Origin of the sequence: Tabrizicola sp., from assembly GCF_022842145.1 — a bacterium.
Taxonomy (GTDB): Bacteria; Pseudomonadota; Alphaproteobacteria; order Rhodobacterales; family Rhodobacteraceae; genus Tabrizicola.
The window spans coordinates 53,845-137,456 of sequence record NZ_JALHQD010000012.1 but is presented as its reverse complement, the minus strand read 5'-3'; the positions used below and the strand labels follow the sequence as shown (position 1 = coordinate 137,456).

Annotated in this window: 93 protein-coding genes (1 of these 93 running past the window's edge); 35 read left to right on the top strand and 58 right to left on the bottom strand. The window is 65.4% G+C overall.

Features of this window, described 5'->3' with window-relative positions:
- The first annotated feature begins 170 nt into the window (after window positions 1–170).
- From Q0C42_RS21150 to Q0C42_RS21095, 13 genes are all read left to right on the top strand, one after another.
- Window positions 171–587 (top strand): hypothetical protein, encoded by a 417-nt coding sequence (locus Q0C42_RS21150; protein WP_295080912.1) that lies wholly within the window; start codon window positions 171–173, stop codon window positions 585–587.
- Window positions 584–2,929, top strand: a complete 2,346-nt coding sequence (locus tag Q0C42_RS21145) for a phage tail protein (RefSeq protein WP_295080909.1) — start codon at window positions 584–586, stop codon at window positions 2,927–2,929. The genes Q0C42_RS21150 and Q0C42_RS21145 overlap by 4 nt, the downstream gene beginning before the upstream one ends.
- Window positions 2,926–3,537: a hypothetical protein gene (locus Q0C42_RS21140; protein WP_295080907.1), complete on the top strand. Its 612-nt coding sequence runs from the start codon at window positions 2,926–2,928 to the stop codon at window positions 3,535–3,537. The genes Q0C42_RS21145 and Q0C42_RS21140 overlap by 4 nt, the downstream gene beginning before the upstream one ends.
- A 17-nt stretch (window positions 3,538–3,554) precedes the next feature.
- Complete coding sequence (locus Q0C42_RS21135; protein WP_295080905.1) at window positions 3,555–4,241, top strand: hypothetical protein; 687 nt, start codon at window positions 3,555–3,557, stop codon at window positions 4,239–4,241.
- A gap of 10 nt (window positions 4,242–4,251) precedes the next feature.
- Entirely contained in the window at window positions 4,252–5,190 is a 939-nt protein-coding gene (locus tag Q0C42_RS21130) for a hypothetical protein (RefSeq protein WP_295080902.1), read from the top strand.
- A gap of 1 nt (window position 5,191) precedes the next feature.
- Window positions 5,192–5,806 carry a hypothetical protein gene (locus Q0C42_RS21125; RefSeq protein WP_295080899.1) on the top strand — a complete coding sequence of 205 codons (615 nt, stop codon included), beginning with the start codon at window positions 5,192–5,194 and terminating at the stop codon, window positions 5,804–5,806.
- A gap of 8 nt (window positions 5,807–5,814) precedes the next feature.
- On the top strand, window positions 5,815–7,767 hold the full coding sequence (locus tag Q0C42_RS21120) for a glycine-rich domain-containing protein (RefSeq protein WP_295080896.1): 1,953 nt from the start codon (window positions 5,815–5,817) through the stop codon (window positions 7,765–7,767).
- Window positions 7,764–8,120, top strand: a complete 357-nt coding sequence (locus tag Q0C42_RS21115; protein WP_295080893.1) for a hypothetical protein — start codon at window positions 7,764–7,766, stop codon at window positions 8,118–8,120. Before Q0C42_RS21120 ends, Q0C42_RS21115 begins: the two co-directional genes overlap by 4 nt.
- A gap of 229 nt (window positions 8,121–8,349) precedes the next feature.
- Window positions 8,350–8,814 carry a DNA-binding domain-containing protein gene (locus Q0C42_RS21675; RefSeq protein WP_367115755.1) on the top strand — a complete coding sequence of 155 codons (465 nt, stop codon included), beginning with the start codon at window positions 8,350–8,352 and terminating at the stop codon, window positions 8,812–8,814.
- 275 nt (window positions 8,815–9,089) lie between these two features.
- Window positions 9,090–9,593 (top strand): YbjN domain-containing protein, encoded by a 504-nt coding sequence (locus tag Q0C42_RS21110; protein WP_295080891.1) that lies wholly within the window; start codon window positions 9,090–9,092, stop codon window positions 9,591–9,593.
- 27 nt (window positions 9,594–9,620) lie between these two features.
- Window positions 9,621–10,433 carry a pyrroline-5-carboxylate reductase gene (gene proC, locus Q0C42_RS21105; RefSeq protein WP_295080888.1) on the top strand — a complete coding sequence of 271 codons (813 nt, stop codon included), beginning with the start codon at window positions 9,621–9,623 and terminating at the stop codon, window positions 10,431–10,433.
- On the top strand, window positions 10,430–10,765 hold the full coding sequence (locus Q0C42_RS21100) for a tRNA-binding protein (RefSeq protein WP_295080886.1): 336 nt from the start codon (window positions 10,430–10,432) through the stop codon (window positions 10,763–10,765). Before proC ends, Q0C42_RS21100 begins: the two co-directional genes overlap by 4 nt.
- A complete protein-coding gene (locus tag Q0C42_RS21095) occupies window positions 10,762–11,721 on the top strand; it encodes a D-glycerate dehydrogenase (protein ID WP_295080883.1) in 960 nt (319 codons plus the stop codon). The genes Q0C42_RS21100 and Q0C42_RS21095 overlap by 4 nt, the downstream gene beginning before the upstream one ends.
- A gap of 45 nt (window positions 11,722–11,766) precedes the next feature.
- Here the strand turns inward: Q0C42_RS21095 and Q0C42_RS21090 are convergent, their stop codons facing one another.
- The 15 genes from Q0C42_RS21090 to Q0C42_RS21020 all read right to left on the bottom strand — a co-directional run bounded on the left by Q0C42_RS21090 (window position 11,767) and on the right by Q0C42_RS21020 (window position 26,524).
- On the bottom strand, window positions 11,767–13,956 hold the full coding sequence (locus Q0C42_RS21090; protein ID WP_295080880.1) for an FAD-dependent oxidoreductase: 2,190 nt from the start codon (window positions 13,954–13,956) through the stop codon (window positions 11,767–11,769).
- Between the two features lie 3 nt (window positions 13,957–13,959).
- A complete protein-coding gene (locus Q0C42_RS21085) occupies window positions 13,960–14,406 on the bottom strand; it encodes a hypothetical protein (RefSeq protein ID WP_295080877.1) in 447 nt (148 codons plus the stop codon).
- Between the two features lie 164 nt (window positions 14,407–14,570).
- Window positions 14,571–15,548 carry a cupin domain-containing protein gene (locus Q0C42_RS21080; RefSeq protein WP_295080875.1) on the bottom strand — a complete coding sequence of 326 codons (978 nt, stop codon included), beginning with the start codon at window positions 15,546–15,548 and terminating at the stop codon, window positions 14,571–14,573.
- On the bottom strand, window positions 15,545–16,003 hold the full coding sequence (locus Q0C42_RS21075) for a hypothetical protein (protein WP_295080872.1): 459 nt from the start codon (window positions 16,001–16,003) through the stop codon (window positions 15,545–15,547). The genes Q0C42_RS21080 and Q0C42_RS21075 overlap by 4 nt, the downstream gene beginning before the upstream one ends.
- Window positions 16,000–16,470, bottom strand: a complete 471-nt coding sequence (locus tag Q0C42_RS21070) for a cupin domain-containing protein (RefSeq protein ID WP_295080869.1) — start codon at window positions 16,468–16,470, stop codon at window positions 16,000–16,002. The genes Q0C42_RS21075 and Q0C42_RS21070 overlap by 4 nt, the downstream gene beginning before the upstream one ends.
- A 49-nt stretch (window positions 16,471–16,519) precedes the next feature.
- Complete coding sequence (locus tag Q0C42_RS21065; RefSeq protein ID WP_295080867.1) at window positions 16,520–16,945, bottom strand: hypothetical protein; 426 nt, start codon at window positions 16,943–16,945, stop codon at window positions 16,520–16,522.
- A 159-nt stretch (window positions 16,946–17,104) separates the two neighbouring features.
- Entirely contained in the window at window positions 17,105–18,316 is a 1,212-nt protein-coding gene (locus tag Q0C42_RS21060; protein ID WP_295080864.1) for an acetyl-CoA C-acetyltransferase, read from the bottom strand.
- A 241-nt stretch (window positions 18,317–18,557) separates the two neighbouring features.
- Window positions 18,558–19,187 (bottom strand): glutathione S-transferase family protein, encoded by a 630-nt coding sequence (locus Q0C42_RS21055; protein WP_295080927.1) that lies wholly within the window; start codon window positions 19,185–19,187, stop codon window positions 18,558–18,560.
- A 53-nt stretch (window positions 19,188–19,240) separates the two neighbouring features.
- Window positions 19,241–21,013 (bottom strand): acyl-CoA dehydrogenase C-terminal domain-containing protein, encoded by a 1,773-nt coding sequence (locus Q0C42_RS21050; RefSeq protein ID WP_295080862.1) that lies wholly within the window; start codon window positions 21,011–21,013, stop codon window positions 19,241–19,243.
- A gap of 51 nt (window positions 21,014–21,064) precedes the next feature.
- Window positions 21,065–21,466 carry a MerR family DNA-binding transcriptional regulator gene (locus Q0C42_RS21045; protein WP_295080859.1) on the bottom strand — a complete coding sequence of 134 codons (402 nt, stop codon included), beginning with the start codon at window positions 21,464–21,466 and terminating at the stop codon, window positions 21,065–21,067.
- Between the two features lie 196 nt (window positions 21,467–21,662).
- The gene (locus Q0C42_RS21040) at window positions 21,663–22,487 is read right to left on the bottom strand and encodes an aldo/keto reductase (RefSeq protein ID WP_295080856.1); all 825 of its coding nucleotides are present in this window, start codon (window positions 22,485–22,487) and stop codon (window positions 21,663–21,665) included.
- 56 nt (window positions 22,488–22,543) lie between these two features.
- On the bottom strand, window positions 22,544–22,963 hold the full coding sequence (locus tag Q0C42_RS21035; protein ID WP_295080853.1) for a hypothetical protein: 420 nt from the start codon (window positions 22,961–22,963) through the stop codon (window positions 22,544–22,546).
- 18 nt (window positions 22,964–22,981) lie between these two features.
- Complete coding sequence (locus Q0C42_RS21030) at window positions 22,982–24,004, bottom strand: aspartate-semialdehyde dehydrogenase (RefSeq protein WP_295080850.1); 1,023 nt, start codon at window positions 24,002–24,004, stop codon at window positions 22,982–22,984.
- A 90-nt stretch (window positions 24,005–24,094) separates the two neighbouring features.
- On the bottom strand, window positions 24,095–25,264 hold the full coding sequence (locus tag Q0C42_RS21025) for an MFS transporter (protein ID WP_295080847.1): 1,170 nt from the start codon (window positions 25,262–25,264) through the stop codon (window positions 24,095–24,097).
- A gap of 21 nt (window positions 25,265–25,285) precedes the next feature.
- The gene (locus Q0C42_RS21020) at window positions 25,286–26,524 is read right to left on the bottom strand and encodes an MFS transporter (protein WP_295080845.1); all 1,239 of its coding nucleotides are present in this window, start codon (window positions 26,522–26,524) and stop codon (window positions 25,286–25,288) included.
- A 231-nt stretch (window positions 26,525–26,755) separates the two neighbouring features.
- On the opposite strand from Q0C42_RS21020, the gene Q0C42_RS21015 reads away from it, so the two are divergent.
- Window positions 26,756–28,366, top strand: a complete 1,611-nt coding sequence (locus Q0C42_RS21015; RefSeq protein ID WP_295080842.1) for an alpha-amylase family glycosyl hydrolase — start codon at window positions 26,756–26,758, stop codon at window positions 28,364–28,366.
- A 43-nt stretch (window positions 28,367–28,409) separates the two neighbouring features.
- Here the strand turns inward: Q0C42_RS21015 and Q0C42_RS21010 are convergent, their stop codons facing one another.
- Genes Q0C42_RS21010 through Q0C42_RS20970 form a run of 9 tightly spaced genes read right to left on the bottom strand, consistent with a single transcriptional unit; the run spans window position 28,410 to window position 38,583 of the window.
- The gene (locus Q0C42_RS21010; RefSeq protein ID WP_295080839.1) at window positions 28,410–30,314 is read right to left on the bottom strand and encodes a beta-galactosidase; all 1,905 of its coding nucleotides are present in this window, start codon (window positions 30,312–30,314) and stop codon (window positions 28,410–28,412) included.
- Window positions 30,311–31,147 (bottom strand): SMP-30/gluconolactonase/LRE family protein, encoded by an 837-nt coding sequence (locus Q0C42_RS21005; protein ID WP_295080836.1) that lies wholly within the window; start codon window positions 31,145–31,147, stop codon window positions 30,311–30,313. Before Q0C42_RS21005 ends, Q0C42_RS21010 begins: the two co-directional genes overlap by 4 nt.
- Entirely contained in the window at window positions 31,144–31,761 is a 618-nt protein-coding gene (locus Q0C42_RS21000) for a 2-dehydro-3-deoxy-6-phosphogalactonate aldolase (protein WP_295080833.1), read from the bottom strand. Before Q0C42_RS21000 ends, Q0C42_RS21005 begins: the two co-directional genes overlap by 4 nt.
- The gene (locus Q0C42_RS20995) at window positions 31,758–32,684 is read right to left on the bottom strand and encodes a 2-dehydro-3-deoxygalactonokinase (protein WP_295080830.1); all 927 of its coding nucleotides are present in this window, start codon (window positions 32,682–32,684) and stop codon (window positions 31,758–31,760) included. The genes Q0C42_RS21000 and Q0C42_RS20995 overlap by 4 nt, the downstream gene beginning before the upstream one ends.
- Complete coding sequence (locus Q0C42_RS20990; protein ID WP_295080827.1) at window positions 32,681–33,445, bottom strand: SDR family NAD(P)-dependent oxidoreductase; 765 nt, start codon at window positions 33,443–33,445, stop codon at window positions 32,681–32,683. Before Q0C42_RS20990 ends, Q0C42_RS20995 begins: the two co-directional genes overlap by 4 nt.
- Window positions 33,442–35,505 (bottom strand): alpha-galactosidase, encoded by a 2,064-nt coding sequence (locus tag Q0C42_RS20985; RefSeq protein WP_295080824.1) that lies wholly within the window; start codon window positions 35,503–35,505, stop codon window positions 33,442–33,444. The genes Q0C42_RS20990 and Q0C42_RS20985 overlap by 4 nt, the downstream gene beginning before the upstream one ends.
- Complete coding sequence (locus Q0C42_RS20980; RefSeq protein WP_295080821.1) at window positions 35,505–36,350, bottom strand: carbohydrate ABC transporter permease; 846 nt, start codon at window positions 36,348–36,350, stop codon at window positions 35,505–35,507. Before Q0C42_RS20980 ends, Q0C42_RS20985 begins: the two co-directional genes overlap by 1 nt.
- A 1-nt stretch (window position 36,351) precedes the next feature.
- Complete coding sequence (locus tag Q0C42_RS20975) at window positions 36,352–37,269, bottom strand: carbohydrate ABC transporter permease (protein ID WP_295080818.1); 918 nt, start codon at window positions 37,267–37,269, stop codon at window positions 36,352–36,354.
- Between the two features lie 60 nt (window positions 37,270–37,329).
- Window positions 37,330–38,583: an extracellular solute-binding protein gene (locus tag Q0C42_RS20970; protein ID WP_295080816.1), complete on the bottom strand. Its 1,254-nt coding sequence runs from the start codon at window positions 38,581–38,583 to the stop codon at window positions 37,330–37,332.
- Window positions 38,584–38,688: 105 nt separating this feature from the next.
- Here Q0C42_RS20970 and Q0C42_RS20965 point away from each other — a divergent pair, with 105 nt between their 5' ends.
- Window positions 38,689–39,474: an IclR family transcriptional regulator gene (locus Q0C42_RS20965; protein WP_295080814.1), complete on the top strand. Its 786-nt coding sequence runs from the start codon at window positions 38,689–38,691 to the stop codon at window positions 39,472–39,474.
- A gap of 14 nt (window positions 39,475–39,488) precedes the next feature.
- Window positions 39,489–40,538: an ABC transporter ATP-binding protein gene (locus tag Q0C42_RS20960; RefSeq protein WP_295080811.1), complete on the top strand. Its 1,050-nt coding sequence runs from the start codon at window positions 39,489–39,491 to the stop codon at window positions 40,536–40,538.
- 157 nt (window positions 40,539–40,695) lie between these two features.
- Here the strand turns inward: Q0C42_RS20960 and trxB are convergent, their stop codons facing one another.
- Entirely contained in the window at window positions 40,696–41,634 is a 939-nt protein-coding gene (gene trxB / locus Q0C42_RS20955; RefSeq protein WP_295080924.1) for a thioredoxin-disulfide reductase, read from the bottom strand.
- Between the two features lie 179 nt (window positions 41,635–41,813).
- Here trxB and Q0C42_RS20950 point away from each other — a divergent pair, with 179 nt between their 5' ends.
- Complete coding sequence (locus Q0C42_RS20950; protein WP_295080808.1) at window positions 41,814–42,314, top strand: Lrp/AsnC family transcriptional regulator; 501 nt, start codon at window positions 41,814–41,816, stop codon at window positions 42,312–42,314.
- Between the two features lie 3 nt (window positions 42,315–42,317).
- On the opposite strand, the gene Q0C42_RS20945 is transcribed toward Q0C42_RS20950, so the two are convergent.
- From Q0C42_RS20945 to lgt, 4 genes are all read right to left on the bottom strand, one after another.
- A complete protein-coding gene (locus tag Q0C42_RS20945; protein ID WP_295080806.1) occupies window positions 42,318–42,515 on the bottom strand; it encodes a hypothetical protein in 198 nt (65 codons plus the stop codon).
- 113 nt (window positions 42,516–42,628) lie between these two features.
- Window positions 42,629–43,387, bottom strand: a complete 759-nt coding sequence (gene pgeF / locus Q0C42_RS20940) for a peptidoglycan editing factor PgeF (protein ID WP_295080803.1) — start codon at window positions 43,385–43,387, stop codon at window positions 42,629–42,631.
- On the bottom strand, window positions 43,387–44,442 hold the full coding sequence (locus Q0C42_RS20935; protein WP_295080800.1) for an SAM-dependent methyltransferase: 1,056 nt from the start codon (window positions 44,440–44,442) through the stop codon (window positions 43,387–43,389). The genes pgeF and Q0C42_RS20935 overlap by 1 nt, the downstream gene beginning before the upstream one ends.
- 9 nt (window positions 44,443–44,451) lie before the next feature.
- Window positions 44,452–45,321 (bottom strand): prolipoprotein diacylglyceryl transferase, encoded by an 870-nt coding sequence (gene lgt, locus Q0C42_RS20930; protein ID WP_295080797.1) that lies wholly within the window; start codon window positions 45,319–45,321, stop codon window positions 44,452–44,454.
- Window positions 45,322–45,451: 130 nt separating this feature from the next.
- On the opposite strand from lgt, the gene Q0C42_RS20925 reads away from it, so the two are divergent.
- A complete protein-coding gene (locus Q0C42_RS20925) occupies window positions 45,452–45,706 on the top strand; it encodes an accessory factor UbiK family protein (protein ID WP_295080794.1) in 255 nt (84 codons plus the stop codon).
- Between the two features lie 78 nt (window positions 45,707–45,784).
- On the opposite strand, the gene Q0C42_RS20920 is transcribed toward Q0C42_RS20925, so the two are convergent.
- The 17 genes from Q0C42_RS20920 to Q0C42_RS20840 form a co-directional block, all read right to left on the bottom strand.
- Window positions 45,785–46,546 (bottom strand): TIGR02186 family protein, encoded by a 762-nt coding sequence (locus Q0C42_RS20920; RefSeq protein ID WP_295080791.1) that lies wholly within the window; start codon window positions 46,544–46,546, stop codon window positions 45,785–45,787.
- A complete protein-coding gene (locus Q0C42_RS20915; RefSeq protein ID WP_295080788.1) occupies window positions 46,543–47,460 on the bottom strand; it encodes a sulfite exporter TauE/SafE family protein in 918 nt (305 codons plus the stop codon). The genes Q0C42_RS20920 and Q0C42_RS20915 overlap by 4 nt, the downstream gene beginning before the upstream one ends.
- An 83-nt stretch (window positions 47,461–47,543) precedes the next feature.
- On the bottom strand, window positions 47,544–48,344 hold the full coding sequence (locus Q0C42_RS20910) for a purine-nucleoside phosphorylase (protein ID WP_295080786.1): 801 nt from the start codon (window positions 48,342–48,344) through the stop codon (window positions 47,544–47,546).
- Between the two features lie 3 nt (window positions 48,345–48,347).
- Complete coding sequence (locus Q0C42_RS20905) at window positions 48,348–49,316, bottom strand: ABC transporter permease (protein WP_295080920.1); 969 nt, start codon at window positions 49,314–49,316, stop codon at window positions 48,348–48,350.
- Entirely contained in the window at window positions 49,316–50,416 is a 1,101-nt protein-coding gene (locus Q0C42_RS20900; RefSeq protein ID WP_295080783.1) for an ABC transporter permease, read from the bottom strand. Before Q0C42_RS20900 ends, Q0C42_RS20905 begins: the two co-directional genes overlap by 1 nt.
- Window positions 50,416–51,960 carry an ABC transporter ATP-binding protein gene (locus Q0C42_RS20895; RefSeq protein WP_295080780.1) on the bottom strand — a complete coding sequence of 515 codons (1,545 nt, stop codon included), beginning with the start codon at window positions 51,958–51,960 and terminating at the stop codon, window positions 50,416–50,418. The genes Q0C42_RS20900 and Q0C42_RS20895 overlap by 1 nt, the downstream gene beginning before the upstream one ends.
- 122 nt (window positions 51,961–52,082) lie before the next feature.
- Window positions 52,083–53,078, bottom strand: a complete 996-nt coding sequence (locus tag Q0C42_RS20890; RefSeq protein ID WP_295080777.1) for a BMP family ABC transporter substrate-binding protein — start codon at window positions 53,076–53,078, stop codon at window positions 52,083–52,085.
- 157 nt (window positions 53,079–53,235) lie between these two features.
- A complete protein-coding gene (locus Q0C42_RS20885) occupies window positions 53,236–53,667 on the bottom strand; it encodes a GNAT family N-acetyltransferase (RefSeq protein WP_295080774.1) in 432 nt (143 codons plus the stop codon).
- Entirely contained in the window at window positions 53,664–54,281 is a 618-nt protein-coding gene (tsaB, locus tag Q0C42_RS20880) for a tRNA (adenosine(37)-N6)-threonylcarbamoyltransferase complex dimerization subunit type 1 TsaB (protein WP_295080917.1), read from the bottom strand. Before tsaB ends, Q0C42_RS20885 begins: the two co-directional genes overlap by 4 nt.
- A gap of 10 nt (window positions 54,282–54,291) precedes the next feature.
- Window positions 54,292–54,855 carry a NifU family protein gene (locus Q0C42_RS20875; RefSeq protein ID WP_295080771.1) on the bottom strand — a complete coding sequence of 188 codons (564 nt, stop codon included), beginning with the start codon at window positions 54,853–54,855 and terminating at the stop codon, window positions 54,292–54,294.
- 114 nt (window positions 54,856–54,969) lie between these two features.
- Window positions 54,970–55,125 (bottom strand): hypothetical protein, encoded by a 156-nt coding sequence (locus tag Q0C42_RS20870; protein ID WP_295080768.1) that lies wholly within the window; start codon window positions 55,123–55,125, stop codon window positions 54,970–54,972.
- A 106-nt stretch (window positions 55,126–55,231) separates the two neighbouring features.
- On the bottom strand, window positions 55,232–55,603 hold the full coding sequence (locus tag Q0C42_RS20865) for a diacylglycerol kinase (RefSeq protein WP_295080766.1): 372 nt from the start codon (window positions 55,601–55,603) through the stop codon (window positions 55,232–55,234).
- A gap of 3 nt (window positions 55,604–55,606) precedes the next feature.
- Window positions 55,607–57,250: a phosphoethanolamine transferase gene (locus Q0C42_RS20860; protein WP_295080763.1), complete on the bottom strand. Its 1,644-nt coding sequence runs from the start codon at window positions 57,248–57,250 to the stop codon at window positions 55,607–55,609.
- Between the two features lie 115 nt (window positions 57,251–57,365).
- Window positions 57,366–57,821 (bottom strand): universal stress protein, encoded by a 456-nt coding sequence (locus tag Q0C42_RS20855; protein WP_295080761.1) that lies wholly within the window; start codon window positions 57,819–57,821, stop codon window positions 57,366–57,368.
- A gap of 34 nt (window positions 57,822–57,855) precedes the next feature.
- Window positions 57,856–59,166 carry an MATE family efflux transporter gene (locus tag Q0C42_RS20850; RefSeq protein WP_295080758.1) on the bottom strand — a complete coding sequence of 437 codons (1,311 nt, stop codon included), beginning with the start codon at window positions 59,164–59,166 and terminating at the stop codon, window positions 57,856–57,858.
- A complete protein-coding gene (locus Q0C42_RS20845; protein WP_295080755.1) occupies window positions 59,163–59,657 on the bottom strand; it encodes a PaaI family thioesterase in 495 nt (164 codons plus the stop codon). The genes Q0C42_RS20850 and Q0C42_RS20845 overlap by 4 nt, the downstream gene beginning before the upstream one ends.
- Complete coding sequence (locus tag Q0C42_RS20840) at window positions 59,654–60,076, bottom strand: PaaI family thioesterase (RefSeq protein ID WP_295080752.1); 423 nt, start codon at window positions 60,074–60,076, stop codon at window positions 59,654–59,656. Before Q0C42_RS20840 ends, Q0C42_RS20845 begins: the two co-directional genes overlap by 4 nt.
- Window positions 60,077–60,203: 127 nt before the next feature.
- Here Q0C42_RS20840 and Q0C42_RS20835 point away from each other — a divergent pair, with 127 nt between their 5' ends.
- The gene (locus tag Q0C42_RS20835; RefSeq protein WP_295080749.1) at window positions 60,204–60,578 is read left to right on the top strand and encodes a MerR family DNA-binding transcriptional regulator; all 375 of its coding nucleotides are present in this window, start codon (window positions 60,204–60,206) and stop codon (window positions 60,576–60,578) included.
- A 95-nt stretch (window positions 60,579–60,673) separates the two neighbouring features.
- Here the strand turns inward: Q0C42_RS20835 and Q0C42_RS20830 are convergent, their stop codons facing one another.
- Complete coding sequence (locus tag Q0C42_RS20830; RefSeq protein ID WP_295080746.1) at window positions 60,674–61,519, bottom strand: universal stress protein; 846 nt, start codon at window positions 61,517–61,519, stop codon at window positions 60,674–60,676.
- Between the two features lie 208 nt (window positions 61,520–61,727).
- Between Q0C42_RS20830 and ccoN the strand changes: the two genes are divergently transcribed.
- From ccoN to Q0C42_RS20805, 5 genes are all read left to right on the top strand, one after another.
- Window positions 61,728–63,326: a cytochrome-c oxidase, cbb3-type subunit I gene (ccoN, locus tag Q0C42_RS20825; protein ID WP_295080744.1), complete on the top strand. Its 1,599-nt coding sequence runs from the start codon at window positions 61,728–61,730 to the stop codon at window positions 63,324–63,326.
- Window positions 63,327–63,338: 12 nt separating this feature from the next.
- On the top strand, window positions 63,339–64,082 hold the full coding sequence (gene ccoO / locus Q0C42_RS20820) for a cytochrome-c oxidase, cbb3-type subunit II (RefSeq protein ID WP_295080742.1): 744 nt from the start codon (window positions 63,339–63,341) through the stop codon (window positions 64,080–64,082).
- 12 nt (window positions 64,083–64,094) lie between these two features.
- Entirely contained in the window at window positions 64,095–64,286 is a 192-nt protein-coding gene (locus Q0C42_RS20815) for a cbb3-type cytochrome c oxidase subunit 3 (RefSeq protein WP_295080739.1), read from the top strand.
- A gap of 4 nt (window positions 64,287–64,290) precedes the next feature.
- Window positions 64,291–65,166 (top strand): cytochrome-c oxidase, cbb3-type subunit III, encoded by an 876-nt coding sequence (gene ccoP / locus Q0C42_RS20810; protein ID WP_295080736.1) that lies wholly within the window; start codon window positions 64,291–64,293, stop codon window positions 65,164–65,166.
- Window positions 65,167–65,313: 147 nt separating this feature from the next.
- Window positions 65,314–66,009: a DUF421 domain-containing protein gene (locus tag Q0C42_RS20805; protein ID WP_295080733.1), complete on the top strand. Its 696-nt coding sequence runs from the start codon at window positions 65,314–65,316 to the stop codon at window positions 66,007–66,009.
- Between the two features lie 32 nt (window positions 66,010–66,041).
- Here the strand turns inward: Q0C42_RS20805 and Q0C42_RS20800 are convergent, their stop codons facing one another.
- Entirely contained in the window at window positions 66,042–66,728 is a 687-nt protein-coding gene (locus Q0C42_RS20800; protein WP_295080730.1) for a DUF2270 domain-containing protein, read from the bottom strand.
- Between the two features lie 286 nt (window positions 66,729–67,014).
- Here Q0C42_RS20800 and Q0C42_RS20795 point away from each other — a divergent pair, with 286 nt between their 5' ends.
- The 5 genes from Q0C42_RS20795 (at window position 67,015) to ccoS (ending at window position 71,635) form a co-directional block, all read left to right on the top strand.
- Window positions 67,015–67,236 (top strand): hypothetical protein, encoded by a 222-nt coding sequence (locus Q0C42_RS20795; protein WP_295080727.1) that lies wholly within the window; start codon window positions 67,015–67,017, stop codon window positions 67,234–67,236.
- Window positions 67,237–67,378: 142 nt separating this feature from the next.
- A complete protein-coding gene (gene ccoG, locus Q0C42_RS20790; protein ID WP_295080724.1) occupies window positions 67,379–68,809 on the top strand; it encodes a cytochrome c oxidase accessory protein CcoG in 1,431 nt (476 codons plus the stop codon).
- On the top strand, window positions 68,802–69,254 hold the full coding sequence (locus Q0C42_RS20785; protein WP_295080721.1) for a FixH family protein: 453 nt from the start codon (window positions 68,802–68,804) through the stop codon (window positions 69,252–69,254). The genes ccoG and Q0C42_RS20785 overlap by 8 nt, the downstream gene beginning before the upstream one ends.
- 3 nt (window positions 69,255–69,257) lie before the next feature.
- Window positions 69,258–71,459 (top strand): heavy metal translocating P-type ATPase, encoded by a 2,202-nt coding sequence (locus Q0C42_RS20780; protein WP_295080719.1) that lies wholly within the window; start codon window positions 69,258–69,260, stop codon window positions 71,457–71,459.
- 17 nt (window positions 71,460–71,476) lie between these two features.
- Entirely contained in the window at window positions 71,477–71,635 is a 159-nt protein-coding gene (gene ccoS / locus Q0C42_RS20775) for a cbb3-type cytochrome oxidase assembly protein CcoS (protein ID WP_295080716.1), read from the top strand.
- Between the two features lie 82 nt (window positions 71,636–71,717).
- Here the strand turns inward: ccoS and Q0C42_RS20770 are convergent, their stop codons facing one another.
- The 3 genes from Q0C42_RS20770 to Q0C42_RS20760 all read right to left on the bottom strand — a co-directional run bounded on the left by Q0C42_RS20770 (window position 71,718) and on the right by Q0C42_RS20760 (window position 75,304).
- The gene (locus Q0C42_RS20770; protein ID WP_295080713.1) at window positions 71,718–72,392 is read right to left on the bottom strand and encodes a fumarylacetoacetate hydrolase family protein; all 675 of its coding nucleotides are present in this window, start codon (window positions 72,390–72,392) and stop codon (window positions 71,718–71,720) included.
- Between the two features lie 2 nt (window positions 72,393–72,394).
- Window positions 72,395–74,404 carry a serine hydrolase gene (locus Q0C42_RS21670; protein WP_367115753.1) on the bottom strand — a complete coding sequence of 670 codons (2,010 nt, stop codon included), beginning with the start codon at window positions 74,402–74,404 and terminating at the stop codon, window positions 72,395–72,397.
- Between the two features lie 204 nt (window positions 74,405–74,608).
- On the bottom strand, window positions 74,609–75,304 hold the full coding sequence (locus Q0C42_RS20760) for an HAD family hydrolase (protein ID WP_295080711.1): 696 nt from the start codon (window positions 75,302–75,304) through the stop codon (window positions 74,609–74,611).
- Between the two features lie 106 nt (window positions 75,305–75,410).
- On the opposite strand from Q0C42_RS20760, the gene clpS reads away from it, so the two are divergent.
- Genes clpS through Q0C42_RS20745 form a run of 3 tightly spaced genes read left to right on the top strand, consistent with a single transcriptional unit; the run spans window position 75,411 to window position 77,583 of the window.
- Complete coding sequence (gene clpS / locus Q0C42_RS20755; RefSeq protein ID WP_295080708.1) at window positions 75,411–75,731, top strand: ATP-dependent Clp protease adapter ClpS; 321 nt, start codon at window positions 75,411–75,413, stop codon at window positions 75,729–75,731.
- Window positions 75,732–75,776: 45 nt separating this feature from the next.
- Window positions 75,777–76,757, top strand: coding sequence for a class I SAM-dependent methyltransferase (locus Q0C42_RS20750; protein WP_295080705.1), 981 nt, complete (start codon window positions 75,777–75,779; stop codon window positions 76,755–76,757).
- Window positions 76,758–76,770: 13 nt separating this feature from the next.
- Window positions 76,771–77,583 (top strand): SDR family oxidoreductase, encoded by an 813-nt coding sequence (locus Q0C42_RS20745; protein ID WP_295080702.1) that lies wholly within the window; start codon window positions 76,771–76,773, stop codon window positions 77,581–77,583.
- On the opposite strand, the gene Q0C42_RS20740 is transcribed toward Q0C42_RS20745, so the two are convergent.
- Window positions 77,584–77,976 carry a hypothetical protein gene (locus Q0C42_RS20740; RefSeq protein WP_295080700.1) on the bottom strand — a complete coding sequence of 131 codons (393 nt, stop codon included), beginning with the start codon at window positions 77,974–77,976 and terminating at the stop codon, window positions 77,584–77,586.
- A 75-nt stretch (window positions 77,977–78,051) separates the two neighbouring features.
- Here Q0C42_RS20740 and hemF point away from each other — a divergent pair, with 75 nt between their 5' ends.
- Together hemF and Q0C42_RS20730 are read left to right on the top strand one after the other, a co-directional pair.
- Window positions 78,052–78,912 carry an oxygen-dependent coproporphyrinogen oxidase gene (hemF, locus tag Q0C42_RS20735; protein WP_295080697.1) on the top strand — a complete coding sequence of 287 codons (861 nt, stop codon included), beginning with the start codon at window positions 78,052–78,054 and terminating at the stop codon, window positions 78,910–78,912.
- Window positions 78,913–78,916: 4 nt separating this feature from the next.
- Complete coding sequence (locus tag Q0C42_RS20730) at window positions 78,917–79,267, top strand: hypothetical protein (RefSeq protein WP_295080694.1); 351 nt, start codon at window positions 78,917–78,919, stop codon at window positions 79,265–79,267.
- A 60-nt stretch (window positions 79,268–79,327) separates the two neighbouring features.
- Here Q0C42_RS20730 and Q0C42_RS20725 read toward each other — a convergent pair whose 3' ends face one another.
- Genes Q0C42_RS20725 through Q0C42_RS20700 form a run of 6 tightly spaced genes read right to left on the bottom strand, consistent with a single transcriptional unit; the run spans window position 79,328 to window position 82,573 of the window.
- Window positions 79,328–79,603 (bottom strand): hypothetical protein, encoded by a 276-nt coding sequence (locus tag Q0C42_RS20725; RefSeq protein ID WP_295080691.1) that lies wholly within the window; start codon window positions 79,601–79,603, stop codon window positions 79,328–79,330.
- Entirely contained in the window at window positions 79,600–80,277 is a 678-nt protein-coding gene (locus Q0C42_RS20720; protein ID WP_295080688.1) for a hypothetical protein, read from the bottom strand. The genes Q0C42_RS20725 and Q0C42_RS20720 overlap by 4 nt, the downstream gene beginning before the upstream one ends.
- Before the next feature lie 39 nt (window positions 80,278–80,316).
- Complete coding sequence (locus Q0C42_RS20715) at window positions 80,317–81,753, bottom strand: APC family permease (protein WP_295080685.1); 1,437 nt, start codon at window positions 81,751–81,753, stop codon at window positions 80,317–80,319.
- Window positions 81,750–81,935, bottom strand: coding sequence for a hypothetical protein (locus Q0C42_RS20710; protein WP_295080683.1), 186 nt, complete (start codon window positions 81,933–81,935; stop codon window positions 81,750–81,752). Before Q0C42_RS20710 ends, Q0C42_RS20715 begins: the two co-directional genes overlap by 4 nt.
- A gap of 6 nt (window positions 81,936–81,941) precedes the next feature.
- Window positions 81,942–82,319: a hypothetical protein gene (locus Q0C42_RS20705; protein WP_295080680.1), complete on the bottom strand. Its 378-nt coding sequence runs from the start codon at window positions 82,317–82,319 to the stop codon at window positions 81,942–81,944.
- Window positions 82,319–82,573, bottom strand: a complete 255-nt coding sequence (locus Q0C42_RS20700) for a hypothetical protein (RefSeq protein ID WP_295080678.1) — start codon at window positions 82,571–82,573, stop codon at window positions 82,319–82,321. The genes Q0C42_RS20705 and Q0C42_RS20700 overlap by 1 nt, the downstream gene beginning before the upstream one ends.
- 265 nt (window positions 82,574–82,838) lie before the next feature.
- Between Q0C42_RS20700 and Q0C42_RS20695 the strand changes: the two genes are divergently transcribed.
- A protein-coding gene (locus Q0C42_RS20695; RefSeq protein WP_295080676.1) for a glutamine amidotransferase family protein crosses the window boundary here: on the top strand, window positions 82,839–83,612 show its 5' portion. It continues 123 nt past the right edge of the window; only the first 774 of its 897 coding nucleotides appear in the window; it begins with the start codon at window positions 82,839–82,841; its stop codon lies off the right edge, out of view.

The window sequence follows — 83,612 nt, the reverse complement described above, 5'->3', positions numbered from 1 at the left end:
GCGCGCTACCTGACCCGGACGCTGCCCCTGAAACGATCCGACGCAACCCAGCAGCGCCGATCCGGAGACCGCTTCCTGCGCTACGTCGATGTCTCGGGCGAGGTCGATGTGTATTGGGGCGAGAACCGTCCGCCAGGCGGTCGCGTCGGCATCCAGACGGAGATCCGCGGATGATCCCGCCGCGCCTTCCTGACTGGCGTCCGCGCCTGACTGCCTATCTTGCCGAGACCGCAGCTCAGGGGTTCCGGTACGGCTCAAACGACTGCGCGCTCTTCTCGGCCGGGGCGGTGCGCGCGATGACCAGCGTCGATCCGGCGGCGGCCTGGCGCGGCACTTACACGACCCTTGAAGGCGGGTTGAAGCGGCTGATGAAGGCCGGGTTCAATGATCACGTCGAACTTGTCGAGCGCCTGTTTCAGGAGGTGGCCCCGGCCTTCGCCCAGGTGGGCGACGTCGCCCTGGTCGATGCCCCGGACGGCCCTGCCCTGGGCATCATCGTGGGCGAAACCATTGCTTGCCTGGCCCCGCAGGGCATGGGCCATCTGCCTCGCGAAGCTGCGCTGCGCGCCTGGACGGTGCCGGTATGAAAGTGCTGTCCGTCCTTCTGTGGCTGAGCCTGGCGCTGGCGACCCCGGCCGAGGCCGCGCCGGTCTTTGCCGCCATCGGTGCCTTCGCCTCGACCGTCGGCGCCGCCTTTGCAGCTGGCGGCTTCTTCACCTCGACCATTGTCGGGCGGCTGTTGCTTGCGGTCGCTCTGTCCGCTCTGCAACGGGCGTTGATGCCCAAGCCACGCGAGCCTGGGATCAAGACCAAGGTCACCCAGACCGGCGGCACGAACCCGCTAGCCTTCCCCCTTCTGAAATACTCCACCGGCGGAACCCATGCCTGCCCGCCCATGAGCCACGGTACTGTCGGCAAGACGCCAAACGCATTCCTTACCTATGTCATCATCCTGTCCGATGTCCCCGGGGCGACCCTGTCGCGCTACATGATCAACGGCCAGTACGTGACCCTTGGAGGCAGCCCGCACCCCGACTACGGCCTGCCCGTCATCGGCGATCTGAATGGCCTCGCCTGGATCAAGGTCTACGATGGCAGCCAGACCGTCGTCGACCCGATGCTGATGTCGCGCTACAATATCTACCCAGAACGGTCCTGGGCGGCCGACATGATCGGGCGCGGGCTGGTCTATGCCATCTGCACCTTCCGGTACAACCGCGAGCGCTTTCCGGGCCTGCCACGCGTCCGCTTCGAGATGAACGGGATCCCGCTTTACGATCCCCGTAAGGACACGACCGTGGGCGGTTCCGGTGCCCATCGCTGGAACAACAAGGCCACCTGGGAGCCGTCGGTCAATCCGCAGGTCGGCGTCTACAACGTCCTGCGCGGGATCAGCCTGGACGACGGATCCGTCTACGGCGGTGGCTTCCCGGCCGAAGATATCCCCTTGGCCAGCTGGTTCGCCGCGATGAACGAATGCGACCTCCTGGTCACCAACGGTTCCGGTACCGAGCCGCAGTTCCGCGCAGGCTTGGAAGTATCGGTTGATGAGGAGCCTGCCGACGTGATCGGCGAGCTTCTCAAGGCCTGCGCGGGCAACATCGCCGAGATCGGCGGGTTGTGGAAGAGCCGCGTCGGCGCGCCCGGCACCCCGGTCTACCTCTTCACCGACGCTGATGTGGTCAGTTCCAGCCCGCAGGATTTCCAGCCCTTCCCGAACATGGCCGGGTCCTACAACGGGGCGCATGCCACCTATCCCGACCCCGAAAAGGCCTGGGAATCGAGTGAGGCCACACCCTACTACAACCTGACCCACGAGGCGGCCGACCGGAACTTCCGGCTGACGGCCGACCTGAACCTGGTCGCCTGCCCATACCCTGCCCAGGTCCGCCGACTGCAGTTTTCCTATGTCGAGGAAGAGCGCCGCTTCCGCCGCCACGAACACACCCTGCCGCCCGATGCCGCCATCCTGGAGCCGCTGGACGCCACCGGCTGGACCTCGAGCTGGAACGGCTACAGCGCCAAGGTCTTCGAGGTCGACCAAGTGGCCGAGGACGTGCTGACCGGTCTGCAGCGCGTCATGCTGAAGGAACGGGATGCTGCAGACTACAGCTATCCAGGATTGCCGCCGCCGACCGCGATCTCGATCCTGCCGGTGATCCCGGCGGCACAGGTGGTGCCAAGCTTTGCGGTCAGCGGCGCGTCGATCCCGGATGCCACGGGGGCCAATCGCCGCCCCGCGCTGTCCCTGACTTGGGAGCCTGACCTGGCCGACGTCAGTGGGATCATGTGGGAGGTCCGGATCGCTGCAACCTTGGTGATCGTCGCGCGCGGATCGACCCAGGACGTCGCGGCCGGGGCGCTTCTGGTAAGCGAAGGCATCCTTGCCTCCACCGCCTACGAGGTACGGGCCCGGCCCGTCGTGGAGCGCGCCAGCGCATGGACAACATGGATCGCAGCCACCACGCCCACCACCCTGATCACGGCGCCCGACATTGCCGATGGCGCGGTGTCCGAGCAGTTTCAAACAATCGTCCTGGGGCCCTTTACTCGGGGCAGCACACCCAACGGCACCGTTATGGCCACCGTGGACATGGGTGCTGTCAATCCGGGCCATATCTGGCGCCGCGGTTTGTCATTCGATGCTTTCGGCCCGGGCAGCGGCACCTTGGGCGTCAATGGAGCGATCGGGCTTGAAAGACGGTATCGCCGGATCGGCGAGCCGTCCTTCACCGCGTGGACGGTGGTCGAAAGCTTTACGATCGGCTTCGCCTCGCCTTGGGAGCAATACACCGACGCCGGAGGGATCACCGGAGCCTACGACGATTTCGAATACCGGCTGGTCGTGTACGTGCGTCCCGGCAATTCGGGCGATGGGACGGTTTGGCTGCGGAACATCTATCTGACGCTGGCGCGGGTGACGAAATGATCGCCTTTGCCTACATCGACGAGAAGGGCATCCCGACAGGCGGCGGTATCCGGCGCGAACTGCCCGAGGGCGCAGTTCCGCTGGACTCCGCCTTCACCACCACCGACCTGCCGCGCTTGCGGTTTCAGGATGGGACATGGGTCGAGCGCGACGATCTTCCGCCACCTTCGGTCCCGACCCCGCAGGAGCTGGCGGAGCTTCGCGCCTTTGCCCTGGCCCGCGCGCGGACCGATGCCTCGCTCCGGATCAACGGGCTTGCGGGCGAGTTGCGCCTGCGAATTTACACCGACATCCCTGGCCAGGACGCCCTGTACCTGGAAAAGCGGGCCGAGGCCGTAGCCTACGTAGCAGAGGCGCGGGGCCGGGGCGAACCGGCAAGCCTGACCAACTATCCCCTGCTGGAGAACGAACTTGGCGTCACCGCCCCCACGGCCTGGACGCTGGCACAGCTTTGGCTGAACCGCTCCGACCAATTCAAGCGTGTGGGTGCCGCCACCGAACGCCTGCGCATGCAAGCCCTGATCGCCATCGCCTCGGCTTCGAGTTTCGATGCCTTGGAAGCCATAGAACGTGACTTCACCGAGGCGCTGAGCCGCCTTCCTCTCTGACCCAAGGAAAACCGACCATGTCCTCAAAGTCGAACGTCTTCGAAAACGACCTCCTTCTCTTGCTCTTCAACAACGTCAACATCGCGAACATCGGCGACGCCGGTGGCGTCCGGGGGTCTGTCGCGCCGGGCCAGCTTTTCTTATCGCTGCACTCGGCCGACCCTGGTGAAGGCGGCGATCAGACCACGAGCGAGATCGCCTACACCGGGTACGCCCGCGTGGGTGTCGCGCGCAGCGGGGCCGGGTTCGTGGTGACCGGCAACTCGGTCAGCCCGGCTGCGAACGTGGACTTCGGGCCCTGTACCGCCCTGCCGTCGACCTACATGTACTGGGCTCTCGGAACCGCAGCCTCGGGCGCCGGCAAGATCCTGTACAAGGGTGTGATCGGCGCAAACCTGGGTGGCTTCACTGCGCTGGCGACCGATGTCATCACCATCCCCGGCCTGACGGGTGTGGCGGTGAATGACAACATCGCCTTCTTCCCCGCACCCGGAGACACGCTGCCGGCCGGCGTCACCGAGGGGACAGTCTATTTCGTGCGGTCGGTGTCGGGCAACGACATCACGCTGTCGCTCACCTCGGGCGGGGCCGTCGTCGACATCACCGGGCCAGGCAAGGGTCGCGCAGCGCGGCTGACCCCGAAGGTCATGACCGTCGGCGACATTCCCCGCATCCCGACCACCACGACCATCGTGGAGGACTGACCTTATGGGCATGCGCCACGCCCTTGTCATCACCGGTCCCAGTGACCCTGCCCTTCCGGTGGACGAGGTCGACTGGAACGCAGAGCATGTGATTGACGACTTCCTCGACTTCCCGGCCATCGCCACGCCGGCCGTCCCGGCTGCGAACGTCGTCAGGATGTTTGGGCGCAACCTGGGTGGCCGAATCCTTCCGGCCATCCGGGGGCCGTCGGGCATCGACACGTCGCTGCAACCCTTCCTGGGCCGCAACAAGGTGGCGATGTTCAACGTGGCTGGCAACGGCGGGGTCGATACACAGTTCGGGCTTCCCGTCACTGCCCTTGGCACGGCGCAGACCACCACCGTCGTCACGACCAGCACCCTGGGCTATTTCCGGCGGCGAGAGTGGGCCGTCACCACTGCCGCGGCGACGGCGGTCGTAGGCATTCGTGGGTCGGCGCAGATGTTCGGCCTGGGCGGGACGGCCGCGGGGCGGGGCGGCTTCTTCCTGGTCTGGCGCTGGGGCGTCGGTCGGGGGGCGACGGTCGCGACCCACCGGGCCTTCTGCGGCCTGCGCGGGGCTGCGGCGGCACCGACGGACGTCAACCCTTCGACGCTGCTGAACATCTGCGGCATGGGCTACGACGCGGCCGACACCCAGATCCAGTTCATGCATAATGACGGGACTGGGGCGGCGACGAAGATCCCGCTGGGGGCAAGTTTTCCTAAGCCCACCGTCAACGACGCGACGATGTACGAGATCATCCTCTTCGCCCCGCCCGGCACGACGCAGTCGCTGTCCTACCTGATCACCAATCTGATCACCGGCGATACGGCCTCGGGCGTCGTGACGACCGACCTGCCTGCCACCACCACCCTTCTGAACCTGGACAGCTATGTCAGCGTCGGCGGCACGTCGTCGACCATCGGCATAGTGAACTCCGGCTTCTACATCGAGACGGACAACTGACATGAGTTTTCACGTCGTCTTCACCCCCGATGGCATCCCCGGCTGGATCGGGTTCGAGCCGCGCGGCGGCAGCGAGGAGCTGCCCGAGACCCGTTTGGTGGGCGAGGAAGAAATCGAGTTCGATATCGTCTTCCTTGCGGCCCACATGCGCCTGCCCAGCGGTGAATGGGTTCTGCGCCCGGCAGCGCCGCCGCCGGGCGACGATGAACTTGCAGCGCAGGCCGCGGCCGAGCTGCAGGGTGCCCGGCTGAACGCCGCCCAGGTGATCGACGACCTGGTCACCGCCGCCCGGTTACGCTTCGTGACGCAGCTGCCGGGGCAAGAGGCGATCTATCTGGCGAAAGAGGCCGAGGCGCGGACCTACGTCGCCACCATGCCCGAACCAGACAGCCTGGAGGACTTTCCTTACCTTGCGGCTGAGGTCGGGATCACAGCCGCCACCGCGCGCGAGCTGGCGCTGATTTGGCTGCAGAAGGGTGCCCAGTTTCGTGGCCTGGGGGCCGCTACCGAGAACCTGAGGATGGGCGCGCGCAAGGCCCTGACGAACGCTGCCACGCCCCAAGACGTGGCGGAACTCCTGAACAGCCTGTCCGCCGATCTCGACGCCCTCGGCTGATCTGACCGATGCCGATCTTTTCCCCCACAATCTTCAGCCCGGCAATCTTCGACACCGCCAGCGGGGGAACGTCCAGCCAGATCACCAGCTACACCGGATCTCCGATCATCACGGAGGGTGTCATCTGGGACGGCCAGGAGGGCCAGTCCTTCGAGTGGCGGGGCACCGGCTCCTTCGTCCCGGTCGCGGGCGTCCGCGTCTATCACTTCCGGCAAGCGAGCGGCGGTCAGGCAGGCGGAACCGGATACGGCAACCCCGCCTCGGGCGGCGGTGCAGGCGGTCAAAGCCTGGGCGGAACCGTCACCGACTATTTCATCGCGCTTGCGGCAAGCTACGCGGTCACAGTTGGCCCCGGCGGCACGGGAGCGGGAACGGAAGCCGGTCTGCGCGGAGCCAAGGGCGGGAACGCTGGCATCGCCGGAACCAACGCCCCAACGCCCGATGCAGAGGGCGGCGGCGGTGGTGGGTCTGCAAACGTCCAGACATCGGGTGGGAACGGCGGGAACGGCGGCGGCGGCGCGGGCAACAGCGGCGCTGGCGGTACTGGGGCGACTGGAAATGACGGCGGCGCGGGAACCAGTGACCCGACACGCTCCGGCGGTGGCGCTGGTTCTCGCGGCGATGGTCTGGGGGGCGGGTCGCCCGATAACGGCAACGGTGGGCCCGGCTTTGAGACGGCGATCTCCGGCACCTCTCGGCGCTATGGCGGCGGCGGCGCGGGTGCGCGCGGTGCAGGCGTTGACGGTGGCGGCACGGGTGGGCTGAACGTCCCGGGAACCCCCGGAACCCCTGGCACTGGTGGCGGTGGTGGCGGCGTCTACTGGAACTTCGGCACGGAGCGGGTCGGAGAAGACGGCGGTATCGGTTGCGTCATCATCTTCGTGCCCTACGCTGCAGGCACCGGCGGCACGATCCTGGATTCGCCCGGCGTGTCGATTGGCGGCAGTTCTGCCCAGGCCTTCGCAGCTGCCATTCGTAGTGGCGCGGCCTCGTCACTTGCCGGATCTGCCGCCGCCGCCCCCTCGGCCGCGATCCGGGGGTCAGTGGCCAGCGGTGTCGGTCTGGGTGCTGCATCGGCCTTGGGGGGGCTTCTTCTAACCTCGTCCGGGGTCGCTATGGGCGCCGGGCTTGCAACTGCCCCACCGGCATTAGTTCGGACGTCTCAAGGGGCCGCCACTGGCGTGTCGGGTGCCGCTGCCGAGGCCGCTGCGATCCGCACATCCGAAGGGGCAACCGCAGGCGCCTCGGTCGCCGAAGCGCAGCCGGCCGCGATCCGGACTTCTCCGGGGACGACCGTCGGTGCATCGGTTGCTGCTGCCCTGGCTGCCGCGATCCGGTCGTCGGTGGGCACATCGGTAGGGACGGCGACTGCCGAGGCGCAGCTGACGGCGCTGAGCTACCTGATCAGCGTGGCCGTCGCCATCGGTGGGTCCTTTGCCGCCGCGCCGCCCGCAAGCGTCCGTTCAGCCCCGGGCACAGCCGTTGGTGCGGCGTCCGTGCAGGCCCCACCCGCCTTGATCCGCTCGGCACCGGGTAGTGTTGTCGGCTATGCCGTGGCCCGGGCGACGGCCGCGATCATTCTCGGCAGCCAGGGCGTCAGCATCGGGTCGTCCAGCGTAGCAGCAGCTGCCGCCCTCATCAGGTCTGCACCTGGTGTCGCCATCTCACTGACGCGGGCCGCCGCTCCGCCTGCGATGATCCGCAGCGGGGCCGGCAGCGCTTCGAGCATGGCCATCGCCGCCGGCCTGGGGATCCTGGTATCGGCCCAGGACTATTCGACGGGACGGCTTGCCTTCGCATCCTTCGACCCTCGCCGGGGTAGCATCCTCAACGCTGCCGTGCGCCAGGGCAAAGTGTTGAATACCGCCCCCCGCAGGGGGGAGATACTGAACCAGGCCAAGCGCGAGGGGGTGATCCTAAACCCGACCCGTCATGGCCGCATTACGGAGCTGGACCAATGAGCGAACTCTTCACGATCCGGGTCGGAGACCGGAAGCCATACCTGGCCTACAAGTTTCCCTTCCCGTTGACCGATGCCCTGGGTGTGACCTTCTCCGCCCGAGACCCGGCAACTGACGCCGTCTTCGTCGATGACCAGCCCGCCGTGATCGCGAACGGGACCTACCTGGTGAACGATCAGATGGTCACTTACACCCCCGCTGACGGGGTGGCCTTCTATCCCTGGACCGCCCTCGACACTTCGATGAAACGCGACGTCTTCCTCTTCCTGTTTCACGTCAATTGGCCGGGCAACCTGCCCGAAACGGTCCCGTCGGACGGCTATGGCAAAGGCCGGATCGGCGACAACTTCTGACGCCCTACCGGGTGTTCGAAGGGGTGTTGAAGCACCCCTTCAAAACGGGGTCCGATTACACCCGACCCCCGCCGACCAAGAAGCCTTAGGCCGCACCCGCACCCTCGAGGGCGGGGGCAAAGTCAGCGGGAATCGAACTGGGTGGTTTGAAGGCATGGGTTGGGGGGTAGCCTCACCTGGTCATCCCCGATAACCTTGCCATGCTACTCGCTGCCAAAGGACCCCCACGATGGCATCCAAACCATACGAGACCGTTGAAGCGAAAGTTGCTGCGCTTAACGAAGTCGACATGCTAATCGCTGGAGGACTGAAGACCACCGAGGCCGTTCGGCGCGTGTCGGAGACGAGTGGGATAAGCCCGCGCTCGCTTTTTTGCTATCGGAAGATCACGAACTTCATTCCTCAAGAGCAATGGCCGTCAGCCCTGGTCCGGAAGCCTCGCCTCGACCGATTAGGTATTCAAGCCGCGTGTCATCCTGAGGCGCTGGACGCTTTCATCCACATGTGTCGGCATGGGATCGAAATCGCGGAGAGCTACCGAAGGACGGCCGCCGAGGCAAAACAGAAAGGTTGGCTCCGGCTTGCGTCCGAGAGGACACTTCGGCGCGAACTTGCTCGCCGTGTTGCTCCAGCCGAAATGCGCCTAGCCAGGCGTAATGCTGGGGTTGGAGGTGACCTTGGAGGGTCCGTTTAACGTCGGGTGAAATGCAGGCTTAAAGAGCCCACCCCGCCTCAGATCTCCAAAACCGTTCTGCTGCCATATCCAGTGTCAAACCCTGCCATTTCATGTGGCGAGCCACACCGAATTTGGCTTTTCCACAGCTTATTTAGCAAGAATTCACTTTACAGGCTTCCGCTTTGGCCACACCATATCTAGTAAGGGAAGCGTCGGGCAAACGCAGACCCTTGCCAGACACCCAGCTTCTTGTGGGTCGTGGCCCGCCTGAAGCTTCATAATGAGGCCGGGTAATGTCGCTTTCCGAAGATTACGCGTCGATGGAGGATCTCCATCCCATCGACATCGTCGAAAGCCTGGCTGAACACCACGCCTGGGAATTCGACCGCGTGACCGACGACCAGATCGCGATGGCGGTCGAGGGTCAATGGCGGACCTACTCGCTGACCCTCGCCTGGTGCGAGCAGGACGAAACCCTGCGGCTCATCTGCACCTTCGAGATGGAGCCGCCCGAAGACAAGATTCACGCGCTCTACGACGTGCTGAACCGCTGCAACGACATGGTCTGGACCGGTGCGTTCACCTGGTGGGCCGAGCAGAAGCTGATGGTCTGGCGCTATGGTCTGGTCCTGTCGGGTGGGCAGGTCGCAGGGCCGGAACAGATCGACCGGCTGATCGCCGCCTCGGTCACGGCCTCCGAACGCTTCTACCCGGCGTTCCAGATGGCGATGTGGGGCGACCAGACCCCGGCACAGGCGATGAAAGTCGCCATTGCCGAGGCCTACGGGCGCGCCTAACCTTCCCCCGTTTTGAAGGGGAGTTCCATGAGCTTGGATCGTGTGGCCCGGGATGGGCTGGTGCTGCTTGGCTGCGGCAAGATGGGGACGGCGCTCTTGACCGGCTGGCTGGCCGCCGGGGTTCCGCCGGGTTCGGTTTGGGTGATCGAGCCCAATCCGACGGACTGGCTGCAGGAAAGTGGGGTTCATCTGAACCAGGGGATTCCCAAGGCTCCAGCCGTGGCTCTGCTGGCCGTGAAACCGCAGATGATGGGCGCGGCTTTGCCGTCCTTGCAGGCCTTGGGCAATGGCGCGACGCTCTTCGTGTCGATCGCGGCGGGCACCAAGATCGCGACCTTCGAGGATGTGCTTGGCACCCGCACCCCCATCGTCCGCACCATGCCGAACACGCCCGCGATGGTGGGCCGGGGGATCACCGCGCTGTGCCGGAATGCCCATGTCTCGGATACGGACTTTGCCTTGGCGCGGGACCTGATGGCCGCTGTGGGGCAGGTGGTGGACCTTTCGGGGGAGGACCAGATCGATGCCGTGACGGCCGTCTCCGGCTCTGGTCCCGCTTACGTCTTCCACCTGATCGAAACGATGGCAGCCGCAGGTGTAGCCGAAGGGCTGCCCGCCGACGTCGCCATGCAACTTGCCCGCGCCACGGTCTGCGGGGCGGGGGAGCTGGCGTTCCAAAGCTCTGATACTGCGGCGCAATTGCGGATCAACGTCACTTCTCCCGGCGGCACGACGGCCGCCGCCCTGGGCGTCCTGATGGACCCGGACGCGGGCTTTCCCGCCCTGCTGAAGCGCGCCGTGAAGGCCGCCGCCGACCGGGGGCGGGAGCTGGGGAAATGACCATCACCTATGCCGACTTCGAGATGGTGGACATCCGCGTCGGTCGGATCACCCGGGCCGAACCCTTCCCCGAGGCGCGGAAGCCGGCCTACAAGCTGTGGGTCGATTTCGGGCCCGAGATTGGCGAGAAGCGATCATCGGCGCAGATCACCAAGCACTATACGCTGGAAGACCTGATCGGGCGGCAGGTGCTGGCCGTCGTCAACTTCCAGCCCCGCCAGATCGGGCCGGTCCTGTCCGAGGTGCTGGTCCTGGGCCTGCCGGACGGAGCGGGCGCGGTCGTGCTGGTCGGGCCGGGCCATGAGGTTCCCTTGGGAGGAAAACTGTTTTGAAACCGAAACTTCTGATCACTCGACGCCTGCCCGACCGCGTGCTGGACAGCGCCCGCGACCGCTTTGACGTCACCCTGCGGGATCGGACCGAGGTGCTGTCCCCGGACGAACTTAGGGCGGCCTTGCGCGACTATGACGCCGTGCTTCCGACCTTGGGGGACCGCTTCCAACCCGATGTCTTTGCCGATGTTCCCAACCCGCGCGCGAAGATCCTAGCCAACTTTGGCGTGGGCTACAACCACATCGACGCCGAGGCCGCAAAAGCCGCCGGGATCGCGGTGTCGAACACTCCGGGCGCGGTGACGGATGCGACGGCGGACATCGCGGTTTCCCTCATCCTGATGACCGCCCGCCGCCTTGGCGAAGGCGAGCGCATCCTGCGGGCCGGGGCCTGGGAGGGCTGGGGTCCGGTGCAGATGCTGGGCACCCATGTGACCGGAAAACGTCTCGGAGTCATCGGCTTCGGGCGGATCGGCAAGGCGATTGCCAAGCGCTGCCATTACGGCTTCGACATGGAGGTGGTGTTCTACAACCGCTCCCGCGTCGAGGACCCCGGAATGCCCGCACGGCAGGTGGAGATGGCCGAGGCGATGGCGGCGGATTTCGTCGTGGTGGCGGTTCCGGGTGGCAAGGCGACCTATCACCTGATCGATGCGCAGGTGTTGGCAATGATGAAGCAGACCGGGATCTTCGTGAACATCTCCCGCGGCGACGTGGTGGACGAGACGGCTCTGATCGACACCCTGCAAGCCGGCCGGATCGCCGGCGCTGGGCTGGATGTCTACGAGTTCGAGCCGAAGGTTCCGGCGGCCCTGATGGCGATGGAGAATGTCACCCTCTTGCCGCATCTGGGCACGGCCTGCCTGGAAGTGCGCGAGAACATGGGGATGATGGCGGTGGCAAACCTGATCGCCTGGGCCGAGGGCAAGGCCCCGCCGAACCAGGTCAACCCCTAAGCGCCGGGGTAGGGTGGGCGATATCGCCCACCCTACGCTTGCACGTCAGGCTGCAGCCTTTTCGCCCGCGAACCGGTCGTAGAAGGTCTGGCCCTTCTCGGCCATCTCGCGCAGGAGTGCGGGTGCCTGGAACCTGGGCCCGAACTGCGCCGTCAGTCCCCGACAGATATCCACCGCGCGCGGGGCGCCGATCATGTCCAGCCAAGAGAACGGTCCACCGGACCAGGGCGCAAAGCCCCAGCCCAGGATCGCGCCGACATCGCCTTCGCGGATGTCGGTCAGGACGCCTTCCTCCAGCGCGCGGACGGCTTCCAGGACCTGAGCGAACAGCAGGCGGTGCTGCACGTCGGTCAGCGATGGCTGCGCCTTGTCCAGCGGATACTTCGCCTCCAGCCCGTCCCACAGGCCCAGACGCTCACCCTTGTCGGAATAGGCATAGAAGCCCGCGTTGGCCTTCTTGCCCAGACGCCCCTCATCGGCCATCCAGAACAGGACCTTGTCCACCGCTTCGTCCGGATAGTCCGAACCCATCGCGGCCTTGGTCGCCTTGGCGATCTTCACGCCAAGGTCGATCGAGGTCTCGTCCACCAGCTGCAGCGGTCCCAGAGGCATTCCGACCAGCTTTGCGGCGTTTTCCACCAGCGCCGGTTCCACACCTTCGGCGACCATGCGGATGCCTTCGTTGATGTAGGGGATGATGCAGCGGTTGGCATAGAAGAAGCGGGCGTCGTTGACGACGATGGGCGTCTTGCGGATCTGGCGCACGAAGTCCAGCGCCTTTGCCACCGCGCGGTCACCCGTCGCCTTGCCGCGGATGATCTCGACCAGCATCATCTTGTCGACCGGGCTGAAGAAGTGGATGCCGATGAACTGCTCGGGCCGACCGGATGCCGCAGCAAGCCCGGTGATCGGCAGGGTCGAGGTGTTAGTCGCATAGATGCAGTCGGGTCCGACGGCGGCCTCGACCTTGGCGGTCACCTCGGCCTTGATCTTCGGGTTTTCGAAGACCGCCTCGACCACCAGATCGACACCGGACAAAGCGGCGTAGTCGGTGGTGGCGGTGATCCGGCCGAGCACATCGGCCTTCTTCTCGGCCGTCACCTTGCCGCGTTTCATCCCCTTGTCGAGGATGCCTTCGGCATGGGCCTTGCCCCGGTCGGCGGCGTCCTGTGCCGCGTCGATCAGCACGACCTCGATCCCGGCGTTGGCAGCGACATAGGCGATACCCGCGCCCATCATCCCGGCGCCGATCACACCCAGCTTGCGGACCGCCATCTCCTCGACCTTCGGCCGGTTGGCACCTTTCTCCAGCGCCTCCTTGTTGATGAAGAGACTGCGGATCATCGCGGTGGACGAGGGGTTCATCAGCACGCTGGTAAAGTGCCGCGCCTCGATTTTCAGTGCGGTGTCGAAGGGCACCAGGGCGCCCTCATAAACCGCCGCCAGCAAGGCCTTCGCGGCCGGATAGACGCCCATCGTCTTGCCGTGGACCATCGCGGAAGCCCCGACAAAGGTCATGAACCCCGCCGGATGGTAGGGCGCGCCGCCGGGCATCTTGTAGCCCTTGGCGTCCCAGGCTTTGACCAGATCGGCGTCGGTGGCGGAAAGCACCCATTCCTTCGCGCGCTTCAGAAGGTCATCGGGGACCACGACCTCGTCGATGATCCCCGCCGATTTGGCCGACTTGGGGTCGGACAGCTTGCCCTCCAGCAGGAACGGAGCCGCCGCCATCGCGCCAAGCTTGCGGACCAGCCGCGTCGTGCCGCCCGCACCGGGGAAGATGCCGACCATGATCTCGGGCAGGCCGATCTTCGCCTTGGGGTTGTCGGCGGCGATGATCCGGTGGCACGACAAGGGCAACTCCAGCCCGATCCCCAGTGCCGTGCCGGGCAGGGCCGCGACGATGGGCTTGCCGCCCTTCAGGGTCTTCGGGTCCATCCCGGCACGCTCGATCTTGCGCAGGACGTGGTGCATCTGCATGACCCCGTCGAAGATCACCTGCGCGCCCCCGGCCCGCATCTGCGCGATCACGTTCAGGTCCATTCCCCCGGCGAAATCCTTCTTGCCGGAAGTGATGATGACCCCCTTCACCGACCCGTCCGCCAAAGCCTGGTCGATCAGACCGTTCAGGGCCATGAAGGCCTCGGTCGACATGACGTTCATCGACTTCGATGAAACGTCCCAGGTGATGGTGGCGACGCCGTCGGCGTCGGTGGTCATGGTGAAGTCGGTCATTGGTTAGTGCTCCTCGGGCAACCAGTAATCATCGGAAAGCCGCGTCAGCAGCATCGGCCAGCGCGCTTCGTTGGTGGTGTTGTGGATCTGGATCGCCTTCCAGATGCCGTCGTAGCAGCCGATCCACATCTTCGAATGGAAGATGGGAAGGGCCAGCTTTTCGCCGGCCATCAACCGCGTGTCATAGACGCCGACAATATGTTCATTGCCCTGGAAGGTTACCGCCTGGACGGTCCGCTCCATATGCGTGACGCCTTGGCTTCGGATCATGTCGACGAAATCGTCAAACCCATCTTCCAGATCGGCGAGCGTCGTCACGTTCAATTTGGCCGACGAGGTCTGGATGCTGAGAGGTAACTGAATGCGGGCGGCATAATCCTCGAACCATTCATTCATCACGGCCTTTCCCATATCGTCCAGGTAGGCCTGCAGGATCGTGTTTGCCCTCATCCAGGGGTATCCTCCACGTTGGGTGCGCGGACCACCCAAAGGCTGGAGAGGCCGCTTTTGCGAAGGCGGCAATACACCCCGCAAAGCACAACCCTGGCGGGAAGTTCTGGTTCCGAAAATATTTTCGGATTTGAATGAGAAGTTGCTGCGCGGCACCGGTCGCATCACGTCACCTTCCGCGGCCAGCCGGGGTAGGCGGTGCCATCCTTGTGCGACAGGATCCGCAGGCCGTCGCGGCGCGTGTAATGCAGGTCGATGTCGGGATAGGTGACCTCTTCCTCGGGCAGGCGGGAGCCCACGACGAAGTAGGTCGCGGGCAAGTGCGTCCGATTTTCAAGGCAATGGCCGTCGGCGACGCCGGCGGGCCAGCAGACGCAGGTGCCAGGCGGCAGGTCCTGGGGCCCCCCGTCCTGATGCAGGGTCACGATGCCGTCGAGGGTGTAAAGGAACTCGTCTTCCTCCGCATGCCAGTGGCGCTGGCTGGACCGCGCTCCCGGCATCAGCGTTTCGGTGAAGGCGCCGAACTGGGTCAGCCCGCCGGCGTCGGACAGCGGCTGGGCGACGTAGGTGCCAAGCTCGTCAAAAAGGCCAGCAGCAGACCCCGGGTCGCTGTTGCCCGCGACCGATCCTGCCCGGATCACGTTCGGACGGTTGGTGCCATCCCAGGGCCGGCCCCAAGGCGCCCGAAGGTTCAGAAGCTCTGCCGGGAGGTTCCCGCCTTTCAGCACGGTGCCGTCCGCCGCCTCGATCCGCCAGGTGGTGTCCTCGTTGATCTGGCGGCGGCCGTCGTCGGGATAGGTGCAGATGTCGCCCCGGCAGCGCGAGCCGACGATCAGCCAGCGCGCAGGCACGTCGCCGCGGTTGGTCAGGTGGTGGCCGTTGGGCTGACCATGCGGCCAGCAGCAGGCATCGCCGGGGAAAAGGTCGGTCAGGCCGTGGTCGTCGCGCAAAGTGGCGGTTCCCGACAGCAGATACAGAAACTCGTCCTCGGCGGAATGCCAGTGCCGGTGGCTTGACCAGGCGCCGGGGGCCAGAGTGTCAAGATAGGCGCCGAACTGGGTCAGCCCGCCCGCCTCGGACAGGTGCAGGGTGTGCAGGCCACCCTCCCCGCCAAGGGGTGTACGGGTGGGATCGACGATCATCCGCTGACCTTCGGGGCAAGCGACTTCACATGGTCGAAGATGTCGTTCGTGCTCAGCGGCCAGCGACCCGCCTCGACCTGTTCGTAATGCGCCTCGGAGAACAGCCACAACTCGCCACGCCGCACGAGGACGTGGCGCGACAGATAGGGGTAGGCCACCCGCTCACCGTCGGCAAGGATATGGGTGTGGTGCGAGCCTTCGATCCGGTTTCGGTCGACGTAGTCCGCCGTCCGGGCGATGCGTTCATAGTGGGTGACGCCCCGCGACAAGAGACCCGCGCGCAGGGCATCGAAGGTCGGCCGAAGCTCGGCGACCGACGACACCAGAAGATGCGCCGTCGCGGTGTGGACCAGATAGGGAAGGTCGAAGGTCGCCGCGTGGCGGGCAAAATCCCCCGCGATCACCGCGCTTGATCCGGCATTCAGGGCACCCTGATAGATGTCCAGCGGGTTCATCGCGGTCCCTCCCAGTCCGAGCCATCCTTGTAGGCAAAGCGGGCCCGCCCGGCCTCGATCTCGACCATCAGGTCGACGTCGGAATAGGTCGCCACCTCGCGCGGGGCCTTCGAACCGACGACGAGGAATCGCGCCACCCGGTCCGAGCGGTTGATGAACTGGTGCCCGTCCGCGGCTCCCGCCGGAAAGGCCGCGCAATCGCCCGCCTTCATCAGCGTTTCGCCCGCATCCTGGACCAGAGTGCATTCGCCCTCGGTCACCATGACGAACTCGTCTTCGTGACGGTGCCAATGCCGCAGGGAGGACAGCGCGCCCGGTTCCAAGCTGACCAAGTTCACCCCGAACTGGGTCAGTCCGCCCGCATCGCCAAGGCGAAGCGAGGAACGACCCCTCATCATGCTGGCATAGGGTTCCGGGTAGATCGATCCGGTCTTCACCGGCACCTTGGCGAGGTCAATCACGGGCATTCGCGTCCTCCTGCGGTTGGGCTGTGGCCCGACCCGGAGACGCCCGGAGTCAGGCGGACAGTGCGAGAGCCTCGAACTCCTGATGCAGTTCGGGCATCGACAGGCGCGTATAGTTGACCATCTCGACGCGCGGGCCAAGAGCGGTCGTGCGGCAGTAGTAGATCGCCGAGGAAACGCGCATCTCGCCCGAGGGCATCACCAGTTCCTGCCAGTCGACCCAAAGCCGGTAACGGCCATCGCGCGGCAGTTCGACGGCCCGGATCTTCGGCTGCAGGGCCACGACGCCCTCTTGCAAAAGCGACCGCCGCAACACCGCGAAGACCAGGATCGCTTCCTCCGGTCCATTCAGCAGCATCCGCTGTTCGGGCAAAAAGACGGGAAGCGGGAAGATATACGACCCGATCAATTCGTCGATCCGACCGGCCAGAAGCAGTTCGCCCCGACGGCGGAAATGGGATGTTACCTGGGAATGCATAGCAAAGTCGCGCCTTAGATCTGATTGATGAAGGATCCATCTTGGGAGAATCACCCATGGCGCGACGTAGGATTGCGACAGAGAATGTGCCGTCGGCGACATGGGTCGCGACTTCTGCTCTTCTCGCGAAAAATTGCCCAGACGCCCCGCGCACAGGTTTCAGACCCGCTCGATGATGGTGGCAGCCCCCATCCCGCTGGCGATGCAAAGGGTTGCAAGGCCCATTGCCTTGTCCTGCCGCTCCAACTCGTCCAGCAGGGTCCCAATGATGATCGCACCGGTCGCGCCAAGCGGGTGACCCATCGCGATCGATCCGCCGTTGACGTTCACCAGTTCGGGGTCGACGTCGAAGGCCTGTTGAAAGCGCAGAACGACAGAGGCGAAGGCTTCGTTCACCTCGAAGAGATCGATGTCGCCGATCTGCAGGCCCGAGTCCTTCAGGATCTTCTGCGTCGCCGGGACCGGGCCGGTCAGCATGATCGTGGGATCAGTGCCGATCTTGGCCGTGGCCCGGATGCGGGCACGGGGTTTCAGCCCGTGCGCCTTGCCGAATTCCGCACTGCCGATCAGCACGGCGGCGGCCCCGTCCACGATGCCGCTGGAGTTTCCGGCGTGGTGGATGTGGTTGATCCGCTCGAGATGCGGATATTTCATCATCGCGACCTTGTCGAAGCCGGGCATCACCTCGCCCATCTCCTTGAAAGCGGGCCGCAGCGCGCCCAGCGTCTGCATGTCGGTGCCGGGGCGCATGTATTCGTCGGTCGCAAGGATCGGCAGACCGTTTTGGTCCTTGATGACCAGCACCGATTTCTCGAACCGCCCTTCCGCCCAGGCCTGCGCCGCCCGGCGCTGGGATTCCATCGCCAGGGCATCGGCCATGTCGCGGGTAAAGCCGTATTCGGTGGCGATGATATCCGCCGAAATGCCCTGCGGGACGAAGTAGGTCTTCATCGCCAGCGACGGATCGACGGCAATCGCCGCCCCGTCCGAGCCCATGGCGACCCGCCCCATCATCTCGACCCCGCCCGCGATATAGGCGTGACCCGCGCCGCCCTTCACCTGGTTGGCGGCAAGGTTCACCGCCTCCATCCCGCTGGCGCAGAAGCGGTTGATCGCCAGCCCCGGAATGCGTTCGTCCAGGTCCGAGGCCAGAACGGCCGACCGTGCCAGACACCCGCCCTGTTCGCCGACCTGGGTGACGTTGCCCCAGATCACATCCTCGACCGCATGGCCTTCCAGCCCGTTCCGATCCTTGACCGCGTTCAGCACCTTGGCCGACAGCGCGACCGAGGTCAGCTCGTGCAGGGCACCATCGGCCCGTCCCTTGCCACGCGGACTGCGGACGGCGTCGTAGATGAAGGCGTCGGTCATAGGGCTACTCCTTGATGTTCGGTCTCAACAATCCGTTCCAACAGACGCGCTACCTGGCTGGCTTCGTTTGCAGACAAGGTGCAACCTGATGTCTCCGACCTGAAGGCGAAGTAGATTCTGAAGGGATTGGTAAGGTGGCAGATCGTCACTTGTCGGTTGATTTCGTGCTTCGCAACGAGGTCTCCGCCATAGTGGAGTCGTTGAATGCGTCGGCCCAGGTTGCGAAAGATCCCTCTCACCTTCATTGGGGAAAGGCCCGCGTCAGCAGGTCGTAGGGGTGTTTCCAGCCGGGCAGGGCGCTGATGCGATCCAGCCAGCGGTCGATGTTGGGCCAGTCCTTGCGGTCAAAGCCGTAGGGCTCGGGGTAGTAAAGATAACCGCAGCAGGAGAGGTCCGCGATGGTGACGGCCTCTCCCGCGACCCAGTTGCGGCCTTCGAGGTGGTCGTTCAGCACGGTGTAGGCGGCCTTCAGGCGGCCTTGCAGGAAGGGGATCACCGCCTCGGGGCGTTTCTCGGGCGCCAGGAAGTTCATCAGGAACCGCGTGGTGCCGATGGCGGTGGAAAGCTTGTGGTTGTCCCAGAAAAGCCAGCGCAACACCTCGCGCCGTTCGGCGGCCGAGCGGCCCCCCAGCTTCCCGGTCTTCGAGCTGATGTAGTCCAGGATCACCCCCGACTGCGTCAGCGTGGTGTCGCCGTCGACCAGCACCGGCACTTCGCCCATTTCGTTGATCTGCTTGAACTCCGGGCTGCGCGCCTCGCCCTTGAAGAAGTCGACGAAGACAGGCTCCCACTCAAGGTCGGCCATCTCCAGCGCCAGGGCGCATTTGTAGGCGTTGCCGCTCTCGCCGAAGGAATAAAGCTTCATGGCCAGTCTCTCCCGTAGGGTGTCGGACGGGCCGTCTGGCCCGCCCCTCGGGCAGAAGCCTAGAACGCCTCGGCGGTCAGCGCCATGACGGTGTCCGCGCCGGTCTCGATCCGGGCCAGATGCATTGCGCAGGCGGGAAGCTGACGGGCCATGTAGAACCGGCCCGTGGCAATCTTCGCCTCGTAGAAATCGCGGTCCGCAGCGCCTGCGTCCAGCGCGTCGTAGGCCGCCTTCGCCATGCGGGTCCAGACCAGGCCCAGGCAGACATGACCCATCATGTGCATGAAGTCATAGGACCCGGCCAAAGCGGCATTGGGGTTCTTCATGCCGTTCTGCATGAAGAACATGCCCGCCTGCTGCAGCGCCTTTGACGCGGCCTTCAGCGGCTCGACAAAGCCCTTCATCCGGTCGTCGCCCTCGTGCGCCTTGCACTCGGCCTTCACCAGATCAAAGAACGCCATCACATGCTTGCCGCCGTCGGTGGCCAGCTTGCGGCCGACCAGGTCAAGCGCCTGCACGCCGTTGGCACCTTCGTAGATCATCGCGATCCGGGCGTCGCGGGCGAACTGGGACATGCCCCATTCCTCGATATACCCATGCCCGCCGTAGACCTGCTGCGCGGCAACCGCCATTTCGAAGCCCTTGTCGGTCAGGAACCCCTTTAGGACCGGCGTCATCAGCCCGATCAACCCGTCGGCATCCATGTCCCCGGTATGCGCGCGGTCGATCAGGGTCGCTCCCCAGAAGGCGAAGGCGCGGGCGCCCTCGACGAAGCTCTTCTGCTCCATCAGGTTGCGGCGGATGTCGGGGTGGACGATCAGCGGGTCCGCCGGGCCCTGGGGGTTCTTCACCCCGGTCACATCGCGGCCCTGCAGGCGGTCCTTGGCGTAGGCGACAGAGTTCTGATACGCCGCTTCCGCCACCGCATAACCCTGCAGCGCCACGCCAAGCCGGGCCTCGTTCATCATCGTGAACATGGCCTTCATGCCCTTGTGGAGGTCGCCCAGCAGCCAGCCGGTCGCGCCGTCATAGTTCATGACGCAGGTCGCGTTGCCGTGGATGCCCATCTTCTCTTCGACCTTGCCCACGGACACCGCATTCCGGTCGCCTAGCGAGCCGTCGTCGTTCACCAGAAACTTCGGCACGATGAACAGGCTGATGCCCTTGGTCCCCTCACCTCCGCCGGGAGCCTTGGCCAGCACCAGATGGACGATGTTCTCGGCCATGTCGTGATCCCCGGCCGAGATGAAGATCTTCTGCCCGGAGATCTTGTAGCTGCCATCCGCCTGCGGTTCGGCTCGGGTGCGCATCATCCCCAGATCGGTGCCGCAATGCGGTTCCGTCAGGTTCATGGTGCCGGTCCATTCGCAGCTGACCATCTTCGGCAGCAACTTCTGCTTCTGGTCATCGGTGCCGTGGGCCACGATCGCCGAATAGGCGCCGTGGGTCAGGCCCTGGTACATGTTGAAGGCCATGTTGGCCGAAACGAAGGTCTCGTTCACCGCGGTGTGCATCAGATAAGGCAGACCCTGCCCACCATATTCCGGCGCCGCGTCCAGCGACATCCAGCCACCCTGACGCAAGGTGTCGAACGCTTCCTTGAAACCCTTCGGCGTGCGGACCACGCCGTTTTCCAGCACGCAGCCCTCGACGTCGCCCACCACGTTCAAGGGGGTCAGGATGTCCTGCGCGACCTTGGCGGCCTCGTCCAGGACCGCTTCGGTGAAGCTTCTGTCCAGATCCGCGTAGCCGGGAATGTCGGCTTCTGAAATCTTCAGAACGTCGTGCAGCAGGAACTGCATGTCCTTCACGGGGGCGGTATAGCTGGGCATCTTGTCCTCTTCCCTGGTTGTCCGCGCAAAGGGCGCGCGGGGTCGTGTCGTTCAGGCCGCGCGGTTGGGCACCAGACCCTTGGCCTTGGCGTCGGCCAGCTCGGCCTTCAGTTCGGTGATGGCGAGGTCCAGCTCGGCGCGCTGGGCTTCCATCTCTGCAAGGCGTTTCAACGCCAGCTCATAGGCCTTCTGGCGCTGTGCCGTCTGGCCGTTGTCCCGGTCGTAAAGGTCCAGCGTCTGCCGGATGTCCTCCAGGCTGAAACCGAAGCGCTTGCCCCGCAGGATCAGCGCCAGCCGCGCCCGGTCCCGCCGGGTGAACAGCCGCCGCGTGCCCATGCGGATCGGGGTCAGCAACTCCTTGGCCTCGTAGAACCGCAGCGTGCGGGGCGTCACGTCGTAGGCGTCGCACATCTCGCGGATTGTCATCACATCGGTTGGAACGTCAGATTTCATCGTCAAGCTCGTCATCAGGGAGGGCATCATGGCCGGCAGATGCGAACCCTGGGACATGAATACCAGAGCAGTTGACGTTAACGTCACTGTGACGTCACGTCAGAAATCCGCCTGACGTGAAGTCAGTCGGCGCGTGGCAACCTTGGCGGGTGACGTTACGGCAAGGTCGGGGGTTGGCGGCCCCGCCCGGTGCGCGTTATCCCATGTTGAAATCCGAGGGATCGGGGCCGCACCGTTTGCCTTCGTCCAGGGTGGCGATGGCGGACATCTCGGCTTCCGTCAGGCTGAAATCGAACAGCGCAAGGTTTTCGGCCAGCCCTTCGGTCCGGGTGGATCTCGGAATGACCGAGGCACCGATCTGGACATGCCAGCGCAGGATCACCTGCACCGGAGACTTCCCCGTGCGTCGCGCGGCGGCCTGCACCGGGGCGGCGTCGAAGCTGCGACCCTGGCCCAAGGGCGTCCAGCTTTGCGTGACGATGCCATGCTTGTCGTGGAACGCGCGGAGGGCGCGCTGCTGGAGGCGTGGGTTGATCTCGACCTGGTTCAGAACGGGGGTGACCCCCGTCTCGCCGATGATCCGTTCCAGATGCGGCTCCTTGAAGTTCGACACGCCGATGGACAAAGCCTTCCCTTCCTCGCGTAACCGGATCAGCGCGCGCCAGGTGTCTAGGTAAAGGTCCTTGGCGGGGCAGGGCCAGTGGATCAGCAGAAGGTCGACATGGCCAAGGCCAAGCCGCTTCAGACTGGCTTCGGCAGCGCGCAGCGTCTTGTCGAAGCCCTGCTCGCTGTTCCAGACCTTTGTCGTGACGAAGACCTGGTCACGCGGCAGGCCCGACGCGCGGATGCCGTCGCCCTGACCCTCCTCGTTGCCATAGATCGCCGCGCCATCGACCAGCCGGTAGCCCATCTCCAGCGCGGCGGCCGTGGTTTCGGCGGTGGTGGCGGATGGGACCTGCCAGAGGCCGAAGCCAAGCTGCGGGATCTGGCGGCCGTCGTTGAGGGAAAGCATCTGGGTCATGGGAGGTCTCCTGTCGGGCGGACAGGAAAGCCCGGGCGGCGGGCGGGTGCAAGGGGTCAGGGCCGGGCGAGCGCCTGGACGGCAAGACCAGGCCGGGGGTGGCCGGGGAAGCCTGCTCCGAAACGTCGGACGAGGTCGAGGTAGGCGGGTCCGACCTGGCTGGATTTGCCGAAGGGATCGCCGGTGCTGGCATCGACAAGGAGAAGCCCGCCGCCCGAGGGTATGAATCTCAATCCGCGCTCGGCCAAAGCCCTCTGCAGCTGTCCCCAACTCTCGGACCCGGCCAGTGCCTCCGCGACGAGGAGACGAAGTCGAGCGAGGAGCCGCTCGTCGATGACTTCGTCACTCCTCGCTTTGCGGCTGTCTGCGCGCTTCACCTCAAGGCGGACGAGGTCGCGCAGCACAGCACCGGGCGTTTCGTCCCGTTCGCGGCACAGCAGTTCGAACCGCCGCCACAGCACATCGTCGCAATTCATATCAGGGTTAAGAAACCCTTAGCCCTTCTTGAGGACCTTGGACCCCAGCAGCTCGGCGATCTGCACGGCGTTCAGTGCCGCGCCCTTCCGAAGGTTGTCGGACACGCACCACAGGCTCAGCCCGTTGTCGATCGTCGAATCCTGCCGGACGCGGGACACGTAGGTCGCATATTCGCCCACGCATTCGATCGGCGTGATGTAGCCACCGGGTTCGCGCTTGTCGATCAGCATGATCCCCGGCGCCTCGCGCAGGATGTCCTGGGCTTCCTGCCAATCCAGGAAATCCTCGAACTCGATGTTGATCGCTTCGGAGTGGCCGACGAAGACCGGGACCCGCACACAGGTCGCGGTGACCTTGATCTTGGGGTCGAGGATCTTCTTCGTCTCGGCCACCATCTTCCATTCTTCCTTGGTCTCGCCCGAGTCCAGGAAGACGTCGATCTGCGGGATCACGTTGAAGGCGATCTGCTTCTGGAACTTGCGGGCCGGAACGTCGTCGACCGGGTTGTAGATCGACTTGGTCTGGTTCCAGAGCTCATCCATCCCCTCCTTCCCGGCACCCGAAACGGACTGGTAGGTGGCCACAACGACGCGCTTGATGCGGGCGCGGTCATGCAGCGGCTTCAGGGCCACGACCATCTGCGCGGTACTGCAGTTGGGGTTGGCGATGATGTTCTTCTTGGCATAGCCCATGATCGCGTGGGCGTTCACTTCCGGCACGATCAGCGGCACGTCGGGGTCGTAGCGGTACAGGGACGAGTTGTCGATCACCACGCAACCCGCCGCAGCGGCCTTGGGCGCATAGATCTTGGTCGCGTCCGACCCCACGGCGAACAGCGCGATGTCCCAGCCAGTGAAGTCGAAGGTGTCCAGGTCCTTGGTCTTCAAGGTCTTGTCGCCAAAGCTGACTTCGGTGCCCAGGGATTTTCGCGACGCCAGCGCCACGATCTGGTCAACCGGGAACTCACGCTCGGCGAGGATGTTCAGCATTTCGCGGCCCACGTTGCCCGTGGCACCCGCGACGACGACCTTGTAGCCCATCGGGGTTCTCCTTTGATAGTCCCAAAGGTGGGACGGGCGGCTGTTAGCGCATGGTCCGCGCGGGGGGAAGCGGATTCGACGGGTGCGGCGTCAGTGCGGACGGTCCTGTGACAGAAGATAGACGGCCAGACCGATGGCGGTGGCCACGGCGAAGAACAGGAACACGGCCTCATAGGGGGCAGCCCCCGGCGTTGCCGGAGTCGCCGCGTGGATGCGGCCCGTGACGATCTGGGCAATACCGATGGGCGCGATGCCGAAAAGGTTCAGAAGCGTCACCCCCCGGCCGGTCAGGTGCGGCGGCACGAAGGACCGGCCATGCGCCAGCACGATGGGAAAGCTTGCGCCGAAGAACCCGGCCGCGATCAGAAGCGCCGTCGCCATCGCCGGCGGGGCTGCCGCAAACCACCACAGCCCGAAGAGGCAGGCCAGCGTCACCGCGTTCCCCACCACAACCACCAGCTTCCGCCGACCCAGCCAGCGGTCCAGCGGGCCATAGGCGAAGTTCCCCGCCACCATCGCCAGCCCCATCCAGAGGCTGATCTCGCCGATCCCCAGCTGATCCGCGCCGTGGACGTCCGCGAAATACGGCCCGATCCACAGCCCCCGCAGCCCGGCGATGGGGGCATAGCAGACCATCATCATGATCAGGATCGGCCACAGGACCGGCATCTTCAGAAGTTCCAAGAGCGACCCGCCCCGCGCGCCCTCCAGACGCTCCGGGTCGCGCACCAGCAACAGGATCGCCAGCGCCACCGCCCCGGTGATCGCCGCAATGCCCAGCACCGTCTCGCGCCAGCCGAAAGCCGTGACCGCCCAGGACAGCGGCAGCGACGACGCGACATTGCCCAGCGTGCCTACCCCCAGCGTCAGCGCCGCCAGCGTCCCGAAGGCGGCGGCCGAGAACTGGCGGGCGAAGATGAAGTAGCTGGCCATCAGGACCGGCGCGCAGCCGACCCCGATCAGCGCCATCGCCAGCTTGATCTGCAAGGCCCCGGTCGCCTGGCTGAACACGACCGCCCCCGCAGCCCCCAACGCCAGAAGGACCCCCGTCGTCAGCCGCGGCCCCACCTTGTCCAGCCAGGCCCCGATCGGGATCTGCATCGCGGCAAAGGCCAGGAACCACCAGCCCGACGCCGAGGCGAGGTCGGCCGCCGAAAGGCCCAGGTCCGCAGCCAGCACCGGGCTCATCACCGCCAGGAAGGCACGGTAGAACTGGCTCAGGACATAGGCCAGGACGAGGGCGGCGATACCGACTTTCACGAAAGGACTTCCCCGTTCAACCTATGCCGCCTGCGCGACCATCTGGCGCTCGCGGATCGGCAGGTGGACGATGGCGCTGAACGCCCCCACCCCGACCCCGATCCACCAGACCAGCGTGTAATCGCCGTTCAGATCATACATCCGGCCGCCCAGCCAGACGCCAAGGAAGCTGCCGATCTGGTGGCTCAGGAAGACGAAGCCGTACAATGTGCCCATGTAGCGCACGCCGTAGATCTGCGCCACGAGCCCCGAGGTCAGCGGCACCGTCGCCAGCCAGAGCGAGCCCATGACCGCAGAATAGACCAGAACGCTGGTGGGCGTCATCGGCAGAAGGATGAAGATCGCCGAGGCCAGCGTCCGTCCGGTGTAGATCGCAGCCAGGAGGTACTTCTTCGGGAAAAGCCCGCCCAACCAGCCCGACAACACCGACCCGCCGATGTTGGCCACCCCGATCACCGCAATCGCCGCCGCGCCAAGGGCCGAGGTCGTCCCGATGCCCATCCCCGCCAGCATCCCGCTCGGATCAATCGGCCCGCAGACCTCGGTGATGAACGCCGGAAAGTGCGCGGTGATGAAACCCAGCTGGTAGCCGCAGGAGAAGAACCCCAGGAAGATCAGCATGTAGGACGGATCGCGCAGCGCGCGGTTCAGGACCGTCAGCATCGGCTCGGATGGCTCGCCATGCGCGTTGGTCTTGGCGGGCGGCTTCAGGATCGGCAGCGCCAGAAGCGCCAGCAGGATCACCGCGGCGAAGATCAGGAACACGGTCTGCCAGGGGAAGCTTTGCAGCAGGATTTCGGCCGCGGGTGGCCCCAGCACCTGCCCGGCCGACCCGATGGCCGACCCGATACCCAGCGTCAGGCTCCGCCGTTCCGGCGAAGCGGCGCGACCGATCAAGGGCAGGATGATCCCGAACCCGGTTCCCGCGATGCCGAAGCCCACCAGGATCGCCAGCGCCTGATGCTGGCCGGGCGTGACGGCATAGGCCGACAGCACGAGGCCCAGCGAATAAAGCAGCGCGCCGATGATGATCGTCTTGCGGTCGCCGAACCTTTCGCCAAAGGCCGAGAACAGCGGTTGCCCGATCCCCCAGGCCAAATTCTGGATCGCGATCGCCATCGAAAAGTCGGCCCGGGGCCAGCCGAACTCGGTGGCGACGGGGATCTGGAAGACGCCGAAGCTTGCCCGGATCGCGAAGGAAATCATCAGGATCGTGCAACCGGCGATCAGGACGGGAGTGAAGATTGAGGCTTTCGACATGCACGGCGCTCCGGGTCAGGCGGGCAACCTGCGCGCGTGGCCGGACAGGGTCAACCGCGATATTGTCACCGTTACAGCCGTCCACACCGGCCACTTGGCGGGGCAGGACGTGGCGGAACTGCCGCAGAGCGCGGGATTCTGCGAGCCCGCGCGGCACTGCAACCGCTTTGGTCTTTTGCAGCGGCTGGCCTGCCGCTATGGGCCGCATGAATCCGGAAAATGGAGTGGGGAATGTCCGACTGGTGGCGTGGCGCCGTGACCTATCAGGTCTATCCGCGGTCCTTCCAGGACTCCAACGGCGACGGCGTGGGCGACCTGCCGGGAATCACCCGCCGGTTGGATCATCTGGCTGACCTTGGCGTGGACGCGGTCTGGCTCTCCCCCTTCTTCCGCAGCCCGATGAAGGACATGGGCTACGACGTCAGCGACTACTGCGACGTCGACCCGGTCTTCGGCACGCTCGCGGATTTCGACACGTTGATTGCCCGCGCGCATGAGTTGGGGCTGAAGGTCATCATCGACCAGGTCCTCAGCCACACCTCGGACCAGCACCCGTTCTTCGCCGAAAGCCGCCGCGACCGGATGAACGCCCGCGCCGACTGGTACATCTGGGCCGACCCGAAACACGACGGCACCCCGCCCTGCAACTGGCTGTCGGTCTTCGGCGGCTCGTGCTGGCAATGGGACGCGCGCCGCAAGCAGTATTACCTGCACAACTTCCTGACCTCGCAGCCCGACCTGAACTACCACAACCCCGCCGTCCAGGACTGGGCTCTGGAAACCATGCGCTTCTGGCTGGAACGCGGTGTCGACGGCTTCCGCTTCGACACGGTGAACTACTTCTTCCACGACCCCCTGTTCCGCGACGACCCGGCGGATTACCGGGTGAAGAAGGAACCCGAGGGCAACCCCTACGGGATGCAGTACCACATCTTCTCGAAGAACCAGCCCGAGAACCTCGCCTGGATGGAACGCATCCGGGTCCTGCTGGACGAATACGGCGCGGCCTCAGTGGGCGAGATGGGCGAGGCGCATCACGCCATCCGCATGATGGGCGAATACACCGCCCCCGGCCGCCTGCATCAGTGCTACTCGTTCGAATTGATGGGCTACGAATTCGACGCCGCCTTCTTCCGCGATCGGGTGGAGGGCTTCTTCAAGGGTGCCCCAAACGGCTGGCCGATGTGGGCGTTTTCCAACCACGACGTCGTCCGACATGCCTCGCGCTGGGCCAAGCACGGCGAAAATGTCGACGACGTGGCCAAGCAGGCCGGGTCGCTGCTTCTGGCCTTCGAGGGTTCGATCTGTCTCTGGCAGGGCGAGGAACTGGGCCAGACCGACACGCCGCTGGACTTCGAGGAACTGACCGATCCGCAGGGCATCGTCTTCTGGCCTGAACCCATCGGCCGCGACAATACCCGGACCCCGATGGTCTGGGACGCCTCACCCCACGCGGGCTTCTCGCCGGTGAAGCCCTGGCTGCCGGTCAAGCCGGACCAGGCCGCGCGGCATGTCGAGGGGCAGAAGGGCGCGCAAGGCTCGGTGCTGGAACATTACCGGCAAGTGCTGGCCTTCCGCAAAGGCTCGGCCGCGCTGCGGGCGGGCAAGACCCGTTTTCTGGACCTGCCGGAGCCGGTGCTTGGCTTTGTCCGGGGCGAGGGGGAAGGGGCGCTTCTGTGCCTGTTCAACCTGTCGCCGGTGGCGCTGTCGGTCATCGTCGCAGGGGTCGCAGCCCCCGTCAGCCCCTCGATCCACGCGGTCCTGCAGGATGACCGCCTGACGCTGGGTCCGAATGCGGCGGCCTTCCTGCCGGTGACGGGCGCAGTCGCCGTGCAGGCCTGATGCAAGGGAGGGTGGGCAGATTGCCCACCCTACGCCTGCGCGGTTACAGCGCCGTCCAGTGCACGCCGGCCGGCGGGATCGTCACGCCGCCCCATTCGGCCGGAACCGGGTTGTAGTTGAACAGGAACCGGTGCGTGGCGGTATCGCGCCGGCGCAGGCCCTCGGGCAGCGGGTCGCATTCCAGCCCTTCCGCCGTGCAGGCGCGCAGGAGGATGCGCGTCAGCGCCTGTTCGTCCGGCCAGCCCGCCAGGTAATGCAGCTTGCCCGCCGCAACCAGTGCCGGCCAGCCATCCTCGGCCGCCTCGACCACCTGGGCCGTCCCTTCCAGCTTCTCGCGCCAGTTCACCAGCGCACCACCATGCGCCAGTGGCACCGGAACATCCGGCGGCAGGCTTTCCACCCGCGCAACCACCGCGTCCAGCCCGGGCAGGGCGGGCGGCAGCGGCACCGGTATCGCGAAATCCGGCGTCTTGGAGTTCGTCCGCGGCCCCAGGATCGCCGTGCCGCCGAACCCGGCCAGCGCGCCCTTCAGCTGGTCGGACAGGGTGAAGATGCCCGGCGCCAGCACCAGCTTGTAAGCCGTCAGGTCCGTCCCATCGGGCCGGACGATGTCCACATTCAGCCCCAGCCGCCGCAACCCCTTGTAGATATGGAACACCAGCCAGAAATACTGGAAGCTCCGCCCCTGCGGCTGGATCGCCCAGGCCCAGTCCGAGGCATAGTCGAAGACCAGCGCCACCTGTGCCGCACCCGTCCCGGCCTCGGACGGCATCGCGGCCAGTTCCTGCGCGACCTGCTCGGCCTCGCCGAAGGCCTGTGCCGGGGCGCTGTCGGGGCGCAGAAGCCCCGCGTGCATCTGTTCCTGCGCGAACGGAGCCTGACGCCAGCGGAAGTAGCACACCGCCTCCGCCCCATGCGCAAAGGCCTCCCAGGCCCAAAGCCGCGCCATTCCCGGCAGGGGATCGGGGTTGTAGGGCGCCCAGTTCACCGGGCCGGGCTGCTGTTCCATGATCCACCAGCGGCCCTTGCCCACGGCGCGGTAAAGATCGTGGTGGAAGGCCTGGAAATCCGGGTCACCCTGCCGCACGAAACGCCGCTTGTGCTCGGCGTCGGCCGGGATGCGGTCGGACAGGAAACCCAGGGGATAGCTGTCCCAGGATGCGATATCTAGATCGTCGCCCATCGCGAAATGGTCGAATTCGGTAATCGCGCCCATGTAGTTGTGCGCCACGGGTGCGGTCGAGTGCTTGCGGAGGATGTCGACCTGCAGCTTGTTGAAGCTGACCACCTCGTCACTGGCAAAGCGGCGGAAGTCCATCACGTGGCTGGGGTTCGGCTCGGTCACTGTCAGGTTCGGCAGACCGACCTCGTGGAAGTCGCGGTATTCCATCGACCAGAAGACATTGCCCCAGGCGCGGTTCAAGGCATCCGGCGACTGGTACTTCTGGGCCAGCCAGTCCTGGAACGCGGCCTTCGCGGCCTCCGAGTACGACAAAGTGGTCGCATGGCAGGCGTATTCGTTGTCCGTCTGCCAGGCGGCGACGTGGGGGTTCCTGCCGTAACGCTCGGCCATCAGGGTCACGATCTTCGCACATTCCGTGCGATAGCCCCGGTGCGAGAAATCGTAGTGCCGGCGCGAGCCAAAGCCGCGCGTCTTGCCGTCCTTGTCGACGGCCAGCATGTCGGGATGCCGGTCCAGCATCCAGCGCGGCGGCGTCGCCGTCGGGGTGCCCAGAACGACCTTCAGGCCCTGCGCGCCCAGCGTTTCGATCGCGCGGTCCAGCCAGGCCAAGTCATGGCGCCCCGGCTCCGGCTCCATCCGGCTCCAGGCGAATTCGCCGATCCGGACCCAGGTCAGGCCCAGGCGCGCCATCCGGGCAGCGTCTTCCGCCCATTGCGCCTCGTTCCAGTGTTCGGGGTAGTAGCAGACGCCGAGCGTTCTTTTCATGCAATGACCTGAGGTTCGGGAAGGCCCTTGGCGACATCCGGAAAGGCGAAGACCTGACCCGAAGCCGGATGCTTCGCGCGTGCTTCGGCGTCCATGTGCTCAAGGGCGGTGGTGACGAAAAGGGTCGACAGGTCCGGACCGCCGAACGCGGGGCACGAGGATTGCGTCGCACCGGGGGTTTCGACCGCCTCCAGGAAGCTGCCGTCGGCGTCGTAGCAGGCCACCCGGCCCGCACCCCATTGCGCGTTCCAGAACCGGCCCTCGGCATCGATCACCGCGCCGTCCGGGTTCAGCCCCGCACGGGCAAGGTCCAGCCAGACCTCGGGTTCGCCCGTCGGCCAGCCTGCGCTGTCCAGTGCGACCTTCATCACCTTGCCGGTTGCAGTGTCCGAAAAATGTGCCGCCGTCCCGTCCATCGCAAAGCAGATTGAGTTCGGGATCGAGACGTCCTTGTAAAGCTGGCGCAACTCGCCGCGATACCAGCGCCAGACGGCCCCGGCGCCCTTTTCGGCCTTCTTGCCCATCGTGCCGAACCAGAACCCGCCCTGCCGGTCGGCGCGGCCGTCGTTCGAACGCGTGTCTGCCGTCCCGGCCGCGACGACCGGAGTGCGGGTGGCCGTGGTCAGGTCAAAGCGGAAGAGCCCGGCTTCCGAGGCGATCATGAGCTCGTCCCGGCTGATCCAACCAGCGGCCGAGACATAGACGTCGAAGGGCCACGACGTCGCCTTGGAATGCAGCGTCCGGTTCAGGATGTCGAACCAGAACAGCTCGTTGCGCTGCGGGTGCCAGAGCGGGCCTTCACCCAGCTCGCAGGGGCGTGCGTCGTAGATCATGCGAACACCGCGTCATAGGCCGCGACGATGGTGGCAGCTTTGCTGGCGATTTCGTCGGTCGAAAGTCCCGGAGTGTAAAGCGCGGTCCCGATGCCAAAGCCCTGCGCCCCCGCATTGGCCCATTCGGCAAAGTTCGACGGCCCCGCGCCGCCGACGGCATAGACCGGCAGATCCTTTGGCAACACCGCGCGGAGCGCCTTCAGCCCCTCCGGCCCGATCAGGCTGCCGGGAAACAGCTTCAGTCCCGTGGCACCGGCCTTGATCGCCGCGAAGCATTCGGTCGGGGTCATCACGCCGGGCCAGGACGCCATGCCCTGCGCGCGGGTGGCGGTGATGACATCGGGGTCGCAGTTGGGCGAGACGACAAGGTTGCCGCCCGCGGCCTTGACCAGCTTGACCTGTTCGACCGTCAGCACGGTACCCGCGCCGATCTCGGCGTCCGGCACCGCAGCGGCCATCGCAGAAATCGAGGCAAACGGGTCGGGTGAGTTCAACGGAACTTCGATCCGGGTAATCCCGGCGGCCACCAGCGCCTTGGCCGCCGCGGCGGCCTCGGGCGGGGTGATGCCGCGCAGGATGGCGATCAGGTTTCGCCGTTCAGGATTGTGGGTCATCTGGCGCCCTCGGTCTGGGGGGAAAGCGAGGCAAGCCCCGCAAGCGTGCATTCGGTGGCGTTCAGGCGTTGGGCGTCCACGCCTTGCGCCGAAAGCGCGCGGGCATAGGCGGCCGAAAGCTTCTCGGCTCCGATCAGGGTGACGCGCTGGCCCAGCCAATACGGCTTGGCAGCGGCAAGTTCGGTGCCGATCAGCAGCCCCGAAAGCCTAGCCCTCGCCGCCTGCGGCGAAAGCCCGGCGATCAGCCCCTCGGCCCGCAGCGAAAAGAGCCGCGCCCCCAGCTTCTCCGGCTTGGACAGGGCGTCCGAGACCGCAGTATCGAAGGCCGCGTCGTCCCAGCCGCCACCCTGCATCCCGTGGCGCAGGACCGAAGCCTCGGACAACAGCGCGAACATCTCGCCGGTCATGAAGGTCTGGAAGCTGACGATTTCACCGGCCGAGACATGCACCCATTTCGAATGCGTCCCCGGCAGGCACAGCACGCCGTCGTACCCCGGCAACAGCCGCAGCGCGCCCGCGATCTGCGTCTCCTCGCCGCGCATCACGTCCGCGGGTTGGGTCTGCTTCAACCCCGGAGCGATGGCGACGCGAAGGCGGGCGTCGGTCGTCGGCGCCATCACCTGCCCGGCCATGTCCAGAGGCGTGCAGGGAACCGTCCGATAGGGCGCCTCGCACCAACCCTGGCGGCTGCCGACCATGCCGCAAGCCACGATCGGGGGCTTCTCCTCCAACCACGGCCCGATCAGCCGCAGCAGCGCCGGCTCGAACCCGTCGCGCGACAGCTTGCCCATGCCCTCGTCGCTGGTCGCTTCGGCCAGCACGCGACCATCCCTCGCCATCGCCCAGGCGCGCAGGTTCGAGGTGCCCCAGTCGACAGCAATCCAGGCGGGGGCAGTTCCGGCGGGGGTCAAGGTCTCGGTCATCCGGAAATATATCCCCCGTCCAGGATAAGGGTCTGAGAGGTCATCATCTTCGCCAAATCGGACGCGAGGAAAAGCACCGTCCCCGCCACATCCTCGGGCTGGATCGGATCCGGCAGGCATTGCTTTTCCAGATGCTTCGCCAGCCCTTCGGGGGTCACCCACATCGATTTCTGCCGCTCGGTCAGCACCCAGCCGGGCGCCACCGCGTTCACCCGGATGCGGTCCGGCCCGAACTCCCGCGCGAGGGTCCGGGTCATGCCGACAATCCCGGCGTTCGCGGTGATGTAGGCGGCATAACCGGTGTCCGCCATCATGAAGCTGATCGAGCTGAAGTTGATGATCGACCCACCGCCCGCCGACTGCATCCCGGGAATGACCGCCTGACAGGCAAAGAAATACGACCGCAGGTTTACATTGATCGACCAGTCCCAGAAGGCCTGATCGGTCTTCAACGTCTCATGCCGCTGGTCGTTGGCCGCGTTGTTGACCAGCACCGTGATGGGCCCATGCGCCTTGGCCGCCGTTGCCAGTGTCAGCTGCAACTGGTCGGTGACCGAGATGTCGCAGGGCAGGAACAGCGGCCGGTTCCCCGTCGCCGCCGCCATCGCATCGCAGAACGCCGTGCCGTCCGACCGCTGGCAGAACGCGACCTTCGCGCCTTGGCGCAGGAAGGCCTCGGTCAGCGCCGCCCCGATGCCCGATCCGCCGCCGGTGACGAAGACGGATTGGTCCTTCAGGTCGGGGAAGACGGGGTCGGTCACAGCTTCAGTCCTTCGACAACCCACATCGTCGCGGGCCAAGCTACAGGCAAAAGAATGCCCTTGGTCATGAGCATCCGGCCGGTCAGCGTCAAGGGGCCATTCTTCAGGGCATTCGGCCCCCGCGACTGGCGCGGCGCGTCCTCGGGGTTGCGTAGGGAAACCGTGTAGCGGGCGTCGGGTTCCAGCCCGGTCAGCCGCAAGGGTCGCGGCAGGCTTTGACGGCTGGTCTCCGCCTGTCCGGCAAAGACCACGAACCGACCACCATCCGCCGCCACCTGCACCTCGGCCGTCACTGCCGGATCGTCGCTGTCCAACCGCAGGATCGTTCCCGCCATCATCCAGGCGCGGTTCTCTTTGTACCAGGCCGTCACCCGACCAAGGGTCAGCGCCTCGTCCTCGGTCAACTCGCGCAGGTCCATCTCAAAGCCCATGTGGCGCTGGGCGGCGACCCAGGACCGGAAGGCCATGGGCAGAACGCGCCCCGAGGTGTGGCAATGCCGCGGCCCGACATGGCTGCCGGTGATCGCCGAGGGCAGGAACAGCGCCGCGTCGGCTTGCATCCGCAGGCGTTCCAGCGCGTCGTTGCTGTCGGACAGCCAGACCCGATGCGTCCGCGCAAGGATACCGGAGTCGATCCGCCCGCCCCCGGATGCGCAGCTTTCGATCTCGACCGACGGATGCGCCGCGCGCAGCCGGTCGAACAGGTCGTAGGCCCCCCGCGTCTGGGCGGCGTCGACCACCGGCAAAAGCCGGTTGTGATCCCATTTGACGTAGTCGATTGGGTATTCTGCCAGAACGGCCGAAACCTGCCGAAACAGGCTCTCCCGCACCTCTGGCAGGGCCAGGTTCAACACCATCTGGTTGCGCCCCGTGGTCTGGTCCAGCGGCCCCAGCACCCAGTCGGGATGCGCGCGGTACAGATCAGAGTCGGGGTTCACCATTTCCGGCTCGAACCAGAGCCCGAAACTCATGCCCAGCGAGTGCACATGCCGGATCAACGGGTGCAGCCCCTCGGGCCACTTGCGCCGGTCGATGGCCCAGTCTCCCAAGGAGGAGGTGTCGTCGTCCCGTTTGCCAAACCAGCCGTCGTCCAGCACGAAGCGCTCCGCTCCAAGCGCCGCCGCGCGAGTGGCGAATTCGGCCAGCACATCCAGCTTGTGGTCGAAGTAGACCGCTTCCCAGCAATTGTAATGCACCGGGCGCGGGCGTGCGGCGTCCGGCCACTGCACGACCCGGTCGCGAAGGTCGCTCTGGAACAGGGTGGCGATGCCATTCAGACCCGTGGTCGAGGCGCAGGCGATCAGTTCGGCGGTCTCAAAGCGCGTCCCCGCTTCGGTCTCGGCCCCAAGGGGATGCCCGAACTGCACCTGACGGCGGCCGTCCGGCAACTCTTCGGCGATCATGCGGTGCCCGCCGGACCAGCCGTAATGCAGCGCCAAAGCCTCGCCGCGGGTGTTGGTGCAGCCTTCGCCCGCCAGGATCAGATAGGGCGGATGTTCCTGCCCCGACCGCCCGGTCCGCGCTTCGCGGGTCCGGATGCCGGGGGCCCACGGCGAGCGGATCAGATGGAACTCGCCCACCCACTTGCCGTGGACGTCGATCATCTCTCCCGACTGCGGCGCGGGCAGAACCGGCGCGGCCAGCCACTGGACGCGGATTGGCCGGTCCGCGGAAAGCCGGGTTTGCAGCGTGATCGTGCCGGTCGTCCGCGCCTGCAGCACATGGGTCAGCACCAGGCCGGGGGCGGTGGAGATCAGCTCCAGCCGACCCGCCGTCCCTTCGGCCCGGTCGAAGCGGAAGGCAGGCAGCAGCGCGGTCCCGTCCGCCTCGGCTAGCATATGCCCAGGCTGACCCTGAAAGGCGCGGCCCGGCTCGGGCGACAGGGAGAGGGACGGCAGAATGTCCAGCATCCCGCCCGTCAGGTCGTGCCGGGCGGCCAGGGCAAGCTGGCCCAGATCCTCGGCTTCGGGCAGGGCAGGACCCCAGTAGATCACCTCGGGGATACCGCCTTCGGTCGCAAGGGCAATGGTCTGCCCCTGCGTATCAACACGCCAATGCATTACTTCACGGCCCCAAGCGTCAGACCGGCGATGAAGTGCTTCTGCATCAGGAAGAACATCGCCACGGGCGGCAGGGCAGCAAGGATCGATCCGGCGCTGACCAGATGCCACTGGGCGATCCACTGGCCGTTCAGGGACGACAGGCCCGCCGTGATCGGCTGGCTGTCGACGCCTTGGGTCAGCACGGTGGCCCAGAAGAAGTCGTTCCAGATGAAGGTGAAGACCAGCACCGACAGCGCCGCGATGGCGGGGCGCATCAGGGGCAGCACGATGTACCAGAAGATGCGCCATTCGCTGACGCCCTCGACCCGGGCAGCCTCGATCAGCTCATAGGGCAGGGCCTTGATGAAGTTCCGCATGAACAGCGTGCAGAAGCCAGTCTGGAACGCGATGTGGAACAGCGCCAAGCCGTACCAGGTGTCATACATCCCCAGTTGCAGCGTCATGTCCCGGACCGGGACCATCAGGATCTGGAACGGGACAAAGTTCCCTGCCACGAACATGAAGAAAACCAGGATATTCGCCCGGAACCCGTAGACCGCCAGCGCGAAGCCCGTCATCAGCGACAGGCTGACCGCGCCGATCACTGTGGGGATCGTCACCCAAAGCGAGTTGATCATGTACTGCCCGATCGGCGTCTCGGTGAAGATATAGACGTAATTCTCCCACGCGATGCCGGAGGGCATCCCGAAGTAGTTCCCCTGCGCCAGGTCCGAGGCGGGCCGCAGCGAGGTCAGTGCGACGCCCAGAAGCGGAAACAGCCAGACGATCAGGGCGATGGGAAGGGCGACGGCGTAAAGCCACTGCGCGGTGGTCGAGGATTTCTGGATCGGACGCGGGAACATCTCAGCGCTCCTTCTCGTCGCGCCACATCTTCCAGATGAAGCCCGAAATGAAGATCATCATGATGGCGAAAAGGACGACCGCGATGGCCGCGCCGTAGCCCATCCGGAACCCGAACTCGCCCAGGGCCATCTCGAACATGTAGTAGGACAGCACCCGGGAAGACCCGAACGGCCCGCCGCTCGTCATGATCGACACCAGGTCGAAACTCCGCAAAGCGCCGATCACGGTGACAATGACCGCGATGAAGGTGGCAGGCCGCAACTGAGGCAGCACCACATACCAAAGCATCCGCCAGCCCTTGGCCCCATCCAGCCGCGCCGCCTCGATCTGGTCGGGTGCGACGTTGTTCAGGCCGGTCAGATACAGGATCATCACATAGGCGATCTGCGGCCAGAGGCCCGCTGCAATGATGCCGTAGGTGACAAGGTCAGGGTCGGCGAGGATGGCGGTGCCCTTGCCGGTGATCGATTCCGTCAGCAGATAGAACAGCCCGAAGTTCGGGGCGTAGAACCACGCGAAGATCAGGCCGACGACGACCTGGCTGATCACGAAGGGGAAGAAGAACAGGGACTTGTACAACCGGATGCCGGTCACCGTCTGGTTCAGGAAGATCGCGATGAACAGCCCGATCGGCAGCGCCAGCATGTACAGGACCAGCCATTTCAGGTTGTTCCAGAGGCTCGTCTCGAACGCCGGGTCCGTCATCAGCTCGGAGTAGTTGGCTGTGCCCACAAAGGTCCCGGTGAACTCGCCATCCTGGTTGTAAAGACCGTTCCAGTCATAGAACGACAGCGTCACGCTCTGGATGATCGGCCACAGCACATAGACGCCGAACATGAACAGCCCGGGCGCCAGGAACAGCCAGGGTGCCAAGGTCCTCTGGTTCCAGCGTCTCGCCGCCTGCGATGCCTGTGCCATGTCTTTCCCCCCGGAAAACGAAAAAGGCGCCCCCCGAGGGGAGCGCCCATAGTCTCAAGATCACTGCGGGAACAGGCGCGTGCGCGTCGCTTCCAGCTGCGCCAGGATCTCTTCCAGCGCCTCGGGCTGCACCAGGAACCGCTGGAAGCCTTCCATGCCGGCCTTGGCATATTCGGCGTCCGCGTCACGGTCCCAGAACTGGGCGATGCCACCGGTCGAGGTCGACAGAGCCTGGAAGCCCGCCGTCAGGAACGGATCGTCCGCCGGGACGGTCGCGTTCTTGTTGGTCGGCAGCTGGCCCACCGCGGTGTTCCACTTGGACTGCGCTTCCGGGCTGGCCATGTAGGCCAGGAACGTCTTCGCATCCTCGGGGTTCTTCGCACCGCTCGTCAGGTGGATCGTGTCGGTCGGAGCTTCCTCGGCCCGGGCGATGCCCGCGGTGATCTCGGGGAACACCATGAAGCCCAGGTTGTCGTTGGTCATCCCGCCTTCCTTGAAGACGCCGACGGCGAAGTTGCCCATCACGTAGTTGGCAGCCTTGCCCTGCACGAAGATCGCCGCCGCATCCTGCCAGTCGATGGCAGCATGGTTCTCGGTGACGAAAGGCTGCAGCTTGCCCAGGTTTTCAAACACGGCGCGCGCTTCCGGCGAGGTCCACGAGACCTTGCCCGCAGCCAGATCGCTGTGGAACTGGTAGCCGTTGGTGCGCAAGGACACGTAGTCGAAGATCCCCGCGACCGGCCACAGGGCCGACGAGCCGGTGGTCACGCAGTCGATGCTGGCGGCCTTGAACTTCTCGCAGTTGGCCAGGAAGGTTTCCCAGTTCACGCCTTCCGGCCCGGGCACTTCAACGCCAGCAGCGGCGTAGGCGTCACGGTTATAATAGATGCCCCACTGATAGTATGTGTAGGGGATCGCATACTGCTTGCCGTCGATGGTCGACGACGGCACCGACGCGGCCAGCGACTCCATCAGACCGTTGTTGGCCCAGACGTCCGAGATGTCGGCGAAAAGGCCCGCCTCGACGAACGGACGCATCCGGTTCGCGGCGTACCAGTTGGCCAGGTCCGGCGCATCGGCAGTCAGGAAGTTGCGGATCGCGTTCTTGTAGGCTTCGTGGTCGAAGTTGGTCAGCTGAACGTCGATCTCGGGGTTTGCGGCCTCGAAGTCGGCGATCAGGGCTTCGGCAGCCGCCAGCGGAATCGGATCGTAGTCCGCGTTCCAGGTGACGACGCGCTTGTCCTGCGCGAAAGCCGACGTGGACAGCAAAAGGGCTGCCCCGAGCGTCAAAGCGCCCGACAGTTTGTGAACCATGGTTTCCTCCCGTTTGGTTTCACTATTTGAAACTTAGTCTTGAATATTGAAAACTATGTCGGCTATCGTCTATCCTGTCAACAACCACGTTCGGGGGAGGAACCGGTGGGCGCGGAGGGACATGCAGACGGAACGGTCGGCAAGGCGCTGGACGTCTTGGACATGGTGGCAGGCTTTGGCCGCCCCGTGCGGTTCTCTGATCTGCTGGTCGAAGCGGACTATCCCAAGGCCACGCTCTACCGGCTTTTGCAGACCTTGACCCATCAGGGGATGCTGACTTTGGACCCCGATACCGGCACCTATGCGCTGGGCGTGCGCCTTGTCCGGCTGGCCCATGCCGCCTGGGCGCAGTCCTCGCTTGCGCCCATCGCGCGGCCCTATCTTGATGAATTGGCACGGAAAACCGGCGAGACGATCCACCTGGCCCAGATGGACCAGGGCCAGGTCCTCTACGTCGACAAGCGCAACGCCGCCCGGCCCGTCGAGATGTTCGCGCAAGCCGGCAAGGTCGGTCCCGCCTACTGCACCGGCGTCGGCAAGGCGATGCTTGCCTACCTCCCGCCCGAGGCGCTGGAAGCGGCGCTCGCCCGACAGTCCTTCCATCGCCACACGCCCCACACCCTTGCCAGCCGTGAGGCGCTCCTGGCCGAGCTGGAAGCGATTCGCAAACGCGGCCATGCCTGGGACGCCGAAGAGCACGAGGCGGGAATCATCTGCTGCGCCGTACCGATTCTGTCGCGCAGCGGCCGGGTGATGGGGGCCTTGTCGGTCACCTCGACCACGGCCCGCACCACGTTGGAGGCCCTCGGTGCCCAGGCACCGATGGTGAAGGACATTGCAGCCAAGATCGCCGCGGAAGCGGAAAGCTGGCGTTTTCCGGAACAGGTTTAGGGGAGGAAACAGTCATGACAGGCGTTACGCTGGAAGGGGTCGTCAAACGCTTTGGCGATGTGCAGGTGATCCACGGGGTCGACCTCAAGATCGACGACGGAGAGTTCTGCGTTTTCGTTGGCCCCTCGGGCTGCGGCAAGTCCACACTTCTGCGGATGATCGCGGGGCTGGAGGAAACCTCCTCGGGTGCCATCCGGATCGGCGCGCGGGACGTGACCTACATCGACCCGTCGGAACGCGGCGTGGCGATGGTGTTCCAGACCTATGCGCTTTATCCCCACATGACCGTGGCGGAAAACATGGGCTTCGGCCTGAAAATGACCGGCCATCCGAAGGACGAGGTTGACCGCAAGGTCGCCGAGGCCGCCCGCATCCTGAAGCTGGAACCCTTGCTCGACCGCAAGCCCAAGGCCCTGTCCGGCGGCCAGCGCCAGCGCGTCGCCATCGGCCGGGCAATCGTCCGGGGGCCGGAGGTGTTTCTCTTCGACGAACCGCTCTCGAACCTCGACGCCGAGTTGCGGGTGGAGATGCGCGTCGAAATCGCAAGGCTGCACCGCGAGATCGGGGCCACGATGATCTACGTCACCCACGACCAGGTCGAGGCGATGACCCTGGCCGACAAGATCGTGGTCCTGCGGTCGGGCCGGATCGAGCAAGTGGGCAAGCCCCTCGACCTCTACAACAACCCGAACAACAAGTTCGTGGCGGGCTTCATCGGCTCACCGGCGATGAACTTCGTCGCAGGGGTGGCCGAGGCGGGCTTCGTCGCGGCCAAGGGTCTTGGCCCTGTCGCGACGACCATCGGATTGCCCGCCAAGGGGGCCGACGTGACCGTGGGCCTTCGCCCGCAGCACCTCAAGATCGGACCGGGCGACACCCACCGGGTCGAACTGACCGAGGCCCTGGGCGGCGTGTCCTACGTCCACCTCACCGCGCCCTCGGGCGAAAAGCTGATCATCGAACGCCACGACCAGGTCAGCCTGGAACCCGGCGCGAAGGTTGGACTGACCTTCGACGCCCGCGACGCGATGCTGTTCGACAAAGACGGCCTGCGCCTGCGCTAAGGGGCCGCTCGTCGATGACTTCGTCACTCCTCGCTGCGCGCCCGCGAGGAGAAGACGAAGTCGCACGAGGAGTCGCCAAGGTTAAGAAACCCTGAACGCTCGCAGCCAAGCGATTGATTTCTAAAGGGCCTGCAAAGCCGCCACGCGCGGGCGCCCCTCAGTGACCCGCCAGGAACTTCTCCGCATCCAGCGCCGCCATGCACCCCATCCCGGCGCTGGTCACCGCCTGCCTGTAGATGTGGTCCGTCAGGTCCCCCGCCGCGAAGACCCCGGGGACCCCCGTCCTGGTCGACCCCGGCTCCACCACCACATACCCCCCCGAATGCAGCGGCAGCTGGTCCTTCACCAGCTCCGACGCCGGCGCATGCCCGATCGCCACGAAGAACCCGGCGCAGGGAATCTCCCCCTCCACCCCGGTCTTCAGATTGCGTGTCTTCACCGCCGTCACCCCAAGCGGAGCCTCGGTCCCGACAACCTCGGTCACCTCGCTGTCCCAGACCACCGCGATCTTCGGGTGCTTGAACAGCCGGTCCTGCATGATCTTCTCGGCCCGCAAGGAATCGCGGCGGTGGATCAGCGTCACCTTCGACGCGAAGTTGGTCAGGAACAGCGCCTCTTCGACAGCAGTGTTCCCCCCGCCGATCACCACGACCTCTTTCCCGCGGTAGAAGAACCCGTCGCAGGTCGCGCAGGCCGAGACGCCGAAGCCCTTGAACTTCTCCTCCGACGGCAGCCCCAGCCACTTCGCCTGCGCCCCCGTCGCCAGGATCACCGCGTCGGCCGTGTAGGTCGTCCCGCTGTCCGCCGTCGCCGTGAACGGCCGCTGCGACAGGTCCAGCGAGGTGATGTAGTCCGAGATGATCTCGGCCCCCATCCCCTTCGCATGCTCTTCCATCCGCACCATCAGATCGGGGCCCTGCACGGTATGGTCGCCGGGCCAGTTCTCCACATCGGTCGTGATGGTCAGCTGCCCCCCGGGTTGCAGGCCCTGGATCAGCAGCGGGTCAAGCATCGCCCGCGCCGAATAGACCGCAGCGGTATATCCCGCCGGGCCGGAGCCGATGATCAGAACCCGTGTATGCCGCGTCTCGCCCATGCTGTCCCCCATCTGTCGGCCCTCGATATATCCATGCCGGGCGCAAGCGGAAAGCCCCTGCATGGCGGGGATGCACCCAGCGCAATCGGACGGATGCAATACGTTTTCTTGCGCGCGGTTGAAATATTATTGCGCAAACGATCCCTCGGGCGTAAGTAAGGCGCCAGAACGGAGGCACCATGGCCGCGCACAAGCTTGATCCCATCGACCGTCAGATTCTGGCCGAACTGCAGGCCGACGGGCGCATGACCAACGTCGAGCTGGCCAGCCGCGTGGGCATTTCCGCGCCACCCTGCCTCCGCCGGGTGCGCGGGCTGGAGGAGCAGGGCTTCATCCGCGGCTATCACGCAGACATCAACGCACGGGAACTGGGGTTCGAGGTCCAGGTCTTCGCGATGGTGCGGCTGAACAGCCAGGCCGAGGCGGACCTTGCGACCTTCGAAGCGCGCTGCCGGGCCTGGCCCCTGGTCCGCGAATGTCACATGCTGAACGGCGAGATCGACTTCATCCTGAAATGCGTCTCGCCCGACCTGTCCAGCTTTCAAAGCTTCCTGACCGAGGAACTCCTGAAGGCGGATCACGTGGCGAACGTGAAGACCAGCCTTGTCATTCGCTGTGCAAAGGACGAGCCCGGCCTGCCCTTCGATGTCCTGGAAGCGCGGCTGGCGAAGAACGCCTGAGCCTTAGCGCGAGGCGTCCGAAACCTGGCGCGTCGCGGTCTTGAGCCGCATCGCGAAGCTCTTTTGTCCGGCGATCATCGCAGTCCGGCCCGTGGTCTGACGTGCCGAGGCGCGGGCGACGATGCGGGTATCTTCCCCATCCCCAACCGTTTCAAGGATCGACAGGATCCAGCGGCGTTTGGTTTTCATCTGGATGATCATGGGAAATCCCCGTCGCAATACAACCTGTTGGGGAATGATTGACGGGCGATTGCGGCAAGGTTGGGGAAGAAAGGTGCTGCAATCAGAGCATTTTCACGCCACATTCAGCGAATTCAAAGCCTTATTACCGATATAAGTCGACCATAATCCGCCTCTGAGGCGTGCGTTGTTCTCCGGAAGGAATAAAAGCGGGCTGGATCGCGGTAGGTGCAGTGTCCGGTCCACAGCGCCTCTTTCACCCCTGCGTTGCGCAGGCGGTAAAGGCCATAGCCGGGCAGGTCGAAGAGCATCCGGTCGTCCTTGCCGTTGGCGAAAAAGCGCAGGCTCTCTTCATCCTCGGCGCGGAAACGGTCCAGGAATTCCGGGCCGACCTCATAGGCGGCCTGGCTGATCGTGGGGCCGATCACGGCGGTGATGTGGGACCGGCGCGCGCCAAGCGCCTCCATCGCGTCGATGGTGCCTTCCAGAACGCCGTCCACCGCACCGCGCCACCCGGCATGGGCGGCGCCGACGACCTTCGCCTCGGGGTCCGCGAAAAGAACGGGCTGGCAATCGGCGGTCAGCACAGCCAGCAGCACGCCCGGTCGGTTGGTGACCAGCGCATCCGCCTCGGGCCGGATCGACAGGGGCCCGGTGACGGGAATCGCCTTGGCGGAATGGACCTGGTGGACCGTGACCAGCGCCTCTGGTCCGACGCCCATCGCCTCGGCCACCCGGGCGCGGTTGATGGCGACAATCTCGGTCTGATCCGACGACCCGGTACCGCAGTTCAACCCCGCAAAGATGCCAGACGACGCCCCGCCCTTGCGGGTGAAGAACCCGTGGCGGACCTCAAGTGCGTCAGAGGTGATGAATTCCAGCGTGGTGGGCATCAGGTGAATCCGGGGGGCGGCGGGGAACCGGCAGAGGTAACGGCCAGCACCTTGAACAACGAACCCATTTCCTCGGGGTGGGTCAAGCGGCGATGCGCAGCGCGGTGGCTTTCCAGCGCATCGCCGGTCAGGTTGCGGGCCAGTCGTTCGGCCCGGCCGTCGATGCCGAGGCGGGTGAGGAACTCACCCTGCGTGGTGTAGAAATGCGCCTGCTGTTCGGCCAGCGGCTCGAAGTCGACATGGGCGGTCAGGTCGGCTTCACCAGGATGGGCGAGAGGTTCGTCAAAGGCGTGAGCGCGCAGTGCCTGCAACGTGTCACCTCGCGAACGCCAGTCGCCGTAGTCGATCACCAGGGCCACACCTCCGTGGTGGTGCAGCCGGTGATGGACCTGCCGCATGATGAAGCGGCCGATGCGGTTCTCTTCGATGACCATGCCGTCTTCGCGGTGGTGCATTACCGGCGTGTAGGGAAGCGTCGGGCCGTCCGCCAATCCGAAGGCCAGCGCCCCATCCCGGACTCCGATCTGACGTTCGTGCCAGCCGCCTTTCACGAACTGGTACTGGTGGATTGGCAGCGCATCGAAGAACTCGTTCGCGACCAGAAACAGCGGCTTCTCGGGCAGATCGCCCGCCGCCTCGATCCAGCGAAGGCCCAGATCATGTCCCCGGCTGATCGTCTCCTGTTGCTTCCGCCGCAGAACGGGCGAGGCTTCGACCAGAACGACCTGTGCTGAGGCATGGAAGCCGGGGACGCCTTTCGTCGCGCGCAGGATGTCGGCCATCAAGGTCCCGCGGCCCGGGCCAAGCTCGGCCAAGGTGAAGGGGGCGGGCGCACCACGATCCAGCCAGGCCTGCGCAAGGGCCAGCCCCACAAGCTCGCCGAACATCTGGCTGATCTCGGGGGCGGTGGTGAAGTCCCCTGCCACCCCGAACGGATCGCGCGTCGTGTAGTAGCCGTGGACCGGGTGCAGCAGGCACTCGGCCATGTAATCGGCGACGGACATCGGGCCGTTCTCGCGGATGCGCTGGACCAGAAGTTGGGCGAGCGGGGTCATCTGGCGGCTCTAGGCGGTCCGGGCGCGCAGGATGAACCAGAGGCCCGCGGCGATCATCGGCAGCGACAGAAGCTGGCCCATCGTCAATCCGAACTCTCCGATCTGAAGCGCCCAGCCGATCGGGTTTCCGGGGCTGACGAACTGCGCATCGGGCTGGCGGAAGAACTCCACCACGAACCGGGCAATGCCGTAGCCCGCCAGGAACACGCCCATCAGGGCGCCGGGACGCCGGAACCAGTCCCGGCGGAAGGCAAGCCACAAGAGCACGGCCAGAAGCAGGAAGCCTTCCAGCGCGGCCTGGTAAAGCTGGCTTGGGTGACGGGCGCAGAGGCCGGTGATGCCCTCGCAGGTCTGAGCGGCGGTGCCGGGGAAGATCACGCCCCAGGGCAGGTCGGTCTGACGGCCCCAAAGCTCGGCGTTGACGAAGTTCGACAGTCGTCCAAGCGCAAGGCCCAGTGGTGCTGCGACGGCGAGAAGGTCGCCCATCGACAGCATCGGGATCTTCTCGCGCCGGCAGAACCAGATGCCGGCCAGGACGACCCCGGCAAAGCCGCCGTGGAAGGACATGCCCCCCTCCCAGACGAAGGGGATGCGCCAGGGTTCGGCGAGATAGGTGCCGGGTTCGTAGAAGATCACATAGCCCAGTCGTCCGCCCAGGATCACCCCGACGACGACCCAGGTAAAGAACCGCTCGACCTGCTCGGCCGTCAGCGGCGGGTCACCGGCCCAGAGCCGCGGCGTCCGGATGGCGCGCAGGATGATCCACCAGCCGAAAAGAAGCCCCGCGATGTAAGCCAGGGCATACCAGCGCAGCGCGAGGGTAAAGCCGAAAAGCTCGATCTCGAACAGGTTGGGCGAGAGGTCGGGGAAGGGGATCATGCGGGCCCTCTGCAGCTTTGTGACCGCTTGTCGCGGGCGGGGGTGCGGATGTCAACCGCGCCACCGCCTTCGGCACCTTGCCCTGCAGGCGGGGTAGCGCCATATAGGAGGCAAGCGCAGGAGGTGTCCCATGCAGACCCGCAACAAGTTTTTCGACGACATGAGCCAGCTCATGACCAACGCGATGGGCGTGGCCCAGGGTGCCAAGTCCGAGGCCGAGACGGCGATGAAAAGCTTCGTCGACCGCTGGATGGCCGACCGTGACTTCGTGACGCGCGAAGAATTCGACGCGGCCCGCGCGATGGCTCAGAAAGCCCGGGAAGAGAACGCCGCCCTTGAAGCGCGGATCGTGGCGCTGGAATCCGCACTGGCCAAGAAGAAGTGATCTTTCGGCCCGCTCATCGGTGACTTCGTCCCTCTTCGCTTGCGACGAGAAGGCGGAGGCGCACGAGGAGCAGCCCGGTCAGGTCCGGATCAACCGGAACGCCGCCGAGGCCCCCCAGCCGGCCAGCGCGGCCAGGACCAGCGAGACCAGCCCGTAGATCAGCGGCTGCTCTTGCGCGAGGTTGAAGACGAACCGCTCCAGCCCCTCCTTGCGCACTCCGATCACCCGCTCCTGGCTGGCGATCACCCGCTTGTCGCGCAAAAGGAACAGGCGGACCTTGTATTCCCCTTCCGTCAGGTTCGCGGGCAAGACCACGTCGGTGCGAAAAAGCGTATCCTCGGTCAGTTCGACCTTGCCCTCCAGCACGCGGTAGCGCCCTTCATTGGTGCGCACCCGCAGGAGTGCCAAGACGAACTCGCCTGCCTGGTCCGCCTCGTCCGAGATGCCGATGGCGCGGATCATCCGCTCGATGGTGATGCCGTAGCGCAGGTTGTCGACGTCCGACAGGATGTGGTCCAGGGGGCCGGTCGTCGCCACCGCGTAGAAGCTTGGCGCGCTGTCGACGCGCACCGAGGCGTTGTTGATCCAGATCCCGACGACCCGGTCCTTGCGGCGCACCGCAACCGGGGTCGAGGGACCCTCCACCGTCACGATCACCTCCAGCGCCCCAACGTCTTCGGGGGGCGGGGCGTCGCGCTTGACGGCACCATAGATCAGGATCTCGGACCCGTCGAAATCCGCGGTGATCGAGACGCGGTTCTGGCTCATCCCCGCGACGATCACCTCTTGCGCCGCGGCGGGCAGCGCAAGCGCCAGAAGGACCACCATTGCGCGGATCACGGCAGGACCCCCGCCACCGAGTAAAGCTCGGAGGGCCGGACCAGCAGGTCGAACGCGATGCGGATCGAGACGGTCAGCACCAGCAGCGACAACAGGATGCGCAGCTGCTCTGCCTTGAGCCGGACCCCGACCCGTGTGCCCATCTGCGCACCGACGACGCCGCCCAGGATCAAGAGCAAGGCCAGCATCATGTCGACGGTCTGGCTGTTCACCGCATGGGCGACCGTGGTGAAGCTCGTGACGAAGATGATCTGGAACAGCGAGGTCCCGATCACGACCTTGGTGGGCATTCCCAGAAGGTAGATCATCGCTGGCACCAGGATGAACCCGCCGCCGACGCCCATGATCGCCGACAGGAAACCCACGGCGGCCCCGATCAGCACGGGAGGGATCACGCTGATGTAAAGCCCGCTGGCACGGAACTTCATCTTGAAGGGCAGGCCGTGGACCCAGGAATGGACATGCGACCGGCGGATCGGCGCATTGGCCTTTCGCGACCGAAGCAGGCTGCGGACGCTTTCCTGGAACATCATCGCGCCGATCAGGCCCAGGAAGATCACGTAGGACAGCTGGACGAAAAGGTCGATCTGCCCCAGCCGGGTCATGATCCCGAAGACCCAGACGCCGATGATCGAGCCGACCACACCTCCGGCCAGGAGCACGCCTCCCATCGTGAAGTCGACGCCCTTCCGGCGCAACTGCGCCAGCACGCCCGAGATCGACGAGGCGACGACTTGGTTCGCCCCGGTCGCCACAGCGACGGCGGGGGGCACGCCGATGAAGAACAGCAGGGGAGTGATCAGGAAGCCGCCGCCAACCCCGAACATCCCCGACAGGAACCCCACGATTCCGCCCAACCCCAGAATGAGGAAGGCGTTAACCGAAACCTCGGCTATGGGGAGGTAAAGCTGCATCGATGGCGGCCCAATCGGGGCAAAGCGGCGGTGTGTTCAAAGGGTTGCGCGGCTTTGCCGGGGATGTCAAACGCCCCGTTGTCTCAATGCCGTGAGCGCAGGAATTCCCGCAGAATCCGTTCCAGTTTTGCCGCACCCAGCGGGGCCATCGCCTTGGTGTGCTCGTGGCTGATCTTCTCGTCCGACATGCCCGCAGCCATGTTGGTGATGGTCGAGATCGCTGCAACTTTCAGCCCCAGAAAGCGGGCCAGGATCACCTCTGGCACAGTGGACATGCCGACGGCGTCGCCGCCCAGTAGCTTCAGCATCCGGATTTCCGCAGGCGTCTCGAAAGACGGGCCGGAATACCAGCAGTAGACGCCTTCCGGCAGGTCGATGCCCTGGGCCGCCGCAGCCGCTTTCAGCGCCGCCCGCATGGCAGGATCATGCGCATCGGTCATCGGCACGAAGCGGGCATCCGTCTTCTCGCCAATCAGGGGGTTCAGGCCGGAATAGTTAATGTGGTCCGACAAGAGCATGACGTTGCCGGGCGGAATGTCGGGACGCATCGACCCCGCAGCATTGGTCAGGATCAGGCTTTCTGCCCCCAGCGCCTTCAGCACCTGCAAGGGCAGCAGCATCGCGCGGGGATTGCCGGATTCGTAGTAGTGCTCCCGCGCGCCGAAGACCGCGACCCTGACGCCCTCCAAGGTGCCAACATGCAGGTTCGGGTTGTGGCCCGAGACGCCGACATGCGGAAAGCCCGGCAGGTCGGCATAGGGGATCGCAACCCCGTCCACGGCATGCGCCAGATGGCCAAGGCCGGAGCCGAGGATCAGGCCCAGGGCAACCGGGGCATCCCCGGCGCGGCCGCGGATCAGGGCGGCAAGCGTTTCTGCACTCATGCGTCAGCGTTCCTTGACATAGGGCTCGCCCCCCGCGCGGGGCGGGATCGCCTTGCCGACGAAGCCGGCCAGGACAAGGACGGTCAGGATATAGGGCAGCGCGTCCAGGAACGGGACCGGGACCTTCACCTGAACGACCGCCTGCACCACGTCCGGGCGCAGGGCCAAGGCCTGGAAGAAGCCGAACAGCAGGCAGGCATACATCGCCTGCACCGGCCGCCACTTGGCGAAGATCAGCGCCGCCAGCGCGATATAGCCCCGCCCCGCGGTCATCTCCTTGCCAAACCCCGCCTGCAACGCCGTTGCCATGTAGGCCCCGGCCAGCCCGCAAAGGACCCCGGTCACCATCACTGCGGAAAAGCGCAGGCCGACAACGCTGACGCCTGCCGTGTCCACCGCTGCCGGGTTCTCGCCCACCGCGCGCAGGCGCAGACCATAGCGCGTGCGGTAGAGCACCCACCAGGTCAGGGCGACGATGGCGAAGGCGGCGTAGACCAGGATCGAATGGCCCGAGATGACGTCGCTGTAAAGCGGACCCAGAAGTGGCACGCCCGACAGCGCTTCGGCAAAGGGCAGCTCGATCGGGTTGAACCGGGCCGCGCCTTCCAAGGGCGGCGTCCGCCCGCCCTGGCCAAAAAGCGACTGCGCTACCAGCACCGTCATCCCCGAGGCCAGGAAGTTCAGCGCCACCCCGGCGATCAGCTGGTTACCCCGGAAGGTAATCGAGGTGACGCCGTGGATCAGCGCAAAGATCAGCGATCCGGCGATCCCGGCCAAAGCTCCGACCCAGGCATTGCCGGTGTAGAAGGCCACCGCGCCGGCGCACATCGCCGCGACCAGCATCTTGCCTTCCAGCCCGATATCGAAGACGCCCGCGCGTTCCGAATAAAGCCCCGCAAGGCAGGCGAGCAGCAGCGGCGTCGCCAGCCGCAGGGTGGAGTCGAGGAGTTGCAGCAGCGTTGCGTAATCCATCATGCGGCCTCCAGCTTGCGACCACGGAAGACGGCGAAGATGCGGATCAGGATCATCCGCACCATCATGTCTAGCGCGCCGGTGAACAGGATCACCAGACCCTGCACCACGGTCCGCAACTCGATCGGGATCTTGGTCCAGAGGCCAAGCTCTGCCCCGCCCTGGAACAGGAACCCGAACAGAAGCGCCGCCAGCACCACGCCGACCGGGTGGTTCCGCCCCATCAGCGCCACCGCGATGCCGATGAAACCCGCGCCGGACGCCGAGTTGCCCAGAAGCCGCTCCGCCTCGCCCATCACGTTGTTGATCGCCATCAGACCGGCCAGCCCGCCCGAGATCAGCATCGCGATCATGATGATCCGGGTCGGGTTGATCCCGGCATAACGCGCTGCGGGTTCGGACTTGCCGAAAGCGCGGATCTGGTAGCCAAGCCGCGTGCGCCACAAAAGCGCCCAGACCACCACCGCCATCGCCAGCGCGATGAAGAAGGTGACGTTGGCAGGCACCCCGCTGGTGAAGATCAGGTTCAGGCCCGGGATCTCGTTGAAGCTGGGCAGATGCGCGGCTTCCGGGAAGTTCGCCGTCGCGGGGTCCATCTTGCCCGGCGGACGCAGCACGTCGACCAGCATGAAGATCATCAGGCTTGCAGCGATGTAGTTGAACATGATCGTCGTGATCACGATATGGCTGCCGCGTTTCGCCTGCAGATAGGCCGGGATCGCCGCCCAGGCCGCGCCGAACAGCGCCGCCCCGCAGGCCGCAGCCGCCAGCGCAATCGTCCAGTGCGGCCAGGGAATGAACAGCAGCGCCATCGCCACCCCCAGCCCGCCCAACTGCGCCTGCCCCTCGCCCCCGATGTTGAAGAGACCCGCGTGGAAGGCCACCGTCACCGCAAGCCCGGTGAAGATGAAGCTGGTCGCATAGTAGAGGGTATAGCCCCAGCCATAGGCGTTCATCACCGAACCCTGGACCATCACCGTGATCGCCTCCCACGGGTCCTGCCCGATGGCGATGATGACCAGAGCCGAAATGATCGCGGCAAGGGTCAGCGAGACGAAGGGGACAAGGGCGACATCGGCCCAGCGTGGCAAGCGGTCCATCAGGCGGCCTCCCCTTTGCCGGTCACGCCGGCCATCATCAGCCCAAGCGCGCGCTCGTCGGTGGTTTCCGGGTCACGGAAGCCCATGAGGCGTCCGTCGAACATGACGGCGATGCGGTCCGAGAGGCTCATGATCTCGTCCAGTTCCACGCTGACCAGCAGGATCGCGGCTCCTGCGTCGCGCAAGGCGATGATCTGCTTGTGGATGAACTCGATGGCCCCGATGTCCACCCCGCGGGTCGGCTGGCCGATCAAAAGCAGCGCCGGGTTCTGCTCGATCTCGCGGGCGACGACGATCTTCTGCTGGTTGCCGCCGGAAAAGCTTTTGGCGGGCAAGGTCGGGATCGGCGGGCGGACGTCGAACTTGGCCATCTTCTTCTCGGTGTCGGCCCGGATCGCGTCGTTGTCCATGAACAGCGCGTTCTTCTGGTATTCCGGTTCGTTGAAATAACCGAAAGCCACATTCTCCCAGGCCGCGAAATCCAGGATCAGGCCATAGTGGTGGCGGTCCTCCGGCACATGCGCGATGCCCGCGCGGCGGCGGCTTTGCCCGTCCGAGCCCGCGCCAGACAGGGGCAGCGCCGCCCCTTTCAGCGTGGCCGAGCCCGTGGCCGCCTGCATCCCGCCCAGGGCAGCCAGAAGCTCGGACTGGCCGTTCCCGGCGACCCCGGCGATCCCCAGAATCTCGCCCGCCCGGATGTCGAAGCTGATGCCCTTCAGCCGTTCCACCTTGTGCTCGTCGCGTACACGCAGGTCCTTGACCGACAGTACCACCTCACCGGGCTGGGCCGCGCCCTTGTCGACCTCCAGCAGCACCTTGCGGCCCACCATCAGCTCGGCCAGCTGTTCGGGGCTCGTTTCGGCGGTCTTCACCGTCGCGACCATCGTCCCGCGCCGCATGACGCTGACGTTGTCGGTCGCCTCCATGATCTCGCGCAGCTTGTGGGTGATCAGGATCACCGTCTTGCCCTGGTCCTTCAGGCCCCGCAGGATGCGGAACAGGTGGTCGGCCTCATCCGGGGTCAACACGCCCGTGGGTTCGTCCAGGATCAGGATTTCGGCCTGCCGGTACAGGGCCTTCAGGATCTCCACCCGCTGCTGGTGACCGACGGACAGGTCCTCGATCAGCGCGTCCGGGTCCACGTCCAGTTCATAGTCGCGGGCCAGCCGCTCCAGTTCCTTCCGGGCCTTGGCCAAGGAGGCGTTCAGCATCGGGCCGTCCTCGACCCCAAGGATGATGTTCTCCAGAACGCTGAAATTCTGCACCAGCTTGAAGTGCTGGAAGACCATTCCGATGCCGGCGCGGATGGCGCTCTGGCTGTCGGGGATGGGGGTAAGCTGGCCGTTGACGAAGATCTGGCCCGCATCGGCCTTGTAGAAACCATAGAGGATGGACATCAGCGTGGACTTGCCCGCGCCATTTTCACCGATGATCCCGTGGATCGTGCCCTTGGGCACCGCGATGTTGATGTCCTTGTTCGCCTGGACCGGGCCGAAGGCCTTGGAAATGCCCTTCAGCTCGATGGCGAATGCTGCATCGGCCATGTTTTTTCCCCTGTCTCCGCCGGGTGCCCACCGCTTCTGGCGCGCGGCTTCAAGGGGCAGCCCTTTGCAAATGTGCCGCGCCAATGGCTTGGCGCGGCACTTTTCACATCGGTGTCAGCCGATCAGAACGTGGCGGCCGGGCAGGTGTTGTCCGACATGTAGTCGTGGACCACGAGTTCGCCCGACTTGATCTTCTCGGCCGCGGCATCGACGGCGGCCTGCATCTCGGGGGTGACCAGCGAGGCGTTGTTCTCGTCCATCGCGTAGCCGACGCCTTCGTTGGCCAGACCCATCACGTTGATGCCGGGGGCGAGGGCTTCGCCTTCCTTGAAGGCCTCGTAGACGGCGTTGTCGACGCGCTTCAGCATCGAGGTCAGGACCTTGCCCGGATGCATGTAGTTCTGGTTGCTGTCGACGCCGATAGACAGGATGCCCTCGTCCGCCGCCGCCTGCAGGACACCCACACCTGTGCCGCCTGCCGCCGCGTAGATCACGTCCGCGCCCTGGGCCTTCTGGCCCTTGGCCAGTTCCGCGCCCTTGACCGGGTCGTTCCAGGCTGCCGGAGTGGTGCCGGTCATGTTCAGCACGACCTTCGCGTCGGGCTTGGCCGCCATCACGCCCTGGGCGTAGCCGCAGCCGAACTTGCGGATCAGCGGGATGTCCATGCCGCCGATGAAGCCGACGGTGCCGGTCTTGGTGGCAAGCCCGGCCATCATGCCGACAAGGTAGGACCCTTCATGCTCGTTGAAGACGACCGACTTCACGTTGGGCTGATCCACGACCATGTCGATGATCGCGAACTTGGTGTCGGGGAAGTCCGGGGCGACCTTGTTCAGCACGTCGCCGAAGGCGAAGCCGGTCATCACGACCGGGTTCGATCCGGCTTCGGCCAGACGGCGCAAGGCCTGCTCGCGCTGAGCCTCGTCCTGCATCTCCAGTTCCTTGAAGGTCCCGCCGGTTTCCTCGGCCCAACGGGTCGCGCCGTTGAAGGCAGCTTCGTTGAAGGATTTGTCGAACTTCCCGCCAAGGTCGAAGATGATCGCAGGTTCGGCTGCGGCGACGCCCGACAGCAGCGCGAATGCACAAGTTGCCCCGGCAAGGGATTTCAAAAGGCTCATCGGTGTTCTCCCGGTTGATAAAACTCATCGCCGCCCTGTCCACCGGTCTTTCCGGGTCGCGAGCGGTTCCTGCGCCTGATTAGCGACGAAGCCCGCATGGGGGTCAAGCGGGATTCTTTTTGCCGGTGCGGCGCCTTTACCCTTTGGTCAAAAATCTTCACTGCGGATGTGCAGCTGCCAATTCGCGCGCCAGAACCAGTGCGTCGACGCGGTGGCCCTCGGGCGTCAGGTAGTATCCGCGTCGGCGACCTGCGGCAGAGAACCCGGCCGATTCGTAAAGCCCGATCGCGGCGGCGTTGTCGGCAGCGACCTCCAGAAAAGCCCGCTCCGCCCCCCGAAGTTTAGCCTCGTAGACAAATCGCGAGACCAGTTTCCGTCCCAGCCCGCGGCGACGCGCTTCCGGGGCGACGGCGATGGTCAGAAGCTCGGCCTCGCCCGCGACGGCGCGACCCAGCAAAAGGCCCGCATCGCCTTCAACCAGCAGGAAGACCAGCGGGTCGTCCAGCAGGCCGGCAAAGTCAGCCTCGCTCCACGGGGCCGGAGTGCGGAAGGCGCGGGCATGCAGCGCGGCAAGGGCCTCGGGCGTCACGGCAGGATCACCGGGGGCGGGTCGGAAGGTGGGGCCGCGTCCGCGCCGCGCAGGTAGAAGGGGGCGGGACGGGGCTGCGGTGTGGCCGCCCGCGCGGCACCGATACGCGCGATGGCCTCGACAAGGGGCATGGCGGGCGCAAGCGCGCCGTCTCCAGCCGCCGAGCCCGTTGCGGGGCATGCCGGAACCACGCGGTCAGCCAGATGCGCGACACCGGCCCCGCTTTCGGTGAACAGCTGCACATAGACCTGATCGCGCCGGGCGTCCTCGACCACCATGACCGGGCGCGGCAACCCGAAGGCCAGCGCCTCCAGCCGCGTCACGCCGATGGCCGGGACTCCAAGGCCAAGCGCCAGCCCACGCGCGGCGGCGACCGAGATGCGGACGCCGGTGAAGTTGCCAGGGCCGGTCCCGACCGCCAGCGCCTTCAGGTCGGACCAACCGATCCGGCCCTCGGCCAGCACCTCCTCCAGCAGGGGGATCAGACGTTCGGCCTGGCCCTTCTCCATCGGCTCCAGCCTCTGGATCACGCGGCAGGTGTTCAGCGGGGCGGGCAACAGCAAAGCGGCCGCGCAATGCGCGGCCGAGGTGTCGAAAGCAAGGATCGGCAGCAGCACGTCCGGCTCAGGCGGCGACGGGACGGACTTCCAGCACTTCCGGGATGTAGTGCCGCAGAAGGTTCTCGATTCCCATCTTCAGCGTCAGGGTCGAGGACGGGCACCCCGCGCAGGCGCCCTGCATGTGCAGGTACACAACGCCCCGGTCAAAACCGTGGAAGGTGATGTCGCCGCCATCCTGCGCCACCGCCGGACGGACGCGGGTGTCGAGCAGTTCCTTGATCTGGCGGACGATGTCGCCATCCTCGCCGGTATGCTCGGCATGGCCGCCGCCGTTCGAGCCTTCACCTTCGATCACCGGAGCGCCGGACTGGTAATGCTCCATGATCGCGCCCAGGATCTGCGGCTTGATATGGGCCCAGTCGACATCCTCGGCCTTGGTGACGGTGACGAAATCGGTGCCGAAGAACACGCCCGTGACACCGCCTGCCGCGAAGATGCGGTTGGCAAGGGGGGACTTCGCCGCTGCCTCGGCCGACGGGAAATCGGCAGTGCCAAGCTCCAGCACGGTCTGGCCGGGCAGGAACTTCAGCGTCGCGGGGTTCGGCGTGGATTCGGTCTGGATGAACATGTGGAGTCTCCGACTATTCCACTCGGATATGCGCCTTGGCGGCACGAACGTCAAGTCTGGAACCGTTCTAAATCGGACGCAGGGCCAGGGTGGGCGGTATCGCCCACCCTACGCTCAGGCCCGGTCGGACCCCCAATAGGCATACATCTGCTCCAGCGCCGACAAGGGGCGCAGAACAGGTGCGGCGGGGGTCAACTGCTCAGCCGAGAAATACGCCTCGAATGGCGCGGCAGGCTGAGGTTTGCGGAGCGGAAACGGGTGGATGGACATGATCTTGGGGCCTTTCGGAAGGCTCCTCCCTGCGTAGGAAGGTAGGCCCATCCCGGTTAAGACCCAAGGCCCATTGCTGCATGGCGGCAATGTCCCTGCTGCAGGGCTACCAGATCAGCACGACGCCCGCATAGATCACCAGAGCCCCGATGGTGCAGGCCACCGCCAGCGACCCAAGGTCCTTGGCGTCCTTGGCAAACTGCGACCAGCCGGGGGACAGGTGATCCACCAGCACCTCCAGCGCCGTGTTCAGGGCCTCGACAGCGATCAGTGCCAGGCCGATGGCCAACAGTCCAAGGATCTCGGGCAGAGATGCGCCCAACGCCACGAACAGCACCAGAAGCCCCGCGACCAGCGCCACCTCCTGCCGAAACGCGCTTTCCCGCGCCAGCCGCTGCAACCCGCCCAGCGAATACCCGGCCGCCGCAAGGAAATGCGCCACACCCGACTTGCGCGGAGGCTTTTCCTGCACGGTCATCCCTCAGCCCGTCGTGACCTGACGACAGGCCCCGGCAAGGTCCAGCCCGTCATCCTTTGCCGTCGTCGACACGTCCAGCATCCCAAGCACCGTTGAAAACATGTTGTCATGGCTCACAGGGTTCGCAGCCGAAGCCTTCAGGCAGTCTGCATCGACGGACAGACTGGCACGGAACCGTTCGGACATCCAGATGACCATCGGCACCTGCGTCTGATACTCCGGCGCCATGAAATAGGGCGTGCCGTGCAGGTACAAACCACCCTCTCCCAGGCTCTCGCCGTGGTCCGAGACATAGTACATGGCGGGCGTCACCCGGTCGGAAGCGTCCAGAACGTCGACCACCTGCGCCAGAAACCAGTCGGTATAGGCGATGGTGTTGTCATAGGCATTGACGATCTCTGCGGTGGAGCAGTCGGTCAGCTCCTCGGTCTTGCAGGCCGGAGAGAAGATCTCGCGGTCCGCCGGATAGCGCAGCCAGTAGCTGGGGCCGTGACTGCCGATCTGGTGCAGCACAATGATGGTGTTTTTGGTGATCGTTTCAGCCTTCGTCTGCAGGTCCTTCAGAAAGACCCCGTCAATGCATTCGGGAAAGCAGAACTCCGGTCCATTCTGGGGTTTCATCGTGCGCGGGCGGACGGCCAAACGGTCACCGATGTTCTTGTCGCCGGTGTTGTTGTCCCACCAGTCGACGTCGAAGCCTGCGTGCGTCAACACATCCAGCAGGTTCTCGTTCGACAGCCCGCCCTCGTAGGAATACTGATCCTTCGTCAACGGCGAGAACATGCAGGGCAGCGAAGTTGCCGTCGCCGTGCCGCAGCTCGTGGCATTCGGGTAGTAGACGATATCACGCTTGGCCAGCTCGGGGTTGGTGTCGCGGGTGTAGCCGTCCAGCGACCAGTTCTGCGCCCGTCCGGTCTCGCCAGCGACGATGACCAGCAGCACAGGCTTTGCAGTGTTGGCCAGGTAGGGACCGGGGCCGGCATCGCGGCCCGTGGGCAGCACCACGATCTGGGTCGACTTGACCATCATCTTTGCATAGCGAAGCGCCCCGCTCATCGGTGCGAGGGGCTGAACCGAGCCCATCAGCTCTTTCTCGGCGCGCAAGATGGTGGAATAGGCCTTCAGGTTGGTGAAAAGCAGCCCGACCACCAGCGCCGCCGACAGGGCCGTGACCATTCCATAGCCCAGAAGCGCGCGTTTGATCGGCGCGCGACGGATGCGGGCCCACAGGACCAACAGCGCCGGCAGGACGCCGTACAGCGCGACATGGCCCAGGAAGTGCAGCGTGACGAGATGCTTCGATTCCGCGAAGGTCGTGGTCATCGCGTTCTGGATCATGTCGCGGTCGACCACGACGCCCAGCACGTCGACATAATAGGACGTTACCCCCGCCGTGAGCAGCAGCGCAACCAGTACCGGCTTCTGCGCCCTCCGCACCGCCAGCAGCGAGATCACCAGCAGCATCAGCGCCCAGACGGCACCGGCAAAAACCAGCGCGGTCAGGGTCCGGCCTTCGAAGATGCGGAAGAGGTGACCCCAGAAGGTCGCGTTGCACAAGGCCATGAGGTAGGTCGCGACCAGGGCGTTCAGTGCTGCGGCGGAAAGCATCGGACGCGTGGCGAAAGTCGCCGTGACAGGAAGGGGCATCGGTTGTCCAGGAAAGCGAGGCCTCGCACGGCCCCAAGCCTCACTTAGACCTTCGCTTCGGCTCTGGCTGTAAGCGTGCGCTTAAACCGGCCCGCCTCAGCCCCGGCGTGGTCCCTTACGTGATGCTTTCCAGCCGTTCCTTCGACATGTCGCCCGGAACGATGGTGATCGGGATCGGCAGGTTGCCCGAGTTCCGCGACAGCGCCGTGACCAGCGGCCCCGGCCCCGACTTGTCCGTCCCCGCACCCAGGACCAGAACACCGATCTCGCCGTCCTCGTTGACCTGGGCCAGGATTTCCACCACCGGGTCGCCCTCCCGGATGACAAGTTCGGGGTTCACCCCCTGCTTGTCGCGCATCCATTTGGCGAAGACCTCGAAATGCGCCTCGATCCGCTCGCGCGCCTCAGCCCGCATCAGGTCGGCCACGCCGACCCAGGTCTGAAACTCGTCCGGCGGGACGATGGACAGGATCGTCACCCCGCCCCCGGTATGGGCCGCGCGCAAGGCGGCAAAGCGCATCGCGTTCAGGCATTCGCGGCTGTCGTCCAGCACGACCAGGAATTTCCGCATGTTTCTCCCCTTTGGCGCCTGATCATTCCCGCAGTCACCCAGGAAGGCAAGCCTGCGCGGCGACCCGGGGGCTGCGCCAATGCATCAGCAGGCTGCGTGCGGTGAACAAAACCATCATCGCAGCCCAGAGCCCGTGGTTGCCGAAGGGCAGCAGAACAAAGATCGCCAGCCCGTAAAGAGCTGCCGAAACAAGCATCAGCCGCCGCATTTCGGCTGTGAGCAACGCCCCAATGTAGATGCCGTCGTAAGCCCAGGCCAAGGCCCCGAAGGCCGGGGCGGCGACGATCCAGGGCAGGTAGGCGCGCGCCTCTTGCCGCACCAGGGGATCGGTTGCCATCAGGTCGATCAGCCAGGGTCCCGCCAGCCAGAACCCCAGACCCAGCGCCAGACCTCCGGCAACGGTCCAGAACAGCGACAGCCGGATCGCCTGCCGTACGTCGCTGACCGCCCGCGCCCCGATGGCCTGCCCGACCAGCGTCTCGGCGGCGAAAGCAAACCCGTCCAGCGCATAGGACAGGATGCCAAGAAATTGCAGCAGCACCTGATTGGCGGCAAGCGTCACGTCCCCGTGCCGAGCCCCCAGAAAGACAAAGGCGGTAAAGCAGGCCTGCAGCACGACCGATCGGATCATGATGTCGCGGTTGACCGCGATCATCCGCACCAGCGCCACCCGGTCGCCGATCCGCGCCAACCCGGCCACCAGCGCCGGGCCGAAGGCATCGCGGCAGAACCAGAGCCCGACCGCAAGCCCCGTCCATTCGGCGATCAGCGTGGCGATGGCAACGCCCGGCACGCCCCAGCCCAGACCCAGCACGAACCACAGATCAAGGGCGATGTTGATCCCGTTGATCCAGACCTGCAGGACAAAGACCGCCCGGGTCCGCTCTACCGCGATCAGCCAGCCGGTCACCGCGTAAAGCGCGATGGTGGCCGGGGCGCCCCAGATGCGGATCGCCAGATAGGTCCGCGCCAGGGCCTCGACCTCCCCGCTCGCGGGGGCCACGGCGAAGGCTCCGGCAAAGAGCGCAAGCTGCAACAGGATCAGCACCAGTCCGGCACCAAGCCCGACGACCAGCGCCCGAAGCAGGACCGCCGTCCGCTCGGCCCCGTCGCCCGCCCCCTGCGCCTGAGCCGCCAGGCCACTGGTTCCCATCCTGAGAAAGCCGAAGACCCAGTACAGCGTCGCCAGGATCACCGCCCCAAGTCCCACGGCCCCGATCGGGGCCGCGGCGCCCATCTGGCCCACGACCCCGGTGTCGACGGCGCCCAGCAGCGGCACCGTGGCATTCGACAGCACGATCGGCCCGGCAATCCGCCAGACACGGCCATGCGTGATGGAGCTCATGCCCGCGGCTCGACCGGCGGCATCAGGAAATGGCCCGTCGCCTGCGCGAACAGCCGCGCGCGGTTGTCCTGCCAGGCCTCGACATGCACCGAGGCATAGCGGCGCCCCGACCGGTTCACCCGGGCGCGCGCATAGGCATCGCGGGGAAGACCGGCGCGCAGGTAGTCGATGGTGAAATCGATGGTCTTCGGCAGCCGCAGCGGCCCCTCGGGCAGCGCTCCGTCGGCTTCAACGCCATCCCACAAGGTGCTCCAGGACAGCTCGATCATCGCGGCGATCTCCAGGAAGGCCGCCGTCGCGCCGCCATGCAGGGCGGGCAGGCGCGGGTTGCCGATCAGCTCGTCGCGGAAGGGCAGGACCGCCGTCAGCTCGTCCCCCCGCCGGTCGAACCGGACGCCAAGGAAGCTGATGTAAGGCACCCCGTCGACCAGACTGCGCAACAGCCCCTCGCGGCGCTGCTTGATGATGTGCAAAGGCTCGGGCGGCTTCATCCCTTGCGCTCCACCGTGAAGGCCCCGGTCGCCATTGCCACCGGGCGGCTTTCGTCGTCGTCGGTCGCCACGGCCCGCACGAAGGCCACCGACCGCGTGACGTGGTGGCATTCCGCCTTGGTGCGGATCGTCTGGCCGGGCGTCGCGGGGCGCATGTAGTCGATGCGCAGATCCAGCGTCGCCGTGGAGAACCCCGCCTGCGGATGGCTCATGACCGAAGCCCCGCAGGCCGTGTCCATCAGCGCCGAGACCGCGCCGCCGTGCATCACCCCCGTCGTCGGGTCGCCGATCAGCCGCGCATCATATGGCATCGAGATCGTGGCCGAGCCTTCGCCGATGGCTTCCAGCTCCATGCCCATTTCGCGGCTGTGCGGCAGGGCCTGGATGAACTGGCGGGCGATGGTGGTGATGTCGGACATGGAAACCTCCCGTGGGGACTCCGGGCGCGCATCAAACCGCTGCAACCTGGGGAAGGCAACCCCCGAGACACCTCATGGTTGCGCCAAGGCAGGTGTGATCCTAGGCTGGCGGCGAAAGGAGCTGCGCATGACCGACACTCGCCTCAGCTTCAAGGAGATGTGCGCCAAGTTCGACGTGACGCCGCGCACCTTGCGTTACTACGAATACATCGAGCTTCTGGCCCCTGAAAAGGAAGGCCGCTCGCGGTTCTATGGCCCGCGGGAAGCGGCGCGGATGAAGCTTATCCTGCGCGGCCGCCGCTTTGGTTTCAGTCTTGAGGAAATCCGCCAGTGGCTGCTGATCTACGGCAAGAGGGGCGAGCGTCCGCAGCTGGAAGCCTGGCTGCAACTGGCCGACCGCCAGCTTGAAGCGCTGGACAAGCAAAGGGCGGAACTGGACGCCTCGATTGCCGACCTGCGCGCCCTGCGCGAGACGGCGGTTGAAGAACTGGACAAGCTTTAGCGAACGTACAGCTCCTCGTTCGACTTCGTCTCCTCCTCGCAAAGTGCCCCCTGCGAGGAGTGACGAAGTCCACGACGAGCCGCCGCCTTCGCGTGTCAGTGCGCGAGGAACACCGGCACCTCGGCGCGCTCCAGCATGTCGCGCGTCGCCCCGCCCAGGATCGCCTCGCGGAAACGGGAATGACCATAGGCCCCCATGACCAGAAGGTCGGCATCCACGTCCCGCACCTGACGGGCAAGGACCTCGGACACGCGGGGCAGGGTCCGGGCCAGAACCGATACCTCGGCCTTGACCCCGTGCCGGACCAGAAGCTGACACAGAAGGCCGCCGGGGTCGGACCGCTCCGACCCGTGGGTCGGCGGATCGACCACGACGATCTGCACCATTTCGGCGCGCTTCAGGAACGGCATCGCGCGGCGGGCGGCGACCAGCGCCTCGCGGCTTTGGTTCCAGGCCAGGATGATCCGCTTCGGCACGGCCGTCCGCATCCCTGACGGTGGCACGATCAGCACCGGGGCCATGCCTTCGAACAGGGCCGCCTCGGTCACCGCCTCGTCCTCGACACCCCGCGACTTGCCGTAGGGCAGGGGCAGGATCACCAGATCGGAATAGCGCGCCCGCGAGGCCACGACATCGGTCAGTGCACCCAGCTGCATCACCACCGATTCGACCGATGACCGAAGCGTCGCCGGCTGCGCGCCGATGGCCGCGTTCAACGCGGCTTCGGCTTCGCGGGCTTCCGCCTCGGCCCGGTCCATCGCGGCGGCAATGACCACGGCGCCCGATCCGACGTAGGAATAGCCGATCTGCGTTCGGTCCACTCCGACCGCCAGCGTGTCCAGATGTGAATCCATCGCCTGCGCGATCTGCGCGGCAGCGGTCACGGTGCCAAGAACGCCTTCCGGCGATGCGGCAATCGTGAGGAGAGATTTGTAGGCCATGACGGTCTCCCTTGAAGGTAATGGCCCATCATGCCCGATCCCTGTCCGCACACATTGACCGAGGTCAATCCGCTGCAGGACCTCGCTTGACGCAGATCAAGGCGACATCTCCCGCTGCACTGCAGAAGTCACCTTGCCGAAAAGTGCGTCCGAAGCCCGACTCGATCCGGGGGCAGTGCGCACGAGGACAGGACGAAGGGACGCAACCATGTGGGATTACCTAAAACTGGCAGGGCTAGGCCTCGTCGCGGTCTGCGCCGCGATCGCGGCCAACTACGCCCATGACCTGGCTTACCAGGTCAACGCGATCACCGTGATGCTTGCCGCGGGCATCGCCTTTCTGTGGGTGCTGCGGACGGCGGGCGATCCGAAGCCCAATGTGCAGCACGAATACTTTGACAGCGTGATCCGCGCCGGAGCCATTGCGACCGCCTTCTGGGGGGCCGTCGGCTTTCTGGTCGGGCTGGTCATCGCCAGCCAGCTGGCCTGGCCGCAGCTGAACTTCGAGTTCCTGCAGGGTTACGGCAACTTCGGCCGCCTGCGGCCCTTGCACACCAGCGCAGTGATCTTCGCCTTCGGCGGCAATGCGCTGATCATGTCGTCCTTCTACATCGTCCAGCGCACCAGCGCCGCACGCCTGTTCGGAGGCTCGCTCGGCTGGTTCGTCTTCTGGGGCTGGCAGCTGGTCATCGTCCTTGCGGCGACCGGCTATGTCCTTGGCGCCAGCCAGGGCAAGGAATACGCCGAGCCGGTCTGGTACGTCGACATCCTGATCACCGCCGTCTGGGTCGCCTTCCTGATCGCCTTCATGGGCACCCTCTTCAAGCGCAAGGAACCCCACATCTACGTGGCGAACTGGTTCCTCTTGTCGATGATCCTGACCGTGGCCATGCTTCACCTCGTGAACAACGCCGCGATCCCGGTGTCGATCTTCGGCTCGGCCCAGGTCCAGCTTTACTCTGGCGTGCAGGACGCGATGGTGCAGTGGTGGTACGGCCACAACGCCGTGGGCTTCTTCCTGACCGCGGGCTTTTTGGGGATGATGTACTACTTCGTCCCGAAACAGGCCGAACGCCCGGTCTTCAGCTACAAGCTGTCGATCATCCACTTCTGGGCGCTGATCTTCCTTTATATCTGGGCCGGTCCGCACCACCTGCACTATACCGCGCTGCCGGACTGGGCCTCGACCCTCGGCATGGTCTTCTCGGTAATCCTGTGGATGCCCTCCTGGGGCGGCATGATCAACGGCCTGATGACCCTGTCCGGAGCCTGGGACAAGCTGCGCACCGACCCGATCATCCGGATGATGGTCGTCTCCATCGGCTTTTACGGCATGTCGACCTTCGAAGGCCCGATGATGTCGATCAAGGCGGTGAACAGCCTCAGCCACTACACCGACTGGACCATCGGTCACGTCCATTCCGGCGCCTTGGGCTGGAACGGTATGATCACCTTCGGCGTCCTTTACTACCTGGTTCCGCGCCTGTGGAACCGCGAGGGGCTGTACTCCCTCAAACTGGTCTCATGGCACTTCTGGCTCGCGACGATCGGGATCGTCCTTTACGCCTCGGCCATGTGGGTCACGGGCATCATGGAAGGCCTGATGTGGCGTGAAGTCGACGCGAACGGCTTCCTCGTGAACGCCTTCGCCGACACGGTGGCCGCGAAGTTCCCGATGTACGTGGTGCGGGCTGCCGGTGGCGGGCTGTTCCTGGCGGGCGCTCTGATCATGTGCTGGAACCTCTGGATGACGGTGCGTGCGCAACCCGCACGGGTCACCCAGAACTCCGCCGTTCCGGCAGAATAAGGACACGCAAACATGGCTTTTCTTGACAAGCACAAGGTCATCGAGACCAACGCGACCCTGCTGATGATCCTCAGCCTCCTGGTCGTGACCATCGGCGGGATCGTCCAGATCGTGCCCCTGTTCTACCTGGAGAACACCATCGAGAAGGTGGAGGGGATGCGCCCCTACACCCCGCTGGAACTCGCCGGCCGCGACATCTACATCCGTGAGGGCTGCTATGGCTGCCACAGCCAGATGATCCGCCCGATGCGGGACGAGGTCGAACGCTACGGCCACTACTCGCTGGCAGCGGAATCGATGTACGACCGGCCGTTCCAGTGGGGATCGAAGCGCACCGGGCCGGACCTGGCCCGCGTCGGCGGTCGCTACTCGGACGAATGGCACCAGGACCACTTCACCAATGCGAAGTCCGTTGTGCCTGAATCGGTGATGCCGCCCTACGGCTTCCTTGCCAACAACATCATCGACGGGAAGTACATCCAGGATGTGGTCGCGACGCACCGGATGGCGGGCGTGCCTTATGATGATGCGATGGTGGAGAACGCGCTGGCCGACTTCACCGCGCAGGCAGACCCCTTGGGCGACGCCTCAGGGCTGGAGGAACGCTACGGCGAAGCCACCTTCGGCACCCCGATCAACGTGCGCAACTTCGACGGCCAGCCCGAACTGACCGAGATGGACGCGCTGATCGCCTACATGCAGGTCCTTGGCACGATGGTCGACTTCTCGACCTTCACTCCCGTGGCGAACCGGTAAGGAGACGCAAAGATGGAAACCTATTCCTTTCTCCGCCATCTGGCCGACAGCTGGTTCCTCCTGGCGATGACGCTGGGCTTCCTGGGGCTCTGCCTCTGGGCCTTCCGGCCCAGTGCGCGGGTGGCGCATCATGAAGTCGCCACCTCGATCTTCCGCAACGACGACCGTCCTGCGGACCCAACCCCTGCCAAGAAGGAGGGCTGAGGCCATGGCCAAGCCAGTAAAGAAAGAACCCCGGCAGGTGGAAACGACCGGCCACAGCTGGGACGGGATCGAGGAATACAACAACCCGCTGCCGCGCTGGTGGGTCTGGGTGTTCTACGCCACGATCGTCTGGGGCATCGGCTATACCATCGCCTACCCGGCCTGGCCATTGATCACCCAGGCAACCCCCGGTCTGCTCGGGGCCTCGACCCGGGCCGATGTCGCGGTGGAAATCGCGGCGGTGGACAAGGCCAATGCTGCGATCAAGGAAAAGCTGGTGGCAGCCGACCTGAACGGAATCGGTGCAGACCCTGAACTGGCCGGCTTTGCCGAACGGGCGGGCGCTGCGGTGTTCCGCACGAACTGCACGACCTGCCACGGATCGGGTGCTGCCGGGTTCGAAGGCAAGGGCTACCCGAACCTCCTGGACGACGACTGGCTCTGGGGCGGCACGATGGAGGATATCCATCTGACCATCACCCACGGCATCCGCAACACCACGGACGCCGACGCCCGTTATTCGGAAATGCCGAAGTTCGGCCTGGACGGCATCTTGGACGAAACCCAGATCGCCCAGGTCAGCGAGCATGTGCTGGCGATCTCGGGGCAGGATAATGATGCGGCGCTGGCGGCAGAAGGCGCGACCCTCTACGCCGAAAACTGCGCCGCCTGCCATCTGGAAGACGGTTCCGGCGACCGTGCGCAGGGCGCGCCCAAACTGACCGACGCGATCTGGCTCTACGGCGGATCGCGCGACAAGATCATCGAGACGGTGACCAAGGCCCGCTTCGGCGTCATGCCGAACTGGAACGAACGGCTGTCCGAAGACGAGATCCGCGCTGTGGCCTACTATGTCCACAGTCGCGGTGGCGGGGAATGATCCCTTTTCCCTTGTGACTGAAAAGGGGGTCTTCGGGTCCCCTTCTTTTTTTGTGGCACCCGCGTCGGGCGGCCATACGCCACTCGGGTGCGCGCCCGGAACCCGCTGTCCCGCCGGGCGTTGTGTGCGGTCCCTGCGGAGCACCAGATGGATCAGACCGTTCCCTTCGACCTCGAACGCATGCTGTGGGGGTCGGAACCCATCCTCTTCTACCTGGAAATCGCTTTCCGCACGCTGGTCATCTGGATTTGGACCGTCGTCCTTCTGCGCTGGGTTGGCGGTCGCAGCATTTCCCAGATGTCGGTCGTGGAATTCCTTCTGGTCATCGCATTGGGGTCGGCTGTGGGCGACGCCATGTTCTATCCGGACGTGCCCCTGATACATGCGATGCTGGTCATTCTGTTGGTTGTCCTGGCGGACAAGGCCATCGACATCGCCTTTCGCAAATGGAGCCGGGCCAAGCGCCTGGTCGACGGCACGCCGACCGAGGTTGTGCGCGAAGGACATATCCGTCAGCTGGGCCTCGATGAGCAGGGGGTCGGCGCAACCGAGGTGAAAGAGCTTCTGCGCCTGAAGGGTGTCCGCAACCTTGGGCAGGTGGAACTTGCGTTCATGGAGCCGTCCGGATCGTTATCCGTGTTCCCCTTCACCAGCCCCCGGCCGGGCCTGCCCATCGTTCCACCTCAGGAACTGGCCAAGCCCCCGGCACCCGACGCCGCATCCCTGACCTGTTGCGCAAACTGCGGCCTGATCCGCGACCGGTCGCAACGCATCTGCGTGGAGTGTCGCGGAACTGAACTGGCGGCCGCCCACCGGGAAGATTCCGGCGCACCCATCGGATAGGACTGCACCCTTCCCCCGGGTTCGCTTGCGTCTTACCCCATCGCGCTGCCGCGCAGCGCGCGATCCTTGGCGCGGCGGCGGTCCACGCCATTGACCCAGAGCACCAGTGCGATCCCGGCGCCAATGTAGATGGCCCCCGCGATCAGCACCATCTCGCCCGAAAGGGGGCCGATTTCTGCCCGGTTCACGAATTCCGAGAAGGACGGGACCGCCACGGGATGCACCACCAGCTTGCCCGCATAGGCCAGCGTCTGGATCAAAAGGATCCAGAGGTAGTTCGCCCGGACCCGGCGCGCGACGGCGATGGGCAGGCTGATATGGTACTTCGGGTTGCGGTAATCCTCGGCCAGGGACGCCCGCCATTCGGGTCCAACCTCCACCTCGCTGTCCGTCAGCATCGGCACGTAGAAGTGCCTCTCCATCCACCGCGCTCGGGCGCGCCAGACATTGAAGAACCGGTAGCGCCGGGCCTCCAGCGTCAGGAAGAGCAGGATCAGGACTCCGACCAGCAGCAGCGGCAGGGGCGAGGCATCGGGCGAGGAATAGGTCAGCGACAGCGCCACCCCCAGGGTGACCACCGCCCAGTTGGTCGTCGTGTCCAGCCGCGTGCGCCAGACGGTGCTCCGGTAGACCTCGCCCCGGTAAAGATGCGCAAGCGCCCCCAGTTCGGCGGCGGAAAGCGCCTCGTCCGGGCGTGGCTGGGTGATGCTCTCCTCCATCCCAGGTGCAACATCCAGGGAGGCGCGCGGTTCCGCGAACCCGGCTTATGCACGGTTTACCGGCTCTTTGGCCGGGTTGTGGTCTTGGTGAACTTGGTTCCGGTGCCTGTGTTCAAACCACGGAGACGAGCCTTTGTCCGCGTCGTTCCAAGCGGCTTATCAGGGCGTGAGCTTGAAGACACCGGCTTACGAGGCCTGCGTCCGCTTCTATGAAGGGTTTCTTGGTCTGCCAGTCTGGTGGGTCAAACCGGACATCTGATGTCTGAGGTTCGGGTCCGGCTATCTGATGGTGGAACGTCTGGACGTGGCCGCAAGCGCTGCGAAATCGGTGGCGCAGAACCCTACCGTGTTGCGGTTCCATGTCCCGGACACCGAAGCGGCATCCGCCCACCTTCATGCGCGGGGCGTCGCGGTACGGGTACAAAGCTTCGATTGGGGAACCATCGCCGCGTTCGTCGACCCCGACGGTAACCCCTGTGAGCTGGCCGAGGTCTGGCCAGAAGCCTGAGTCCCCGACGATCACGATCACGGGAGCGGGTGCTGCATCGCCGCATTCCCGGTGACAGCCCTTGCGGCTATTGATGCAGGTCAAGGTCCGCGACGCGCAAATGCCCGATTGCAAGACCAATACCTGCGCCCAAGGAGCCATCGTGGATACCCCCGATTCCCCGCCAAGCCTTTATGCCGCGCGCGAACCCGTGTTCCCGCGCCGGGTGAAGGGCACGTTTCGCACGCTCAAGTGGTGGATCATGGCGATCACCCTTGGCATCTACTACATTATCCCCTGGCTGCGCTGGGACCGTGGGCCGTCGCTGCCGGACCAAGCCGTGCTGGTGGACATCGCCAACCGCCGTTTCTTCTTCTTCATGATCGAGATCTGGCCGCACGAATTCTACTTCGTCGCGGGCCTTCTGATCATGGCGGGCCTCGGGCTCTTCCTCTTCACCTCCGCCGCCGGCCGCGTCTGGTGCGGCTATGCTTGCCCGCAGACCGTCTGGACCGACCTCTTCATCCTGGTCGAGCGCTGGATCGAGGGCGACCGCAATGCCCGCATCCGGCTCCACCGCCAAAGCTGGGACGGCGAGAAGATCCGCAAGACCGCGGTCAAATGGTCGGTCTGGTTCCTGATCGGGCTGGCCACCGGCGGCGCCTGGATCTTCTACTTCACCGACGCGCCGACCCTGCTCAAGGACCTCGTCACCGGCCAGGCCCACCCCATCGCCTACATCACCATGCTGATCCTCACGCTCACCACCTTCTTCTTCGGTGGCTTCGCGCGTGAGCAGATCTGCATCTACGCCTGCCCCTGGCCCCGCATCCAGGCCGCGATGGTGGATGAGGACACCCTCACCATCGCCTACCGCGACTGGCGGGGCGAGCCGCGCGGCAAGCAGGCGGTCGAGGGCAACGGCGACTGCATCGACTGCATGGCCTGCGTCAACGTCTGCCCGATGGGCATCGACATCCGCGACGGGCAGCAGATGGCCTGCATCACCTGCGGCCTTTGCATCGACGCCTGCAACGACGTCATGGACCGGATCGGCAAGCCGCGCGAGCTCATCGGCTACCTCGCCCTGACCGACGAAGTGCGCGAACGGGACGGCAAGACGCCGAAGTCGGTGTGGTCCCACGTCTTCCGCGTCCGCACCATGCTTTACACGGTTCTCTGGGCCGGGGTCGGCATCGGCCTCATAGTCGCGCTTTTCCTGCGCTCGCCCATCGACATGAACGTGACCCCGGTGCGCAATCCGACCTTCGTCACCCTTTCCGACGGCTCGGTCCGCAACGCCTACGACATCCGCCTGCGCAACATGCATGGGGAAGACGCCCAGTTCACCATCACCGTCACCTCCGAAGCCTTCGTCACCCTGGCGCTGGAAGGCCATGACGGCCTGACCGTGACGGTTCCTGCGAACGAAACCATGTCCCAGCGCGTCTACCTGACTGCCGCGCCCGGCACCCGTGCCGCCGTCGAGGACCGGACTGAGGTCCGCCTCTGGGTCGAAGAGTTGGGTACGACGAACCGGGTCCACCATGATACGATCTTCAATGGCAAGGAAAAGGAAGACGACGATGACTGAACTTACGGGCAAGCATGTCCTCGCCATCACCGTCTCGGCCTTCGCCGTGATCATCGGGGTGAACCTCACCCTCGCCTTCAAGGCCGTCAGCACCTTTCCGGGGCTCGAGGTCCAGAACTCCTACGTCGCCAGCCAGGGTTTCAACGACCGCAAGGCCGCGCAGGAAGCTTTGGGCTGGACCCTTGCGCCCAGCTACCTCGATGGTCGCGTCGATCTTGCCTTCACTGACCGCGACGGCGTGCCGGTGGCGGTCGAAGAGCTGGACGTGCTGATCGGGCGAACCACTTCGACCACAGATGACGCCCGGCCCCAGTTCATCCAGGCCGGCGATGTCTACACCTCGATTCTGGACCTCGGCCAGGGCAAGTGGATGGTGAAAGTCACTGCCCGCTCGCTTGACGGAACGCTCTTCGAACAGCGGTCCGAGCTATTCGTGCGGGGCTGACCGATGGCGCTTGCCGAAGACTTCGGTTCCACCCGAGGCCAGATTTCGGCCTGCCCGGCCTGCGTCGCGGTCCCCGCCGCCGAACGCATCGCCGCGCTGCGCGCCGACCGGGCCGGGCGGATCATCCTGTCGCTGCCGAATGCCGGCGGCGCGCAGTCGATCTCCACCGTCGAAGCTGCCATCCAGGCCGTCCCCGGCGTGATCTCGGCCCGCGTCAACCTGACCCAGAAGCGCGTCAGCGTCGAGGCGATGCCCTCGGTCACCGCGGCCATGCTGATCGACCTTCTTGCGATCCAGGGCCAGGAAGCGCACGAGTTGGACCCCGGCCTGCTCTCCTCTACCGAGACCGACCGTCAGGGGCGCGAGCTTCTGATGCGCCTTGGTGTCGCGTTCTTCTCGATGATGAACGTCATGCTTCTGTCGGTTGCCGTCTGGTCGGGGGCCGAGGATGCGACGCGCGACCTCTTCCACTGGATTTCCGGTGCCATTGCGCTGCCCACGGTGATCTTCGCCGGCCAGCCCTTCTTCAAATCCGCCTGGGCATCCCTGCGTCAGGGCAAGCTCGGGATGGATGTGCCGATCTCCCTCGCCCTGATCCTCGCCTCCTCGATCTCGGTCTACGAGACATGGATGTCCGGCCACCACGCCTATTTCGACGCCGCCGTGATGCTGGCCTTCTTCCTCCTCCTTGGTCGCTACCTTGACCACCGGACCCGCGCCGTCGCCCGTTCCGCCGCCGAGGAACTGGCCGCGCTGGAAGTTCCGCGCGCGATCCTGCTTATTGACGGGACCGAGATCGAAACCCCCATCGCCGAGATACACCCCGGCGATACCGTCCTTGTCCGCCCCGGCGCACGGATGCCGGTGGACGGCGTGGTGCTGCACGGTGCCTCCGAACTCGACCGCAGCCTTCTGACCGGCGAAAGCCTGCCCGTGCAGGCAGGACAAGGCACCGTTGTCAGCGCAGGCGAGGTCAACCTGACCGGCCCCCTGACCGTGCAGGTCACGGCAGCGGGGAAGGACTCCAGCCTGCACCGCATGGCCGACCTCGTAGCCGTCGCCGAAGGGGCCAAGACCCGCTACACCAGCCTCGCCGACCGCGCGGCCAGTCTCTACTCACCCTTGGTGCATATCCTGTCGTTCAGCGCCTTCGGCTACTGGATGTGGGCCACCGGGGGCGATCTCCGCTATGCGATCAACATTTCCGCCGCCGTCCTGATCATCACCTGCCCCTGTGCTTTGGGTCTGGCTGTCCCGGCGGTGATCACCTCCGCCTCCGGTCGCCTGTTCCGCAAGGGTCTTCTGATCAAGCACGGCACCGCACTGGAACGTCTGGCCGAGGTTGATACCGTCGTCTTCGACAAGACCGGCACCCTTACGTTGGGGATGCCGCATCCCGTCGCGCTGGCCGACCAATCGCAGGAAGCCGTCGCGGTTGCCGCGGCCCTTGCTGCCGGTTCCTCGCACCCGCTGGCCCGCGCCCTGGCCGAGGGTGCCAAGGCCGCAGGCATCGCCTGCGCGCAGGTAACCGACATCCGCGAAGTGCCGGGTCAGGGCATCGAAGGCCGGTTCCACGGCAACCGCGTTCGCCTCGGCCGTGCGGACTGGTGCGGCGCTGAGCCCGTTGCGGCAACGGCCACCTACCTCTCGCTGGGCAGTGCGACCCATGCCTTCCAGTTCACCGACCGCCTGCGCCCCGGCGCGGAACAGGCCGTGGCCGCGCTGAAAGCCGCCGGGATGCAGGTCGAGCTTCTGTCCGGCGATGCCCCGGCCCCGGTCCGCGATCTGGCCGACCGGCTGGGTATCACCAACTGGCAGGCGGGCGTTCTGCCGACCGAGAAAGCCGCGCGCGTGGCTGAACTGTCCGCGCAGGGCCGCAAGGTCCTAATGGTCGGCGACGGGCTGAACGATACCGCCGCCTTGGCCGCGGCCCATGTCTCGATCTCGCCCGCCTCCGCGCTGGACGCGGCACGGGTGGCCTCGGACATCGTGCTCTTGGGTCAGGACATCGCCCCCATCGCCGACGCGGTGCGGATCAGCCGTCAGGCAACCCGGCGGATGATCGAAAACTTCCTGATCTCCGGCGGCTACAACATCGTGGCCGTGCCCTTGGCGCTGGTCGGGCTGGCCACCCCGCTTGCCGCCGCCTTGGCGATGTCGCTGTCGTCGATTACCGTCTCGCTGAACGCCATGAGACTGAAATGACGGGGCGGCTTACGTAGATGGAAATCCTGGCAATCCTCATCCCGGTCTCGCTGTTTCTTGGCGGAATCGGGTTGGCGGCCTTCTTCTGGGCGATGCGCACCAAGCAGTTCGATGATCCGGAAGGGGACGCGAACCGCATCCTGACCAAGGACTGGGACGACAAGCCCAAGCCTTGACCGCAAGGTTAACGCCGCACTAACGCGGCCTCGCAACCTGTTGTTATTTCACACGTCGATTAGGGCGCCACGCGCGGGCGGCTCAGGCGATCGTCACGCTCGCCGACTGCAGCCCGTCGATCTCGACCTTGCAGGTATCGCCCCGATTCAGCGGGCCGACACCCGCCGGAGTCCCGGTAAAGATCAGGTCTCCCGGTGACAGGCTCACCATCTGGGACAGGGCCGCGATGATCGCCGCCGGTGACCAGACCATCTCGGACAGCGCCGCTTCCTGCCGCACCGCCCCGTTCACCGAACAGCGCAGCCGCGCCTCCGGTAGCATCCCCGGCCGGATCGCCCCCACGACTGCCGACTTGTCGAACCCCTTGGCCATGTCCCAGGGCCGCCGCGACGCCTTCGCCTCGGCCTGCAGGTCGCGCCGGGTCAGATCGTTGCCCGCAGCGTGTCCCCAGATCATCGCCTGGGCACCTTCCTCGGACACCATCGCCCCGCCCTTGCCGATCGCTACCACCAGCTCGCCCTCGTGATGGAGGTTCGTCGTGGCCGAAGGGTAGGGGATGCGACTGCCCGACTCGACCACCGCATCGGCGGGCTTCGTGAAGAAGAACGGCGGCTCCTTGTCGTCGGCCCCCATCTCCCGGGCATGCTCGGCATAGTTTCGGCCGACGCAGAAGATGCGGCGGACCGGGAAGCGTTCGGCGCGGCCGGTGACGGGCAGGGTCACGGTCGGCAGCGCGGGGAAAACCAGAGCGACCATGATCAGCCCCCCACGGTTTCGCAGGGGATCGCACGGGCCGACAGGCGGCGGCAGGCAAGCTCGGCCTGCTCCTCGGTCAGCCCCATGAAGCTGGCCCGCCAGGCCCCGTCCGACTGGGTCGTCTTGCGCAGGCCCTCGTTCAGTGTCGCGCTCTCCGCAAGGGCGGTCTTCAGAAGCGCCTTCTCGGCATCGTAGCGCGAGGGAAACTCGCCGACATTGACCCCGAAATGCCGTCCGCCAGAGGTCGACATCACCACGACCACTTCCGGATCCTTGGCGGCAACAGCCTCATCTTCCGCAACGACGGCGTCGAAGATCGGCGCCTGCCGCTTCGGTGCGGGAGCCACGAGCGAAGCCACGGCAAGTTCGTTGGCCAAGGGGGGCAGGGTTGCGTCGGAGGCGACGGATTCGACCCCGGTCACATCAGAGAGCAGCGGCGCTTCCTCTTCGACCAGGGCGAGTTCGGTGCCGGGGTCGGTCATAACCATCTCTGGGACGGGCGCGGGCGCAGCTTCGGCGACCAACACCTCTTCGACCGGCAAGAGAACCTCGGCGGGCAGCTCTGCTTCGGCCACCACGGTCTTGGCAACCTCTTGCGGCCGCGACTTCGGCTTCATGGCCGAAAGGGCCGGATCGCTTTCGGCTGTTGGAACTGCCTCAGGTTCGGGCAGGGCGGCGACCAGCGTCTCTGCCGGGGCAGCGCCGGATTTCAGCGCCGCGGCCTGGGCTTCCAGCGTACCCGGTGCAACCTCGGCCGGAGCAGCGGCAGCAAGCGCCACCTCGTCCTGGATTGGGGCCGCGGTCTGATCGACGGCGGGCACAGCTTCGGCCAGAAGGTCCTCGACTGCGGCTTCCGGCTCTTCGGCGGTGGCAAGCGCGGTTTCGGGTTCCACGGTGGCTGCACCCGGTGCCATCGCTTCGGCCTGGAATTCGAGCGTGCCTGCGGGGGCGGGCTCGGCAGTAGCTTCTGCCAGCGCGTCTTCGATGCTGGCATTCATCGCGACGACCACTTCATCCGGAACCGCCGGGATCGAAGGCCGGGCTTTTGGTCGCGGCGACACCTTCACCTCGCCCGAGACGCGGACGATCTTGCCTGCACCGCCCTCGGCGTCGATCTCGTCGATGCCGGTCTCCAACGAGGCGACCAGTGCATCTTCGACCGCAGCAGCGACGGGAGGCTGTTCGGTTACGTTGTTCGGAGCCTTGCCGAAGCCGATATCCATCAGCTCTTTCATCTTGGCATTGCGGTTTGCGGTCGAGGTGCCGCCGAATACCGTCGCGATCACGTGCTTCTTGCCGCGATGCGCCGAGGCCGTCAGGTTGAAGCCCGCAGCGACCGTGTAGCCGGTCTTGATCCCGTCCGCGCCTTCATAGGCGTCCAGGAAGCGGGTGTTGGTGTTCGACACCTGCGCGACCCCGGCGTCGGCCGTGCGGCGCGAGAAGATGTGGTAGTACTGGGGGAAGTCGTAGAACAGGTGCCGACCCAGGACGTTCATGTCCCGTGCGGTCGACAGGTGGCCGTCGGCGGTCAGGCCGTTGGCGTTCTTGAAGGTGGTGTTGTGCATCCCCAACTGACGCGCGGTGCGGGTCATTCGCTTGGCGAAGCCTGCCGCGTCGCCGCCGATGTGGTCGCCAAGCGCCGAGGCCGCATCGTTGGCCGACTTGATCGCGGCCGCTCGGATCAGGTAGCGGACGGCGATCTTCTGGCCCGGCTTCAGCCCGAGCCGCGACGGCGGCTGCGAGGCCGCATATTTCGTGACGGTGACCTTGCTGTCCAGCGTCAGACGGCCGGCCTGGATCTCCTGGAAGGTGATGTAAAGTGTCATCATCTTCGTCAGCGATGCAGGATGCAGCCGCGTGTCCGCGTTCTTTTCATACAGCACCTCGCCGGTTCGCCCGTCCATGACGATGGCCGCGAAGGGGGCGGCCTGCAATGGAGACGTCACCACGATCGTGCTGACGACAAATGCCAAGAAAATAGCGTGATAGATCCGCCCGAGAAGCGATGCCACGTCGCCCACCCTTTGCCTGCTGGCCCGGATTTTCCGGTGCCTATTCTGCCTCAGCTGGAAAGCTAGCACAGGAGTGAGCGTCCTAAAACCCAAAAATACCAATGGCTTTCAAGCATTAGTTCATGCAGTTGCGTGAATGCAGCACAATTTTGCCGACGACAGCACATCTTGGGCAATACTGCGCCGGTGGCCCTAGCTGTGGGGCTATCCTTGCAGTCCGCGGACAAGATCGGGCAGTGCGCCCAGGTGGGGAAGCACGTGGAAGCGGCGATGGTCCACGGGAGCAGCGGCGGCTTCGAACGCCCATTCATGCTCATGCGGGACGTGGACACCCCAGGCCCCTGCCTGCAGGGCCGGGATGACGTCTGATTTCAGCGAGTTGCCCACCATCAGCGCCTGGTCCGCCCCGGTTCCGTGGCGGGCAAAGACCGTGCGGTAGGTGGCCTCGGTCTTGTCCGAGACGATCTCGACGCCGTCGAAGAGGTCGCCCAGACCGGACTGGGCCAGCTTCCGTTCCTGGTGCAGAAGGTCGCCCTTGGTGATCAGGACCAGGCGGAATTCCCCAGATAACGCGGTCACGGTGGCGCGGGCATGGGGAAGAAGCTCCATCGGGTGTTCCAGAAGATCGCGGCCCATCGCCACGAGGTCGCCGATGACGCTGGCAGGCACGCGGCCCTCGGTCACCTCGACAGCCGTCTCGATCATCGACAGAGTGAAACCCTTCACGCCAAAGCCGTAATAGTCGAGGTTCCGACGCTCTGCCGCCTCCAGCCGCGCGCGCAAATTCTGCGGGTCGGCATGGTCCTGCAGGACCTGCAGGAAGCGATCTTGGGTCAGCCGAAAGAAGGTTTCGTTCTGCCAAAGTGTGTCGTCTGCATCGAAGCCGATCGTGGTCAGCATGTCCGCCCCTTTTCGCCGCGCCAAAAGAGGCTATATTTCGCAGGTCAGTTGCAACCCCGAATCCCACTCCCGGAGCCCGCATCCCGTGTCAGTCCGCCCAACGACCATGTCCGACAAGACGGATGGCCCGGGGAACGACACCTCGATCCTGACGAAAACCAAGACCAAAACCCAGCGCCCGCCGATGTACAAGGTGATGCTGCTGAACGACGACTACACTCCCATGGAGTTCGTCGTTCACGTGCTGGAGCGGTTCTTCGGGCTGAACCACGCCCAGGCGTTCGAGATCATGCTGACGGTCCACAAGAAGGGCCTCGCGGTTGTGGGCGTCTTCAGCTTCGAGGTGGCCGAGACCAAGGTGGCTCAGGTGATGGACTTTGCGCGTCGCCACCAGCACCCGCTGCAATGCACGATGGAAAAGGAATGACCTGTCGTGCCGTGATAAGGGGACCAGGGGCCTGAGGCCCCGCCCATGCGTTCCGCAAGATTGTCCCTGGCGCTGCAAACCGGCGCACTGGACCTGCCGTCCGAAGGCAGGATCGCGGTCTATCGGCCGCGGATCGGCGACGATTTGTCCGACCTGCCGCGCGACCGGGTGACGGTCCTGACCGGGTTCAAGCCGGACCACGACCATTTAGGCTCCATGTATTCGGTCACGGAAGAGCCGCCGTATGCGGCGGCGATCGTGTGCCTGCCCCGGTCGCGTGAGGCGGCGCGGGGTCTGATCGCGCGGGCGGCGGCGGAGGTCGCGCCGGGTGGCTGGATCGCGGTCGACGGGCAGAAGACCGACGGGATCGACACGGCGCTGAAGGACTTGCGGGCGCGGGTCGATCTGTCGGAAAGCCTGTCGAAGGCGCATGGCAAGCTGGCGTCCTTCCAGGCTGGGCCCGACCTGTCGGACTGGCTGGCCAAGTCACATCAGGTGGATGTTTTCCAGACGCTGCCCGGCATCTTTTCGGCCGATGGACCGGATCCGGGATCGGTGCTCCTCGCCTCGGCCCTTCCGGTAAAGCTGGGGGGCAAGGTCGCTGATCTGGGGGCCGGTTGGGGGTTCCTCGCGGCGGAAGTCCTGAAGCGTCCCGGAGTCAAGAAACTGGATCTGGTCGAGGCCGAGGCGGATGCGCTGGATTGCGCGAAGGTCAACATCACCGACCCCCGCGCCCGATTTCATTGGGCGGATGCGACGACGTGGCGGCCTGAAACGCTGCTGGACGTCGTGGTGATGAACCCGCCCTTCCACAAGGGCCGCGAAGCCGACCCGGCGCTGGGCGCCGCCTTCATCCGGGCCGCCCGGCGGATGCTTGCCCCGAGTGGAGAGCTCTGGTTGGTCGCGAACCGCCACCTGCCCTATGATGCCGTGCTGTCGGACAACTTTCTGGAGGTCCGCGAGGTGGTCACCCAAGGCGGCTTCCGCGTGATCCAAGCCATCAAGCCCAAGCGGGCCAAACCGTGACACGAGGCTAGCCATGTCCTTTTCCGTTTCCGGCAAGACTGCCATCGTCACCGGCTCGGCCTCGGGCATCGGGCTGGCCATCGCCCGGCATCTGGTGGACAAGGGCGCCAACGTGATGTTCGCCGACGTGGACGAGGACCGGCTTGAGTCCGAGATCGGCGAAGAGGCCCGGGCCGAGGGACTGATCCGCATGTTTGCGGGCGACCTGACCGAGAAGCTGACCATTGCCAATCTTCTGTCAGCCACCATCGACGCGTTCGACCGGGTGGACATCCTCGTCAACGCCAACCGCCGCACGGCCGTATCGGATATCCTGAACCCCGAGGCTGACGGGGTTGAAGAGCTGTGGAAGCACAACGTGCTTTCCGCGCTGCGGATCTCTCAGATGACGGCCAAGCGGATGATCCAGCACGCGCAGCGGGCCGAGGTCGAAGAGGGCACGATGCTGGGCTCGATCATCAACCTGTCGTCCATCGCCTCGCAGGCGACGCGGCCGGAACTGCTGGCCTATTCGATGGCGTCGGCGGCGATGGACCAGATGACACGCTCGATGGCGGTGGCTTTGGCGCCGCGCGGTATCCGGGTCAATGCGGTCGCCTTCGGCAGCGTGATGAGCGCCAGCCTGCAGGCCGCGCTGAAGGAGAACCCGGCTTTCCGCGACGAAATTACCGATTCCACGCCGCTTGGACGGATCGCCGCCCCCGCTGAACTGGCCGAGGCGGTGCAGTTCCTGGCGTCCGACGCGTCCGGTTTCATCACCGGACAGGTGCTGACGGTGGACGGCGGGCGCGGGCTGCTGGACGCGGTCAGCGCGCCAGCCCACTGATCACTCCGGATACTGTGCCTTGCACCGTGCGGTGACCGCTTCGGCCTGACGGACAAGCTGCGTCCGCTTCGCCTTCAGGCTGTCCAGCTTCCGCGCCTCTTCGTTCAGATCGATTGCCTTGGGCCGTTTCTCGGACACCGCGCGCTCGTCCAGGCAAAGCCTGGGCGGTTGTGCAGGCTCGCCTTCCGCTGGCGCTGGCTGGGGGCAATAGGCCCAGTAATCTTCGTAGACCGTTACCGTCTCGAAGGCATAGCCGCGGGCCAGGTTTCCTTCGGATTCGGCGATCAGTCGGTCCACGGTGCGCAAGTCGCGCGTGTTGCGGCTGATACACTGCTCTTGCGGGGTGCCACAGGCCGCCAGGGTGGCAATTGTCAGTAAAAGCAGCCGTTTCATGGCTCTCTCCTCTAACAGTGGAAAGCGGCGCGCCGGGGTGCTAGGCATGCGGCGTCAACATTCGAGGACACAAGCATGACCGATCCCATCGACAGTCGCAACGCCGTCGCCGCCGCCTGGTTCCGGACGCTGCGCGACCGTATCGTCGCGGCATTCGAGGGGCTTGAGGACAAGTATGCCAAGGGCACTCCGGGCCGGTTCGAGGTGACGCCCACCTCCCGTGCGGATGGCGGCGGCGGCATCATGAGCGTGATGCGCGGCGGCGAGGTCTTCGAGAAGGTCGGAGTGAACTGGTCTGAGGTGCATGGCGTGCTGGGCGAAAAGGCCCAGCGGGCGATGGCTGCGCGCGGCGTGCCGGGCATGGACAGCGACCCGCGGTTCTGGGCCAGCGGCATCAGCCTGGTGGCGCATATGGTCAACCCGCATGCGCCAGCCGTCCACATGAACACCCGGATGTTCTGGACCCCCGGCGCCTGGTGGTTCGGCGGCGGGTCGGACCTGAATCCCTGCATCGAATATGCCGAGGACACCGCGCATTTCCATGCCGAGATGCAGGGCGCCTGCGATGCCCACTCGCCGGAGTACTATGCAAAGTTCAAAGCCTGGGCCGACGAGTACTTCTTCATCCCGCACCGCGGTCGGGCGCGCGGCGTCGGCGGGATCTTCTACGACGACCTGAACACCGGTGACTGGCACCGCGATTTCGCCTTTACCCGCGCGGTGGGCGAGGCTTTCCTGCCCGCTTTCCTTCCGGTGACGGAACGCCGCGTCCAGACCCCCTGGACCGAAGCCGACCGCGAGGTGCAACTCCAGCACCGCGGCCTTTATGCCGAATACAACCTGGTCTACGACCGGGGCACCAAATTCGGGCTGGAGACGGGCCACGATGCCAACGCCGTGCTGATGAGCCTGCCGCCCATCGCCAAGTGGTACTAGGCGCATGGCCGATATCACGGTGAAGGCGGCCTACGGATCGGTCGTCGAGGACGAGGGCGAGCTTTTCATCGGCTTTGCCCAGGGCGAGCACGAAGACGAGGGCTATGTCCTGTTCCGCCAGCCCGTCGTCGGCGGACCGATCTGGTTCGAGGCGAGTGACGAGACATTCGGGGCCGAAGATGCCGTCGAAATTGTTGTCGCGGGGCCGAAGGGCTTCGAGGTGACGATCCGGGCTGACAAGCGCGGGGCATATGGCTTTGCGGCGACGGTTGCGGTCCGGGTCGGGCCGGGCTGCGAGGACGGGCCCGAGGCGCTGGCGGCGCTGAAGGCAATGCTCGGGGATCTCTGGACGTAGGCTCGTCGTGCGTCTTCGACTTCTCCTCGCAGGGCCACCATTCAGCGACGAGAGACGAAGTCACCGAGGAGCGTTCGCGTGGCTCCACACCGCGTGGCGGATGCGCGCGGTCTTGTAGGCGTCCAGCACTGCCATCGCCCAGACAAACAGCCCGCCCGCCATTTTGCCCACGAAGGACACGTCGGGCGCCGCGGTCTTTAGAGTGAAACCGCCCAAGAGGATAGCAAAGCACACGAAGATCAGCCCGCGCACTGGCTGGCGGTTCAGCACCTGACCCATGCCGGGCAGGACCACGGCGACGGCAAGGACGAGATAGGGGTTCAGCGGCGGTTTCATGCGGGGGCCTTGGCAAGGGTCAGGACATCTTCGCGCAAGGCCGCCAGCCTGTCGAGCAGCGGCTCCAGTCTTGCGGGATCAAGGGGCAGGCGGCCCATCTCGGCTTCGCGGAAGATGAGGAAGCGGCCACGGTCGGCCTCTTCGGCCAGGATCACGATGCGCAGGCCCTTGGGGGAAAGGACGAGTTCCTTGACGCGGGGGTCTTCGAACAGGTCGGCATGACTGGCCAGCAGGTCGGGTGGCGGAATGCGGGTGGCGTCGTCGCTGCGGATGGCAATCTCTTTCGGCAGCTCCGGCGGGGTGGGCAGCGACTGGGCGAGGTCGGCAAAACGCGTGAAGGGCTCGTTGCCGGACGGACGGGCCAGAAGGTCCAGCGTGGCCTTCAGCGGCAGCGGCTCGGGCAGGGTCACCAGCACCCACAACGCGGGAAGCTTCCGGAAGGTCAACGTGTCGGGGACGGCCTGAAGGTCGAAGGACAGGCCGTTGCGACGGCCGGTCATGCGGGGAAAGCCGGTCGGCTGCACGCGCGTCTCGCCGCCGTCGAAGAGGCGTTTCACCGCGGCGAAATAGCCGGCCCGGGCGGCAGTGCGGGCGCGGGCTTCGCGGATCAGGCGGAAGCCAAGCCAGAGGCCCAGGGCGGCGAGGGCGAGGCCAAGGGGAATGAGGGGGGACATGGGAAAAGGCCCGCCCCTTCCGGGACGGGCCGCTGGTCCTTAGTAGCCGCGTGGTTTCGGCCAGGGCATGGTGAACTGCGCCCCCCGGTTCACGAAGCGGTAGCGCCAGAAGTGGAACCACAGCGACACCACGATGTAGAAGCCGATCATCGCGACAAGCTGGGTGCCGTAGCCCAGGAACACCGCGAAGAAGGTCACGGCGCACAGGGTCAGAAGCGTCAGGGCCGGGATCGGGTGGAACGGGTGTTCATAACCGCGCTTGATCGTCTCCAACGGCCACTTGCGCCGGAAGAGGATGATGTTCAGCGGCATGAAGGTGTAGCCGAGAAGGCCCGAGAGGATCGAGAAGGTGATGACCTGGTCCAGCGGCGCGCCAAGGGCGAAGATCAGCGCGATGGGGACAAGGAAGACGATCGCCCGGTAGGGGGTGCGGTACTTCGGGTGAACCGCGCCGAACCAGCCGGGCAGGTACTTGTCGCGGCCCATGGCGAACCAGGCCCGCGAGGCGTCGTTGATGCAGCCGTTGGCCGAGGCGAGGGTGGCGAAGAGGGTGCCGAAGCCCAGAAGCCAGACCAGCGCGATCGATCCTGACAGGCGTGCCGTGTCAAAGAGCGGTGCCACCGATCCGTTCACACCGTCGCCCAGGAACTCCCAAGGCAGGACGCCGGAGCAGACGTACCAGGTGAGGGTTGCCGCGATGAGGAGAGTCATGATCCCGGCCAGCGTGCCAAACGGGAGCGCGCGGGCGGGGGAGCGGACTTCCTCGGCGGCCTGGGTCGTGCCCTCGATCCCCAGGTAGTACCAGAGGCCGAAGTGCATGGCGGCGAGAACGCCGATCCAGCCGTAGGGAAGTTCGTGACCTTCAAAAAGGGCCGCGTGCTCCATGATCCCGCTGCCGACAAGCCCGGTGGTCGAGACGAAGAGGACAATGATCGCGATGAAGGCTATGGCGGTGATGACCAGGTTGAAGGTCAGCGTTGCCAACACGCCGCGGTAGTTCAGCCAGGCCAGGAACATGATGACGAGGATGATGAAAGGCCGCTGGTCCAGGGCATCGGCGTGTCCCGTCATCGAGGCGACGACGGAAAAGAGGTAGCCGGCGGTTATTGCGTTGGCGGCTTCCAGCATCGTGTAGGCGAAGACAAGGTAGAGGCCGACGTTGAACGCCATCAAGGGTCCGATGATGTGCTTGGCCTGGGTGTACTGCCCACCCGCCGAGGCGACGGTCGAGGTGACCTCCGAGTCGATCATGGCGACGCAGGAATAAAGGATCCCCGCAAACCAGCAGGCAATCAGCGCGGCATAGGCGCCGCCTTTGCCGACGGCGAAGTTCCAGCCCATGTATTCGCCGACCAGAACGATCCCGACGCCAAGCGCCCAGACGTGAGCGGGCCCAAGGACGCGCAGCAGGCCGACCTTGGTGCCATGCGGCCCCATGCCGTCCATCGTGGTTGAGGTGATGTCGACCTGGGTCATGATTTCATCCCATGCTTTTCGGCGTGCTCTTCGGCCATCGCCTCAAGCTCGCCTTCGCGGGATGAGGTGAGGACATCTTCGGAATAGCTGCTGTCAGTCTTCAGCCAGTCGATTGCCATGTGCAGTCCAAAGGCCGCCGAAAGCCCCCAGGCGCCGTATTCAATCCAGTTCCACAGGTCCATTTCGGCTTACTCCCCGAATTTTTCTGAAATGACCTCGCGGTATTCCACTTCGGAAAACCGCAGGATCAGGAAGTAGTACAGCAGGATGACCGCGATCATCGTCAGGAGTGCGGTGACCGAGAAGCTGTAGTCGAAGCGCGCAAGGATCAGATCGTGCGCGGTCTCGGGTGTGTAGCCGAGGGCCTCGTATTTGGCGGACTGTGCCTCGTTCTGGCCCAGAGCCTCCCATGTCGGGTTCGCGACCGGGGTGGCGACGGATTTGGCCGCGCCGGCCATTCCCATCCAGAGCGGCACGAACAGCGCGCCGACGGTCAGGACGACCAGCACCACGACGTCGAAAAGCTGGCTGGCCTTGCCCTGCTTCGGAGGTTGGTAATGTGCCATCAGCGTCTTCCCTTCGCTTCGTCCAGGAACTTGATGTCGAGGCCGTACATGAAGTCGCGGTCTTCGCGGTAATGCTTCAGCATCGCCAGGATGGCGGCGGTGTTGAAGATCAGGATGATCGCACCGCCGATCAGAAGCAGGGTGCGCGCCGTGCTGTTCGGGGCCAGGTCCCATGTCGCAAGCGCAACGAAGATAACGGCGCACCAAAGGCCGATGACGAACGCCCATGCCACAAGCACGTCGCGTCGGTGCATCGCCTCAATCCGCTGATTAAGGTCTCCCACAGTTTCCTCCCTTGGGCGCTTCCTGAGATCCGTGCGACGCGGCCCCGACGTCTTTCCCTGCACGGCAAAATTGTTTTCCTCAGGGAAAGCCACCTGCGACATTCTGTCAAGAAAAACCGCAGGTGCCTACGGATTAAGCAGCGTTTTTCCCGACAGGTGAAAATTGTTTCTTACCAGTTGATACGGCGAAAACTCGGTGCTAGCGTCATCGCAACAACGTGAGGGAGACGAATCCATGTGTGGTATCGTTGGACTTTTCCTAAAAGACCCGAAGCTGGAACCGCAGCTGGGTGCCATGCTGACGGACATGCTGATCACCATGACGGACCGCGGGCCGGACAGCGCGGGGATCGCGATCTACGGCGGGGCGAAGGATGGTCTGGGCAAGCTGACAGTCCAGTCGGCCCACCCCGAAAAGGATTTCAAGGACCTGGACGGCGACATGCACCACGCAATCGGCCAGCCTGTCACCATGAAGATCAAGTCCAGCCACGCCGTCCTGGAAGTGCCGATGGACCAGATGGAGGCCGCCCGCTCGGCCCTGTCGCACTTGCGTCCCGGCGTCAAAGTGATGAGCGCGGGCGACAGCATCGAGATCTTCAAGGAAGTCGGTCTGCCCAAGGATGTGGCCGCCCGCTTTGACGTCGCCAAGATGAAGGGCACCCACGGCATCGGCCATACCCGCTTGGCGACCGAATCCGCCGTGACCACGATGGGCGCGCACCCGTTCTCGACCGGATCGGACCAGTGCCTTGTCCACAACGGCTCGCTGTCCAACCACAATGGCGTCCGGCGCGAATTGAAGCGCCTGGGCATGACCTTCGAGACCGAGAACGACACCGAAGTCGGGGCGGCCTTCATCAGCCACAAGCTGCAGACCGGCGAGACGTTGGGCAATGCGCTGGAAGCCACCTTGACCGATCTGGACGGGTTCTTCACGTTCGTCGTCGGCACCAAGAACGGTTTCGGCGTCGTGCGGGACCCTATCGCCTGCAAGCCAGCCGTCATG

What these genes read in the sequence shown, in the direction of transcription:
- Q0C42_RS21675 (WP_367115755.1), top strand. Translation starts at nt 8,350, where the DNA reads ATGGCATCCAAACCATACGAGACCGTTGAAGCGAAAGTTGCTGCGCTT.
- Q0C42_RS20700 (WP_295080678.1), bottom strand. Translation starts at nt 82,573, where the DNA reads ATGCACCGACGCGACGTGCTTGTGGCATGGGCGTTCGTCATCGGCCTT.
- Q0C42_RS21075 (WP_295080872.1), bottom strand. Translation starts at nt 16,003, where the DNA reads ATGAACCCGCTGGACATCTATCAGGGTGCCCTGAATGCCGGATCAAGC.
- Q0C42_RS20950 (WP_295080808.1), top strand. Translation starts at nt 41,814, where the DNA reads ATGGCCGCGCACAAGCTTGATCCCATCGACCGTCAGATTCTGGCCGAA.
- trxB (WP_295080924.1), bottom strand. Translation starts at nt 41,634, where the DNA reads ATGGGCGAGACGCGGCATACACGGGTTCTGATCATCGGCTCCGGCCCG.
- Q0C42_RS20855 (WP_295080761.1), bottom strand. Translation starts at nt 57,821, where the DNA reads ATGCGGAAATTCCTGGTCGTGCTGGACGACAGCCGCGAATGCCTGAAC.
- Q0C42_RS20935 (WP_295080800.1), bottom strand. Translation starts at nt 44,442, where the DNA reads ATGACCCCGCTCGCCCAACTTCTGGTCCAGCGCATCCGCGAGAACGGC.
- ccoN (WP_295080744.1), top strand. Translation starts at nt 61,728, where the DNA reads ATGTGGGATTACCTAAAACTGGCAGGGCTAGGCCTCGTCGCGGTCTGC.
- Q0C42_RS21150 (WP_295080912.1), top strand. Translation starts at nt 171, where the DNA reads ATGATCCCGCCGCGCCTTCCTGACTGGCGTCCGCGCCTGACTGCCTAT.
- Q0C42_RS20750 (WP_295080705.1), top strand. Translation starts at nt 75,777, where the DNA reads ATGCGTTCCGCAAGATTGTCCCTGGCGCTGCAAACCGGCGCACTGGAC.
- Q0C42_RS20720 (WP_295080688.1), bottom strand. Translation starts at nt 80,277, where the DNA reads ATGTCCCCCCTCATTCCCCTTGGCCTCGCCCTCGCCGCCCTGGGCCTC.
- Q0C42_RS21015 (WP_295080842.1), top strand. Translation starts at nt 26,756, where the DNA reads ATGTCCGACTGGTGGCGTGGCGCCGTGACCTATCAGGTCTATCCGCGG.
- Q0C42_RS20850 (WP_295080758.1), bottom strand. Translation starts at nt 59,166, where the DNA reads ATGAGCTCCATCACGCATGGCCGTGTCTGGCGGATTGCCGGGCCGATC.
- pgeF (WP_295080803.1), bottom strand. Translation starts at nt 43,387, where the DNA reads ATGCCCACCACGCTGGAATTCATCACCTCTGACGCACTTGAGGTCCGC.
- Q0C42_RS20770 (WP_295080713.1), bottom strand. Translation starts at nt 72,392, where the DNA reads ATGGTCGCTCTGGTTTTCCCCGCGCTGCCGACCGTGACCCTGCCCGTC.
- Q0C42_RS21110 (WP_295080891.1), top strand. Translation starts at nt 9,090, where the DNA reads ATGTCGCTTTCCGAAGATTACGCGTCGATGGAGGATCTCCATCCCATC.
- proC (WP_295080888.1), top strand. Translation starts at nt 9,621, where the DNA reads ATGAGCTTGGATCGTGTGGCCCGGGATGGGCTGGTGCTGCTTGGCTGC.
- Q0C42_RS20945 (WP_295080806.1), bottom strand. Translation starts at nt 42,515, where the DNA reads ATGATCATCCAGATGAAAACCAAACGCCGCTGGATCCTGTCGATCCTT.
- ccoS (WP_295080716.1), top strand. Translation starts at nt 71,477, where the DNA reads ATGGAAATCCTGGCAATCCTCATCCCGGTCTCGCTGTTTCTTGGCGGA.
- Q0C42_RS21020 (WP_295080845.1), bottom strand. Translation starts at nt 26,524, where the DNA reads ATGTCGAAAGCCTCAATCTTCACTCCCGTCCTGATCGCCGGTTGCACG.
- Q0C42_RS20800 (WP_295080730.1), bottom strand. Translation starts at nt 66,728, where the DNA reads ATGGAGGAGAGCATCACCCAGCCACGCCCGGACGAGGCGCTTTCCGCC.
- Q0C42_RS21040 (WP_295080856.1), bottom strand. Translation starts at nt 22,487, where the DNA reads ATGACCCAGATGCTTTCCCTCAACGACGGCCGCCAGATCCCGCAGCTT.
- Q0C42_RS20875 (WP_295080771.1), bottom strand. Translation starts at nt 54,855, where the DNA reads ATGTTCATCCAGACCGAATCCACGCCGAACCCCGCGACGCTGAAGTTC.
- Q0C42_RS20785 (WP_295080721.1), top strand. Translation starts at nt 68,802, where the DNA reads ATGACTGAACTTACGGGCAAGCATGTCCTCGCCATCACCGTCTCGGCC.
- Q0C42_RS20905 (WP_295080920.1), bottom strand. Translation starts at nt 49,316, where the DNA reads ATGGATTACGCAACGCTGCTGCAACTCCTCGACTCCACCCTGCGGCTG.
- Q0C42_RS21060 (WP_295080864.1), bottom strand. Translation starts at nt 18,316, where the DNA reads ATGACCGACGCCTTCATCTACGACGCCGTCCGCAGTCCGCGTGGCAAG.
- Q0C42_RS20870 (WP_295080768.1), bottom strand. Translation starts at nt 55,125, where the DNA reads ATGTCCATCCACCCGTTTCCGCTCCGCAAACCTCAGCCTGCCGCGCCA.
- Q0C42_RS21005 (WP_295080836.1), bottom strand. Translation starts at nt 31,147, where the DNA reads ATGATCTACGACGCACGCCCCTGCGAGCTGGGTGAAGGCCCGCTCTGG.
- Q0C42_RS21035 (WP_295080853.1), bottom strand. Translation starts at nt 22,963, where the DNA reads ATGAATTGCGACGATGTGCTGTGGCGGCGGTTCGAACTGCTGTGCCGC.
- Q0C42_RS20995 (WP_295080830.1), bottom strand. Translation starts at nt 32,684, where the DNA reads ATGACCGAGACCTTGACCCCCGCCGGAACTGCCCCCGCCTGGATTGCT.
- Q0C42_RS20780 (WP_295080719.1), top strand. Translation starts at nt 69,258, where the DNA reads ATGGCGCTTGCCGAAGACTTCGGTTCCACCCGAGGCCAGATTTCGGCC.
- hemF (WP_295080697.1), top strand. Translation starts at nt 78,052, where the DNA reads ATGACCGATCCCATCGACAGTCGCAACGCCGTCGCCGCCGCCTGGTTC.
- Q0C42_RS20865 (WP_295080766.1), bottom strand. Translation starts at nt 55,603, where the DNA reads ATGACCGTGCAGGAAAAGCCTCCGCGCAAGTCGGGTGTGGCGCATTTC.
- Q0C42_RS20815 (WP_295080739.1), top strand. Translation starts at nt 64,095, where the DNA reads ATGGAAACCTATTCCTTTCTCCGCCATCTGGCCGACAGCTGGTTCCTC.
- Q0C42_RS21080 (WP_295080875.1), bottom strand. Translation starts at nt 15,548, where the DNA reads ATGATCGTCGATCCCACCCGTACACCCCTTGGCGGGGAGGGTGGCCTG.
- Q0C42_RS20840 (WP_295080752.1), bottom strand. Translation starts at nt 60,076, where the DNA reads ATGTCCGACATCACCACCATCGCCCGCCAGTTCATCCAGGCCCTGCCG.
- Q0C42_RS20925 (WP_295080794.1), top strand. Translation starts at nt 45,452, where the DNA reads ATGCAGACCCGCAACAAGTTTTTCGACGACATGAGCCAGCTCATGACC.
- Q0C42_RS20910 (WP_295080786.1), bottom strand. Translation starts at nt 48,344, where the DNA reads ATGAGTGCAGAAACGCTTGCCGCCCTGATCCGCGGCCGCGCCGGGGAT.
- Q0C42_RS21135 (WP_295080905.1), top strand. Translation starts at nt 3,555, where the DNA reads ATGTCCTCAAAGTCGAACGTCTTCGAAAACGACCTCCTTCTCTTGCTC.
- Q0C42_RS20835 (WP_295080749.1), top strand. Translation starts at nt 60,204, where the DNA reads ATGACCGACACTCGCCTCAGCTTCAAGGAGATGTGCGCCAAGTTCGAC.
- Q0C42_RS21130 (WP_295080902.1), top strand. Translation starts at nt 4,252, where the DNA reads ATGCGCCACGCCCTTGTCATCACCGGTCCCAGTGACCCTGCCCTTCCG.
- Q0C42_RS20745 (WP_295080702.1), top strand. Translation starts at nt 76,771, where the DNA reads ATGTCCTTTTCCGTTTCCGGCAAGACTGCCATCGTCACCGGCTCGGCC.
- Q0C42_RS21125 (WP_295080899.1), top strand. Translation starts at nt 5,192, where the DNA reads ATGAGTTTTCACGTCGTCTTCACCCCCGATGGCATCCCCGGCTGGATC.
- Q0C42_RS20710 (WP_295080683.1), bottom strand. Translation starts at nt 81,935, where the DNA reads ATGGACCTGTGGAACTGGATTGAATACGGCGCCTGGGGGCTTTCGGCG.
- Q0C42_RS21140 (WP_295080907.1), top strand. Translation starts at nt 2,926, where the DNA reads ATGATCGCCTTTGCCTACATCGACGAGAAGGGCATCCCGACAGGCGGC.
- Q0C42_RS20705 (WP_295080680.1), bottom strand. Translation starts at nt 82,319, where the DNA reads ATGGCACATTACCAACCTCCGAAGCAGGGCAAGGCCAGCCAGCTTTTC.
- Q0C42_RS20740 (WP_295080700.1), bottom strand. Translation starts at nt 77,976, where the DNA reads ATGAAACGGCTGCTTTTACTGACAATTGCCACCCTGGCGGCCTGTGGC.
- Q0C42_RS20900 (WP_295080783.1), bottom strand. Translation starts at nt 50,416, where the DNA reads ATGGACCGCTTGCCACGCTGGGCCGATGTCGCCCTTGTCCCCTTCGTC.
- Q0C42_RS20715 (WP_295080685.1), bottom strand. Translation starts at nt 81,753, where the DNA reads ATGACCCAGGTCGACATCACCTCAACCACGATGGACGGCATGGGGCCG.
- Q0C42_RS21100 (WP_295080886.1), top strand. Translation starts at nt 10,430, where the DNA reads ATGACCATCACCTATGCCGACTTCGAGATGGTGGACATCCGCGTCGGT.
- Q0C42_RS21090 (WP_295080880.1), bottom strand. Translation starts at nt 13,956, where the DNA reads ATGACCGACTTCACCATGACCACCGACGCCGACGGCGTCGCCACCATC.
- Q0C42_RS20760 (WP_295080711.1), bottom strand. Translation starts at nt 75,304, where the DNA reads ATGCTGACCACGATCGGCTTCGATGCAGACGACACACTTTGGCAGAAC.
- Q0C42_RS20975 (WP_295080818.1), bottom strand. Translation starts at nt 37,269, where the DNA reads ATGGCACAGGCATCGCAGGCGGCGAGACGCTGGAACCAGAGGACCTTG.
- Q0C42_RS21030 (WP_295080850.1), bottom strand. Translation starts at nt 24,004, where the DNA reads ATGGGCTACAAGGTCGTCGTCGCGGGTGCCACGGGCAACGTGGGCCGC.
- ccoO (WP_295080742.1), top strand. Translation starts at nt 63,339, where the DNA reads ATGGCTTTTCTTGACAAGCACAAGGTCATCGAGACCAACGCGACCCTG.
- ccoP (WP_295080736.1), top strand. Translation starts at nt 64,291, where the DNA reads ATGGCCAAGCCAGTAAAGAAAGAACCCCGGCAGGTGGAAACGACCGGC.
- Q0C42_RS20960 (WP_295080811.1), top strand. Translation starts at nt 39,489, where the DNA reads ATGACAGGCGTTACGCTGGAAGGGGTCGTCAAACGCTTTGGCGATGTG.
- Q0C42_RS21120 (WP_295080896.1), top strand. Translation starts at nt 5,815, where the DNA reads ATGCCGATCTTTTCCCCCACAATCTTCAGCCCGGCAATCTTCGACACC.
- Q0C42_RS21145 (WP_295080909.1), top strand. Translation starts at nt 584, where the DNA reads ATGAAAGTGCTGTCCGTCCTTCTGTGGCTGAGCCTGGCGCTGGCGACC.
- Q0C42_RS21085 (WP_295080877.1), bottom strand. Translation starts at nt 14,406, where the DNA reads ATGAGGGCAAACACGATCCTGCAGGCCTACCTGGACGATATGGGAAAG.
- Q0C42_RS20890 (WP_295080777.1), bottom strand. Translation starts at nt 53,078, where the DNA reads ATGAGCCTTTTGAAATCCCTTGCCGGGGCAACTTGTGCATTCGCGCTG.
- Q0C42_RS20915 (WP_295080788.1), bottom strand. Translation starts at nt 47,460, where the DNA reads ATGCAGCTTTACCTCCCCATAGCCGAGGTTTCGGTTAACGCCTTCCTC.
- Q0C42_RS20845 (WP_295080755.1), bottom strand. Translation starts at nt 59,657, where the DNA reads ATGAAGCCGCCCGAGCCTTTGCACATCATCAAGCAGCGCCGCGAGGGG.
- Q0C42_RS20795 (WP_295080727.1), top strand. Translation starts at nt 67,015, where the DNA reads ATGGTGGAACGTCTGGACGTGGCCGCAAGCGCTGCGAAATCGGTGGCG.
- Q0C42_RS21000 (WP_295080833.1), bottom strand. Translation starts at nt 31,761, where the DNA reads ATGACCCACAATCCTGAACGGCGAAACCTGATCGCCATCCTGCGCGGC.
- Q0C42_RS20730 (WP_295080694.1), top strand. Translation starts at nt 78,917, where the DNA reads ATGGCCGATATCACGGTGAAGGCGGCCTACGGATCGGTCGTCGAGGAC.
- Q0C42_RS20970 (WP_295080816.1), bottom strand. Translation starts at nt 38,583, where the DNA reads ATGGTTCACAAACTGTCGGGCGCTTTGACGCTCGGGGCAGCCCTTTTG.
- Q0C42_RS20805 (WP_295080733.1), top strand. Translation starts at nt 65,314, where the DNA reads ATGGATCAGACCGTTCCCTTCGACCTCGAACGCATGCTGTGGGGGTCG.
- Q0C42_RS21045 (WP_295080859.1), bottom strand. Translation starts at nt 21,466, where the DNA reads ATGAAATCTGACGTTCCAACCGATGTGATGACAATCCGCGAGATGTGC.
- Q0C42_RS20980 (WP_295080821.1), bottom strand. Translation starts at nt 36,350, where the DNA reads ATGTTCCCGCGTCCGATCCAGAAATCCTCGACCACCGCGCAGTGGCTT.
- Q0C42_RS20985 (WP_295080824.1), bottom strand. Translation starts at nt 35,505, where the DNA reads ATGCATTGGCGTGTTGATACGCAGGGGCAGACCATTGCCCTTGCGACC.
- Q0C42_RS21010 (WP_295080839.1), bottom strand. Translation starts at nt 30,314, where the DNA reads ATGAAAAGAACGCTCGGCGTCTGCTACTACCCCGAACACTGGAACGAG.
- lgt (WP_295080797.1), bottom strand. Translation starts at nt 45,321, where the DNA reads ATGATCCCCTTCCCCGACCTCTCGCCCAACCTGTTCGAGATCGAGCTT.
- Q0C42_RS21050 (WP_295080862.1), bottom strand. Translation starts at nt 21,013, where the DNA reads ATGCCCAGCTATACCGCCCCCGTGAAGGACATGCAGTTCCTGCTGCAC.
- Q0C42_RS20725 (WP_295080691.1), bottom strand. Translation starts at nt 79,603, where the DNA reads ATGAAACCGCCGCTGAACCCCTATCTCGTCCTTGCCGTCGCCGTGGTC.
- Q0C42_RS21115 (WP_295080893.1), top strand. Translation starts at nt 7,764, where the DNA reads ATGAGCGAACTCTTCACGATCCGGGTCGGAGACCGGAAGCCATACCTG.
- Q0C42_RS21065 (WP_295080867.1), bottom strand. Translation starts at nt 16,945, where the DNA reads ATGCATTCCCAGGTAACATCCCATTTCCGCCGTCGGGGCGAACTGCTT.
- Q0C42_RS20860 (WP_295080763.1), bottom strand. Translation starts at nt 57,250, where the DNA reads ATGCCCCTTCCTGTCACGGCGACTTTCGCCACGCGTCCGATGCTTTCC.
- clpS (WP_295080708.1), top strand. Translation starts at nt 75,411, where the DNA reads ATGTCCGACAAGACGGATGGCCCGGGGAACGACACCTCGATCCTGACG.
- Q0C42_RS21070 (WP_295080869.1), bottom strand. Translation starts at nt 16,470, where the DNA reads ATGCCCGTGATTGACCTCGCCAAGGTGCCGGTGAAGACCGGATCGATC.
- Q0C42_RS20830 (WP_295080746.1), bottom strand. Translation starts at nt 61,519, where the DNA reads ATGGCCTACAAATCTCTCCTCACGATTGCCGCATCGCCGGAAGGCGTT.
- Q0C42_RS20895 (WP_295080780.1), bottom strand. Translation starts at nt 51,960, where the DNA reads ATGGCCGATGCAGCATTCGCCATCGAGCTGAAGGGCATTTCCAAGGCC.